This is a genomic window from Gluconacetobacter diazotrophicus PA1 5, assembly GCF_000067045.1.
GTDB lineage: Bacteria > Pseudomonadota > Alphaproteobacteria > Acetobacterales > Acetobacteraceae > Gluconacetobacter > Gluconacetobacter diazotrophicus.
In genome coordinates this window covers 2,751,803-2,864,461 of sequence record NC_010125.1, presented here as the reverse complement: position 1 = coordinate 2,864,461, position 112,659 = coordinate 2,751,803, and the positions used below count along the sequence as shown (strand labels likewise).

Annotated in this window: 109 protein-coding genes and 9 pseudogenes (1 of these 118 running past the window's edge); 63 read left to right on the top strand and 55 right to left on the bottom strand. The window is 63.5% G+C overall.

Translation table 11 applies throughout. From position 1 onward, the window contains the following. The first annotated feature begins 244 nt into the window (after positions 1-244). Positions 245-811: a carboxymuconolactone decarboxylase family protein gene (locus tag GDI_RS13200; RefSeq protein WP_012226941.1), complete on the top strand. Its 567-nt coding sequence runs from the start codon at positions 245-247 to the stop codon at positions 809-811. A 57-nt stretch (positions 812-868) separates the two neighbouring features. Here the strand turns inward: GDI_RS13200 and GDI_RS13195 are convergent, their stop codons facing one another. Further along, positions 869-1,360, bottom strand: coding sequence for a redoxin domain-containing protein (locus tag GDI_RS13195; RefSeq protein WP_012226940.1), 492 nt, complete (start codon positions 1,358-1,360; stop codon positions 869-871). 85 nt (positions 1,361-1,445) lie between these two features. On the opposite strand from GDI_RS13195, the gene GDI_RS13190 reads away from it, so the two are divergent. Then, positions 1,446-2,081 (top strand): TetR/AcrR family transcriptional regulator, encoded by a 636-nt coding sequence (locus GDI_RS13190; RefSeq protein WP_012226939.1) that lies wholly within the window; start codon positions 1,446-1,448, stop codon positions 2,079-2,081. A gap of 33 nt (positions 2,082-2,114) precedes the next feature. Here the strand turns inward: GDI_RS13190 and GDI_RS13185 are convergent, their stop codons facing one another. Then, positions 2,115-2,999 (bottom strand): LysR family transcriptional regulator, encoded by an 885-nt coding sequence (locus GDI_RS13185; RefSeq protein WP_012226938.1) that lies wholly within the window; start codon positions 2,997-2,999, stop codon positions 2,115-2,117. A 271-nt stretch (positions 3,000-3,270) separates the two neighbouring features. On the opposite strand from GDI_RS13185, the gene GDI_RS13175 reads away from it, so the two are divergent. From GDI_RS13175 to yghU, 8 genes and pseudogenes are all read left to right on the top strand, one after another. After that, entirely contained in the window at positions 3,271-3,906 is a 636-nt protein-coding gene (locus tag GDI_RS13175; RefSeq protein WP_012226936.1) for a glutathione S-transferase family protein, read from the top strand. 25 nt (positions 3,907-3,931) lie between these two features. Continuing rightward, the gene (locus tag GDI_RS13170; RefSeq protein WP_012226935.1) at positions 3,932-5,026 is read left to right on the top strand and encodes an alkene reductase; all 1,095 of its coding nucleotides are present in this window, start codon (positions 3,932-3,934) and stop codon (positions 5,024-5,026) included. Positions 5,027-5,133: 107 nt separating this feature from the next. After that, positions 5,134-5,808, top strand: a complete 675-nt coding sequence (locus GDI_RS13165) for a peroxiredoxin-like family protein (RefSeq protein WP_012226934.1) — start codon at positions 5,134-5,136, stop codon at positions 5,806-5,808. A gap of 75 nt (positions 5,809-5,883) precedes the next feature. Further along, entirely contained in the window at positions 5,884-6,300 is a 417-nt protein-coding gene (locus tag GDI_RS13160) for a carboxymuconolactone decarboxylase family protein (protein WP_012226932.1), read from the top strand. Positions 6,301-6,398: 98 nt separating this feature from the next. Further along, a pseudogene (locus GDI_RS20690) lies at positions 6,399-6,503 on the top strand (SDR family NAD(P)-dependent oxidoreductase); the annotation flags it as partial. A gap of 5 nt (positions 6,504-6,508) precedes the next feature. After that, a pseudogene (locus GDI_RS13155) lies at positions 6,509-7,108 on the top strand (SDR family oxidoreductase); the annotation flags it as partial. A 165-nt stretch (positions 7,109-7,273) separates the two neighbouring features. Beyond that, complete coding sequence (locus GDI_RS13150; protein WP_012226930.1) at positions 7,274-7,972, top strand: glutathione S-transferase family protein; 699 nt, start codon at positions 7,274-7,276, stop codon at positions 7,970-7,972. A gap of 18 nt (positions 7,973-7,990) precedes the next feature. Beyond that, on the top strand, positions 7,991-8,866 hold the full coding sequence (gene yghU / locus GDI_RS13145) for a glutathione-dependent disulfide-bond oxidoreductase (RefSeq protein ID WP_012226929.1): 876 nt from the start codon (positions 7,991-7,993) through the stop codon (positions 8,864-8,866). Between the two features lie 73 nt (positions 8,867-8,939). Here yghU and GDI_RS13140 read toward each other — a convergent pair whose 3' ends face one another. From GDI_RS13140 to msrB, 4 genes are read right to left on the bottom strand one after another with little or no spacing between them, the layout of a single operon-like run. Next, the gene (locus GDI_RS13140; RefSeq protein WP_041249457.1) at positions 8,940-9,581 is read right to left on the bottom strand and encodes an NrsF family protein; all 642 of its coding nucleotides are present in this window, start codon (positions 9,579-9,581) and stop codon (positions 8,940-8,942) included. Then, complete coding sequence (locus tag GDI_RS13135) at positions 9,571-10,101, bottom strand: sigma-70 family RNA polymerase sigma factor (protein WP_012226927.1); 531 nt, start codon at positions 10,099-10,101, stop codon at positions 9,571-9,573. Before GDI_RS13135 ends, GDI_RS13140 begins: the two co-directional genes overlap by 11 nt. A 29-nt stretch (positions 10,102-10,130) precedes the next feature. Continuing rightward, complete coding sequence (gene msrA / locus GDI_RS13130; protein ID WP_012226926.1) at positions 10,131-10,838, bottom strand: peptide-methionine (S)-S-oxide reductase MsrA; 708 nt, start codon at positions 10,836-10,838, stop codon at positions 10,131-10,133. A gap of 13 nt (positions 10,839-10,851) precedes the next feature. Next, positions 10,852-11,313 (bottom strand): peptide-methionine (R)-S-oxide reductase MsrB, encoded by a 462-nt coding sequence (msrB, locus tag GDI_RS13125; RefSeq protein WP_041249456.1) that lies wholly within the window; start codon positions 11,311-11,313, stop codon positions 10,852-10,854. 268 nt (positions 11,314-11,581) lie between these two features. On the opposite strand from msrB, the gene GDI_RS13120 reads away from it, so the two are divergent. The 4 genes from GDI_RS13120 (at position 11,582) to GDI_RS18630 (ending at position 13,879) form a co-directional block, all read left to right on the top strand. After that, the gene (locus GDI_RS13120) at positions 11,582-12,145 is read left to right on the top strand and encodes a cytochrome b/b6 domain-containing protein (RefSeq protein ID WP_012226923.1); all 564 of its coding nucleotides are present in this window, start codon (positions 11,582-11,584) and stop codon (positions 12,143-12,145) included. Then, positions 12,142-12,891 carry a molybdopterin-dependent oxidoreductase gene (locus tag GDI_RS13115; protein WP_012226922.1) on the top strand — a complete coding sequence of 250 codons (750 nt, stop codon included), beginning with the start codon at positions 12,142-12,144 and terminating at the stop codon, positions 12,889-12,891. The genes GDI_RS13120 and GDI_RS13115 overlap by 4 nt, the downstream gene beginning before the upstream one ends. 101 nt (positions 12,892-12,992) lie before the next feature. After that, positions 12,993-13,328 carry a pentapeptide MXKDX repeat protein gene (locus GDI_RS13110; RefSeq protein ID WP_041249454.1) on the top strand — a complete coding sequence of 112 codons (336 nt, stop codon included), beginning with the start codon at positions 12,993-12,995 and terminating at the stop codon, positions 13,326-13,328. Between the two features lie 38 nt (positions 13,329-13,366). Beyond that, the gene (locus GDI_RS18630) at positions 13,367-13,879 is read left to right on the top strand and encodes a DUF1223 domain-containing protein (RefSeq protein WP_012226920.1); all 513 of its coding nucleotides are present in this window, start codon (positions 13,367-13,369) and stop codon (positions 13,877-13,879) included. A gap of 218 nt (positions 13,880-14,097) precedes the next feature. Here the strand turns inward: GDI_RS18630 and GDI_RS13100 are convergent, their stop codons facing one another. Both GDI_RS13100 and GDI_RS19210 read right to left on the bottom strand, forming a co-directional pair. Next, the gene (locus tag GDI_RS13100) at positions 14,098-15,156 is read right to left on the bottom strand and encodes an IS481-like element ISGdi10 family transposase (RefSeq protein WP_012222646.1); all 1,059 of its coding nucleotides are present in this window, start codon (positions 15,154-15,156) and stop codon (positions 14,098-14,100) included. A 115-nt stretch (positions 15,157-15,271) separates the two neighbouring features. Beyond that, positions 15,272-16,217 (bottom strand): IS630-like element ISGdi6 family transposase gene (locus GDI_RS19210; protein ID WP_157871049.1). Its coding sequence is split into 2 segments (ribosomal slippage): positions 15,272-15,877 and positions 15,879-16,217, totalling 945 coding nucleotides; the frame shifts between segments, so codons are not numbered across the junction. A 65-nt stretch (positions 16,218-16,282) separates the two neighbouring features. Between GDI_RS19210 and GDI_RS13085 the strand changes: the two are divergent. From GDI_RS13085 to GDI_RS13080, 3 genes and pseudogenes are all read left to right on the top strand, one after another. Continuing rightward, positions 16,283-16,567, top strand: a pseudogene (locus tag GDI_RS13085) (IS110 family transposase); the annotation flags it as partial. A 368-nt stretch (positions 16,568-16,935) separates the two neighbouring features. Continuing rightward, entirely contained in the window at positions 16,936-17,133 is a 198-nt protein-coding gene (locus GDI_RS19820) for a hypothetical protein (RefSeq protein ID WP_157871048.1), read from the top strand. Further along, a complete protein-coding gene (locus GDI_RS13080; protein ID WP_012226918.1) occupies positions 17,130-18,869 on the top strand; it encodes a relaxase/mobilization nuclease domain-containing protein in 1,740 nt (579 codons plus the stop codon). Before GDI_RS19820 ends, GDI_RS13080 begins: the two co-directional genes overlap by 4 nt. A gap of 37 nt (positions 18,870-18,906) precedes the next feature. On the opposite strand, the gene GDI_RS13075 is transcribed toward GDI_RS13080, so the two are convergent. From GDI_RS13075 to GDI_RS19985, 4 genes are all read right to left on the bottom strand, one after another. Further along, the gene (locus GDI_RS13075) at positions 18,907-19,317 is read right to left on the bottom strand and encodes a gamma-glutamylcyclotransferase family protein (RefSeq protein WP_012226917.1); all 411 of its coding nucleotides are present in this window, start codon (positions 19,315-19,317) and stop codon (positions 18,907-18,909) included. Between the two features lie 47 nt (positions 19,318-19,364). Further along, positions 19,365-19,991: a type II toxin-antitoxin system VapC family toxin gene (locus tag GDI_RS13070; protein ID WP_012226916.1), complete on the bottom strand. Its 627-nt coding sequence runs from the start codon at positions 19,989-19,991 to the stop codon at positions 19,365-19,367. 9 nt (positions 19,992-20,000) lie between these two features. Then, on the bottom strand, positions 20,001-20,423 hold the full coding sequence (locus GDI_RS13065; RefSeq protein ID WP_157871047.1) for a hypothetical protein: 423 nt from the start codon (positions 20,421-20,423) through the stop codon (positions 20,001-20,003). A 75-nt stretch (positions 20,424-20,498) separates the two neighbouring features. Beyond that, positions 20,499-20,648 carry a type II toxin-antitoxin system CcdA family antitoxin gene (locus GDI_RS19985; RefSeq protein WP_162098033.1) on the bottom strand — a complete coding sequence of 50 codons (150 nt, stop codon included), beginning with the start codon at positions 20,646-20,648 and terminating at the stop codon, positions 20,499-20,501. A gap of 173 nt (positions 20,649-20,821) precedes the next feature. Here GDI_RS19985 and GDI_RS13060 point away from each other — a divergent pair, with 173 nt between their 5' ends. Continuing rightward, complete coding sequence (locus GDI_RS13060) at positions 20,822-22,822, top strand: conjugal transfer protein TraG (protein WP_012226914.1); 2,001 nt, start codon at positions 20,822-20,824, stop codon at positions 22,820-22,822. A gap of 7 nt (positions 22,823-22,829) precedes the next feature. Continuing rightward, positions 22,830-23,258, top strand: coding sequence for a ribbon-helix-helix protein, CopG family (locus tag GDI_RS13055; protein WP_041249451.1), 429 nt, complete (start codon positions 22,830-22,832; stop codon positions 23,256-23,258). A 34-nt stretch (positions 23,259-23,292) separates the two neighbouring features. Here GDI_RS13055 and GDI_RS13050 read toward each other — a convergent pair whose 3' ends face one another. Next, the gene (locus tag GDI_RS13050) at positions 23,293-24,348 is read right to left on the bottom strand and encodes an aldo/keto reductase (protein WP_041249450.1); all 1,056 of its coding nucleotides are present in this window, start codon (positions 24,346-24,348) and stop codon (positions 23,293-23,295) included. A gap of 179 nt (positions 24,349-24,527) precedes the next feature. Here GDI_RS13050 and GDI_RS13045 point away from each other — a divergent pair, with 179 nt between their 5' ends. From GDI_RS13045 to GDI_RS12995, 11 genes are all read left to right on the top strand, one after another. Next, entirely contained in the window at positions 24,528-25,448 is a 921-nt protein-coding gene (locus GDI_RS13045; RefSeq protein WP_012226908.1) for an AraC family transcriptional regulator, read from the top strand. Between the two features lie 182 nt (positions 25,449-25,630). Beyond that, positions 25,631-26,608 carry a P-type conjugative transfer ATPase TrbB gene (trbB, locus tag GDI_RS13040; protein ID WP_081482884.1) on the top strand — a complete coding sequence of 326 codons (978 nt, stop codon included), beginning with the start codon at positions 25,631-25,633 and terminating at the stop codon, positions 26,606-26,608. Beyond that, entirely contained in the window at positions 26,605-26,937 is a 333-nt protein-coding gene (locus GDI_RS13035; protein ID WP_012226904.1) for a TrbC/VirB2 family protein, read from the top strand. Before trbB ends, GDI_RS13035 begins: the two co-directional genes overlap by 4 nt. After that, a complete protein-coding gene (locus GDI_RS13030; protein ID WP_012226902.1) occupies positions 26,937-27,215 on the top strand; it encodes a VirB3 family type IV secretion system protein in 279 nt (92 codons plus the stop codon). Before GDI_RS13035 ends, GDI_RS13030 begins: the two co-directional genes overlap by 1 nt. A gap of 12 nt (positions 27,216-27,227) precedes the next feature. After that, positions 27,228-29,660 (top strand): conjugal transfer protein TrbE, encoded by a 2,433-nt coding sequence (trbE, locus tag GDI_RS13025; protein ID WP_012226900.1) that lies wholly within the window; start codon positions 27,228-27,230, stop codon positions 29,658-29,660. Next, on the top strand, positions 29,657-30,436 hold the full coding sequence (trbJ, locus tag GDI_RS13020; protein ID WP_041249449.1) for a P-type conjugative transfer protein TrbJ: 780 nt from the start codon (positions 29,657-29,659) through the stop codon (positions 30,434-30,436). Before trbE ends, trbJ begins: the two co-directional genes overlap by 4 nt. 5 nt (positions 30,437-30,441) lie before the next feature. Beyond that, positions 30,442-31,890 carry a P-type conjugative transfer protein TrbL gene (gene trbL / locus GDI_RS13015; RefSeq protein ID WP_231854123.1) on the top strand — a complete coding sequence of 483 codons (1,449 nt, stop codon included), beginning with the start codon at positions 30,442-30,444 and terminating at the stop codon, positions 31,888-31,890. Then, entirely contained in the window at positions 31,890-32,573 is a 684-nt protein-coding gene (gene trbF / locus GDI_RS13010) for a conjugal transfer protein TrbF (protein ID WP_041249448.1), read from the top strand. Before trbL ends, trbF begins: the two co-directional genes overlap by 1 nt. Then, positions 32,570-33,571, top strand: coding sequence for a P-type conjugative transfer protein TrbG (gene trbG / locus GDI_RS13005; RefSeq protein ID WP_012226892.1), 1,002 nt, complete (start codon positions 32,570-32,572; stop codon positions 33,569-33,571). The genes trbF and trbG overlap by 4 nt, the downstream gene beginning before the upstream one ends. Next, a complete protein-coding gene (locus GDI_RS13000) occupies positions 33,568-34,740 on the top strand; it encodes a TrbI/VirB10 family protein (RefSeq protein ID WP_012226890.1) in 1,173 nt (390 codons plus the stop codon). Before trbG ends, GDI_RS13000 begins: the two co-directional genes overlap by 4 nt. Beyond that, positions 34,737-34,970 carry a DUF2274 domain-containing protein gene (locus GDI_RS12995; RefSeq protein WP_012226888.1) on the top strand — a complete coding sequence of 78 codons (234 nt, stop codon included), beginning with the start codon at positions 34,737-34,739 and terminating at the stop codon, positions 34,968-34,970. Before GDI_RS13000 ends, GDI_RS12995 begins: the two co-directional genes overlap by 4 nt. A 2-nt stretch (positions 34,971-34,972) precedes the next feature. Here GDI_RS12995 and GDI_RS12990 read toward each other — a convergent pair whose 3' ends face one another. The 7 genes from GDI_RS12990 to GDI_RS12965 form a co-directional block, all read right to left on the bottom strand. Next, entirely contained in the window at positions 34,973-35,887 is a 915-nt protein-coding gene (locus GDI_RS12990) for a LysR family transcriptional regulator (protein WP_012226886.1), read from the bottom strand. Continuing rightward, positions 35,884-36,762, bottom strand: coding sequence for a type 1 glutamine amidotransferase domain-containing protein (locus tag GDI_RS19205; RefSeq protein ID WP_012226884.1), 879 nt, complete (start codon positions 36,760-36,762; stop codon positions 35,884-35,886). The genes GDI_RS12990 and GDI_RS19205 overlap by 4 nt, the downstream gene beginning before the upstream one ends. Then, positions 36,747-37,532 carry a 2-keto-4-pentenoate hydratase gene (locus tag GDI_RS12985; protein ID WP_041249822.1) on the bottom strand — a complete coding sequence of 262 codons (786 nt, stop codon included), beginning with the start codon at positions 37,530-37,532 and terminating at the stop codon, positions 36,747-36,749. The genes GDI_RS19205 and GDI_RS12985 overlap by 16 nt, the downstream gene beginning before the upstream one ends. Positions 37,533-37,540: 8 nt before the next feature. Then, positions 37,541-39,118, bottom strand: coding sequence for an acetolactate synthase large subunit (locus GDI_RS12980; protein WP_012226880.1), 1,578 nt, complete (start codon positions 39,116-39,118; stop codon positions 37,541-37,543). Between the two features lie 41 nt (positions 39,119-39,159). Then, positions 39,160-39,948, bottom strand: a complete 789-nt coding sequence (locus tag GDI_RS12975) for an SDR family oxidoreductase (protein WP_041249447.1) — start codon at positions 39,946-39,948, stop codon at positions 39,160-39,162. A gap of 147 nt (positions 39,949-40,095) precedes the next feature. Then, positions 40,096-40,986: a LysR family transcriptional regulator gene (locus tag GDI_RS12970; protein WP_012226876.1), complete on the bottom strand. Its 891-nt coding sequence runs from the start codon at positions 40,984-40,986 to the stop codon at positions 40,096-40,098. Between the two features lie 11 nt (positions 40,987-40,997). After that, entirely contained in the window at positions 40,998-41,939 is a 942-nt protein-coding gene (locus GDI_RS12965) for a LysR family transcriptional regulator (protein WP_012226868.1), read from the bottom strand. A gap of 114 nt (positions 41,940-42,053) precedes the next feature. On the opposite strand from GDI_RS12965, the gene GDI_RS12960 reads away from it, so the two are divergent. The 3 genes and pseudogenes from GDI_RS12960 to GDI_RS19815 all read left to right on the top strand — a co-directional run bounded on the left by GDI_RS12960 (position 42,054) and on the right by GDI_RS19815 (position 44,527). Beyond that, entirely contained in the window at positions 42,054-42,776 is a 723-nt protein-coding gene (locus GDI_RS12960) for an SDR family oxidoreductase (protein ID WP_041249446.1), read from the top strand. A gap of 336 nt (positions 42,777-43,112) precedes the next feature. After that, positions 43,113-44,228, top strand: a pseudogene (locus tag GDI_RS12950) (IS3-like element ISGdi11 family transposase). Positions 44,229-44,326: 98 nt separating this feature from the next. Next, the gene (locus GDI_RS19815; RefSeq protein ID WP_012226861.1) at positions 44,327-44,527 is read left to right on the top strand and encodes a hypothetical protein; all 201 of its coding nucleotides are present in this window, start codon (positions 44,327-44,329) and stop codon (positions 44,525-44,527) included. A 269-nt stretch (positions 44,528-44,796) separates the two neighbouring features. Here GDI_RS19815 and GDI_RS12945 read toward each other — a convergent pair whose 3' ends face one another. Both GDI_RS12945 and GDI_RS12940 read right to left on the bottom strand, forming a co-directional pair. Continuing rightward, the gene (locus GDI_RS12945; protein WP_012226673.1) at positions 44,797-46,047 is read right to left on the bottom strand and encodes an IS701-like element ISGdi12 family transposase; all 1,251 of its coding nucleotides are present in this window, start codon (positions 46,045-46,047) and stop codon (positions 44,797-44,799) included. 68 nt (positions 46,048-46,115) lie between these two features. Next, positions 46,116-46,952 carry an IS5-like element ISGdi1 family transposase gene (locus GDI_RS12940; protein ID WP_012222260.1) on the bottom strand — a complete coding sequence of 279 codons (837 nt, stop codon included), beginning with the start codon at positions 46,950-46,952 and terminating at the stop codon, positions 46,116-46,118. On the opposite strand from GDI_RS12940, the gene GDI_RS20300 reads away from it, so the two are divergent. The 3 genes and pseudogenes from GDI_RS20300 to GDI_RS12925 all read left to right on the top strand — a co-directional run. Beyond that, on the top strand, positions 46,858-47,196 hold the full coding sequence (locus GDI_RS20300) for a hypothetical protein (RefSeq protein WP_231854370.1): 339 nt from the start codon (positions 46,858-46,860) through the stop codon (positions 47,194-47,196). The genes GDI_RS12940 and GDI_RS20300 overlap by 95 nt on opposite strands. A gap of 41 nt (positions 47,197-47,237) precedes the next feature. Then, on the top strand, positions 47,238-48,062 hold the full coding sequence (locus tag GDI_RS12930; RefSeq protein ID WP_012553437.1) for an IS5-like element ISGdi2 family transposase: 825 nt from the start codon (positions 47,238-47,240) through the stop codon (positions 48,060-48,062). Positions 48,063-48,070: 8 nt separating this feature from the next. Further along, a pseudogene (locus GDI_RS12925) lies at positions 48,071-49,156 on the top strand (TonB-dependent receptor); the annotation flags it as partial. A 258-nt stretch (positions 49,157-49,414) separates the two neighbouring features. Here the strand turns inward: GDI_RS12925 and hydA are convergent. Genes hydA through GDI_RS12895 form a run of 6 tightly spaced genes read right to left on the bottom strand, consistent with a single transcriptional unit; the run spans position 49,415 to position 55,281 of the window. After that, positions 49,415-50,809 carry a dihydropyrimidinase gene (hydA, locus tag GDI_RS12920; RefSeq protein ID WP_012226854.1) on the bottom strand — a complete coding sequence of 465 codons (1,395 nt, stop codon included), beginning with the start codon at positions 50,807-50,809 and terminating at the stop codon, positions 49,415-49,417. 38 nt (positions 50,810-50,847) lie between these two features. Then, positions 50,848-51,501, bottom strand: a complete 654-nt coding sequence (locus GDI_RS12915) for a GntR family transcriptional regulator (protein ID WP_231854121.1) — start codon at positions 51,499-51,501, stop codon at positions 50,848-50,850. Then, positions 51,494-52,441, bottom strand: a complete 948-nt coding sequence (locus tag GDI_RS12910; RefSeq protein WP_012226850.1) for a dihydrodipicolinate synthase family protein — start codon at positions 52,439-52,441, stop codon at positions 51,494-51,496. The genes GDI_RS12915 and GDI_RS12910 overlap by 8 nt, the downstream gene beginning before the upstream one ends. Beyond that, positions 52,438-53,592 carry an NAD(P)/FAD-dependent oxidoreductase gene (locus GDI_RS12905; protein ID WP_012226848.1) on the bottom strand — a complete coding sequence of 385 codons (1,155 nt, stop codon included), beginning with the start codon at positions 53,590-53,592 and terminating at the stop codon, positions 52,438-52,440. The genes GDI_RS12910 and GDI_RS12905 overlap by 4 nt, the downstream gene beginning before the upstream one ends. Then, positions 53,589-55,013, bottom strand: coding sequence for an FAD/NAD(P)-dependent oxidoreductase (locus GDI_RS12900; RefSeq protein ID WP_041249444.1), 1,425 nt, complete (start codon positions 55,011-55,013; stop codon positions 53,589-53,591). Before GDI_RS12900 ends, GDI_RS12905 begins: the two co-directional genes overlap by 4 nt. Next, a complete protein-coding gene (locus GDI_RS12895; protein WP_012226844.1) occupies positions 55,000-55,281 on the bottom strand; it encodes a 2Fe-2S iron-sulfur cluster-binding protein in 282 nt (93 codons plus the stop codon). The genes GDI_RS12900 and GDI_RS12895 overlap by 14 nt, the downstream gene beginning before the upstream one ends. A 157-nt stretch (positions 55,282-55,438) precedes the next feature. Between GDI_RS12895 and GDI_RS12890 the strand changes: the two genes are divergently transcribed. Together GDI_RS12890 and GDI_RS12885 are read left to right on the top strand one after the other, a co-directional pair. After that, a complete protein-coding gene (locus GDI_RS12890) occupies positions 55,439-56,284 on the top strand; it encodes a transporter substrate-binding domain-containing protein (protein WP_012553433.1) in 846 nt (281 codons plus the stop codon). Beyond that, positions 56,281-56,940: an amino acid ABC transporter permease gene (locus GDI_RS12885; RefSeq protein ID WP_012226840.1), complete on the top strand. Its 660-nt coding sequence runs from the start codon at positions 56,281-56,283 to the stop codon at positions 56,938-56,940. Before GDI_RS12890 ends, GDI_RS12885 begins: the two co-directional genes overlap by 4 nt. Positions 56,941-56,953: 13 nt before the next feature. On the opposite strand, the gene GDI_RS12880 is transcribed toward GDI_RS12885, so the two are convergent. Together GDI_RS12880 and GDI_RS12875 are read right to left on the bottom strand one after the other, a co-directional pair. After that, positions 56,954-57,139, bottom strand: a complete 186-nt coding sequence (locus tag GDI_RS12880) for a hypothetical protein (RefSeq protein ID WP_041249443.1) — start codon at positions 57,137-57,139, stop codon at positions 56,954-56,956. Between the two features lie 66 nt (positions 57,140-57,205). Further along, positions 57,206-58,549, bottom strand: a complete 1,344-nt coding sequence (locus GDI_RS12875) for an IS1182-like element ISGdi13 family transposase (RefSeq protein WP_012223140.1) — start codon at positions 58,547-58,549, stop codon at positions 57,206-57,208. A 60-nt stretch (positions 58,550-58,609) separates the two neighbouring features. On the opposite strand from GDI_RS12875, the gene GDI_RS12870 reads away from it, so the two are divergent. From GDI_RS12870 to GDI_RS12835, 8 genes are all read left to right on the top strand, one after another. Beyond that, entirely contained in the window at positions 58,610-59,044 is a 435-nt protein-coding gene (locus GDI_RS12870; RefSeq protein ID WP_012226837.1) for an ABC transporter permease subunit, read from the top strand. Continuing rightward, the gene (locus tag GDI_RS12865; protein WP_012553430.1) at positions 59,031-59,753 is read left to right on the top strand and encodes an amino acid ABC transporter ATP-binding protein; all 723 of its coding nucleotides are present in this window, start codon (positions 59,031-59,033) and stop codon (positions 59,751-59,753) included. The genes GDI_RS12870 and GDI_RS12865 overlap by 14 nt, the downstream gene beginning before the upstream one ends. 34 nt (positions 59,754-59,787) lie before the next feature. After that, a complete protein-coding gene (locus GDI_RS12860; RefSeq protein WP_231854120.1) occupies positions 59,788-60,021 on the top strand; it encodes a dihydrodipicolinate synthase family protein in 234 nt (77 codons plus the stop codon). An 81-nt stretch (positions 60,022-60,102) separates the two neighbouring features. Next, the gene (istA, locus tag GDI_RS12855; protein WP_012226833.1) at positions 60,103-61,626 is read left to right on the top strand and encodes an IS21-like element ISGdi17 family transposase; all 1,524 of its coding nucleotides are present in this window, start codon (positions 60,103-60,105) and stop codon (positions 61,624-61,626) included. After that, the gene (gene istB, locus GDI_RS12850) at positions 61,616-62,395 is read left to right on the top strand and encodes an IS21-like element ISGdi17 family helper ATPase IstB (RefSeq protein ID WP_012224987.1); all 780 of its coding nucleotides are present in this window, start codon (positions 61,616-61,618) and stop codon (positions 62,393-62,395) included. The genes istA and istB overlap by 11 nt, the downstream gene beginning before the upstream one ends. 219 nt (positions 62,396-62,614) lie before the next feature. Beyond that, a complete protein-coding gene (locus tag GDI_RS12845; protein WP_012226831.1) occupies positions 62,615-63,886 on the top strand; it encodes an ArgE/DapE family deacylase in 1,272 nt (423 codons plus the stop codon). A 75-nt stretch (positions 63,887-63,961) separates the two neighbouring features. Beyond that, positions 63,962-66,490 (top strand): TonB-dependent receptor plug domain-containing protein, encoded by a 2,529-nt coding sequence (locus GDI_RS12840; RefSeq protein WP_041249441.1) that lies wholly within the window; start codon positions 63,962-63,964, stop codon positions 66,488-66,490. A 32-nt stretch (positions 66,491-66,522) separates the two neighbouring features. Beyond that, positions 66,523-67,758: a pyridoxal-phosphate-dependent aminotransferase family protein gene (locus tag GDI_RS12835; RefSeq protein WP_012226827.1), complete on the top strand. Its 1,236-nt coding sequence runs from the start codon at positions 66,523-66,525 to the stop codon at positions 67,756-67,758. A 221-nt stretch (positions 67,759-67,979) separates the two neighbouring features. Here the strand turns inward: GDI_RS12835 and GDI_RS12830 are convergent, their stop codons facing one another. The 13 genes and pseudogenes from GDI_RS12830 to GDI_RS19200 form a co-directional block, all read right to left on the bottom strand. Continuing rightward, a complete protein-coding gene (locus GDI_RS12830) occupies positions 67,980-70,340 on the bottom strand; it encodes a TonB-dependent receptor (RefSeq protein ID WP_041249440.1) in 2,361 nt (786 codons plus the stop codon). An 89-nt stretch (positions 70,341-70,429) separates the two neighbouring features. Next, on the bottom strand, positions 70,430-71,881 hold the full coding sequence (locus tag GDI_RS12825) for an aldehyde dehydrogenase family protein (RefSeq protein WP_041249439.1): 1,452 nt from the start codon (positions 71,879-71,881) through the stop codon (positions 70,430-70,432). A 14-nt stretch (positions 71,882-71,895) separates the two neighbouring features. Then, positions 71,896-72,663 (bottom strand): SIS domain-containing protein, encoded by a 768-nt coding sequence (locus GDI_RS12820; RefSeq protein ID WP_012226818.1) that lies wholly within the window; start codon positions 72,661-72,663, stop codon positions 71,896-71,898. Continuing rightward, positions 72,660-73,442, bottom strand: coding sequence for a nucleoside phosphorylase (locus GDI_RS12815; RefSeq protein ID WP_012226816.1), 783 nt, complete (start codon positions 73,440-73,442; stop codon positions 72,660-72,662). Before GDI_RS12815 ends, GDI_RS12820 begins: the two co-directional genes overlap by 4 nt. Before the next feature lie 5 nt (positions 73,443-73,447). Then, positions 73,448-74,326, bottom strand: coding sequence for a carbohydrate kinase family protein (locus tag GDI_RS12810; RefSeq protein WP_012226813.1), 879 nt, complete (start codon positions 74,324-74,326; stop codon positions 73,448-73,450). Next, positions 74,323-74,886: a cysteine hydrolase family protein gene (locus GDI_RS12805; RefSeq protein ID WP_012226810.1), complete on the bottom strand. Its 564-nt coding sequence runs from the start codon at positions 74,884-74,886 to the stop codon at positions 74,323-74,325. Before GDI_RS12805 ends, GDI_RS12810 begins: the two co-directional genes overlap by 4 nt. Next, entirely contained in the window at positions 74,883-75,770 is an 888-nt protein-coding gene (locus GDI_RS12800) for an ABC transporter permease (RefSeq protein WP_012226809.1), read from the bottom strand. Before GDI_RS12800 ends, GDI_RS12805 begins: the two co-directional genes overlap by 4 nt. Next, positions 75,767-76,801, bottom strand: coding sequence for an ABC transporter permease (locus GDI_RS12795; protein WP_012226808.1), 1,035 nt, complete (start codon positions 76,799-76,801; stop codon positions 75,767-75,769). Before GDI_RS12795 ends, GDI_RS12800 begins: the two co-directional genes overlap by 4 nt. Continuing rightward, entirely contained in the window at positions 76,798-78,270 is a 1,473-nt protein-coding gene (locus GDI_RS12790; protein WP_012226807.1) for an ABC transporter ATP-binding protein, read from the bottom strand. Before GDI_RS12790 ends, GDI_RS12795 begins: the two co-directional genes overlap by 4 nt. Next, positions 78,267-79,325 (bottom strand): BMP family lipoprotein, encoded by a 1,059-nt coding sequence (locus GDI_RS12785; RefSeq protein ID WP_231854119.1) that lies wholly within the window; start codon positions 79,323-79,325, stop codon positions 78,267-78,269. The genes GDI_RS12790 and GDI_RS12785 overlap by 4 nt, the downstream gene beginning before the upstream one ends. Next, positions 79,225-80,055, bottom strand: a complete 831-nt coding sequence (locus tag GDI_RS12780) for a GntR family transcriptional regulator (protein ID WP_012553417.1) — start codon at positions 80,053-80,055, stop codon at positions 79,225-79,227. The genes GDI_RS12785 and GDI_RS12780 overlap by 101 nt, the downstream gene beginning before the upstream one ends. A gap of 367 nt (positions 80,056-80,422) precedes the next feature. After that, a complete protein-coding gene (locus tag GDI_RS12775; protein ID WP_012226804.1) occupies positions 80,423-81,187 on the bottom strand; it encodes a DUF72 domain-containing protein in 765 nt (254 codons plus the stop codon). 68 nt (positions 81,188-81,255) lie between these two features. Continuing rightward, positions 81,256-81,633, bottom strand: a pseudogene (locus GDI_RS19200) (FAD binding domain-containing protein); the annotation flags it as partial. Between the two features lie 108 nt (positions 81,634-81,741). Here GDI_RS19200 and GDI_RS12770 point away from each other — a divergent pair. Together GDI_RS12770 and GDI_RS12765 are read left to right on the top strand one after the other, a co-directional pair. Then, positions 81,742-82,845 (top strand): annotated as a pseudogene (locus GDI_RS12770) (IS256-like element ISGdi8 family transposase); the annotation flags it as partial. 102 nt (positions 82,846-82,947) lie between these two features. Continuing rightward, on the top strand, positions 82,948-84,003 hold the full coding sequence (locus tag GDI_RS12765; protein ID WP_231854118.1) for an IS481 family transposase: 1,056 nt from the start codon (positions 82,948-82,950) through the stop codon (positions 84,001-84,003). A gap of 142 nt (positions 84,004-84,145) precedes the next feature. Here GDI_RS12765 and GDI_RS20635 read toward each other — a convergent pair. Beyond that, a pseudogene (locus tag GDI_RS20635) lies at positions 84,146-84,397 on the bottom strand (hypothetical protein); the annotation flags it as partial. On the opposite strand from GDI_RS20635, the gene GDI_RS20630 reads away from it, so the two are divergent. Continuing rightward, positions 84,325-84,561, top strand: coding sequence for a hypothetical protein (locus tag GDI_RS20630; protein ID WP_390614182.1), 237 nt, complete (start codon positions 84,325-84,327; stop codon positions 84,559-84,561). The pseudogene GDI_RS20635 and the gene GDI_RS20630 overlap by 73 nt on opposite strands. Next, on the top strand, positions 84,558-84,761 hold the full coding sequence (locus GDI_RS12755; RefSeq protein ID WP_012553416.1) for a mandelate racemase: 204 nt from the start codon (positions 84,558-84,560) through the stop codon (positions 84,759-84,761). Before GDI_RS20630 ends, GDI_RS12755 begins: the two co-directional genes overlap by 4 nt. Positions 84,762-84,791: 30 nt before the next feature. Here the strand turns inward: GDI_RS12755 and GDI_RS12750 are convergent, their stop codons facing one another. The 4 genes and pseudogenes from GDI_RS12750 to GDI_RS12735 all read right to left on the bottom strand — a co-directional run bounded on the left by GDI_RS12750 (position 84,792) and on the right by GDI_RS12735 (position 88,627). Then, positions 84,792-85,355: a ferritin-like domain-containing protein gene (locus GDI_RS12750; protein ID WP_012226789.1), complete on the bottom strand. Its 564-nt coding sequence runs from the start codon at positions 85,353-85,355 to the stop codon at positions 84,792-84,794. Between the two features lie 264 nt (positions 85,356-85,619). Continuing rightward, positions 85,620-85,991 (bottom strand): YidB family protein, encoded by a 372-nt coding sequence (locus GDI_RS12745; RefSeq protein WP_012226781.1) that lies wholly within the window; start codon positions 85,989-85,991, stop codon positions 85,620-85,622. A gap of 63 nt (positions 85,992-86,054) precedes the next feature. Continuing rightward, positions 86,055-87,569: an FAD-dependent oxidoreductase gene (locus GDI_RS12740; RefSeq protein WP_012226779.1), complete on the bottom strand. Its 1,515-nt coding sequence runs from the start codon at positions 87,567-87,569 to the stop codon at positions 86,055-86,057. Between the two features lie 39 nt (positions 87,570-87,608). Further along, positions 87,609-88,627, bottom strand: a pseudogene (locus GDI_RS12735) (SDR family oxidoreductase). A 324-nt stretch (positions 88,628-88,951) separates the two neighbouring features. On the opposite strand from GDI_RS12735, the gene GDI_RS12730 reads away from it, so the two are divergent. Beyond that, positions 88,952-89,734, top strand: a complete 783-nt coding sequence (locus GDI_RS12730; RefSeq protein ID WP_012226771.1) for an SDR family NAD(P)-dependent oxidoreductase — start codon at positions 88,952-88,954, stop codon at positions 89,732-89,734. Positions 89,735-90,167: 433 nt separating this feature from the next. Beyond that, positions 90,168-90,968: an SDR family NAD(P)-dependent oxidoreductase gene (locus GDI_RS12720; protein WP_012553412.1), complete on the top strand. Its 801-nt coding sequence runs from the start codon at positions 90,168-90,170 to the stop codon at positions 90,966-90,968. 31 nt (positions 90,969-90,999) lie between these two features. Here the strand turns inward: GDI_RS12720 and GDI_RS12715 are convergent, their stop codons facing one another. The 4 genes from GDI_RS12715 to GDI_RS12700 form a co-directional block, all read right to left on the bottom strand. After that, positions 91,000-95,871, bottom strand: a complete 4,872-nt coding sequence (locus GDI_RS12715) for an ATP-dependent helicase (protein WP_173363380.1) — start codon at positions 95,869-95,871, stop codon at positions 91,000-91,002. Positions 95,872-95,908: 37 nt separating this feature from the next. Continuing rightward, positions 95,909-96,295, bottom strand: a complete 387-nt coding sequence (locus GDI_RS12710) for an MAPEG family protein (RefSeq protein WP_012226764.1) — start codon at positions 96,293-96,295, stop codon at positions 95,909-95,911. A 315-nt stretch (positions 96,296-96,610) separates the two neighbouring features. Next, the gene (locus GDI_RS19805) at positions 96,611-96,715 is read right to left on the bottom strand and encodes a sugar-binding domain-containing protein (RefSeq protein WP_231854341.1); all 105 of its coding nucleotides are present in this window, start codon (positions 96,713-96,715) and stop codon (positions 96,611-96,613) included. A 104-nt stretch (positions 96,716-96,819) separates the two neighbouring features. After that, positions 96,820-97,560, bottom strand: coding sequence for an SDR family oxidoreductase (locus tag GDI_RS12700; RefSeq protein WP_012226760.1), 741 nt, complete (start codon positions 97,558-97,560; stop codon positions 96,820-96,822). Positions 97,561-97,662: 102 nt separating this feature from the next. On the opposite strand from GDI_RS12700, the gene GDI_RS12695 reads away from it, so the two are divergent. Further along, positions 97,663-98,547 carry a LysR family transcriptional regulator gene (locus tag GDI_RS12695; protein ID WP_012226758.1) on the top strand — a complete coding sequence of 295 codons (885 nt, stop codon included), beginning with the start codon at positions 97,663-97,665 and terminating at the stop codon, positions 98,545-98,547. Between the two features lie 167 nt (positions 98,548-98,714). Here the strand turns inward: GDI_RS12695 and putA are convergent, their stop codons facing one another. After that, positions 98,715-102,287: a bifunctional proline dehydrogenase/L-glutamate gamma-semialdehyde dehydrogenase PutA gene (gene putA, locus GDI_RS12690; protein ID WP_012226756.1), complete on the bottom strand. Its 3,573-nt coding sequence runs from the start codon at positions 102,285-102,287 to the stop codon at positions 98,715-98,717. Positions 102,288-102,427: 140 nt separating this feature from the next. Here putA and GDI_RS12685 point away from each other — a divergent pair, with 140 nt between their 5' ends. Continuing rightward, positions 102,428-102,886, top strand: a complete 459-nt coding sequence (locus tag GDI_RS12685) for an Lrp/AsnC ligand binding domain-containing protein (RefSeq protein WP_012226755.1) — start codon at positions 102,428-102,430, stop codon at positions 102,884-102,886. Positions 102,887-102,937: 51 nt separating this feature from the next. On the opposite strand, the gene GDI_RS12680 is transcribed toward GDI_RS12685, so the two are convergent. Continuing rightward, positions 102,938-103,672, bottom strand: a complete 735-nt coding sequence (locus GDI_RS12680) for a FadR/GntR family transcriptional regulator (protein ID WP_012553407.1) — start codon at positions 103,670-103,672, stop codon at positions 102,938-102,940. Positions 103,673-103,808: 136 nt separating this feature from the next. On the opposite strand from GDI_RS12680, the gene GDI_RS12675 reads away from it, so the two are divergent. From GDI_RS12675 to GDI_RS12650, 6 genes are read left to right on the top strand one after another with little or no spacing between them, the layout of a single operon-like run. Further along, entirely contained in the window at positions 103,809-104,561 is a 753-nt protein-coding gene (locus GDI_RS12675; protein WP_012226753.1) for an SDR family oxidoreductase, read from the top strand. A gap of 42 nt (positions 104,562-104,603) precedes the next feature. After that, positions 104,604-105,449 carry a fumarylacetoacetate hydrolase family protein gene (locus tag GDI_RS12670; protein ID WP_012226752.1) on the top strand — a complete coding sequence of 282 codons (846 nt, stop codon included), beginning with the start codon at positions 104,604-104,606 and terminating at the stop codon, positions 105,447-105,449. After that, the gene (locus tag GDI_RS12665; protein WP_012226751.1) at positions 105,446-106,726 is read left to right on the top strand and encodes an L-fuconate dehydratase; all 1,281 of its coding nucleotides are present in this window, start codon (positions 105,446-105,448) and stop codon (positions 106,724-106,726) included. The genes GDI_RS12670 and GDI_RS12665 overlap by 4 nt, the downstream gene beginning before the upstream one ends. 8 nt (positions 106,727-106,734) lie before the next feature. Then, a complete protein-coding gene (locus GDI_RS12660; protein WP_012226750.1) occupies positions 106,735-107,508 on the top strand; it encodes an SDR family oxidoreductase in 774 nt (257 codons plus the stop codon). Positions 107,509-107,534: 26 nt separating this feature from the next. After that, the gene (locus tag GDI_RS12655; RefSeq protein ID WP_012226745.1) at positions 107,535-107,972 is read left to right on the top strand and encodes an RbsD/FucU family protein; all 438 of its coding nucleotides are present in this window, start codon (positions 107,535-107,537) and stop codon (positions 107,970-107,972) included. Next, a complete protein-coding gene (locus GDI_RS12650) occupies positions 107,969-108,796 on the top strand; it encodes an amidohydrolase family protein (protein WP_012226743.1) in 828 nt (275 codons plus the stop codon). The genes GDI_RS12655 and GDI_RS12650 overlap by 4 nt, the downstream gene beginning before the upstream one ends. On the opposite strand, the gene GDI_RS12645 is transcribed toward GDI_RS12650, so the two are convergent. Then, positions 108,775-109,815 carry a LacI family DNA-binding transcriptional regulator gene (locus tag GDI_RS12645; protein WP_012226736.1) on the bottom strand — a complete coding sequence of 347 codons (1,041 nt, stop codon included), beginning with the start codon at positions 109,813-109,815 and terminating at the stop codon, positions 108,775-108,777. The genes GDI_RS12650 and GDI_RS12645 overlap by 22 nt on opposite strands. 147 nt (positions 109,816-109,962) lie before the next feature. On the opposite strand from GDI_RS12645, the gene GDI_RS12640 reads away from it, so the two are divergent. The 3 genes from GDI_RS12640 to GDI_RS12630 form a co-directional block, all read left to right on the top strand. Beyond that, the gene (locus GDI_RS12640) at positions 109,963-111,507 is read left to right on the top strand and encodes a sugar ABC transporter ATP-binding protein (protein WP_012226734.1); all 1,545 of its coding nucleotides are present in this window, start codon (positions 109,963-109,965) and stop codon (positions 111,505-111,507) included. A 31-nt stretch (positions 111,508-111,538) separates the two neighbouring features. After that, the gene (locus GDI_RS12635; RefSeq protein WP_012553399.1) at positions 111,539-112,522 is read left to right on the top strand and encodes an ABC transporter permease; all 984 of its coding nucleotides are present in this window, start codon (positions 111,539-111,541) and stop codon (positions 112,520-112,522) included. A 66-nt stretch (positions 112,523-112,588) separates the two neighbouring features. Beyond that, positions 112,589-112,659: the 5' end (the start) of an ABC transporter substrate-binding protein gene (locus tag GDI_RS12630; RefSeq protein WP_041249436.1), read on the top strand. 874 nt of this gene lie beyond the right edge of the window; the window shows 71 of its 945 coding nt (coding positions 1-71); it begins with the start codon at positions 112,589-112,591; its stop codon lies beyond the right edge, outside the window.

Here is a 112,659-nt window from a genome sequence, read left to right as displayed (position 1 = left end):
CAAGTTGCGCCATCGGCACGCACCTCCGATGGTCTCGCGCGTGACATCCGCACATATGATACGGCCTCCTCGAGAGCTACCGACTGGTAAACCGGGCGACGAGGACGCCGCATTAAGTACGAAACCGGTCTATCTATTCCAGCAGGGCATAATCGTTAGTCCCGGGCGCTCCCTAGGACCACTCCAATCGATCGATCAAATTCCTCTCCGTCACCTAATCCTTGGCAGAGAGGAAACCAGACCAATGACCCAATTCACCGCTTATACGACCGATACCGCTCCCGAAGCCGCCCGTCCCATTTTCGAGGGTGTCAAGGGCGCTTTCGGCTTCGTACCCAACCTGCAATCCTACATGGCCGAATCACCGGAGCTGCTGGCAGGTTATACGGCACTCTGGGATCTGTTTTCCAAGACGACACTGACCGCTCATGAGCAGCAGGTCGTTTACCTCACCTCGAACTACGAGAATGAGTGCCGTTACTGCATGGCCGGTCACACGACGCTGGCCAAAATGCAGAAGATGGAAGCGGCCGTGATTGAGGCTTTGCGTGCCGGCAAGCCCTTGCCGGATGCGAAGCTGGAAGCACTCCATCACTTCACGACGTTGGTTGTCCGTAACCGCGGCCAGGTCGCCGACGCCAATGTCGACGCTTTTATCAATGCCGGTTTCACCCGCCGCAACGTGCTTGAGGTTGTGCTGGGCGTCGCCACCAAAGTGATGAGCAATTACACCAACCACATTGTCCACACGCCCCTCGACGATTTCATGAAGGGGAATGAATGGACGAAGCCGACCGGCAACGCGTCGTGATTTTCGGGCGCCCGGCATGATGCCGGGCGCCCTTTTTTTGAAAGCTGGACCGGTGTTTTATTTCGATAACGAACGCATAAACGCGATCAGCCGGATCACATCTCCTGGAACGAGGCGCCCGATGGCGCGGGTCGAATACACGGCATTCACGATCGAGCCATCCGGTGCGAGGATGAAGCCGGTCGTTTCCAGAAAATGGCCTCGGCTGGGGTGGTGCATGTCATAGGCCCCAGTGCGTTCGACAATTGTCTCAACGTCAGCGGAATGGCCCAGCGGGAATGGCCAGTGATGTTTCGCGGCAAACGCAGCCGACGCCGTTTCGTCATCCACCGAGAACGCCATTACGTCGATTTCAGCCTCAGACAAGGCGTCGGCGGCCTGCGCAAATGCGGCGATCTGTTCATTGCAGAACGGGCACCAATGCCCCCGATAGATCAGGATAACCCGATATTTTCCGTTAAGATCGTTCGCCGGACGCAGTGTGCCTCCTCCCACCTCCGGGATCACAAGATTCGGGAACATATCGCCGTTTTTGAGCTGTCCTGTCATTTTCTTCCTCGTTGATATGGACGATAGCGTCGTGGCATGCGACTTCCAAAGTGGACTGTCCAGTCCATTATGTTGGAATTGAACCATGACCCGCGAGAGAACGATTACAAACCGCCCTTTGACGCCCCGTGGCGCGGCGACAAAACAGCGTATCGTCGAGGGCGCTGCCGAGTTGATCTATCTGCACGGCGCTGAAAACGTGAGCCTCGACACTGTGATGGAGGTAACGAACACCAGCAAATCCCAGCTTTATCATTATTTCGCCAATAAACAGGCGCTCATTCGCGACGTCATCGACCTGCAAACCAGTCGGATCCTGGCCGCCAACGCAAAGTCTCTCGGTGGGCTGGATTCCTTCGTCGCCTTGCGTGCATGGGGCGACATGATTATCGCAGCGTTTCGGGCCAGTGGCGGAATCGGTGGCTGCCCGATCGGCTCGCTTGCCAGCGAGCTGTCCACACAGTCGGAAGAGGCAAGGCTTCAGCTCAGGCAGAGCTTTTCAGACTGGAGCAACGTCATCGAGAACGGCTTGCGCCGGATGCGGCAGATCGGTCAGCTGGACTCGGATACGGATGTTGCCGCTGTGGCGGTGGCGATGGTCGCGGCGGTCCAGGGTGGAATAATTCTGGCGAAAACGAGCCGCGAAACCCGTCCATTAGAACTCGCCATCGACATGGCGCTTGCATATGTAAAACGACATGCCAGTGTTGTCGTCGGGTAGAGCGTCCATTCTGAAAATTGCCTGCGAGACCGCTCACACCATCGAATTCATCAGATCCTCGACAAATCCTGCGAACTGGCGTGCTTTCGCGGTCATCATGCGACCGGCCGGAAAAACGGCCCAGAGATCGATGGGGGGCAACGACCACCCTTCCAGCACCCGCACGACAGCGCCGCGTTCCAGTTCCGGCGCGAACATCCAGTCCGACGTGATGGTCAGGCCCATATCCGCCAGTATCGCGGCGCGCAATCCTTCGGCGGCACTGACGCGCAGCCGTCCCGAGACGGAAACCGACACCGCCGCCCCATCCCGCGTGAACGACCAGACGCTTGGCAGTTGACTGTAGATGACGGTGTCGTGGTTCGCGAGATCCGCAGGGTGCCGCGGTACTCCCGCGCGCGCCAGATAGGCGGGCGTTGCGATGACCGATCGCCGGCCGGTCGCGACTTTTCTCACAACGGCCGTGGAATCGGAGAGCGCACCCATGCGCAGGGAGATATCGACGCCCTCCGCCACGAGATCGATCATCCGGTCGTCGAGAAGGAAATCGACATCGAGTTGCGGATGCGCCGCCAGAAACGCGGGTAATTTCGGAATCACATGCAGGCGCGAAAACGTCGTCGCGGCCGACACCCGCAATCGCCCGGACAGCCCGATGCTCGCCCCTTTGGCGGCGAGTTCTGCTTCGTCCGCCTCCTGGATGGCGTTGCGCGCGCGTTCATAGAAGTTCTGCCCGGCCTCGGTCGGCGTCAGGCCGTGCGTGGTGCGGATCAGCAAGCTGACCTGAAGTCGGGCCTCGAGTTGCGCCACGGTCTTGGAAACCGCCGGCTGCCCCACGCCAAGCTGACGCGCCGCGGCTGAGAACGATCCTGTTTCCAGCACGCGCACGAACGTGGTCATCGCCTGATATCGGTCCATGCCATTCCTCCGAGGAATGACCTTTATCGCCCCGAGACGACTGCCATGTCGAGCGGCATGGACGATATCGTCTCCTTCACCCGGACAGGCCGGGCCAGAGAGAAAGAAGACCCGATGTTCGGACCCTTCATTGTCGCGGCGTCCGAACCGGCCATCGCGCACAGCATGCTCGCCTTCCAGCTCACCGGCAGCCCGCTGCTTCATGCCCTGTTGGCGTTGGTCGGGCATGTCCTCTCCGGCCCGCAAGCCCGCCAAGAAGGAGAAAACGACGATGCTTGATGTCTATGCTTTCGCGACGCCCAACAGCGTCAAGGTGCCGATCGCGCTGGAGGAACTGGGGCTTCCCTATACGCTGCACGGCGTCAATGTCCGCAAGGGCGAACAGAAGACGCCGGAGTTCCTCAGGCTGAACCCCAACGGCAAGGTGCCGGTCCTCGTCGACACGCCCGAGAGCGGCGATCCGTTCGTCCTCACGGAATCAGCGGCGATCCTCGTTTATCTCGCCGAGAAAACCGGGCGGCTTCTGCCGGCCAGCGGGGAAGAGCGCGCCCGCGTTTTCGAGCAGCTTTTCTTTCACGCGTCCGGTCTGAGTCCTGCTTTCGGCCAGTCCGGCTTCTTCCAGCGCTTCGCCGCCGAGCCTCAGCCCCTTGCCATCGAGCGTTTCGCCGCCGAAGCGACACGCACCCTGGGCGTGCTCGACGGCGTGCTGGCGGACCGCCCCTTCGTTGCCGGGGCAGACTTCACCATCGCGGACATCGCCCATTTCGGCTGGCTGTGGCGTCGTGGTTTTCCCAACATCACATTCAGTGACGCAACGCATGTCGCCCGCTGGTACGAGACGGTCGAAGCACGCCCGGCCGTGCAACGCGGCATCGCCCGCGTCGAAGCGCTCGTCCCGCAAGACTGACGTCATCCCTTTCAAGGAAAACATCATGTCCATGCTTTTCACGCCTTTCAGGGCAGGCGCGCTGTCGCTCGGTCATCGGGTCGTCATGGCGCCGCTCACCCGCATGCGTTCGGAACCCGGCGACAAGGCCGGTGCGCTCATGCGCGAATATTACGCCCAACGCACATCGCATGGCGGCCTCATCGTGTCGGAAGCCACGCCAGTCGCGCGGGAAGGATACGGTTATGCCGGAGCACCCGGCATCTACGACGATGCGCAGATCGAGGGCTGGCGCACGGTGACCGACGCCGTGCATGCCAGCGGCGGCAAGATCGTCATGCAGCTCTGGCACGTCGGACGGCAGTCCCACCGCGATCTTCAGCCGGACGGCGGCGCACCCGTGGCACCCTCCGCCATCCAGGCGGAAGGCGATGCCTACACGCCGAACGGGCCGGCGCCGTTCTCGATGCCGCGCGCGCTGGCGCTTCATGAAATTCCCGGCGTGATCGAGCAGTTCCGCCAGGGCGCGGCGCGTGCGAAAGCGGCCGGTTTCGACGGTGTGGAAATCCACGGTGCGAATGGTTACCTGCCCGACCAGTTTTTGCAGGACGGCACCAACCACCGCACTGACGCGTATGGCGGCCCGATCGAAAACCGCGCGCGCTTCCTGCTGGAAGTGACGCAGGCGGCCATCGATGTGTGGGGCGCGGATCGCGTCGGCGTGCGGCTGAGCCCAAGCGGCACTTACGGTTCGATGTCCGACAGCAACCCGCAGGAGACCTTCGGCTATGTCGCGGAGAAGCTGGACGAAATGGGCATCGCCTATCTCCATGTCGTCGAGCCGCGCATCAAGGGCACGGAACTGGTCGCCGAGAGCGATGCCGTCGCGGCCCGGCATTTGCGCGGCGCCTTCAGCGGCACGCTCATTGCCGCCGGCGGTTTTGATGGCGCCAGTGCCGAGGCGATCATCCGGGCAGGCGACGCCGATGCCGTCGCTTTCGGGCGGGCGTTCATCAGCAATCCCGATCTGCCGGAGCGTCTGCGACGCAATCTGCCGCTGAACCCGTATGACCGTTCGACCTTCTACGGCGGCGATGCGCATGGCTACACCGATTATCCGGCGCTTGAATCCGTCGGGTGAGATCTCATTCCGGCCCGGAATGACCAATAGTCGTCCGAGCCGTCATCCCCCATGCAGCAGACCGCTCTATCTCAAGCATGTCGCTACGACTGACAAAGGAAACGACCATGTCACTTCAGGCAAAACTCGATGCCTTTAAGGCCGATTTCGAAGCCGGCAAGCCGCCCTATAACGTGCCGCATGCGGTCATCGAGGTGATGCACCGTGCCACTGCCGAACTGATCGCCGCCGGTGCCGCCGAGAAGGCGCTCAAGGCCGGTGACAGGGCCCCGGATTTCACACTGAACGATCCGGAAGGCAATCCCGTCTCCACCGCCGATCTTCTGGCGCAGGGTCCGCTGGTCGTCAGCTTCTATCGCGGTGTCTGGTGCCCTTACTGCAACATGGAACTGCAGGCGCTCGAAGCCGCCCTGCCGTCGTTCCGCGCACTCGGCGCGAACCTGATCGCCATCTCGCCGCAGACGGCGGTCAACAGCCGCAAGTCGGTGCGCCAGAACGCGCTTGATTTCCCGATCCTGTCGGACACGCATAACGATGTGGCCGCAAAATTCCGCCTGCGTTTCGCGCTGCCGGATTATCTGGTCGAACTCTACCGGAACCTGAAGAACGATCTGCCGGGCTTCAACGGCGATGACAGCTGGACCCTGCCGATGCCGGGCCGCTTCGTGATCGGCCAGGACGGCGTGATTCTCTATGCCGAGGTCAACCCGGACTATACCCGCCGCCCCGAGCCTGAAGACATGCTCCCGGCCCTGCGCAAGGCCGCGAACGTCACGGCCTGATCCGCGCGATATTCCACGCCAGCCCGACATGTTGTTCCAGGCTGGCGCGGACGACATGAAAACGGAAGACAGACGATGACACCGAGAGAAAAAGGCAACGCGGCAACACGCGCCCTGATGGGGCCTGAGTCGTCCGAGCGCCTTGCCACCGCCGCCGCGTCCAACACGTTCGGGGCCGATATCGTCGGATACGCGGTCGATCACGTCTTCGGCGATATCTGGACGCGCGATGGTCTCGACCAGCCGCGCCGAAGCCTCATTACCATGACAGTCATGGTGGCGCTGCGACAGCCTCACGAATTCGGTCTGCATATGAATTTCGCGCTCGACCACGGTATGAAGCTGCGCGAGATCGAAGAAGCGCTGATCCAGATGCTCCCTTATGTCGGATTTCCAGCCATCTCGAGCGTCCTGCCGATCGCCACAAAAATCATAGCCGCGCGTGGGCTGGACAAGACGGCCGATTATGCAGGCCATCGCGGCCTTCTCTGAAACAAGGCAGGGGCCGCAGGCATCGGAACGCGGCATGACCCTGTCTGCGGTCCCTATTTCGTTTCCTCCCGCTCCCCTTCACTCCTGGAGACCCGACAATGCAACGCACCTTTCTGATTACCGGCGCCAGCAAGGGTATCGGCCTGGCTCTGGCGCATAATCTGGCAAAGCAGGGTCATCGCGTCGTCGGTCTGGCGCGCAATGCACGGACGGCTTTCCAGGCACCCTTGTGCAGGCGGATCTTGCCGACAGCGATGCAACGGCACGCCTGTGCACCGAGCTTGCGGAGCAACACGCTTTCGATGGTGTCGTCAACAACGTCGGCCTCGTCAGAGCACAATCCCTTGAAGAGGTTTCCCTGTCCGCTCTCGACGAGGTCATGCGGGTCAATCTTCACCCGGCTGTCCTGACGGCCCAGGCCTTTCTGCCGGGAATGAAGGCGCGTGGTTGGGGACGCATCGTCAACATATCCAGCCTGACAGCCCTTGGAGCCGTGCAACGGACCGCCTATGCCGCGGCGAAGTCGGCACTGATCAGCTTTTCGCGGGGGTGGGCCCTCGAACTTGCCACGACCGGGATCACGGTCAACACCGTCGCTCCTGGTCCGACAGAGACCGAATTGTTTCGCGCCAACAACATGCCCGGCAGCGATGGTGAAAAACGCTATCTGTCGGGTGTTCCCATGAAGCGGTTCGGAAGACCGGAGGAAGTGGCGGCGGCGATCGCGTTTGTGCTGTCGGAAGACGCATCGTTCATGACGGGGCAGACCCTGCATATCGACGGCGGCGCTTCGATCGGAAGAGCCTGAGGTGGCGCTGGCGCCCGATCCGGCCTCTGACGGGGTGGTGCTCGTCCTGCGAGAACGATCCCTGCGGCTGAATGAAACGCCGGTCCCGCACCGGTCTTCTCCACAACAGTCGTCATTTTCCCCACCATGAGTATCCCGGCCGACATATCGAAAGGATGGACGCCCATGATCCGCTTCTACTACCACCCGACGCCGAACCCCGCGAAAATCGCGCTGTTCCTGGAGGAGGCTGGACTTTCCTATGAAGCCGTGCCGATCGATACCAGCAAGGGGGAGCAGCACGCGCCGGCTTTCCGCAGGATCAACCCGAACGGCAAGCTTCCGGCCATCGTCGATACGGACGGCCCCGGCGGCCAGGAAGCCCGCGTCTTCGATTCCACGGCCATTCTTCTCTATCTGGCCGAAAAGACGGATCGCTTCCTCGGCACCGACGCCGACCGCCCGGAACTCCTGTCCTGGCTGATGTTTCTGGGCACCGGCCTCGGCCCGTTTTCCGGTCAGGCCGTGCATTTCCAGTATGCCGCGCCCGGCGGACTCGACTATGCCGTCAACCGCTACCGACGGGAAACAGAGCGGCATTACCAGGTGCTGAACGACCATCTGGAAGGCCGCTCCTTCGTCGTCGGCGAGGATTATACCATTGCCGACATGTCGGCATGGGGCTGGCTCGACCGCGCGCCGCGCGTGATGAAAGGGTCAGACACACCGCTGGCACCCTGGCCCAACCTGGCGCGCTTCATGAACCTCATGAACGCACGTCCGGCCGTTGCCCGTGCCCGCGCCGTCATGACCACCCATACTTTCAAGACCGAGATGGACGTGCAAGCGTTACGCGCGCTCTATCCCTCGAACTTCCCGGCATAATCGCGAAAGGTCCGTTACATGTCTTCATCGAATACCTACACCCCGCCGCCGGTCTGGACATGGAACGCCCAGAACGGTGGCACATTCGCCAGCATCAACCGCCCGGTCGCAGGCCCCACGCATGAGAAGGCGCTTCCAGTCGGCCGCCATCCGCTCCAGCTCTACTCGCTGGGGACGCCGAATGGCGTGAAGGTCACGATCATGCTGGAAGAGCTGCTGGCGGCAGGCCATGCAGGCGCCGAGTATGATGCGTGGCTGATCAAGATCGGGGAGGGCGATCAATTCGGTTCCGGTTTTACCGACGTGAACCCGAATTCCAAGATCCCGGCGCTCGTGGACCATAGTCTGGACAGGCCGCTGAACGTGTTCGAATCCGGCTCCATCCTGCTGTATCTTGCCGAGAAATTCGATGCGTTCCTGCCGAAGGATATCGCGGGTCGAACGGCGTGTCTCAACTGGCTGTTCTGGCAGGTCGGAAGCGGTCCGTATATCGGCGGCGGCTTCGGGCATTTTTATGCCTATGCGCCGGAGAAAATCGAATACGCGATCAACCGCTTCACCATGGAGGCCAAGCGCCAGCTCGACGTTCTCAACCGGCGGCTTGCCGAAAGCCCGTTCATCGCGGGCGACGATTACACGATTGCCGATATGGCGATCTTCCCATGGTATGGCGGCCTCGTGGAGGGCTGGATGTATAACGATGCCGCCACGTTCCTGAACGTACAGGACTATCCGCATGTCCGGGCCTGGGCGGACCGGCTGCTCGAACGCCCGGCCGTGCGGCGTGGTCGAATGGTCAACCGTATGGTCGGCGAGCCGTCAAGCCAGTTGCACGAACGCCATGACGCGTCCGACTTCGAGACGAAAACGCAGGACCGGCTTGCCCAGGGCTGATGTTTCGTGGACCGGTCCCGCTGAAAACCGGCCCTCGGCCGCCATCCGGACCAGGATGGCGGTGTTGTTCACCCTACCAGCGGGTCAGTGGCGGCAGGACCAGACGCGTCACGAGTGTCACGACGCCGCAGGCCGCCGAATACCAGACGGCGACATAAAGCGGGTCGTCGAACGGACAGGCCAGCGCGAAGGCCAGCGCGCCAAAGGCCGCGGCGGCGATCCCCACTGCCCAGGCCGTGCCGCGCGCATCCACCGGGGCGCCGCGCCGCGCGAACAGGCCGAGCGCCAGCACCGCCGGCAGGGACAATTCCACGATTTTCCGCGCGCAGACGATGCCGTGCGTCGGATCGAGCCGCTGCCAGAGCACGGCGGGACCGGCCTGAAGCACGTCCACCAGCCAGCCGAGCACGAGTGCCGCGAGGGCGAGCATGCCCACGATGCGCAGACCCCGTCGCGGTGAGCGTGTGGGATCGAGCGACAGGAGCGCCGTCGTCCCGCCGACGACGGCAATCACGGCCAGGCTTGCGGCCTTCCACCAGAAGCTCGGCATTCCCATGGCGTGCGGCATGTCCGGACGCATCAGACCCAGCTTCAGCACGAAGACGATCTCGATCACGCCGAGCGCCAACAGGATCGTCGCGTCCCGCCACGGCGTCCGCCGTCTGACGGGCCGCAGGCCGGTCGCGAGCCGATCGATCAGGGGATCAGTCGACATCACTACCTCGCATTACTAAAGCATTCATGCGGTTCAGACCGCGATGAATGTTGACCTTGACCAGCGTGGCGGACTGTCCCGTTCGGCGTGCCGCCTCCTCGATACTCAACCCGCGCAGCTTGACGAGGCGGATGGCTTCCGCCTGCGCTGGCTTCAACTGCCCGAGCAGGCGTTCCAGCGCATAGGCCGTCGTCACCTGCTCCTCATGATCCTGCACCGGCAGATCGTCGTCGAGCGGCGCATCATTCGCCCGGCTGGCGGCCCGCAACCGATCGATCCACTTGTATCGAGCGATCGCCGCGATCCAGGGGCCGAACTTCTGGGACGGATTGAATGTATGCCGTTTCTCGTGAACGGCAAGCAACGTGTCCTGTACTGCATCGTCAACCATGGATAGCGGCAGACGCCGGAGAAAGAAGCGTCTCAGCCAATCCTGGGCCTCTGCGAGCACGTGGCGATAGGCATCGGCGTCGCCCGCCTGAGCCGCCGCCATCCAGCGGCTCCAATCCGCTTCCGTCACGAACCCTCCGTCCCTGGTTACGGCGAGAGTCAGCTCCCGCCATCGTCGGCCAGCGTCAGCACAGGCTGCGCGCGCCAGGACGATGCGAACAACGCGTGCAGCGCCTCGATCCGTGGTGCGTCATATGTAGCGATATACGGATGATCCGGATAGCGGGCCGCGAAATTTTGGTGATCTGCCTCGGCTGGGTAGAATCCGTGATCCGGCGCCACCTGCGTTGCGATGGGGCGCGTGAAGACATGCGCCGCGTCGAGCTGCGCGATATAGGCATGCGCTTCCCGAGCCTGCTGCGCGGATCGGGTGTAGAGCACGGAGCGATATTGCGTGCCGTCATCCGGGAACTGGCGGTTCACCTGTGTCGGGTCGAGCGCAACAGAAAAGAAGATGCGCATCAGCGTGCCGTAGCTGACCTGCGTCGGATCAAAGTCGACTTCAACCGACTCTGCGTGTTCCGTATCGCCGCTGCTGACGGTCTCATAATCCGCCGTGTCGCGCGCACCGCCGTCGAAACCCGCGCGGGTCGCGGTCACGCCACGAATATGTTCGAACACGCTCTGCACGCCCCAGAAGCAACCACCTGCGAAAACGGTACTTGCATGGTGCGTCGCAGGCGCCGGTTCCGCCAGAACGGGCGCCGGAAGAATACGGGGGCCGGGCTCGCCCATTGCCGTGTGGCAGGCGACACCGAATGTGGTCAGCGCCACCAGGGAAACGCCGAAAAGTCCTGCTCGTGTCATGTTTCCAGTTCCTTCAGGCCGTATGGAATGAAAGTGCCACGCCGTTCATGCAGTAGCGCAGGCCCGTTGGCTGCGGTCCGTCATCGAACACGTGGCCGAGATGACTGCCGCAGGTCGCGCATCGCACCTCCGTGCGCTCCATGCCCAGGCTGTCATCGCCACGTTCCTGCACGGCGTGCGGCAGGGCGCTGTCGAAACTCGGCCAGCCGGTGCCGCTTTCGAACTTCGTGCGCGCGTCGAAGGCTGCCGTGTCGCATCCGGCACAGGCGAAGCGGCCGGGGCGATGCTCGGTCAGCAACGGGCTCGAATACGGCATTTCGGTGCCTGCCTCGCGCAGCACATTGTATTGCGCGGGCGTCAGCAGGCGGTGCCATTCGGCGTCGGTGTGCGTGACGGGATAATGCTCGGTGGCCCTTGCACGGCCGAACGCTGCCATGGCAACGGCGGCAAGAAAGAATTGGCGGCGGGATGTCATGCTGTGTCCCCCTTGTTTTGGGTTGTCACAGCGTTCTTCGCGAAAATTCCCTGTCCGGTTACGCGGGTAAGAAGAATTTTTTATTTCCGTCAGGAGATGGCGGAAACTGTAACCTTTCGGGCCTGGCCGACGAACGCATCCGCATCAACGCCTGACCATTCAGTCGGAAAGCCCGGACATGTTCTCATCACGCAGCGTGCGGCCGCGTCGCACGCCATCGCCCGTTATTCGAATCACCCACTGGATCGGCGCATTGTCGATGCTCGTCATGATCGGCAGTGGCTGGCAGATCTATAATGCCTCGCCCATTCTGCCTTTCGAATTCCCGGCCTGGGCCACATTGGGTGGCTGGCTGGGCGGCGGGATCGCCTGGCATTTCGCGGCGATGTGGGTGCTGATGGCTGCCGGCGTCGTTTACATGGGGTATGGCGTGCTGTCGGGGCATTTCCGCCGCGATCTGCGGCCCGTCGGCCCACGCGCGGTCCGACGTGATATGGCGCGGGCGCTGCGCTTCAGGCTGTCCCATGCCGCCGGTCATTACAACGCTGTCCAGCGGCTGCTTTATACCGGCGTGCTGATTGTCGCCCTGCTGACCGTTGCAAGCGGGCTGTCCATCTGGAAGCCGGTGCAGCTTGGATGGCTGACATGGCTGTTCGGCGGTTACGATGTCGCCCGCCGCATTCATTTCGCGATGATGACGCTGATCGTCGCCTTTCTCGTCATTCACATCGCGCTCGCCCTGCTCGTGCCGTCGACCCTGTTCGGCATGGTGTTCGGCCGTCGTCCGAGCGTGGCGCCGGAAGCGAGCGTCCAGGAGGGGGCTGCCCGATGAGTCACAACCGCCTCGATCGCTCGGCGATCGCCCCCGAACTGCGCCGGATCGAGCGCCGTCTGATGCTCAAAGGCGCCCTGTCGCTCGGTGGACTGTCGATGCTGTCCGGCTGTGCGCTGGACGACGAGCCGTCCGTGGAGCGTGCGCTCAGCGCGATGTCGCGTTTCACCGACCGGATGCAGGCCCTGCTGTTCAGCCGCCAGCGGCTCGCGCGGGAATTCGATGCATCCAGGATCACGCATCCTTTCCCGTTCAACGCCTATTACGACGAGAGCGAGGTTCGCACTGTCGATCCCGCTGGCTGGCGCCTGGACGTCGGCGGTCTGGTGTCGGACAAACGCCCGTGGTCGCTCGCGCAGTTCCGCGCGCTGCCGCAGAAACGGCAAATTACACGCCATATCTGCGTCGAGGGATGGAGTGCGATCGGCGACTGGTCCGGCGTGCCGCTTTCGATGTTCCTGCAAAAGGTCGGCGCGGATCTGCGTGCGAAATATGTCAATTTTCGCTGTTTCGACGATTATTCGACGAGCATCGACATGGCGACCGCGCTGCATCCGCAGACCATTCTGGCGCTGGACTATGGAGACCGTGCCCTTCCGCCTGCCTATGGCGCGCCGATGAAGGTCAGGATTCCAACGAAGCTCGGCTACAAAAATCCGAAATATCTCGCGTCCATCGAGGTCACCAACCGCTTTTCGGGCGGCTACTGGGAAGATCAGGGTTACGACTGGTTTGGCGGGTCATAAAAAAGACGCGTCCCTGTAACCCGACGACGTGCCTCATCGAAGAATAGAACAGAGAGGCGGAATGTTTCCGCCTCCACATCACCACAGATCAGGAAATTACCATGTCTATTCGCAATATCGCCATTGCTGCCGCTTTCTCGTCCGTCGTCGCTCTGGGTGGCGCCGCTCGCGCACAGGGCGCCATGTCGCACGATGCCATGGCCCCGAACCAGATGGCGCCAAACTCGATGGCACATGACAGCATGTCGAAGAACGGCATGGCGCACGATACGATGGCCCCGAACGCGATGGCCCCGCATGCGATGACGCATAACGGCATGTCCCACGACGGTATGAAGAAGCATGACGGCATGAAGAAGAACGCGATGTCCCACAACAGCATGAGCCATGACAACGCGATGGCCGCGCCGCAGGACGGCATGGCGAAGCCGAACTAAGCCGGGCTTCGCGAATTATCCGGCTGGCAGGCGCATTCATGAAGCTGAAAAGCGTCATATCCACCGCACTGGGCGGCATGTTGGCGCTTGTTGGCACATCGGTACCGGCCATGGCTGCGGACCCGGACCACCCGACCGTGGTGGAACTGTTCCAAAGTCAGGGTTGTTCGTCCTGCCCGCCCGCGAATGCCAATCTTCTGGCATTGTCCGATCGTCCCGATCTGCTGACCCTGTCGTGGGAGGTAACCTACTGGGACGATCTCGGCTGGAAGAATACGTTCAGCGCACTGGCTTTCACGGCGCGCCAACGGAATTACGCTCACGCGTTCCGTCGGCGCGAGGTGTTCACGCCTGAAATCGTTGTCATCGGTACATTTGACGACGGATCGTACAGCTATCAGCTTCCAGACGGGCGCGTAGTCGTTGGCGATTTTCGGTTCGAGGCTCGCGACCAGCTGGCTTCTGGGTATAAATGCGGGTACTCATGCTGGCGGGCTTTCTCATCCAGTTTATTGGCGAATGAATGGATGGCTGGTTCGTACTGGTTTTGAAATACGCGATGTGACCATTGTCTCCAGTAAAATGGTATTTTCGTGCGGCCGTGTAATCGCCAATTTGGCCATTTCATAGTGATTGCGAACTCTCCACTTCGGGGAAACGAGACCGGAAGGATGTATGACAGGGAAGACGGCGATAACCGGCATTACGATGATAGATGTAGAAGTTTGCACTTAATCTGACGGACGGCTTGAAGTGGCCGGCGTGGATGCTACGCGTTCATGTGGTGTTCGACGTGGCGCCCGATATCTTTTTCGCGGGCGTGGTGGGCTGCGTCAAGGAAGGTTTGCATCGGGGTTTTGCCGAAGCAGTATCGTCCCTGGTGGGTGCGATTGCGGTTGAAGTCATCCATCCATTCGTCGAGGTCTGCCTGGAGTTCGTGGATGCTGTCGTAGATCTTGCGGCGAAAAGTGACACGATAGAACTCGTCGAGCATGGTCTTGTGGAAGCGCTCGACGATGCCGTTGGTCTGCGGGCTGCGCGCCTTGGTGCGGGTATGGTCGATGTTCTCCACCGCCAGATAGAGTTCGTATTCATGGCGGTCATGAGAGCCGCAGAATTCGGTGCCCCGGTCGGTCAGCACGCGCTGGAGCGGGAGATCGTGCAGCTCGAAGAAGGGGATGACGCGGTCGTTGAGCAGGTCGGCAGCGGTAACCGGGGTCTTGCGGTCATAGAGCTTGGCGAAGCCGACCTTGCTGTAGGTATCGACGAAGGTCTGCTGGTAGACGCGACCGACGCCCTTCAGGGTGCCGACATAGAAGGTATCCTGGGCGCCGCAATAGCCGGGACATTCGGTCTCGAACTCGCCCCAGGCCTCCTTGTCGGCCTTGGCCTTCTCCAGGGCCGCAAGCTGGCTTTCGGTGAGGATCAGCCGTTCCTGGGCCATCTTGGCTTCGAGCGCCTTGAGGCGGAGCTTCATGGTAGCGAGGTCGTGGCGCAGCCAGATGCTGCGCACCCCGAAAGGAGAGACGGTGACGCCGCGCTTGAGCAGTTCGTTGGCCACGCGGGCCTGGCCCCAGGCCGGTTGTTCGATGGCGATCGCGACCACTGCTTCCTCAACCGCCGGCTCGACGCGGTTTTTCAGCAAGGGTTTGCGGCGGGAGAGTTCCTGGAGCGCGATTTCGCCGCCTTTGTCGTAGAGCTCCTTGAAGCGGTAGAAGCTGTCGCGCGAATACCCCATCATCTTGCAGGCCTGGGAGACGTTGCCCAGTTGCTTCGATAGTTCCAGCAGGCCAACTTTGGCGCGGATGATCTTCTGGTCACGGGTCATGAGGATATCCTCCGATGGCTGCGGCGGGGGCTGCGTCGCCCGGCCACTCCGCCCCCGCCGCAGCCCTGGTTGAGCTTCAGCAGACACCATCCGTCAGATTTAGAGCGTGATGATTTTAGGTTGGTCCATATCCTGAGTTTATGAAATAATTGGCGCATTCGCTGGGAGCGTAGCTGCGCAGGAGTTCGCCGATGGTTGAACTGACTGCGTCGCGGCTTCGAGCCGCGGCCTTGCGGAGCAGGTGCTTGAGCTTGGCAAAGACCTGTTCAATGGGATTCAGGTCTGGGGAGTATTTTGGCAGGAGGATCAGGCGCGCGCCGACCTGTCGGATGGCTGCGCGTGCTGCCTTGTTTTTGTGGCTGCCGAGGTTGTCAGCGATCACGATGTCACCAGGCCTGAGCGTCGGCACGAGTTCATTCTCGACGTAGATGCGGAAGCTTTCGCCGTTGATCGGACCATCGAGCAGCCACGGCGCATCGATCCGATCGACCCGCAGGGCGGCAATAAAGGTCATGGTGTTCCAATGACCCCAAGGCACTTTGGCCCGGAGCCGTTCGCCACGCGGCGCCCAGCCGCGTAGCGGCGCCATATTGGTTTTGGTCCAGGTTTCATCGATGAACACCAGGCGGGCGGGATCTATGAGGTGTTGGTATTTTTGCCATCGCGCCCGGTGTCGGGCGACATCAGGGACGTCCTGTTCGGCTGCGACGAGTGTTTTTTTTGAAGCTGAGCCCCTCGTCGTGGACGAAGACCCACACAGAGCGATAATCGACCCTGAGCCCGCGCCCGGCAAGTTCTGCGACCAAGCCCCGCAGGGTAAAGCCCCCCGCCTTGCAACGCTCGATCAGCCATTCCCGATGCGCACCCGTCAGCCGTTTCGGCTTGTGGCCGCCCATCTGGCCAGGGGAAACGCTGCCGGTCCGCCGAAAGCTCTGCATCCACCGGATCGCGGTGCTGGGTGCTACACCGTAGCGCTTCGCGGCCTCGTGGCAGGAGAGGCCGTCTGTCTCCACGGCTGCCACAACCCGGTCGCGAAGATCCATCGAATAAGGACGCGCCATCCATGCTGGCCTCCAATCCAGACAGCATGTTAAATCAAATTTTCCGGAATCCGGGGACCCCATATTCCAAGGCCGGCGATCCGGAGGTGCGGCGGTCCCTCTATGAATCGGCGTCGGTCCTGCTGACGCGTTTCAAGGGGCGCGACAAGCTGCGGACCTGGGGCCTGGAACTGGCGAAACGGTCCTGCCATCGCAAGGCGGCGGTCGCCGTGGCGCGCAAGATGGCCGTGATCATGCATGCCATGTGGCTCGACGGAACGGTCTATGACGGCGGTCCGGCCGTCGATCCCGAAGAGCGGGCCCGTCATATCGCTTGCAAGAACCGCAAATTGCCGCGGGCGCTCGCGTGAGTGTCCAGCTGCAAAGGAATGTTCCGCCGCGTGTCGGGATGACCGCGGCGTTCTGAACAGGGAGATCCGCCAAGGCGGATGGGGAAGGGTGCAGTCGAGGACGACGGGAAGCACGATATCTTGCCTGGAGCACGCGCAGGTGAACGCCTCGTGGGACTCCGCTCGAGTGCCTGTGATGCTGCCCCGTGAATCCGATGGCAAAATGCGCCACGACGAAAGGCCGGCCGCCCATCCACGGATGGGGCGGCATATCAGTCGTCGCTGAGCGCGGAAGAGTGCACGGCGTGCCACGAACCCTCAGTCAGGGCCGAGATGCCAGTCCAGGAGCAGAACTGTGATCGTGAAAGGAAGCTAAAGGAAAACGAAGAATGAAAAACTTGACCAAAAAACCCGCCCGATTAAGAGGGCTGGATAAAAGGCCGCACATCGCGGCTCGGTTGGGGTGGCTGTTTTCCGGGTTTTTTGAGGTCTTGTTGCGAGGTGCGTGGATTTCCCGCACCTCGCGGCAAGGTGTCATCTCTTTGATCCGGCGCGTTCTTTCGCGCGGTGCAGGACATTTTTCATGAACAGGAGCGAGGAATTCCGGGTTCGGCCAGGGCGCATCCGCTCCACCCGCGCCTGGCAGGCGCGGCCATTCGTGACGCAGGTGCTGGCGTCGGTGCAGCGGGCCGGTGGCAGGGTGTCCCGCGCGGGGAAAATCAGTGCCGGGCGTCGCTCCAGTTTCGGACGGGGCCGGGCCGCCGCCCATGCGGCCAATCGCCTGCTCACCAGCCGTTCACGGGGCGTCGTGATCAAGGCCCGTGTCGTGCGCCATGCCCCGCGCGCCACACCATTGGCAGCACACCTGCGCTATCTCCGTCGGGAGGGCGTGACGCGGGACGGGGAGGATGCGCGGCTGTTCGGCAGGGACAGCGACGACATCCGGGCCTCGGACTTCGCCGAACGATGCGATGGGGACCGCCATCATTTCCGCTTCATCGTCTCGCCCGAGGATGCGCCGGAGATGTCGGACCTGCGCGCCTTCGCGCGGGATCTGATGGGGCAGATGGAATCTGATCTCGGCACGAAACTCGACTGGGTCGCCGTCGATCACTGGAACACCGCGCATCCCCATCTACACGTCATCGTCCGGGGCGTCGCGGAAGATGGCACCGACCTGGTGATCGCGCGCGATTATATCCGCGAGGGCATGCGTGCCCGTGCCCAGGATCTGGTGACACTGGAACTCGGGCCGCGCACGGATCACGATATCCACCAGGCGGTCGAGCGGCAGGTGAATGCCGACCGCTGGACCCAGCTTGACCGCCAGCTTCAGAAGGACGCGGGGCAGGATGGTGTCATCGATCTCGGGCGCGCGCCGGGCGCAACGCCGGACGCCTTCGCCACCGTGAAGCTGGGTCGCCTGCGCCGTCTGGAAACCATGGGGCTGGCGCACCAGATTGGGCCGGATCGCTGGCGGATGGACGAGAGCGCGGAAGCGACCCTGCGGGAGATCAGCGAGCGCAATGACATCATCAAGCGTATCCACCAGGGCCTGGCGGAGCAGAAGATCGACCGTGCCGCGTCCTCCTGGGTAATGGCCGCCGAGGATACCACCGATCCCGTCATCGGCCGGCTGGTCGATCGTGGTCTCGACGATGAGCTGCGTGGCACGGCCTATGCGGTGATCGACGGGATTGACGGACGCACGCACCATGTCCGCCTGCCGAACCTCGAAGCGGCTGGCGATGGATCGGTCGGTTCCATCGTGGAATTGCGGCGTTTCACCGACAACCGGGGACGTGACCGTGTCGCGCTGGCCGTGCGTTCGGACGTCACGCTGGAGCGGCAGGTGACGGCGGAGGGTGCCACCTGGCTCGACCGGCAGGCCATCGCACGGGAGCCTCTTGCCCTGGCGTCCACCGGGTTCGGCGCCGATGTCAAAGAGGCGATGGAGAAACGCACGGATCATCTGGTGGAGCAGGGGCTGGCCAGCCGTGACGGCGGGAGCATCCGCTACGCCCGGAACCTGATCGTCACGCTGCGCCAGCGGGAGCTGGACGGGCTGGGCCGGAGCCTCGCCGGGAAGTCGGGGATACCGTTCCGGCGGAGCGGGGAGGGTGATCCCGTTACCGGCACCTATCGTCAGCGTTTCAACCTGGCGTCGGGCCGGTTCGCGATGATCGATGACGGGCTGGGCTTCGAGTTGGTGCCATGGTCGCCTTCGCTGGAAAAACAGCGAAGGCGGGAGGTGTCGGGTATCATGCGCGGCGATGGCGGGATCGACTGGTCATTTGCCCGCAAGCGGGGATTAGGGTTGTAATTACCTTCGGGTGTCGTGCTGATCCGTCGCATTGCTCTCACACGCTGTCGACGTATCCGGTCGGAAGACCGACTTTGCGGCCAACTTCGCGGAGTTTTTCGCGATACTCATCGTTGGTGACGCCTCTTTCCGGAGGTATCGGCAGATTGAAACAAAGGGCTGCGATGCTTGTGCTATCGGAGAGGCGGGCCAAGACAGCTTCTGCCCGGTATGAGGCGACGCTTTCGTCGGCGTAAAGACGGTCGATATCGTTGTGGGTCAGGTCCATGACGATCCCATGCACCGAACTTGACATATCAGGGACAAGAGTAGCGCGCTTTCCAATACGAAGCGCCATTCCCGCGACCTCAGCCGGTCGAGGGTTCGCGGGTTCAAAGCCTTTCGTCCGAAGAACATCCGCATCCATGAACAGGCCGTAGAAGAAAATCGAAATGTGACGAGAAATCATGTCTGCTCTCACTTCAATTTTTGTTCGCTCAGGTTCCCGTGCCGCCATCAGCGGAATAGCAGAACGCTGGTGTCCGGCCGAAAACGGAGAAGAAGATCCATATCGCGACGGTTCATCGACACCAGGATGGCATTTTGCTCGCGGGCGCTGAGGAAGAGCAGGGTGTCATTAATCAGCTTCCGGCGCAGGCCCTCCTGGCAGCACGCTTCCGCTGACGTCAGCGTGCTCTTGGGCTTTGCGAGATGCTGCGTCCGAGCCAGAATACCGGCGATCATGCCCGCTTCGGCCCAGGTTTCCGCGCTGGGGGCCACGATATCCGTTCGGTCGATTGTGTCGAGCATATCCAGCACGACTTTGCGGTTGTGCGGCGTGGCGGGATGAGTCGGATCGAGGATGCCTGCGCTGATGGCAAGCTCGCTACATGCGACGCCGCTATGCAGAATCCTCCGGCTGGCCACGAAGGCAGCCAGATCCGGCGCGAGCTTTCCCTGAAGGCGTCGCAGATAGAAATTCGTGTCGAGCATGACCGGCAGATCCGGCGGCTGGGCCGTGATGTCGAACGGAAGCTCTGCGTCGGGTCGGCGTGCCATCGCCCGTGCATAGGCGTCGGGGTCATGCTGTCGTGCAATGTCGGCGGCGGTTTCGTTGCCGCGCGATCCTGCTGGTGTCTTCACGATGAATGCTTATACCGCGAGTTCAAAATCGTCCGTGACCGTGTCCTGGCTCTCCATGAGCCATGTTTTGAACCGATCTGGCGCTGCCGCCATCGCCAGGCTGGCGTTGATGACGTCGGCATCGTTGGTCAGTCCGAACCGCTTCCGGGCTGCATCCATCACGCCGGGATCGACACGCGTGGAAATCTTCTTCGAGCGGACGCCGGTGACGACACCCTGGTGCGTCAGGAAGACAACCGCGCGTGCAACCGACGGATCGCGCGCCATCAGGCTCGCGAACGCCTTGCTTTTGAACACCCGTATCATGTCGCTTTCCACGGTCGACTGGCTGGTTTTCCCATGCCGGCGCGCCGGGCGGGCAGCAGGACCGATGCTGGTCGGTGCAGTCACACCGGATTTGGTACCACCTTGCTGTCGGCTCGTATGTGCCATCGGAGTCTCCCTTGTGTCGGACGTTTCTATCATAAATGTCCGACATATGCACGATTCAAGTGGAGATCGCCCGGCTCAAAGCGTCGGGAATTCATCGCTCAGGAAGCCGTGTCGTGTGTGCCATGCGTTCACGGCATCAATCACATGGTCGAGCTTCCTCTGTTCTTCCGTGCCTAGTTGATCAACGGCGTCGTCAGACCGAGGCGGGTTCTGCGGTCCAGTCATGGCTCGACTCCTTCCGAGAGATATCCCGCGCATGATGGGCGGGTTTGACTGTAGCCCGCAACGCGCAAGTATTTCTTCGCTCCAGCCCGCTTCGGTACGACGACCAACGGATCATGCTTGCGCCCTGGAAAGCGCCGGTTCTTCGCTGTCTCCCATGACAAAGGGAGGGATCGATGGACCAGCCGGGAACACGTATCCAGTGGGGGCAGGCGCTCGTGGTCCTGTCCATGATCGTGCTGTCCTGGTGGACGGCGACACAATGGACGGCCTGGGAACTGGCGTTCCAGCCGGAACTCGGCCGACCGTGGTTCACGGTCCTGCATCGCTGGCCGGTCTATGCCCCGCCACTGTTCTTCTGGTGGTGGTACGAGCTCGACGCCTACGCCCCGGCGGTCTTCGCGCGCGGCGCGTGGATTGCGGGCTCGGGCGGTGTGCTGGCCTTTGCCGCAGCCGTGGCGCTGTCCGTCCATCGCGCCCGTGAGGCGAAGCGCGCCGCGACCTATTGCTCCGCCCGCTGGGCCGAGGACGCGGAAATCCGCGCGGCCGGACTGCTGGGCGAGGACGGCGTGGTGCTGGGCCGATACCGCCGGGCCTATCTCCGGCATGATGGCCCCGAGCATGTCCTGACTTTCGCACCGACGCGCACGGGCAAAGGGGTAGGCATGGTGATCCCCACACTCCTGACCTGGCCGGGTTCGGCCATCATCCATGACATCAAGGGCGAGAACTGGCAGATCACGGCCGGTTTCCGGAATCGCTTCGGGCGGGTGCTGCTGTTCGATCCCACCAATCCGGCGTCCTCGGCCTACAACCCACTGCTGGAGGTGCGGCGCGGAGCGTCGGAGGTTCGTGACGTGCAGAACATCGCCGACATTCTGGTCGATCCCGAGGGTTCGCTGGAGCGCCGCAACCATTGGGAGAAAACCTCCCATGCCCTGCTGGTCGGGGCGATCCTGCATGTGCTCTATGCCGAGGACGACAAGACGCTCGCCGGGGTGGCGAAATTCCTCTCTGACCCGAAGCGGTCGATCGAGGCAACCCTGTCCGCCATGATGCGCACGAACCATCTGGACGGGAAGGGGCCGCATCCCGTTGTGGCCTCGGCCGCACGGGAACTGCTGAACAAGTCGGATAACGAGCGCTCCGGCGTTCTGTCCACCGCCATGTCGTTTCTTGGCCTCTACCGTGATCCGGTGGTGGCGACGGTGACCAGTCGCTGCGAATGGCGCATCGGCGACCTGCTGGAGGGCGACCAGCCCGTCTCCCTGTATTTCGTCATCCCGCCGTCGGATATCAGCCGCACCAAGCCGCTAATCCGCCTGATTCTCAACCAGATCGGGCGGCGGCTGACGGAGGATCTGTCCGGTCGGGAGGGGCGGCGTCGCCTGCTGCTGATGCTCGACGAGTTTCCCGCCCTCGGCCGCCTGGACTTCTTCGAGAGCGCGCTGGCCTTCATGGCGGGCTACGGGATCAAGGCGTTCCTGATTGCCCAAAGCCTAAACCAGATCGACAAGGCCTACGGTCAGAACAACAGTATTCTCGACAACTGCCATGTCCGGGTTAGTTTCGCCACCAACGACGAGCGCACGGCGAAGCGCGTATCCGACGGGCTGGGCGTGGCCACCGAGATCCGCTCGCAGAAGAACTATGCCGGGCACCGGCTGTCGCCTTGGCTCGGGCATCTCATGGTCTCGCGCCAGGAAAGTGCGCGGCCTCTGATGACGGTGGGCGAAGTCATGCAGATCCCGGCACGGGAGGAAGTCGTCATGGTGGCGGGCTGTCCACCGATCCGGGCACGGAAGGCGCGGTATTTCCGGGATCGCCGCTTCGTCGAGCGCGTCCTGCCACCGCCCGATCCGGCGCAGCTGCCACGGCCTGTCCGGCCCGATGACTGGAGTGGTCGTCCGTCTCCTGTCACCCCACCACCGGAGCAGACGGGGGCGCCGGCAGCACCGGATAAACCCGACGACGCCGATAGCGATGAATCGCTCGGCACGGGGCGGAAATGGTCGCGCGAGCATGACCCGGCGGATATCGGCAAGCATAGAAAGCGCACGGTCCCCGATCTCTTTGGTGAAGAACCGCCCCCGGATCCAGAAGCACGGGATCGCGCCGACCTGACACGGATTGCCCGCCAGGCGGGCCTCGATCGCGGCAACGATCTCGGGCTGTGAGGGCGTGATGAGAACTTCCCCCAAGAAGGTGCGGTTGTCGGTCTATCTGGAACCGAAGCTGCTGGACGCCCTGACCGCGCATGCCGCGCGGCGCGATCTTTCTTTGTCCCTGGTGGCGGAAGCGGCCATCGCATCCTTCCTGTCGCCCGATGCCGATGAACGGCGGGAAGCGGCGATGAGCCGCAGGCTGGACCGCCTCGACCGGCAGGTCGCCCGCATGGAACGTGATCTCGGGATCAGCCTTGAGACGCTGGCTCTGTTCATCCGCTACTGGATGACGGTCAGCCCGTCCTTGCCGGAACCGGCCGCAGCGGCGGCGCGGGCGCAGGGGGCGGAACGCTACGAGGCGTTCGTGGCCGCCCTTGGCCGACGACTCAGTCGGGGACCATTCTTCCGGCAGGAAATCCCGGACGACCTTCGCTCTGAGGCCGAATAGGGGGCTTCCCGGCGTCGGTCGGCCCCTGCGCGTACTACGATGTCTTCGGCAACTCTCCTGCCTTGGCGCCGGCGCGATAGCCGCTTTGCCGTTCGATCATCCAGCCCGGATATTCCGGCGGCAGGGCGCTGATCGCATCCAGCGTCGTCAGATCCTCGGGCGACAGCGTGACAGTGGTGGCCGCGATATTGTCCTGCAACTGGTCCGGACGTTTCGCGCCGATGATGACGCTGGTGACCACCTCGCGGTGCAGCAGCCAAGCGATGGCGATCTGTGCCACGCTGCGACCATGCGCCTCGGCGATGGGGCGCATGGCGTCGATCACGGCGAAGGCCCGGTCGCGATTGACCGGTGGGAAATCGAAGCTGGCGCGACGGCCGTCGCCGGAGACGGAACTGCCGTCGCGATGATATTTGCCCGACAGCAAGCCGCCCGCCAGCGGGCTCCAGACCATCAGCCCGACCTGCTCCTCGGCCAGCATCGGCGCGATCTCGCGCTCCAGGTCGCGTCCGGCGATGGTGTAATAGGCTTGCAGCGAGCGGATCATCGCCAGGTTCTTGCGTTCGGCGATGCCCAGCGCCTTGCTGATCTGCCAGGCCGCCCAGTTGGAGACGCCGACGTAGCGGACCGCGCCCGAACGGACCAGCGTATCCAGTGCCTCCATCGTTTCCTCGATGGGGGTGAGAGGATCGACGCCATGGATCTGGTAGAGATCGATATGGTCGAGTTGCAGCCGTTTCAGGCTGGCATGGCATTGCGCGATGATATGGGTGCGTGAGGCGCCGCGCGCATTCGGACCGTCGCCCATCGGCCCCAGCACCTTGGTTGCAACCACGACGTCGTCGCGTGCCACGCCAAGATTGCGCAGGGCCTGACCGGTGATCTGTTCCGATAATCCGGTGGAATAGACGTTGGCGGTGTCGATGAAGTTGATCCCGGCATCGAGTGCGGCGCGGACCAGGCCATCGGCGCTCTCCTGCGCGAGACCGCCGATTTGTTCCCAGATGCCCCCTTGACCGCCGAAGGTCATGGTGCCGAGGCAGAGTTCCGAAACCAGGAGGCCGGTGCGGCCGAGTGGATTGTATTTCATGGTATGAAATCTCCGCAAAAAAGACGGACCGCGTGATGCGGTGTGGCGGCATAGTGCCGCCGGGGAGGGGCCTCGCGGTAGGAAGATCCCATCGCGTTCTTGCATGATGCTATCAGAAGTAGACACCGCGCCTTGTGCGCCGTCATCCACAAGAGCAGTTTCATGGCGGAGGATCATGAATGTCCGCGATCGACCACCTGCGCGATCTTATCGGGCGCCATGCAGCCGGGCGACGCACACCGACCGCCGTGCCCGGCCTCATGCTGTTCCGCTCCGAAGGTCGGTCGGTGCCGCTGAACTGCATCTATCGCTCCCGGCTCTATCTAATCGTTCAGGGCCGCAAGCGGGTCGAGCTTGGAACGCATGCCTTCACCTATGACGACAGCCATTACCTGATCACCACGGTCGATCTGCCGGTCAGCAGCGCGGTGATCGAGGCCAGTCCGCACCAGCCCTATCTGGCGCTCAGCATCGATTTCGATCCGGCGGTGCTGGCGGACCTGCTGCTGTCCGTGCCCGTCGGCGGGGACAGAGGGGCAGGGGATGAAGCCGGTCTGGCCGTCGCATCGCTGGATGAGGCGTTGCTGGATTCCGTCCGCCGTCTTGTCGCACTGCTGGATACGCCAGGCGATATAGCGGTTCTTGCCCCGCTGGTGCGGCAGGAAATCTATTATCGCCTGCTAACCGGCCCGCTCGGCGTTCGGCTTCGGGCGATCGCGGTGGCGGACAGCCACCTGACCCGGATTGCCCGGGTCATGGCCTGGATGCGGACGCATTATGCCGAGGAGTTTGGGATCGACGATCTGGCGCGCCTCGCCGGTATGAGCGCGCCTTCGCTGTTTCGGCATTTCAAGGCGGTGGCGCTGATGAGCCCGATGCAGTACCGGACCTGCATCCGGCTGCAGGAGGCCCGGCGGCGTCTGGTGGCGGACGGGGATGACGCGGCGGAGGCCGGTTTCGCCGTCGGGTATGACAGCCCTTCCCAGTTTAGCCGGGATTACCGGCGCATGTTCGGGGTGCCCCCGGCCCGTGATGCCGCCCGGCTGCGGGGGGACTCTATGCTCATTGCGCAGGAGGTCGAGGAAGAACGCCTTTCCTGAACGTGTCTGTCGGGCTTCGTCTGCCGGTTTCGATAAACCGTCAGGAGCAAGTAAAACCCGCATCCGTTACGATCTTGTACGATCGTGAGAAAAGGCTGTTGAAAATAGGAGAAAACAGCACTCTCTAATGATCCCCGTCGTCGTCCGGAGAGGTCGGATGACCTGGCCGGACGGGGATTTCCATGACGGTTACACCAATTGAAAATGGTGCCCGACAGCGCGGTATTTCTATGCTGCGCACGGCGATGGGACCGGCGATTGCGGGGCATCTTGCCGATTCCGCTGTGGTCGAGGTGATGCTCAATCCCGACGGGCGGCTGTGGATCGACCGTCTGGCGGACGGCATGGCGGACACGGGTGAAACCATCACACCGGCCGATGCCGAGCGCATCGTGCGCCTGGTCGCCCATCATGTCGGGGCGGAGGTGCATGAGGCCGCACCACGCGTCTCGGCGGAACTGCCAACCGGTGAGCGCTTCGAGGGGCTGTTGCCGCCTGTGGTGACGGCCCCGAGCTTCGCGATCCGCAAGCCCGCCGTCGCCGTGTTCACCCTCGACGACTATGTCGAGACCGGGATCATGACCGCAAAGCAGGCGGCATATCTTCGCAACGCTGTCGCAGAGCGAAAGAATATCCTGGTCGCGGGCGGCACGTCGACCGGCAAGACCACATTGGTCAATGCCCTGCTGGCCGAGGTGGCCAAAACCGGTGATCGCGTCGTCCTGATCGAGGATACGCGCGAACTGCAATGCACGGCGCCTAATCTCATAGCCCTGCGGACCCGTGAAGGCGTGATTACCCTTTCGGATCTCGTCCGGTCCGGTCTCCGCCTACGCCCCGACCGTATTCCGATCGGTGAGGTGCGTGGTGCCGAAGCACTCGATCTGGTCAAGGCATGGGGCACTGGCCATCCGGGCGGCATCGGTACGCTGCATGCCGGATCGGTGCTGGCTGCCCTGTATCGTCTGGAACAACTGATCCAGGAAGCCGTGGTCACGGTGCCGCGCGCCATGATCGCGGAAACCATTGACGTGATCGCGGTCCTGTCCGGACGCGGCAATGCCCGCCGGCTGTCCGAACTCGCCACCGTGGACGGGATTGATCCCGCCATAGGTATCTATCGCATTCATCCAGTACATGCCAACGGAGATTCTCGATGACCCGCGCTCTCTTTCGCGTGCGCCAGCACGCGCCTGTCATTGCCGCCATGCTGCTGCTTTCGGTTGCATGGTGCTCCTCGGCCCTGGCGTCCGGGTCGGACATGCCATGGGAAACGCCTCTGAACGAGATCCTGCAATCCGTGCAGGGTCCGGTGGCCAAGATCATCTCGGTGATCATCATCACAATCACGGGTCTGACCTTGGCCTTCGGCGAGTCCTCAGGCGGATTCCGTCGCCTGATCCAAATCGTCTTCGGTCTGTCCATCGCTTTTGCCGCCAGCTCGTTCTTCCTGTCGTTCTTCTCCTTCTCTGGCGGAGCGCTGATCTGATGGCCGTCGGATATGACGATGACGCGGTACCGGGTTTCCATGTTCCGGTGCATCGGTCGCTGACTGACCCGATCCTGCTGGGTGGGGCACCCCGAGCCGTGGCGATCGCCAATGGCACGCTGGCGGCGGCCATAGCGCTCGGCCTGCGTCTCTGGCTGATCGGGGCCGCGTTCTGGATCGTGGGCCATACTCTGGCGGTCTGGGGTGCGAAGCGCGATCCGCTGTTCATCGAGGTGGGACGGCGGCATCTGCGCTACCCCGCCTGGCTCCGGACTTAAGGAGGATCGGCCATGATGTCCCTTGGGGAATATCGCAATCGTGCTGCTCTGCTGTCGGACTACCTGCCCTGGGCCGCGCTGGTTGAGAAAAGCGTGGTCCTGAACAAGGATGGTTCCTTCCAGCGTACGGCGAAAATTCGCGGTCCAGATCTGGATAGCGCCACACCAGCGGAACTGGTTGGTGTCACCGGACGGTTGAACAATGCGCTCCGTCGTCTTGGCTCCGGCTGGGCGGTGTTCGTCGAGGCGCAGCGCGTCCCGGCGACGCTTTATCCCGAGAGCGATTTCCCCGATGCTGCCTCGCACATGGTCGATCTGGAACGGCGCGAGGCGTTCGAGGATGAGGGCGCGCATTTCGAGAGCCGGTATTTTCTGACCCTGGTCTGGCTGCCGCCAGCGGAATCATCGGGCCGTGCCGAACGCTTTCTCTATGAGGGCAGGGAGCGCGAGGGGCCTGATCCGCATGGAATGCTTCATGCGTTCGTGGATCGCACGGACCGGATGCTGGCGTTGCTGGAGGGCTTCATGCCCGAAGCGGCGTGGCTCGATGACGGCGAGACGCTGACATACCTGCATTCGACGATCTCGACCCGGCAGCAGCGTGTCCGTGTACCGGAAATCCCGATGCACCTCGATGCCCTGCTGGTGGACCAGCCGCTTTCGGGCGGTCTGGAACCGAAACTCGGCGATGCGTATCTGAAAACCCTGACGATCACCGGTTTCCCGTCGCGGACCTTCCCCGGAATCCTGGATGACCTGAACCGGCTGGCCATGCCCTATCGCTGGTCCACCCGCGCCATCCTGCTCGACAAGACGGATGCGACGAAGGTGCTGACCCGCATTCGTCGCCAGTGGTTCGCCAAACGGAAATCGATCGCAGCGATCGTGCGTGAGGTGATGACCAACGAGGCGTCGGCCCTGGTTGATAACGATGCCGCCAACAAGGCGGCCGACGCTGATCTGGCCCTGCAATCGCTGGGGGCGGATGATGTCGGGCAGGCCTACATCACCGCGACCGTCACGGTTTGGGATGGTTCCGCTGCCATCGCTGCGGAAAAGCTCCGCCTGGTCGAGAAGATCATTCAGGGCCGCGACTTCACCTGCATGGCCGAAAGCCTGAATGCCGTTGAGGCGTGGCTGGGATCTCTGCCCGGTCATGTCTATGCCAATGTTCGTCAACCGCCGGTCTCGACCTTGAATCTGGCCCACATGATCCCGCTGTCGGCGGTCTGGGCTGGGCCGGAGCAGGACGGGCATTTCAAGGCGCCGCCGCTGTTCTATGGGAAAACAGCCGGGGCGACGCCATTCCGGTTTTCCCTGCATGTCGGGGATGTCGGTCACACCCTGATCGCCGGCCCGACAGGGGCGGGCAAATCTGTGCTGCTGGCTCTGATGGCGCTCCAGTTTCGTCGCTACGTGGGATCGCAGATTTTCGTATTTGATTTCGGCGGCTCTATGCGGGCCGCAACACTCGCGATGGGTGGGGACTGGCATGATCTGGGTGGCGGGCTGACAGATGAGGGAGATGGTGATCTCGCCGTCGCCCTCCAGCCGCTGGCGTGGATTGACGATCCCGACGAGCGCAAATGGGCCACGGAATGGCTGGGGCAGATTCTTGTCGGCGAAGGGTTAACACTTACCCCCGAGGTGAAGTCCCACCTCTGGTCGGCCCTCAATTCCCTGGCGTCCTCGCCCGTGCATGAGCGGACCCTGTCAGGGTTAGTCGCCCTGCTCCAGTCCAACGCTCTGAAGCAGGCTTTGGCACCGTACTGCCTCGGCGGTCCCTATGGCCACCTGCTCGATGCCGATACCGAGCGTCTGGGCGATGCCAATGTGGTGGTGTTCGAGACCGAAGGGCTGATCGGCTCCGGCGCGGCGTCTTCCGTGCTGTCCTATCTGTTTCACCGCATCGAGGGCCGTCTGGACGGGCGGCCCACCCTGCTGGTCATCGACGAGGGCTGGCTGGTGCTGGATGACGGCGATTTCGCGGGGCAACTCCGGGAGTGGCTGAAAACCCTGCGCAAGAAGAATGCGTCGGTGATTTTCGCCACCCAGTCCCTGTCCGACATCGCGAACAACGCGATTGCGCCGGCCGTGGTGGAAAGTTGCCCGACGCGGATCTTCCTGCCGAACGAGCGGGCCATCGAGCCGCAGATAGCCACGATTTATCGGGATTTCGGGCTGAATGACCGGCAGATCGCCATCATTGCCCGTGCCGCGTCGAAGCGGGAGTATTATTGCCAGACCCAGCGCGGCAACCGTCTGTTCGAGCTGGGGCTGGGACCGGTGGCGCTCGCCCTGTGCGCGGCATCCGGGAAGGACGATCACAAGCTGATTGATGCGGTGCTGGCGGAACACGGACGTGCCGGATTTCTCGCGGCATGGTTCGACGCACGCAGCGTGGCATGGGCTGCGGACCTTCTGCGGGAAGGAGACGTGCCATGACGGAAAAATTCTTCCGGATTCATGCAACACTTTTCCGTCGTATGGGACTGTTCGCATCCGTCACGGCGCTGGCCGTTGGTGCCGGCGTCAGTTCGGTGCAATCCGCCCATGCGCAATGGGCGGTCTATGACGGTGCTGCGCATGTCCAGACCGTGCTGATCGCGGCGCGGGAATTGCAGCAGATCGACAACCAGATCACGTCTCTCGCCAATCAGGCGCAGATGTTGGTTAACCAGGCGAGGAATCTCGCCCTGTTGCCATTTTCGACATTGTCGACGCTGCGATCAACGATTTTCCAGACCACCGCGCTACTCGCGCAGGCGCAGAACATCGCCTACAGCGTCCAGTCTGTCGAACAGCAGTACCAGCAGTCCTACACGTCCGTCTCTTCGGGGATGTCCGACAGTGCCCTGTTCAGCCAGGCCCAGACCCGCTGGCAGAATTCCGTCGGCGGGTTCGAGGATGCCCTGAAGATGCAGGCCCGTGCCGTCGGCAATATCCCGTCCGATAGCAGCGCCATGACCCAGCTCGTCTCAGCAAGCCAGAGTTCGAGCGGCGCGCTCCAGGCGGCGCAGGCCGGCAACCAGCTTCTGGCCCTGCAATCCCGGCAGCTCTCGGACGTGGTTGCCGTGCTGTCGGCCAACGGACGGGCACAGGACCTCGACCGGGCGCGTGAGGCGGCGGGCGAGGCGGAAGGCCTGGCGCAATATGAACATTTTGCGCAGCACGACGCCTACGTGCCGGGCGCCGTCTCTGTCTTCAATGACGGGAACTGACGGTCATGGCGGGCACGGGTATGACCAATGCAGGTGTCATCGACAATTTCCTGAACAGCTTCACCACGACGATCGATAGCGGTTTCGGTCTGGTGAAAAGCGATGTCGTGTCCTTGGCCGGTTCGCTGTCCGTGCTCGACATTGCCCTCGCCGGTCTGTTCTGGGCCTGGGCGGCAGACGAGGACATCATCCGGAGGCTGGTGAAAAAGACGCTCTATATCGGTTTCTTCGCATTCATCATCGATAATTTCGACGGTTTGTCGAAAGAGATCTTCGACAGTTTCGCCACCCTCGGCCTGAAGGTCGGGGGCGGCACGCTGGCGCTGGGTGATTTCGTGCATCCCGGCAGGCTGGCGGCGACCGGGTTTGACGCGGCGCAGCCGCTGCTGGATGCGATGCACCAGTTTCTCGACCCGATCCATTTCTTTACCGGCTTCGCCCAGATCGCGGTGTTCCTGATTTCCTGGTTCATCGTCATGGCGGCGTTCTTCGTGCTGGCCGTCCAGCTTTTCGTGGCGATCATAGAGTTCAAGCTGACCACGCTCGCAGGGTTCATCCTGATCCCCTTCGCGCTGTTCAACCGCACGGCATTTCTCGCCGAAAAGGTGCTGGGTAACGTGGTGTCCTCCGGTGTGAAGATCATGGTCTTCGCCGTGATCAGCGCCATTGCCTCCACGCTCTTCTCCCAGTTCACCACGTCTTACGGCGATAGCCTGCCAACGATCGGCCAGGCGCTCTCGGTGGTGCTCGCCGCCCTCGCGATGATTGGGCTCGCCATGTATGGCGGCAGTGTCGCCAACGGGCTGATTTCCGGTGCGCCGCAGCTTGGCGCCGGGGCGGCGGCCGGGACTGGAATGGCGGTCGGTGCGATGGGAGCCGCTGCCGTGGCTGCCCCCGCTGCCCTGGCGTCGGGCGGGGCTGCCGCACTTGACGCGACGGCAGCCGCCGCACGCGGAGGGGCAGCCGTCGCGGGTGCTGCCACGACGGCTTACAGCGCTGGAGCGGCGGGAGCGGGCGGTGCCGGAAGTGTGGCGGCCGGCATCGGCGGAATGGGCCGGGCTGTCGGTGGCGCTGCCATGAGCGCGGCGAAGAGCAAGGTCGGCGCGGCGGCGTCGTCATTGAAGGAAAGCTACGCGGCCGGCGGACGCTGGGCCGCTGGTGCGATGGGCAGCGGGGGAGAAGGCGACGGTCCGTCGCATAACGGTGGGTCTTCAGGCCCGTCCGGCGGCGGGGATGACCCCGGTTCCGGGCCTGCCGGTAGCGGCAACCCTGGTCGCGGCCCCTCGGGAGGCGGCCCTGATGGCGGCGACGCCTCCGACGGCAAGCCGCCGCGCTGGGCGCGGAAGATGAAGCGCCGCAATGCTGCCGCCCATGCTGCCGAGGCCGCCAATGTTATCCGCTCCGCCGATGGCGGCGGCGGATCCGCTTCCATCGATCTCTCGGAGAAAGAATGATGTTCCGTCGCTCCACCACACGCTATGGGACCACGCCCGAGCCGGTGACACCCTATCAGAAAGCAGTGCAGGTGTGGGACGAGCGCATTGGTTCCGCCCGCATCCAGGCCCGTAACTGGCGGCTGATGGCGTTCGGTTCCCTGTTCCTGTCCGCCGGTCTCGGGGCTGGCCTGGTCTGGCAGTCTATGCGCGGCACCATCACGCCGTGGGTGGTGCAGGTGGACCGGCTGGGGCCGGCGCAGGTCGTAGCCCCGGCGACAGGGGGCTACATGCCCGCCGATCCGCAGATCGCCTGGTATCTGGCGCAGTTCGTTCACGACGTCCGTTCCTTGTCGTCGGACGCCGTGGTGGTCCGGCACAACTGGCTGCGCGCCTATGATTTCACCACCACGTCCGGGGCTGCGGCCCTGAACGATTACGCGCGGCTCAATGATCCGTTCTCGCGCATCGGGCACGAACAGGTCGAGGTGGACATCGCCTCGGTCATCCGCGCCTCGCCCGGCAGCTTCCGCGTTGCCTGGACTGAGCGCCATTACCGCGACGGGGCGTTTACTGGCACCGAGCGCTGGACCGCCATCGTCTCGGTCGTTCTGCGCACGCCCCGCGATGCCGATCATCTTCGCCGCAATCCACTCGGGATTTTCGTCTCCGCCATCAACTGGTCGAAGGAGTTGGGTCAATGATCCGCATGCTCGTGCGCGCGTTGCCGCTGACGCTGCTCGCTCTGTCCGCCTGCGCAGGACAGTATCATCCGCCTGTCATTCGCTACGATGACGCCGTGCAGGCGACACGTCTGCCGGACCCGCCGAAGCCGGTACAGGTGGTGGAGGTGCCACAGCTACTCCCGCTGCCGGGGCAGTTCAAGCCGTTGCCATCACGACGCACGGTCCATCCGGCCCCCGAAGTCGCCGACCCGACGGCACGGGTCACGCAGGCCAATCTGGCGGCGCGCATCCAGCCCACGCGCGCAGGCTTCATCAATGCGGTGCAGGTCTATCCCTATTCTTCCGGAGCGCTCTATCAAGTCTATACCTCGCCCGGCGAGATCACCGACATCATGCTCCAGCAGGGTGAAAAGTTGGTCGGCACCGGGCCGGTGGCCGCTGGCGATACGGTGCGCTGGATCATCGGCGATACCGAAAGCGGGGCCGGGGCGACAAAGCGCATCCATATTCTGGTCAAGCCGACGCGACCGGACCTCACCACCAACCTGATCGTCAATACGGACCGGCGGACCTATCTCGCCGAACTGAGGTCGACACCGGCAACCTATATGGCATCGGTGTCGTGGGATTACCCCGAGGATGACCTGATCGCCCTGCACCGGCAGGACAGTGCGGCCGACGAAGCGGCACCGGTGGATGCAGGGCTGGATCTGAACGCCCTGAATTTCCGTTACGCCATCCAGCCGGTGAAAGGCGGGACGCCACCCTGGCTTCCCGGCCGGGCGTTTGACGATGGCCACAAGGTCTATATCGCGTTTCCTGCCGGGATCGGACAGGGCGAATTGCCGCCGCTCTTTGTGCTTAGGGCGGATGGCGGGCCGGAACTGGTGAATTACCGGGTCCGGCAGAACTGGATGATCGTCGATCGCCTGTTTGCCGCCGCCGAACTGCGGCTGGGCGACAAACATTCCGAACAGCGGGTGCGGATTGTCCGCACCGACGGGCGGCGGACATGACCGGGCAGGCTCCTGCGAGCGGAGGATCTTCCGCCGCCCCGGTATTGCCGCCTGATCCGCGTCTGCGAGCAGAACGGCCAAGTGTGGTCCGCCTCAGTCGCACCGTGGTCTGGTCGCTCGGTGGCATGGGCATGATCGCGGTGGCCTTCGCGCTGGGTTACGCCCTGCAGGCCAGTCATCGGGCGCCATCGACGCCCGCTACGCAGGACACCGATGTCCGTCCCTCGGCCGACGGACTGGCGGGGCTGCCCTCCGATTATGTCGGCAAGGGCGTGCCGAAACTCGGCCCCGCGCTGCCCGGTGATCTCGGACGCGCCATCCTGCATGCGCAAGGGCAGGGGAAGGCGGCCTCCGGCACCGAAGATCACCGCGCCGCTCAGGAGGTCGAGGCGGCGATCGCCAGCCGACTGTTCGTGCAGACAGGGGAGCGTGACCGCGCCAGCGAACAGGCGACGCCGCTCGCCCAGGGTGCTCCGGCCACTCAGAGGCAGGCGTCCACCACGACCGGGCCACAGGCCGGAAACCTCGCCTTTCTGGAAGAGCAGCCTGATCGCGCGACGACCAGCCCGGACCGCATTGCGCTGCCTGCCTCGCCCTATATCCTACAGGCCGGTACGGTGATCGCTGGAGCGCTGAACACGAAGATCAGCTCCGACCTGCCGGGCCAGATCGTCGGTCATGTCACCCAGAACGTCTACGACAGCCCGACCGGCCGCTATCTGCTGATCCCGCAGGGCAGCACCCTGTTCGGAGCTTATAACAGTAGCATCTCCTTCGGGCAGCAACGCATCCAGATCATCTGGACCCGGCTGATTTTCCCGGATGGCGAAAGTCTGGTGTTGGAGAAGTTGCCAGGCGGCGACGCTATCGGGCAGTCGGGTCTGTCCGACGAGGTCGACAATCATTGGGGCCAGCTCTTCAAGGCGGCCCTCGTCACGACCCTGCTCAGCGTGGGCTCAGAGGCCGGCACGTCCTGGAACGAGAACAATCTCATGCAGGCCATCCGAAGCGGGGCGAGCAACGGCTTCTCCATGGTCGGTAACCGGCTGATCGATCGCAGCCTGAACGTCCAGCCGACACTTACCGACCGGCCGGGACTACCGTTCACCGTCATTCTTGGGCCCGACCTGTTGCTCAAACCCTATCGGAACGGAGGAAATCCTCGATGACGGACCTGAAAATTCGAGAACTTCCCGATGAGAAACCGGTGAAAATGACCGTGGCGTTACCTCCCGATATCCATCGTGACCTGCTTGCCTACGCAGCACTTCTTTCCGGTAGCGATTGGACGATGGACCCGGCCCGACTGGTCGCGCCCATGCTCCGGCAGTTCATGATGTCGGACAAGGGGTTCGCCAGGGCACGGAGAAAGGCAAAAGCACCGTCGTCGGGAAAGTAGCATTATGACCTGTGGGCCTCGATATATCGGGCGAAGAGCAGGGCACAGGGATTTTGATTGTCGGGTCGCCAGACGATCCCGAATTCCAGATGGGAGGAGCCGTCGGCGTCCCGGATCTCCATGATCGTGACGTCCTCCCCATACTGATCGTGGATCAGGGGCAGCCATGAGGCGGGGAGCAGGGCGACGCCTTCGCGGTTCTGGACGAGTGCGATGACGCGATTGCTGCCGATATCATGATGTTGGATTTTGGGATGGAAATCGGTTTCACCGAGTTTTCGCCGGATAAGTTCCTTGAAGTCCTGACCGGCGTTATCGCGCCCGATCAGGAATGTTTCATGACGTAGGTCCTGCCATAAAATCTCCTGTTGCGTCGCCAGAGGGTGGCCGGTGGGAAGGGCGGCCACGATACGGTCGCTCCACAGGGGTGTGACCTGCAAGGCAGGCACCAGATTGCGGCGCGTGACGACCGCGAAATCGATCTGTCCGCGCTGGAGGCGCCGCAGCAGTCTTTTGCCGGTGCCTTCGGAGTAGCGAAAGGCGATATCGGGATGTCTGGCACGGAACGCCGCCGTGAAGGCCGAGAGTCTCCCGGGCAGGACGCAGGTCTGGATACCGATCGAGATCTGGCCGGTCTCGCCCTTGCCCGTTCGCTGCGCGCGGAGGTTCATGCCGGCCACGTTGTCCAGGATCGTCTGGGTCCAGCGGATGAATTCCTCACCGAACGTCGTTGGTGTGACACCAGTGGGGGAGCGGAGAAACAACGGGACATTCAGCCGCTCCTCGAGGTTGTGCAGGGACCGGCTGACGGCCGACTGCCTTGTGTTCAGGAAGCGCGCCGCGCCGTGGATACTGCCGTGCTCGGCGATTGCCCGCACGCACAGCAACTGCCACAGATCGAACGGCGGCCGTTTCATGTTTTTCGTTTTTGGGCCAAAGCCAACAAAAGTGTTCTTGTAAAGACATCATCGGAAAATGGCTGCTGGCCGGTAACCAATTCTCGATCGGTGACGACGTTTGGTTTCCATATTGGTGCATCTTCTAGGAAAGCTCCCGCCAGTCGTAGCGATGTCGCTGGGGTAACCCTCACTTGCGCATGCAGGCGCGATGTTTCGACGATTTTTTCTTCAGCATTCGAGAAGGCCGTCATATGGTAACCGCGATAGATCCAGTTCCGGGACGCAGAGCGAGCCTGACGAAGGTTTCCACCTTCTAGAGATTCCATGAAAGATTGAGGAGAGGTAAGGGTTGAAAGCAACGCGATCGGGCCGTGACATATCAGCGCCGTGATCCGATGCCGCTTATGAAACTCGGACAATATCGCACCCAAGTCGGGGTTGGTCGCCAGATCCTGCATGGGGGCATGGCCGCCAGGAATGAAGACAGCGTCGTAATCGTCGACTCCTTCCTTCCTTACGGAGGAAAGAGAGCGCGGATGTCGAACTGTTAAAAGATGTTCAACGAAATGCTCGGCTTCCTGTTCCTGTTTTAAGTCCTTATTGAAGTACAAAGCATTTGCTGAATGGTGATCCCAGGTTACTATGTTGCCCTTGGGATTCGTAAAGACCAGATCATATCCAGCCGTAACAAGTGCTTTCGCTGGCACAGCTAGTTCGTTGAGATAAAAGCCAGTTTCATATTTCTTGTGCTTTTGCAGGTCCAGGTAGCGCGCGCTCGAAAGGATAACGAGCACACGTTTCGATCCGGCATCCGCAGCTAGCGCAGCTTGGGAAGTAGAGCTAACCGCCAGAACGATGACGAGCCCCCATAACGAACTTATTCGGTAGAGCATGAGACGGTTCCCATGTGGGCGATATTCGTGGAGTAGTGGCTATCGCCTTCAAGAGGAATCATAGGGCCAAGCGCTCCGCTGAGAACGACTTCTCCCGCCTTCAGCGGCTCGCCGAGCACTGCCTTATGACGTAGGAACCAGCGCAGCGCATGGAGCGGATGTCCAAGACATGCGGCGCCGACACCGATCGAAACGATGCGGCCATTACGGGTCATCGTCATGCCGCAAAGTTGTAGATCGACGTCCCCCAGCAGCTTTGGTCGCGTTCCCATGATGAAAAGGGCGGAGGATCCATTGTCGGCAATTGTATCGATCGCTCGGATTTTCCAATCCTCAATACGGCTATCGACAATTTCCAGTGCGGGCAGGACATGATCGATCGAGCGAATTAATTCCGCCATTGTCGGGTCGGGGTGGACGAAATCACGCCCCAGGACGAACGCGATTTCTGCTTCGATGCGTGGCTGGATGAGGTGAGCGAGCGGAATCATTCCTTCATCGGGTATTTCCATGTCCGCGAACAGCGTTCCGCTATCTGGCTCGTCAACGCCAAGCTGGCGCTGGACCTCCGGAGATGTCAGGCCGATTTTATGGCCGATCAAGCGCCGACCTTGGCTGAGTGCCAGTTCGCGCCACGCGGTTTGAACCTGATAGCCGAACATCACGTTGTCGGAGCCAGTTTCGATGCTGATAGGAGTAATGGGTTTCCGATTGCGTGTGGCCTCGTCAAGCGTGCGCGCCCAGCGCTGGATGTCGTTGGTTTGTGCCATGGGGGTGCTCATGCGATGACGGCTTCAATCAAGATGGGGCCGGTCGCTCGAATGGCTCGACCGAACGTCTCCCTGAATGCCGCCACCGTGGTGACACGTTCCGCCGCGACGCCCATTCCTGTCGCGAGGGCGGTCCAATCGAGATCGGGGTCACCAATATCCAGAAGCCTGCGTGATCGCGTTCCGTCGACGCGTGCTCCGACGCGGTCCAACTCCTGCTCCAGAATTGCGTACGCCCGATTGGCGAAGATGATCGTGATGACGTCCAGACGTTCGCGTGCCTGAGTCCATAGTCCTTGTAGATTGTACATCGCACCCCCATCGCCGTGCAGGCAGACGACCTTGCGCGTAGGAGCGGCGACTGCCGCCCCAACGCTGAGCGGAATGCCGCTTCCGATGGCGCCTCCCGTCAGGTTCAGGTGGTCGTGGGGCAATGCCGCATCCAGAAGATCATAATTGGGAAAGGTCGATGTCAGTCCTTCGTCGATGACGATCGCGTCTTCCGGAAGGTCAATGGTGACGCAGCGGAGGATACTGTCCGGCGTCAGCGATTCATCGGACTGCGGAGCGGCCACGGTAAGCCGAGCAGGAGGGCAATATGTTTTTGCCTCAAGACGATCCGCCAGGCGCTCGAGAGCATCCGGCCCGTCTTCGCGGGGGAGTGTGAGTGTATGCAGCGCGCAGTCCGGCGGGACCAGCCAACTCGGTCGGCCAGGATAGGCGAAAAACGCGACCGGTGGTTCCGCCCCGACGAGGACCAACTGATCAAATGCCGCCAGTTGCCGTAGGACTTCGTCACCCCGGTAATGCAGTCGCTCGATAACAGGGTGATGCCTTCCCCGGCGGATCCTGGGCGCAAAGGTATCACAGAACAACTTCGTTCCTGTTCGTGCTGCTATACGCGCTGCCCACTGTAGCCCTTGCCCGTGAAGGACATCGCCACGCAGGAGCATTGCCGATCGGCTGGGACCGCGTAAAAGGCCAGCAACATGTTCAAGCGTGCTTTCGGGGGTCGTCGCCGGCAACATCTCGGTTTCAGGCAGGCCGATCCGCTCGGCAGGAGCCCAGGCGGTATCGGCGGGTAAGATCAGCGTGGCGATCTGCCCAGGTGAACGACGGGCGCAGGCGACCGCTGTGGCGACATCTCCCGGAAGGGCGCGGGCCGAGGCCGGTCGGCGAACCCAGTCGGATACAGGGCGCGCGAAGCCCGCGATGTCAGAGGTCAGGGGTGCGTCATACTGGAGGTGGTAGGTGGCATGGTCCCCGACGATATTGACGATCGACGATTGCGCGCGTCGTGCGTTGTGCAAGCCGGCGAGGCCGTTCGCGAGGCCCGGGCCGAGATGCAGCAGTGTCGAGGCGGGTTTCCCCGCCATGCGGGCATATCCGTCGGCCGCTCCGGTTGCGACTCCTTCGAACAGACAAAGCACCGGGCGCATCGCGGGAACAGCATCGAGGGCAGCCACGAAGTGCATCTCGGACGTGCCGGGATTGGCAAAACACGTATCGACGCCACAGGCGACGAGCGTATGCAAAAGGCTTTCGGCACCGCTGAGCGAAGTGCCGTTTTCAGGTGGTACGGACATGATTGTGGTCCTTGGGAGCAAGCGTATTTGGTAAACAGCGTTCAGTGAGCGTGCAGGAGCCCGCCATCGACGGGGATGAGCGCGCCGGTCACGTACGAGGCCAAAGGGCTGGCGAGGAAGGCGGCGATGGCGCCGAATTCCTCGGGTGTCCCATAGCGGCCTGCTGGTATGGTTTCGAGATCCTGTCGCCGAACGTCCTCGGCGGAGCCACCTTCGGTGTTCGCGCGTGACTGGTTGAGTTTTTGGACCCGAGCGGTATCGAAGCGGCCAGGCATCAACGTATTGACGGTGACGCCGTCACGCGCGACTTCACGCGCCAGAGTGCGCCCCCAATTGGCGAGCGCTGCTCTCAGGGCATTGGACAGGACAAGACCCGGGATCGGTTCGACGACGCTGGTGGACGAGACCATGATGAGGCGTCCGAAACCGTTTGCGCGCATGTTCGGCAGGAACGCGTCGGTCATGGTCATCACGGGCAACAGCATCGCCCGCGCCTGGGCTTCCCAGAGCGCGGCATCGAAGACGGTGGCGGAACTGGGCGGCGGGCCACCACCATTGCCGATCAGAATGTCAGGAACACCGACCTCATCTTTTATCGTGCTGATCGCCGCATGAACTGCGTCCTGCGATGCCAGATCGGCCACGATGCATGATATTGTTGCCGACGAAACAGCACGGAGACTTGCCGCCGCCGCTTCCAGGCGTGACGGGTCGCGGGAGAGCAGGCCGACATGCACGCCTGCCCTTGCAAGGGCATGGGCAATTCCGAGGCCAAGGCCGCTGCTGGCACCCATGACAATGGCCGTTCGGCCCGATATTTGAAGATCCATTCCGTGTCCCTTTTTTCCCTGAACCAGGCGACATGGCATCGCCGCCGCTTTTCAGGTTTTCTGGACAGGAAAATTACGCGCTGATGGACCACAGGATCCAATGCTCGTTTGCCTGGGTTGATGACTTCAGGTCATCACGTGAGGCAATCAATGAGGCGCCCAGAGTTCGTTTGTGGCGGCTCCTTCGGACGTTAGCCACGCAATGAAAGCGCTGATCGCGCGTTCATGCTGGCGTCCGGGTCGGGTGACGACATGATAGGCGGTTCCGCAATCCATCCAGGGCGCACCAACACGCACCAGACGTCCATCGTCGAAATGAGACTGGATCAGGGAGCGTCTGCCGACCATGATGCCCTGGCCCGCCAAGGTCGCGCTGATGACCACATTATAGTCATTCAGCGACGTGACAGCGGGCTTGGAGGAGAGGCCAAGCCCGTCGAGCAGTCGATCCCATTCGAAAGGTTGCGCCGCGCCGAATAATGTCCTGCCGGCGAATATCTGCTCCACGTCCGTGCTGTCTTGCCAAGCGGTCGGAGCGGCGACGGGAGCCAGTTCCTCGCGCATGAACATGCGAGACCAGGTTCCCCGCCATGGACCTATTCCGTAACGCAACGCCAGGTCCGTCGATCCGGCATTAAGGTCGGCGAGGTGGTAGTCCGGCACGAGATCGACAGTGATATCCCGATGCTTCGTCGTGAAGGCAGGCAGACGAGGGGCAAGCCATGACGCGGCCAGGGAGGGTAGAACGCTCACACGCAGCGGGGAAGCCGCGCGCTCGGTGACCTGAGACAGACCGTCGTGAAGCCATTGGAGGGCCTGTTCTGCCTTCTCGAAGAGCAGACGGCCTTTTTCCGTCAGCTTAATGGTGTTGCCACGTCTCTCGAAAAGCGGTACGCCCAGATCCCGTTCAAGGTTTTGGACATGACGGGTGAGCGCGCTTTGAGAAATGCCAATAGACCCAGCGGCGCCGCGAAAGCTGAGATGCCGCGCGACCGCGCAGAACGCTTCCATAGCCGTCAGGGGCAGACGTCGACGCATAATGTCCTCCCTTACAGACCGATAAATCCATCGTGCTTTATTTGGACGGTCGCGACATCATTACAAATGAAATCCAGAAACGCCCGAACTTTTGCGGGCGGAAGATGGCGCGACGGATGATAGACATGGAGCGGGAAATATTCATCGCACCAGTCCGGAAAAAGGTCGATCAGGGTGCCGCTTCGCAGAAGCTCGTCGATTCCGAGTGTCATGGGCTGCGCTACGCCCAGGCCTGCGATACACGCGGCCAGGCCGGTTGCGACATCGTTCAGGATCAGGCGTCCGCGCACCGAGATATTCAGGATTTCGCCCTGTCGGTGGAATTCCCAGTCGAAGGGACGTCCGGTCGCCGGATCCCGGAACAGCAGACACTCATGCGTGCCTGTTTCCAGATCTCGCGGATGGATGGGACGACCGTGACGCGCGATATAGGCGGGAGACGCGCAGGTCACGATCCGCGCTTCCAGCAATTTGCGTGTGATCAGACCGGAGGGCAGTGGCTCGCCGAAGCGGATCGCGACATCGAACCCTTCGGAGACGAGATCGCCCAGAGTGTCGCGTGTCACCAAATCCAGTGTCAGTGCAGGATGGGCGTCGAGAAATGATCGAAGCTTTGGTGCGAGTAGCAGACTGGCGAACCATGGATCACAATTGACGCGCAGCCGCCCGGAAACTGTCGCCGACGCACCGGCTGCGCTGCTTGTTGCCTCCTCGATCCCGGCGAGCAGGGGCGCAACCTCGGCCACCAGTCGATGCCCGGCCTCCGTCAATGTCGTTGAGCGGGCATTGCGGTCGAACAGCCGGACGCCGAGGCGGGATTCCAGGCGCGCGACGGCTCGGCTGACACCCGATGGCGTCAGGCCCATTGTTGCGGCTGCACGGGTGAAACCACCGGTCTCCGCCACCGCGATCAGCGTCTCGATACCGCTCAATAGCCTTGTATCGATAGCCATAGTTGATTTCCCGTCATCATTGGAATGACAGAATTGCGCTCGAATCATGAGATGTCCAGCAGGCATATGCGTCGCACAGGCGGTGCTTCTGCCGCCCGGAGCGGAGTGTGACGGATGGACATGAAAGACAAACGCGTCGTGGTGCTGGGTGGGACATCGGGAATCGGATTGGCGGTTGCAGAGGCGGCGGCAGGCGAAGGCGCGCGGGTTTCGATCGCCTCCAGCCGCAGGTCCAGCGTGGACGCCGCTTTGGCACGGTTGCCGGACGGCACGGACGGACACGCGCTTGACCTGCGTGATGAAGCAGAGGTGAGCAGACTTTTTGCTGCGATCGGGCCCTTCGATCATCTGGTTTTCACGGCAGGAGAAAGCCTGCGACTCGGGCCAATCGCGGACATGGCGTTACCGTCTGCGCGACAGTTCTTTGAGTTGCGCTATTGGGGCGCGTTGACGGCGGCGAAATATGCGGCGCCCCTGATCCAACCAGGCGGTTCCATCGTGTTTACCTCCGGCATCGCGGGTGCGCGGCCGCCGCAAGCTGGCTGGGCATTGGGCGCGAGTATCTGCGGCGCGATGGAAGGGCTGACGCGCGCGCTGGCGATCGAACTGGCGCCGATCCGGGTCAATATCGTGGTACCGGGCTTCGTGAAGACTCCGCTCTGGAACGACATTCCGGAGGAAAACCGTGAGACGATGTACGCGACTGTCCGTGAGAAGCTGCCTGTGGGGCGTATCGGTGAGCCAGACGATCTGGCGGCCGCCTATGTGTTCCTGATGAAGCAGCGTTTCGCGACGGGACAGAGCTTCGTTATCGATGGGGGTGGCTTGCTGGTATAGAGAAGCTTCAAGCGCAAGCAGAAAAGAGTTCGCCAAAACAGCTGTCAAACCACGCTTTGTTCTCAAATGGCGACTGTTGCAACTTGAGAAGCAATCCTGCCCCCGCAACCATACAAAATACAAAAACCCCGCTAAACCAATCGGTTGGCGGGGTTTTTGTTTGGCTGCATGGCGGGATGAAAATAAATACCAACCAAAATCAATGACCTAATTTCGCAGGTTCAAAGCGGGGCCGCTTAACCCGCAACCAATTGCGATAAATGTCCAGTTCTACGGTGACCTTGCCCCCTGAAATGCCCTCGCATTGAAGTAAGGTCTGTCCACTGGAGACAGACGATGAAGAAAGCGCGATTTACGCAGGACCAGATTATCGGGGTCCTGAAAGAGCATCAGGCGGGCGCTACGGCTGCGGATCTGTGCCGCAAGCACGGGATCAGTGACGCGACCTTCTACACCTGGCGGTCGAAATACGGCGGGATGGAGGTGTCGGAAGCGCGGCGCCTCAAGGCTCTTGAAGAAGAGAACGCGAAGCTGAAGCGGCTTCTGGCGGAGAGCGTGATGGACGTCTCGACGCTGAAGGAACTACTGGCAAAAAACTCGTGACGCCCGGTTTGCGGCGGGAAGCCGTGACCTGGGCGATCCGGGAGAAAGAGTATTCGCAGCGACGGGCCTGCCGGCTGATCGGCATGGACCCGAAGACCTGGCGCTATGCGTCACGCCGCCCGGATGATGCCGCAGCGCGCGGGCGGCTGCGCGAACTGGCTGGGGAGCGACGGCGATTTGGCTACCGGCGACTGCATATCCTGCTCGGCCGGGAAGGAATGACGATGAACCACAAGAAGCTGTTCCGGCTGTATCGCGAAGAGGGCTGTCGTCCGCAAGCGTGGCGGCCGGAAACGGGCGCTGGGCACGCGCTCGCCGATGATGCTGCCCGACGGGCCGAACCAGCGCTGGAGCCTGGATTTCGTCTCGGATGCATTGAACAACGGACGGCGCTTCCGGGTGCTGACGGTGGTCGACGACTACACGCGCGAATGTCTGGCGCTGGTGGCGGACACCTCGTTATCAGGCGAACGCCTCGGTCGTGAACTCGACCGGATCGGCGAGCATCGCGGCTGGCCGCTGATGATCGTTAGCGACAATGGCACCGAGATGACATCGAACGCGATCCTGGCCTGGCAGCAGAAGCGATCGGTGCTGTGGCACTATATCGCACCGGGCAAGCCGCAGCAGAACGGGTTCGTCGAGAGCTTCAACGGCCGGTTCCGCGACGAATGCCTCAATGAGCATCTGTTCCGTAACATCGCCCACGCTCGGACGGTCATCGAGGACTGGCGGGCCGACTACAACGCCGTCAGGCCTCACACCAGCCTCAATGGCATGACGCCAGAGGCTTTCGCTCAACACGCCACCAAGGCATACAACAATACACAGACCCTAACTCAAAACTGAGGGCACGTTCGGGGCAGGGTCACACCTAATGGGCTGGTGGTTGCGAGCCACCAGCCTATCAATGCTTTACCCATAACAGTATTATTAAGTGAGGAAATATGCCTTCTATAAATACTATGAACTGTGCAGAACTACATGCTGCGTTGAAACATATTAAAAAACTCGAAGAATTTGTTGCTCAAGAAAGTCAACGAAATCAGGGGCCAGGATGGTCTTATGTAATTGATATTTTGGACAGGGATAGAAAAATTGTCGAAAATGAAATAAAAAACGCTGCTAATTTACATTTAATTTTATAGTAAATAAGGGCGCAAGTTGCACCCTTATTTTTACCCAAAAAGGTAAAAAGTATCTTGCGGCTTGAGTTACCCTCATTTGAGGGTAACTCATCAAATCAACAGGCTATGACTCACGTTTTTAGGCTGTTTTCGGACTTTTGAAACAGTCACTTAGCACTACAGTTGCGTTTTTGCCCTGAGGCGCGAGAGGTATGCTGCGGCCTGATGAGCACGTCGAAAGAACGACCATCGGAGGATATGCTCGATGGAGGCGCGGCTTCGGGTAATTTTCACGGCGAGGCGGCGGATTTCCTGGATTGACCAGCGGATGAGCGGCCGCGTTTGTGCAACTGGCTTTTTTTGAGCGCCATGGCGTTGGCCTGGGACCGCACAGCGGCCATCATGGCGTAAGCCAGCATGACCAACGAGACGTGACGGTGCCAGCCATGCCAGGAACGGGTTTCATTATGGTCGAGTCCGAATTCGTTCTTGGCGGTCTCGAACCCTTCCTCGATTCGCCAGCGCGTGCCCTCGACACGCACCAAGATCTCAAGCGGTGTTCCCTGAGGGCACCAGGTCGTGAAATATGCCAGATCGCCATCGGAGGGATTACGCCGGACCAGCAGCCCACGGGTCCATATCCCGGTTGAGATACCTGAATATTCGGAGGCCTCGAGATCGGCCATCGGGCAATACAGCCAGTCATACAGTCGTTCGCCCTTGGTGCCGCGTCCGGCGGAACAGCGGACCCAGGTCTCGTCCGGCAGGGTCTTGATGATTTCGCGCGCCTCGCCGGACCAGTGGATGTCCGGACGCCAGGAATGGAACCAGTGATTGGCGTTGACGCCAAGGACGAAGCCTTTGCCTGCGCGGCGCAAAGCCATTTCCAGTTCACTGACGCCATAGACGCTGTCGCCAGCCACCCACCGGAACGGCACATCGGCCGCAAGCGCCCGGCCGATCATCGCGGTGGCCAGGGACGGTTTGCTGGCAAACGTGACATCGCCCGGCACATGGGCCGCCGCCAACCGCTCAGGCTTTTCAGTCCAGGCTTTCGGCAGATACAAAGCCCGGTCGAGAAAAGCATGCCCCTTGTCAGAGACATAGGCTGCGAACACGCCAATCTGGCAATTCGTGATCTTGCCGGCAGACCCGGTATATTGCCGTCCCACTCCGCATGATGCAGAGCCCTTCTTGAGGAAACCAGTCTCGTCGACCACCAGTACCGCGTCGGCATCCCCCAGATGCTCGACAACATGATCGCGCACGACGTCCCGCAATGCATCGGCGTCCCAATGCCCGCGTCCAAGCAGGGCCTGCTGTCGCCATGGCCCCGGATCGCCCGCAGCTTCAGCCCGCATCCAGCCGGTCTTGCGCGGCTCGTTGCCCAGTAGTGTTTCCAGAAACCGGCCTGCCGATGCCGCCACCCGCTCCTGGCCGAATACCGGGCGCATTCGCTCCTTGGCGTCCCGCAGCGCCTCCAGCGTCAGAGCCAGAACATCCTCGACCGAAGCTGCGCTATTCATCTCGTTCAGAATCATGGTTACCCATAGATTCAGAACTCTCAGAAAAACGCAACTGTAGTGTTAGAGCCCGATCCGAAAGTTCTTCAACCGTGACAATGCCTTGCTGTCCGTCGTGTGAGCATTCGGATCGAGGCGATCAATGTCCATGCGGTTGAGGAAGCAATGGATTGTTCCCAGTCTTTGGCGAGCCGCCTGCACCGTCCCAGCCATGCGAATGTCCGTTCAACCACCCAGCGGCGCGGCAGGATCTGAAAGCCCTTCGCCGTATCGGACCGCCTGATGATTTCAAGGGTCCATTTTCCCATGGAGGCGAGCGCGGATCGCAATTTGTCGCCAGCATAGCCGCCATCAGCGAAGATGTGGCGCAGCCAGGGAAAGCGCCTGCGTATCGCTGCCAGGACATCAACAGCCCCATCACGGTCCTGGATGTCGGCGGCATGAACGAGGAGAAAGATCAGGAAGCCGCAGGTATCCGTCACAATATGGCGCTTGCGGCCCTTGACCTTCTTCCCCGCGTCATAGCCCGAAAGCCCGCCACTTTCCGTGGTTTTCACCGACTGGCTGTCAATCACGCCCGCGCTCGGAGAGGCTTCACGCCCCTCGATCTCGCGCAGGCTCATGACCAGCACCGTATTCATGACTTCGAACACTCCGGCACCACGCCAGGCGTAAAAATAGCGCCTGACGGTCGAGACCGGCGGAAAGCATTTCGGCAGCAGGCGCCACGCACACCCGGCCGAGGCTATGTAGAGCATCGCGTTGACCACCTCGCGCATATCCGTAGTGCGGGGGCGACCGCCCCGTTTCGCCGGGGGTACAAATGGCATGATCAAAGCCCACTCCCCGTCCGTCATATCCGATGGATATCGCAACCCTTCCCGGCTATGTTCACGTCGGGCAATACCAGTCCATGTCACCATTCACTCCATCTCTTCGCAAAGACGGATGAATCACAACAGGCTGGTATTGTTCAAAAACTTTCGGATCGGGCTCTTAGCGATACGCTGGCGCGCGAAGGACGGCACCGATGGTTTCTATACGTCGAAAGCAACGGCGACGACGACGGCGGACGATTTCCGCGTCGGCAGCAACATGGCGTATTTCAATGGTCGTGTTCATACGGGGCCGATCAGGCATGATCTGGTCATCGGTACCAACGGTTAGAGCCTGTTTGGAAAGTCGCTGAAGTGTGATTCAAGCTCTGGATGTGGACGCCAGAGCAGAGAGGCCGCATGGCCAGGATTACCCGCAAGACGAAGCGTTATCCGTCTGATATGACGGAGGAGGAATGGGCGCGCATCGCGCCACTGATGCCCGAGCCGGGACGCACGGGGCGTCCGCGCGAGATCGAATTCCGCGAGGTGATCAACGCGGTTCGTTACCTGGTTCGATCCGGCTGCGGCTGGCGAATGCTGCCGATCCATTTCGGGCATTGGCGTACGGTCTATGGTTGGTTCAGGGAATTGGCCCGGCGGTTCCTGTTCCAGACCATTCATGATGTGGAACTGATGCTTGACCGGGAGCGCTCGGGCCGTGAAGCCAGCCCTTCGGCCGGAGTGATCGACAGCCAGAGCATCAAGGCGCCGCACGCGAAAACAAGAGGTTACGACGCTGGAAAGAAGATTGTCGGGCGCAAGCGGCATATCGCCGTGGATACGGACGGACGCCTGCTGATGGTCAACCTGACGCCGGCGGACATCTCCGACAGCGCCGGAGCGCAGATGATCCTGGACGCGATCCGCAAGCGCTGGCCGTGGGTCAAGCATCTATTCGCGGACGGTGCCTATGACCGGCTCCAGTTGATGGACAAGGCTGCCTACCTGGACTTCGTCGTCGAGGTGATCCGTCGCAGGGACGGAGCGAAAGGCTTTGAGGTTCTCCCCCGGCGCTGGGTCGTGGAGCGAACCTTCGGATGGATGACCCGATGGCGACGCCTCGTGCGCGATTACGAGCGTCGCATCGATGTCTCACAGGCCATGATCTTCGTCGCCATGGGCGCCAATCTCACCCGAAGAAACGCTCATCCATGACTTTCCAAACAGGCTCTTACATGATGGGAAACTATAATCCGACGAGTGCGGTAACGGCGCCGCAAAACCTGGGAACGTACAATATGTATGGTGCTGCGCCCACCGGCGGCACGCAGCCTTATTATCAGGGACGTTACAAATCCAGCACCATTACCAGCCAGTCCTTTATCGTGGGCGATACGCTGACGATCAATAAACATTGGTCGATCATGGGGACGCTCGCCTGGAGCTGGATCGATCAGGCAGGTGCGCTCAATGCCACCAGTCCGCTCAAGCAGAGCTTCCAGGCCAACGCTGCCTTCAGTCCGACGACCAGCCTGATGTACAAGCCGACCGACAACCAGACCTTCTATTTTACCTATGGGCAGTCGGTCGAGGCGGGACCCGTTACGCCCAACAGTCAATATTATACCAACACGAACATCGCATTGCCGATCGCGCATTCCGAAGAGTATGAAGTTGGCTATAAAGTGCGGTATCAGAAAATGCATTTCAACGTCGATGGTTTCCGCATGACCTCGCCCTATGCGATGTATGTCGGCGCGGCGAATGGTACGTGCGCCGGCGGTAAGACCTGCCAGACCTACACATATGGCGGAACGCAGCGCAATTATGGCGTGGAAGCCCAGGTTTCGGGTGAGGTTCTGCCTAACCTTTCCGTTCTTGCCGGTATGACCTGGCTGGATGCGGAACTGGTCGGCAGCAAGACCGCCGCCTACAACAACAAGGAAATTGTGGGCGCCGCGCCGTTGCAAGCCAGTCTGTTGCTGGACTACCGCCTGCCGGCGAGGTTGGGTTCCTTCGCGTCGGGTTGGGCCTTCAATGCCGGGGTCCATTATATTGGCAACCGTGCGGCCAATGTGACCAATACGCTGCATACCGGATCGTACACGACGCTGGAACTGGGCACGCGTTATGCCTTCCACGTCGCCCGGTTTCCGTGGGTCGCGCGTTTTGGCGTCAGCAATGTCACGAACGAACGGTACTGGGCATCGGTTTATACCGGTGCGCCGAGTGGCACGTCCGGCGCGGCATCAACCTTGTATGCGGGGCTGCCGCGCGTCTATCACTTTACCTTGTCGGCGGAGTTCTGAGGCGCCGTCCGTTAGTGACCGTGTCTGAGCTGCGGATGGCATCGTTCTCTTGTCATGCAGCGAGGCGGAAAATTTTGACGCAGAGACTACAACGAGATCGGCAATAAGACGCCGATCTCGCTGCACATTCCCGACGCATTCAGACCGTTGCCGTGACTCAGGTCGGAAACTCTACCATTCGGCGGTTCGACCTTCGGGAGCAAGCCGTAACCTTAATTCGGAACCCAGGGCACATTGGGGCAGGGGCGGCAGGCATGTTCAATCCTGCGGTCCCGAACGGGCTTTAAGGAAACGGCCCATCGTGGGTTTGCGGAGTACCTGGCCGTTCTCGACGGCTATCCTGCCGCGTGCAAGCACCATGGCGGGCCAACCGGTGACGAGGCGTCCCTCGAATGGTGTGTAGTCGATCCTGCTTTGGAACAGGTCATTGGTGATCCTGACCTGCTGTGTCCGGTCCCAGAGGACCAGGTCCGCGTCGCTGCCCGGGGCGATCGTGCCCTTGCGGGGATAAAGGCCATATCGCTGGGCCGGTGCGGTGGCCGTCAGGCGGACGAAATCCGTCAGGCCGATCTTCTGGCTGTTTACACCGGCATCGAACAGGACGGCCATTCTGGTTCCCAGCCCGGGCATCCCGTTGGGGATCAGTGAAAAATCCGCGTCGCGGCCATGGCGTGCTTTGCCGGACGTTCCTTCCAAGCTGTAGCCGCAATGATCGGACGATACGATGCCGATCACTCCATCGCGCAGATACGACCACATGCCGTCCTGGTCGGCCTGGGTGCGCAGAGGGGGGCTGCAGATATATTTTGCGCCCTCGAATCCGTTCCGCTTCAGATCGGCTTCCGTGAGGGAAAGATAATGCGGGCAGGTTTCCGCGGAGACCTTGACGCCGCGGTGACGGGCGCGCGCGATTTCCTCGGCGACTTCCGGGCATGAAACATGGAAGATCTGGATGTCGTGGTCGACGAGTTCGGCCAGGGTCATGGCGCGATAGGTGGCCTCGCGTTCCAGGCAGGGGGGGCGGGAGGTGGCGTGGGCGTGGGCGTCGGTTCGTCCGGCGGCGAGATGGGCTTCGATCATGTGGCGGATCGCGTCGTAATTTTCGCAATGGACCGAAACCACGAGGCCGCTGGCCTTCGCCGCGTCGAGAACGCGTAGGAACTGTCCGTCCGTCAGATGGAAATCGTCGTAGGTCATGAAGACCTTCAGCCCCGCCACGCCCCGGCGGGCGATTTCGGGAATACCCTTTTCGATCGTATCCGCGTCGGTACGCGTGACGATCTGGTGGACGGCGAAATCGATGCGCGAATTCTGCCCCCGCCGGAGATAATCCTCGAACTGTGTGACGATGTTGCGTCCGGGCACATGGGACGCGAAACACACCACCGTCGTCGTGCCGCCCAGCAGTGCGGACGCGCTTGCCGAAGCGAAATCGTCCTCATGCACCGTGCCGTCGGCCTCTTCCTGCTCGATATGGCAATGACCGTCGATGCCGCCCGGCATGACCAGCAGCCCGGTGGCGTCCACGACATGGTGGCCGGTCAGACCGTGCCCGATCGTGTCGATCGTTTCGCCGGTAATGCCGATATCGGCGGTAAACACGTCGCTGGCGGTCACGATGGTGCCGTTGCGGATGACGATGTCGAAGGTCATTGGAAGATTCCTGGCGTGGGAAAGGTCGGGGCAGAGCGCTAGCCGCCGCGAAGGATGTCCATGCAGTCTGTCGCAACGTTGCGCAGGTGGGTCAGCATGGCGGTCTTCGTGGCCTCGGCATCGCCATCGAGCAGCCTGTCCAGAATGGCCAGATGTTCGACGGTCGAAGCCGGCACGCGCCCGAGCGGATAAGTGACCTCACACAGTCGCGTCAGCGTTCGCAGTTCGTTTATGGTCTTGGTCAGAACGATATTGCCTGATGCCCGGGCGAACATCAGATGGATCTGGTCGTCCAGCTGCCACTGGGCGGCAGTCTGTTCGGGGGACTGGCCCAGCGCGATCACCTTCTCGCGCAGTTCGGTGACACGGCTGCGATCGATCTTGCCGAATGCCAGTTGGATCGCTTCGCCTTCCAGGACCTCGCGGATATGCATGCATTGAAAGAATTCGGCCGCCGAAACGCGGCGGACCGCGAATGACCGCGACCCCTGTTTGGTCAGCAGCCCCTCGGCGGCCAGGCGCATCACGGCTTCGCGAACCGGAGTGCGCGAAATTTCCAGATGGTCCGCCAGGCGGCCTTCGACGACCGACATGCCCCCGGGCAGTTCCCGTTCCAGGATCATGCGCCGAATCTGCCCGTAGGCGTGTTCGGCAAGATTGAGTTCACGTTCGGCCGTCATGGTGTCAGTCACGTTCCTGTTCCATTACCAGCGCGTATTCTAGAGCCTGTGACAATTCCCGCCATTCCTCCGGTGAAAGAACTTCGGATGCCTTCCTGGTCCGGCAGGACGACCATGTCTTCTGCATGACCAGGCAGGCTTTCAGGCGCAGCGTGGCGCGGCCGGACGGGGCGCGGCCGTAGATCAGGTTCGCCAGGGGCTGGATGGCGGCATGGACCCGGCGGGCGGTGTCCAGGTCCTGGGCCTGGACGGCGTTCCACAGCCGGCCGATGCTGCGGGGCAGGATGGCCGCGAGGCTGACGAGGCTGCCGGTGGTTCCAATCGCGAAGCAGGGCAGCAGATGCTCGTCGCCCGAGGCCATGACCTCGACGTGGGGGGCGACGCGCGCCGCCAGCCGACGATGACGGTCATAGGCGTTGGTCTCCCAGCTTCCCTCCTTGATCGCCACGATTCGGGGAAGCTGCAGCAGCCGTTCCAGGATCGGAAGGGAATAGGCCATGCCGCCGGTGCCGATCGACGACTGGTATAGCATGACCGGCGCATCCACTGCCTCGCAGATGGCACGGTGATGGGCGACGATGGCCTCGGCATCCTGCGATACTGCCCAGGAGAAGGGGGGAAAGACCAGAAGGGCATCCGCCCCGGCATCGACCGCGTCGCGGGCCTGCAGGCAGGCGTCCTGGATGTCTTCCGACAGCACGCCCGAGACGATGATCTTCTCCATGCCGATCGCGTGCCGGGCGGTTTCGACGACCAGCCGTTTCTCCTCGCGGTTCAGCAGGTGGTTCTCGCCGGCATGGCCATTGCAGAGGATACCCACGATGTCCGGGGAGGACGTACAGTCCTTCATGTGGCGGGCCAGGCCGGGTGCGTCGATCATCCCGTCTTCGTGCAGGGGAAGCAGCGTCGCGGCATAGACGCCCCGGAAGGGGGTGGCGGAAGCAGGGATCATGACGAGGATTCCGGAATGCTGGACGGGGAAAAGCGGTGAGGGTCGAATGCGCTCAGGTCCGGTGTGCCGCCCAGGATGCGTTCCGCCAGCAGGCGGCCCATATACGGGCCGCTGGTGAAACCGGAATGGGCGCACCCGATCACGAACGCGTCGTCGCGTGGGGTCAGGGCGCCGATCAACGGCATGGCGTCCGGCGTTTCGGATTCGAGGCCGAGCCATACCCGAAGGATCTGCGCCTGGGACAGGCGCGGGATGACGTGCTGCGCCAGGCGCACATTGCCGCGCAGGTTTTCGGGAATGACGCGGGTGCCACCTTCATGGATATTGCCTTCGCCCTGCCAGCCCCCGCCGATCAGGACGCTGCCGTTGGCGAACTGCTTGAGCGACAGAAGGCCGTTGGCGATGCTGACGACGCTGCCCATGACCTGCGGCATCGTTTCCGTCACGACGAGCTGGTTGATCAGGCAGCGGATGGGAATGGTGTGGCCGAACCAGCCCAGCATCTTTTCCAGCCATACGCCGCCGGCCAGCACGATGCGCCGGGCCGCCAGGGGGCGCGCCTGTTCCGCGCAATGGATGTCGTATCCGTTGCCGGAAGGGTGGATCGCCTCCACCGCACACTGCTCGAAACAGGTGCACGCCGGCTCGGCCCAGGGCCTGCGCATAGGCCTTGCCGACGCGGTAGGCGGGAATGTGTCCGGGTCCAGTTCGCAATAGGCGGCGGCGCGAACCGAGGGGTTGAGGCCGGGTTCGATCGCGACGGCGCGCGCAGGCGGGACGATTTCGATGGGCGCACCCGCCTGCTGGCGGATTCTGGCGCGCTCGCGTAACAGGGCTTCCTCGGCTTCCGTGAAGGCCAGGGACAGGCCGGGCGTGGCAAGGGCGCCGACATCCGCCCCCAGCCACTCCCTGCTGGTCAGCCACATTTCGCGGCCGCGCATGGCGTGGGGGATCAACTGCGCACGCGTCATATGCAGTGTCAGCGTGCCGGCATTGACGCCGGATGCCGCCCGAAACAGGTCCTGTCGGTCCAGAAGCGCGATGCGCATGCCACCGCGTGCCAGGAACAGTGCGGTGGTCGCCCCCATGACGCCGCCGCCGATGACGGCGATATCCATGGGCGCGTCGGGCCATGCCGGTTTCACGGTCATAGCGGGGCCGCCTTCGGCAGCGGGATGTCCGAGTAGGCGAACGTCCCGGTCAGCGCCGCGAGGGGCAGGGGGAAGAAGGGCGTGCGCGGCGTGAAACTGCCGGCCTCTTCGGGCGACAGGTCGCAGGATGCGGCGAGTACGCCCCGGGCGCCGTCTTCGCACATGCGGCCCTGGCATGGCCCCATGCCGCAGCGGGTCCAGGCCTTGACCTGGTTGAGGTCGCGCGCGCCCGTAGCCGTGGCCTCGCGGAGTGTCGCTGCCCGCACCCGTTCGCAGCGACAGACGATGGCGTCGTCTGGAATGGCGCGGAACAGCGGCGCGGAGGCGTTGAGCAGGGGCAGCATGGTCCGCGATACATGGTCCAGCCGGCGCAGCAGCATGCGGGGATGCCGCGTCAGGCGTGCGAAATCCCGGGCGGTGATGGCCCCCTGGTCCAGGGCGACGGCATGGCCGGTGATCAGGCCCCGCAGCCGGGCGACGGCAGCGCCCCGGATGCCCGCGGCGTCCCCGGTCGCATAAAGCCCGGCCCGGCTGGTGCGGCCGGAGAAATCCGTCTCCGGCTCCCAATAACCGCCCGCGCCGTCGAAACGGTGGCGCGCGCCCAGCGTGCGGGTCAGCAAGGTGGCGGGTTTCAGGCCATGGCCACAGGCGACCGCATCCACATCGTCGTACCGGAAGGCCACTCCCGGCCGTCCGGCTTTCGCGACCGCGACGGACAGTCCGTCCGTGGCGGCATGGACGGCGGCAATGTGGGCCCTGTGATGGATCGGGATGCCGGCCAGGCGCAGGCGCGTCATCCATTGCACGGCCAGGCGCAGCCGCGCCGGGTCCCGCACCAGGGCGGTCCCCAGCCGGAGCCAGTCGCCGGATCGCCCGGCATCGACCACGGCCACCACGTCGCCGCCCAGCTCCATCACCTGATGGGCGACGGAAAAGAGCAGGGGGCCGGCGCCCGCGACCACGACACGCCGGCCGGGCAGGGTTCCGGCGTTGCGCAACAGGATGCTGGCCCCCGCCAATCCGATGACGCGCGGATCGGTCCAGCCGGGGAAGGGCAGGACGCGTTCCGTCGCGCCGTTCGCCACGACCAGGGCCCGGGTGGCGATCTGGTCGATGCCGTCGGGGCCCAGGACATCCAGATCCATCCGGGGCGATACGCCCCAGACCCGGGTAGCGGGGCGCGTCTCGACGCGAGACCCTGCCAGCAGGGCGCGCAGACGGTCGCCGCCGGCGAATTCATGGTTTGGCGGCACATGCCGCCGTGCATAAGGCGTCGGTGCGCGAAAGATCTGTCCGCCCGCCTGCGGCTGCTCGTCGACCAGGGTGACCGGCAGGCCGTGACGGCTGATGGTCAGGGCGGCGGTGGCGCCGGCGACGCCCCCGCCGACCACGACCAGCGCGCCGCGGTCAGGAGGCGACATAGGCTGTGACCTTCATGTCCCGCCGCACCGTGGCACGGCAGGCATAGGCAAGGGTGCCGTCGATCAGGACGCGGCATTCCTGGCAACTGCCCATGAAGCAGAAGGCGCCGCGCGGCGTGCCGTCGCGGGGGGAAACACCCAGTGCCACGATTCCCGCCCGCCGCAGGACGGCGGCCAGGGGTTCGCCCTCTGGCGCCTGCATGGCGCGTCCTTCGAAGAGAAAAGGGACGGAACGGTTTTCGTTCCCGGGAGGAATCGGTTCGGGCAAGAAACTCTTCCTTGAACGGTGTTTTAATCGTATACAAAGCGTATATGTTCTTTAGAACAGTGATGCCTGGATCGCAACATCCAATATGGAGGAAGCCGGAGTCTTGAGAGCCTGTCTGAAAATGCGCAGTGTCGGCCGACCGGGGCGCGTTTTCCGCATGTCGCGGCCAAAGGCTGCCGGGGTGCGTTCCGGCGCGCGGAAAGTGGGCGGGATTCTGGCCGGCTGCGTCCTGTCGCTCTTGCCGCTGTGCATCGGCCAGGGCGCCCAGGCGCGGGCGCTGGCCGATATCCGCGCCAGCGGTCATCTGAATATCGGTGTCAACCCGGCGCTTCCGCCGCTGGCGGCATATGATTCGCGCAACGTGATCGAGGGATTCGACGTGGATGTCGGAACCGCGCTGGCGGCGCGGCTGGGGGTGTCGCCCCGTTTGGTTCCGGTATCGTCGAGCGGGCGCATTCCCTACCTGATGGCGGGCAAGGTGGACGTGGTGCTGGGTGGGCTGACCCGCACGCCTGAACGCGCGGCCGCCATTGCGTTCTCGGCGCCGCTCTATGCCGAGGAATTCGCCATCATCGCCCCGGCGGTATCCAGGGTGGGGGGGCTGGACGACCTGGCGTCCGGACGGGTGCGGATGGTCGAGGTCCGGGGTTCCACGGCGGTGCCGTTCCTGCGGACGCATGCGCCGAAGGCACCGATCCTTCTGCTGGGCAGCTATCCGGATGCCGTGCGCGCCCTGGCCCAGGGGCGGGGTGACGCCATGGTGGACGTCATCGAATATGTCGGCCGGTTTCTGGCGGCCGAACCCCAGGCCGGATGGACGATCCAGCGCGGCTTCGCCCCCGCCGCGGGCGAGGATTGCGTGGGCGTCGCCCAGTCCGACACCGATCTTCTGCGCGTGGTCGACGGGACGCTGGCCGACCTGAAGCGGGATGGAACAATCCAGGCCGCCTATCGTCGCTGGTTCGGCGTGTCCATGGCCACCCCGGCGGAGGGACGTCCATGACGGCGCTGCATTTCCAGCCGGTCCTGCAACGCCTGCCGTTCCTGCTGGGGGGCGCCGCGACGACGGTTCTTCTGTCCGTCGCGTCCTTTGGTGCCGGCCTTCTGCTGGCGGGTGGCCTTGCGGTCCTGCGCGCCGAGGGGCCGAAGGCGGGGCAGCGGTTCAGCACGATCTACAGCACGATCATGACCAACACGCCGCAGCTTTCGCAAATCTTCGCGATCTTCTACTGTCTTGCGCTGCTGGGGGTCATGGTGTCTCCATTCGCGTCGGTCTTCATCGGCATGGCGCTGAACGCGGCGGGCTACCTGGCGGATATCGTGACGACGGGGCTGGGCCGGGTGCCCCCGCTTTATCACGATGCGGCGGCTTCGCTGGGGCTGACCCGGCGGCAGGCCTATATGCGCGTCATCTTTCCCCATGCGCTGCAGACGATGGCGCCGGCGCTGGCCAATCATTTCCAGATCATGATCCTAGGCAGTTCGATGGCGTCCATCTTCGGGGTCGAAGATCTGACGGGGCGCGCGTACGATGTCGGGTCGACCACCTTCCGTATTCTGGAGGTGATGCTGGTGGCCGGGGTGCTGTATGCGCTGCTGTCCGTCGCCCTCACGGGGCTGTTCGCCCTGGGGCGCAGGCTGTTCGAGGCCGCGGCATGATGGCGTTTTCCCATTACGACGTCGCGCTGCTGGCGCGTGCCCTCTGGATGACGGTGGTGCTGTCCGTCGCGGGCGGGCTGGCCGGGCTGGCCGGCGGCACCGCACTGGCATGCCTGCGGATGGCGCGGGGGCCGGTGTTCGCGCCCGCGCGCTTCCTGGCTGCGGGATATGTGCAGGTGGTCCGGCGCGTCCCGTTCATCGTGACCCTTTATCAGGCTGTCGGATTGGGCGCTGCCGTAGTGATGAGTGATGGCGACGACGGCGTTTATGCGGCCGTCAGTCGCGTGATCCTACGGCAATTATATGCGAGGGCGACGAGCGTCCATTCTGTTGCGACGTTGGGGAGGCCACGGAGATGGAAACGGGTGAAGCCCATGGCGCTCTTGATGATACCGAAGACCGGTTCGACGGTCTGCTTGCGTAAGGCGTAAAGGGCTTTTGCCGGGTTCTGTTGCAGCCTGGCCTTCATTTCCAGGCGCCAGGGCTCGGTGATCCGGCGCGGCTCCCTGGGTGGCGGTTCTGGCCGGAAGTCATAAGGGCGCCGATTCACAGGGCGTCCGATGGCGACCAGCGGGTCCACGCCGCTGGCCTGCAACGTTTCGACGGCTTTGCCGCTGGCGAAACCCGTGTCGGCGAGGACGGTTCGTGGCAGGCCGATCCTCTCCTCCATACCCAGGATGGTGGCGGCGAAGCTGGGCGCGTCCGCCGTCGTCGCAACGACGCCATTTTCCAAGATCAACTGGCTGCCCTCGGCACAAACCACGGCCTGGGCATTGTAGGCTTGCCGGTATTCATGCGCGTCGGAGCGGCGCATCAGCTTGCTGTCCGGATCGGTCAGGTTGATCTGCCGGTCTGGTGGCGGTTCATCGTCCGGTTCTTTCGGCGGCCGACCGCGCCGTCCCCGCTTCGCATCAAAAGCTGCCTTCTTGCGCTCATATTCTGGTCGGGCGGTCTTGGCCTGCTCGCGGGCTTCCGCCTCCAGTCGCGCACAGGCTTCATCCAGCTTTGCCTTCAGAGCCTCCCGCCGGGCCAGTTCCTCCGGCAACGCCTGATGATCCACATCGGTTGTATCCGCCGCCTCTGCCCGTTCCATCAGGGTGGAGATATCGGTGGCCAGTTTCTCGCGCAGCTCTTTCGCGCGATCATAACGAATGGAACGGTATTTCGAGGCATTGGCATCGATCTTCGTGCCGTCGATCGACACCGTGCCAAGCCGCACCAGTCCCGTCTCGCGTGCCAGCAGGAGTACATGCATGAACGCTGCCTCGATCGCCGTGCGGTTGCCGCGCCGGAACGTCGCGATCGTGTCATGGTCAGGATGCAGGTTCGCCGCCACAAAGCGCATACCGATATCACGATATGTCGCCCGTTCGATCCGACGCGATGAGAACACGCCGTTCGCATAGGCGTAAATCAGCAGCGCCAGCATCAGGCGCGGATGATACTGCGCCTTGCCGCCAGTCCGCACAGGAACGGAAAATGCCCTCAACGGCACCCGCTCTACCGCCGCCACGATGAAATGCGCCACATCGTCCGACGGCAGCCATGACTTCAGATCCGGCGGCAGAAGATACGGCTGCGATCGATCAAACGGAATGAAGCTGCTCATCCTGAAAGCTTACCGCAGATCGCCAGAGCCAGGTACCCCAACCCGACAGCCTGTTATATCGTGTTCTTCCTGACCGGCGTGGCTGGGCTGGACGTTTCGGAACGGACGGTGGCGATCTGGGCCATCGGGATGATCGCCACCGGATATATTGCGGAGATCGTCCATGGTGGGCTCCGGTCCGTTCCGACCGATCAGGTCGAGGCCGCCGTCACGCTGAACCTGCCGCTGCTGGCGCGGTGGCGCCACGTGATCGTGCCGCAGGCGCTGCCGGTGATCGTCCCGCCGGCCGTCGGCTACCTGGTGCTCTTCATCAAGGATACGGCCCTGGCCTCGCAGGTCGGGGTGCTGGAACTGAACCAGGCGGGGGTCATCCTGTCGAATCGCGGGCTGCCGACGATACAGGTCTTCCTGGCCGTGCTCGGCCTGTATTTCGCCCTGTCCTATCCGCTGACCCGCCTCAGCCGCATGCTGGAGAAACGCCTTGCCCTATCTTGACCTGCGCGGCGTGACCGTTCGCCATGGCACGCACGCCATTCTTCGCGATGTCGGGCTGCAGGTCGGGCGGGGGGAAATCGTCAGCCTGATCGGCCCGTCCGGTTCGGGGAAGAGCACATTGCTGCGGGCGCTGATCGGGCTGCAGCCCGTCGTCAGCGGGCTGCTGACGCTGGACGGCGCCGCGATCGACATGACCGCCCCGTCCGCCCCCCGTGCGTTGCGCGCCCGTGCGGCGATCGTCTTCCAGCAGTTCGGCCTGTTCGACCATATGTCGGTCCTGCGCAACCTGACGCTGGCGCCGACCGTCGTGGCCGGGCGCCCCCGTGCCGAGGCCGAGGAGACGGCACGGAACCAGTTGCGCATGCTGGGCCTGGCGGACAAGGCCGACGTTCTGCCGTCGCGCCTGTCGGGCGGGCAGAAGCAACGCGTGGCGATAGCGCGCGCGCTGATGACCCGGCCGCACCTGCTGCTGCTGGACGAGCCGACATCGGCCCTCGATCCCCGTCTGGTGTCCGAGGTGACGGCCCTGCTGCGGGACCTGGCAAGGGCGGGGATGACGATCGTCCAGGTCTCGCACGGCATGGACTCCGTGGCCGCGCTGTCCGACCGCATCGTGCTGCTGGAAGACGGGCGGGTCCGCGCCGTTGGCGCCGGGGAACAGCCGGCGGCCGAGCCGTCGATCGCGGCCTTCATGAACGCCCATCGCTAGGGTGTGGTTCTGGCAGGGCAGGAAAGGAAATATCGTGGAATTTCGAGGAACCTATACCGTCATGATCACGCCCTTCGACGGGCGTGGCCGCGTCGACGTACCGGCGCTGCGGCGCTTTACCGACTGGCAGATCGCGCAGGGCATTCGCGGACTGATCCCCCTGGGCTCGACGGGCGAATTCCTGTCGCTGACCGACGATGAACGGACACTGGTCGCCGAGACGGTGATCGGCCAGGCTGTTGATTTCCAGCGAGAACTGACCCTGTAGGGGCAGAAATTTTCATTGAGAATTGACCCGTGTCTGACACTTCCCCGGAGCAACTGTCCGGGGGTTAAAGGAGTGATCAGCATGGAATTGTTGAGTGTGATCCGGCGGTGGCATTACCGGGATCATGTACCGATCCGCGAGATTGAGCGTCGGACGCGATTGTCGCGCAACACGATCCGCAAGTATCTCCGGGCGGAGACGGTTGAGCCGCAGTTCAAGGTTGCCGAGCGTCCGAGCCGGCTGGACCCGTTTGCGGAGAAACTGGCGACCTGGCTTGCTCTGGAGACGTCAAAGTCGCGCAAGCAGCGCCGCACGGGGCGGCGCCTGCATGTGGATCTTGTAGCGCTGGGTTATGACGGATCGTATGGACGGGTTGCGGCCTTTATCCGGAACTGGAAGGCGGAACAGCAAAGGGCGCGGCAGACGACGGGACGCGGCGTGTTCGTTCCGTTGCGCTTTCAACCCGGAGAGGCCTTCCAGTTCGACTGGGGAGAGGACTGGGCGGTGATCGGGGGGCGGCGCGTCAAGCTGCAGGTCGCCCACACCAAGCTGTCCTACAGCCGGGCCTTCATTCTGCGGGCGTATCCGCTCCAGACTCACGAGATGCTGTTCGACGCGCTGACGGAAGCCTTTCGCGTTTTGGGCGGGGTGCCGCGTCGAGGTATTTTTGACAATATGAAAACCGCCGTGGACCGGGTTGGGCCCGGCAAGGTCCGCCAGGTCAATCTGCGTTTTTCGGCCCTGGTGAGCCATTATCTGTTCGAGGCGGAGTTCTGCAATCCGGCAGCGGGTTGGGAGAAAGGTCAAATCGAGAAGACCGTCCAGGACGCCCGGCGGCAGATCTGGCAGGAGATGCCGCATTTTCCTGATCTGGCCTCCCTGAACGTCTGGCTCGAGGCGCGTTGCCGGGAACGTTGGACTATCTTGAGGCATGTCGAATTGCCCGGCAGCCTCGCCGAGGCCCATGCGGCGGAAGTGCCTCACCTGATGGTTCCAGGGCGCCCGTTCGACGGGTTCGTCGAACATACCAAACGGGTTTCGCCGACTTGCCTCGTGCAGTTCGAAAGCAACCGCTACAGTGTGCCCGCCTCTTTTGCCAATCGGCCGGTCAGCCTGCGCGTCTATCCCGACCGGTTGGTGATCGCGGCCGAGGGGCGGATCCTATGCGAACATCCCCGGATCGTCGAGCGGTCCCACGGCGTGCCCGGTCGCACGATCTATGACTGGCGGCATTACTTGGCGGTGCTCCAGCGCAAACCCGGGGCCTTGCGCAATGGCGCGCCCTTCTCTGAATTGCCCGAGGCGTTCCGGACGCTGCAGACGCACCTCCTCCGGCGCACGGGCGGCGACCGGGAAATGGTCGAGATCCTCGCCCTGGTGCTGCAGCATGATGAGCAGGCCGTGCTTTGCGCGGTTGAACTCGCGCTCGAGGAGGGAGTAGCCACCAAGACACACGTCCTCAATACGTTGCATCGTCTGACGGACGCCAAGAAAACAGGAGCACCCAGGCTCGACGCGCCGCAGGCATTGGTGCTCGAACGCGAGCCTCAGGCCGATACCGGACGGTATGACGCCCTGCGCGGGGAGGCCCGTCATGCGTCATGATCCCGCGGCCGGTGCCCTCGTCGTCATGCTGCGCGGCCTGCGGATGTATGGCATGGCCCAGGCCACGGCCGAACTGACCGAACAGGGTGCGCCGGCATTCGAGGCCGCCATCCCCGTCCTCTCCCAGCTTTTGAAGGCGGAACTCGCCGAGCGAGAGGTGCGCTCCATCGCCTATCAAACCAAGACTGCCAGGTTCCCGGCCTACAAAGATTTGGCAGGGTTCGATTTCTCGGCCGCCGAGGTCAACGAGGCCATGGTCCGTCAACTCCATGCCGGGGATTTCATCGACCGTGCCGACAACGTCGTCCTCATTGGTGGACCAGGAACCGGCAAGACCCATCTGGCCACCGCACTTGCCGTGCAGGCGATCGAACATCACCGCAAGAAGATACGGTTCTGGTCCACGGTCGACCTCGTCAACGCCCTCGAACAGGAAAAAACCGCCAATCGCGCAGGACAGATCGCGGAACGTCTCCTGCGCCTCGATCTCGTGATCCTGGACGAACTTGGCTATTTGCCGTTCAGCGCATCAGGCGGTGCCCTGCTGTTCCATCTCCTCAGCCGTCTCTACGAGCGCACCAGCGTCATCATCACCACCAATCTGAGCTTCAGCGAATGGGGCGAAGTCTTCGGTGATCCCAAAATGACGACAGCCCTGCTCGATCGCCTTACCCACCACTGTCATATCCTCGAAACCGGAAATGACAGCTACCGGTTCCGCGCAAGCTCCGCCGCCCCCAGGAACCGGAAGGAAAAGGCAACCGCTTGACCAGCCCATAAAACATAGCAGAGATAACCAAAGGCCGGGTCAGTTCTCGATGAAAACCCAGGGTCAAATCTCAGCAGAAATTAACACGCAGGACCGTCACAGGAAAGGATTCATAAAAAGCCGAACGCCCATTGTTTCGCTTTACGATTGAATTCGAACGGTATACAAATCGCATATAAAACGAAGACCGTGATGCGTATCCGAGCGAAAGGGCGGCCGATGTCTGCGACCCTGAGTGATGAAAAAATTCCGAGCGACGGGATCGAACGCACCGTCGACCGCGATTTCGATACGCTGCAGGTGGCATTCCTGCGCGAGCTGGTGCGCGTGCCGTCGGACAATCCGCCAGGAGATTGCGCACCGCACGGTCGTTTTGCCGCCGAACGCCTGGAGACGCTGGGGTTTGTAGTGGAACGGGACGTGGTGCCCCCGGATGTCCTGGAGCAGAGCGGCCTGCGCAGCGCCACGAACCTGATCATAAGGCAGCGCTTCGGAAACGGGTACGGCCCGGTCGTCGCCCTGAACGCCCATGATGACGTGGTGCCGCCGGGAGGCGGATGGACGCACGATCCCTATGCCGGCGTGATCGAAGAGGGTCGCCTGTACGGACGGGGGGCGGCAGTTTCGAAATCCGATTTCGCGACCTTCGCCTTTGCCCTCCGGGCTCTGAACGCCCATGCCGAGGGCCTGCAAGGGCAGGTGGAACTGCATTTCACCTACGACGAGGAAACCGGGGGCAGCGCGGGACCGGGCCGGTTGTTGGAACTGGGGATGACCCGCCCGGATTATGTCATCAGCGCCGGCTTCACCTACGGGGTGATGATCGCGCACAAGGGCAGCCTGCAACTCGATGTGACGTTCACGGGGAAATCGGCACATTCCGCATGGCCCGACACCGGTTGTGACGCCATCCAGGCGGCCTGTGGCGTGATGGTGGCGCTATATGCCCATCGGGACGCACTGGCCGCCCGGCCGTCCATAATTCCCGGTATCGGCGCGCCGACGCTGGTCATCGGCACCATCAGCGGAGGCGTGGCCGCGAACGTCGTGCCGGAACAGGCGACGTTCCGGATAGAGCGGCGGATCATGCCGGACGAGGATGCGGATGAAGTGGAGCGGGAACTGCGCGACATCATTCTCCGGGCCGTAACGGTGGATGGAGTGACCTGCGCCGTATGCCGTCATCTTCTGGCGCTTCCGCTGGTGCCCGAAAGCCGGCAGGCCCCTTTGGTCGCGGCACTTCAGGATGCGGCCGAAACCGTGGTCGGCGAGCGGATTCCGGCAGAGGGCATGCCCCTGTTCACGGATGCCCGCCTGTACAGCAATGCCGGATGCCCGACCGTCCTGTACGGGGCGGGGCCGCGTCGCCTCCAGGACGCCAACGGCCATCGGGCAGACGAACATGTGGTGCTGGAAGACATGCGCCGGGCGACGAAAGTCGTGGCGATCGCCCTGTGGCGGCTGCTGGGTCGCCCCGGCACGCAATCATAACGAAAACGATCCGAAAATACCCTTAACCGCCTGCAACGCGGGTCCCCCGGAGTGGGATGGACCGATGGAGTCGACATGAATATCCGCAAGCTTGCTCTTTATTCCACGATTCTGTCCTTCGGCCTCTGGACCGGGGTGTCCGTCGCGGCGACAGCCGACGGCAGCGCCCAGGATTCAAAGAAATCCGCGCATGCGAAAAAGGCCAAGGCCTCGCCCACCCGTGCGGCCGCCAGCGAGGAAAACGTGATCGTAACCGGTACGCATGCCAGCAACCGCCATGCCCGTCAAAGCACAAGCCCCGTCACGGTTCTCTCTGCTGCGACGCTGCGTCGTTCGGGTATGCTGAATCTGTCGGATGCTCTGACCAGAACCTATCCGTCGATCAATGTCAGTACAATGGGCAACGATGCGGGAGCACTGACGGCCTCCATTCGCATGCGGGGGCTGAATCCGAATGAGGTCCTGGTTCTGGTCGATGGCAAGCGCCGCCACACGACCGCCAACATCAATGCCGATGCGGGACCGAACTTCGGTTCGACGCCGGTCGATCTCAACATGATTCCGTCCAATATGATCGACCATATCGAGGTACTGGAAGACGGCGCCGCCGCGATGTACGGGTCCGATGCGATTGCCGGCGTGGTGAATATCATCACCAAGAAGCAGGATCATGGCCTCGACATCAGTTCTCAGACCGGTGCGAACGCCTATAATGGTGATGGCTGGCAGTATCAGCTCAATGCCGATGGCGGGTTCAAGCTGGGTCGCGACGGCTATATGCATATTGCCGCCCAAGTTTATCATACCGACCATTTCGTAACAAAAACGCTCGATAATCGCCTCGCTGGTTACACCCCGCCCGGCGTGCAGAATGAGCTGTATACGGGATCTTTGAACGTTCCCGGCGATTCCAACAAGATCATGAGCACGCCGGAGGAAACCCGCGAGAATCTCGGCATCGATTTCGGCAAGCCGATTACAGAAGACATACAACTATACGGCCAGATCACGTATGGGCACCGCCATGCCGAGGCATACGAGAACTATCGTCTGCCATCCGGTACCAGCGCCAGCAATCCGGAACTGTTCCCCTCTGGTTATTCGCCGTTGGAGACGATCGACGAGGACGACTATGCTGCCACGCTTGGTTTGAAAGGCGGACGTCTGTTCGGCTTCGACTGGGACCTGAGTACGACCTGGGGGGAAGACCTGGACAAGATCAGCACGAAGAATACCACCAATCCTAATATGTATGCCGCGACAGGCTACACACCGACCACCGTCCGCAACGAGAATTTCCGCCTCGCACAGTGGACGAACAACCTCGACTTCAGAAGGAATTTCAGAATCGCCAACGTCGTTCCGATGACACTGGCATTCGGTGGCGAAAGCCGGATGGAACAGTACACCGTGACTGCGGGCGAGCCGGCATCTTATGAATATGGCGGTACGTCGGCATTGGCGGGACTGACGCCGCAGGATGCCGGGAAGTGGAATCGTGATATCTGGGCAGCGTACCTGGATGGCGATTTCCATCCCACGCGGAAATGGGACCTCGATTTCGCCGGACGGTTCGAACATTATACCGACGTCGGCAACACCGAAAACGGCAAGGTTTCGACGCGCTATGACTTCACGCGCCGGATCGGGGTGCGGGCGACCATCAGCAACGGCTTTCGTGCGCCCACAATGGCCGAGCAGCATTACAGTGCGATCAATGTCGGGCCGACATCCGTTCTCGGGCTGTTGCCGGTCTCGTCGCCGGAGGCGGCGGCAACGGGTGCTTCGCCCCTGAAGCCGGAACGGTCCACGAGCGCGAGCGGCGGCATCGTTCTGGAACCGGTCGATGGCTTTCATATCGAAACGGATGTCTACCAGATCAACATTCGCGACCGTGTGGTGCAGGGGGGCAACGTCACGGGTCCGGTTGCCGTCGCCGCGCTGGAACAGATGGGGGTCTCGCTGCCGGCCCTGACACAGCAGTCGGAAAATTCCGTTCAGACCTATTATTTCACGAATGGTGCCAGTACCCGGACGCAGGGCTTGGACATCAAGGCCGATTACATGGTGCATATGCACCAGTACGGTAATGTCGCCCTGTCCATGGCGTTGGATCTGAACCGTACCCGGCTGACGCATAACGGCCTGTCCGGCACAGGTTCGCCGCTGCTGAATGCGCAGAATATCGGCTATCTGACGACTGGCTTCCCGCGCAGCAAGATCATCCTGAACGCCTACTGGACCGTCGGCGCCTGGGATGTCAATCTGCGCCAGACCCGGTACGGCGAGACGACGGGCATGATGACATATCAGGACTGGACGCCTTCGGCCGCGACATGCCCGGGCGGTGGACAGTTGGAACAGTCGAGCGTCTGTTTCGCGCAATTCAAGAATACGCCGCGTTGGTTGACCGACCTGGAAATCGGCTATCGTGTAAGCCCGCGCTGGCATGTGGCTGTCGGTGCCAACAATATCTTCAACATCCGCCCACGCAAGCTTCCCGGTTATCTGAATCAGCTTGGGGGGAATCCGTATGATACGTTCTCGTCGCAGGTTCCGATGACGGGCGGATATTATTATGGGCGGGTCAATTTCACGCTCTGAGAAATTTTCTGACATATATTGGGAATAACAATATGTTCGGGCAGATCGATCCGCCGCAGCGGCTGCTGATGGGGCCGGGGCCGGTGAATGTGCATCCGCGCGTGCTGCGCGCGATGACGGCGGACATGCTGGGCCAGTTCGACCCGGAGATGACGGGGTACATGAACCAGACGATGGCGCTGTACCGCCAGGTGTTCATGACCGAAAACCGCTGGACCTTCCTGGTCGACGGCACGGCGCGGGCGGGGATCGAGGCCGCCCTGGTCTCGCTGGTCGAGCCGGGGGCGCGGCTGCTGATCCTGCGGGCGGGCCGGTTCGGGCTGCTGCTGTCGGAAATCGCGCAGCGCATCGGCGCCGAGATCCGCACCATCGACATCCCGTGGGGCGAGGTCGCGCCCCCGGAGCAGATCGAGGCCGCGATCATCGAACACCGGCCGCAGGTCTTCGCCACCATCCACGGCGATACCTCGACCACCATGGCCCAGCCGCTGGACGGCGTGGGGGCGATCTGCCGGCGGCACGGCGTGCTGTCCTATGTCGATGCCACGGCGACGCTGGGCGGCATGGCGGTGGCGACCGACGCCTGGGGCGTGGATGTGGTGACGGGCGGATTGCAGAAATGCATGGGCGGTCCGCCGGGCTCGGCCCCCATCACGATTTCGGACCGGGCGGCGGCGCATATCATGGCCCGCCGGCATGTCGAGGCCGGGATCAGGGGCGCCGATGCCCAGGATGGCAGCCGGACGCGGATCGGATCGAACTATTTCGACCTGGCCATGATCATGGAATACTGGTCCGAGAAGCGGCTGAACCACCACACCGAAGCGACCTCCATGCTCTATGCGGCGCGCGAGGCGGCGCGGATCATGGTGGAAGAGGGGCTGGAGGCGCGCTTCGCCCGGCATCGCGCCGCGAGTGAGGCCATGGCCGCCGGATTGCGGGCGATGGGCCTGACGCTGTACGGCCAGGATGCGTACCGCATGGCCAACGTCACCGGCGTGTTCATCCCCGACGGCGTGGATGGTGAGCGCGCCCGCACCCGCATGCGCGAGGAGTTTGAGATCGAGATCGGCACCGCCTTCGGCCCGCTGGCGGGCCGGATCTGGCGCATCGGCGCCATGGGCTACAACGCCATGAAGCACAAGGTGCTGATCACGCTGGGCGCGCTGGAAGCCGTGCTGGCCGCCGAAGGCCACGCCCTGCCGCGCGGGGCCGGCGTGGATGCCGCCCGCGCGTCCTACGAGGCCATGCCCGGGGCCGCGTCATGACGGGCTCCTATCCCGCGTCTTCCTGATCAACCATTTGATAAAAGATGGAAAATCCACCCAATCGGGTGGATTTTTTATTGCCGCGAAACGCGGCACGGGAAACATGCCGGTTCGACCATCTTGACCCTGTCCCGAACGTGCCCTCGGTTCTGAGCCAGGGTCCGGAGGAGTAAGTAGACCTCGCTTCAAATCGGGGGCATTTCAGGGGGGCGGGGTTCTGTTCAATAGGCGATCTGCACCGACCCGATCATTGCAAATCCGGATCCGACAAAATACGTGGCAGGAGATCCGGTAATTTTGCCGTAGGTTCGCGCATTTAACGTGGGATAGGCAACGCCCGACAGAAAATGCGTATCGCCGATATTGATGAAATTTAATCGAAACTCGGGCGCTTTGGCAATCCAAACGTGTTTCGCGCGCACGCCCAATGCCAGATCGCCCGTAATGTATCCGGGCATTTTTTCGTCGTTCATGAAGGACCCATATTGGCTGCCGGTATATTTCATGCTGCCATTAGCGAAAAATGTACCGTCATCGTAGGAAAGTCCCACCGCGGCCTGCCATGCCGGACTGCGCACCGCGATCTTGCCTGCCGTCGGCAGCGTGCCGTTGGCCGTCACCATGTTATTGTCGATCGTCGCGTGCAGGTATTCAGCTGACGCATAGGGACTGAAATGGTGATAGGGGCGCATGCCGATTTCCGCATCGAATCCGCGTGATGTCTGACCGCCGGCGTTCATGTAGGTCGAGACCAGGCTGCCATTTTCATTCACGACCGTCGCGATCTGGCGATTGGTGAAATTGTAATTGTAGAACGTGAGGGATCCGATGAATGCACCCTGGTAGCGATATCCCAGTTCCTCCTGGATCGAATATTCGTTTTTCAGCTCCGTATTCGGGATGCTCACGACTTTGCCGCTCGTAATGCTGTAGGCATCATACAGGTTGCTGGTCGAGGGCGGCCGGAAGTTTCCGCTGGCCGACGCGAAGATCTGGTGTTCTGGCGCCGGGCGAAAGCTGATCGAGAATTGCGGCAGAGGCGCGGACGTGTTGTCGCTGACCGTGCTCTGCGGTCCCGGCAGGTAATTTCGTCCCTTGCGGTCGAACATCATTTCCTTGAAACCCGCGCCAATCTGAAGACGGTCCTGCAGAAGGGAGATATGATCGCCGATATACAGGCCGTTGATCTGGGTTTGGGTGTAATTGTCGCCGGACAGCAGTTCGGTCCCGTCTGGATATTTGACGCTGTAGCCACCCATGGCGTTCGCGGCTTCGCCGGTCGGGCCCAGTGCGGCAAAGGGCTGCTGCACGGCGTTGGTCTGATAGCTGTACCAGTACCCGAACGTGATGTCGTTATGTGCTACGTGGTAATGAAGCGCCGTATTGATCCCGTAGCTGTATTCCTGCTCCAGATATTGCCCCAGTGCATTGAACTGACCGTTGATGGCACCCGGAACATTCAGGTTCCCGGGCAGATAGGTCGTGCCAAGATAGTTTCCTGATTCGTTTACGAGCGTGCCACCGGGATAATAGCCGCTGCCCCAGTAGAAATAGGGAGAAGCATCAAGTGTCAGTTTCCGCACCAAGGTGAATTTCGATGGCATGCTGATGATCAGGTCGTTCCAGCCACCAATAAAGGACTTCCAGTAGTTCGTCGCTCCGGGTGTGAACGTTCCGGCATAATTGGCGGAGTAGCCCAGCGCGTTCCATTGCGACATCGTGGGTTCCTCGTAATAGGCCACGTCGCGGCTATTGTACGAGCCGAACAAGCTGACGCGATTGGCCGTCCCCCACTCCTTCAACAGTTTGAAATCCACATGGCGTCGATGGTTCCGGCCGGGTCCATGGGAATTCTTGCTGCTGGCACCGGAGAAGGAGACAAAAGCCTTCACGCCGCTGTTGCCAAGCTCACCCGTGTCAAGACGAATGAAATCGCGATTCGTGTTGAACGTGCCATAGGCCGCATCGGCCAGTATGCCGAATTTCTTCGATGGGTCGCGGATGGTTACCGTCATGACGCCGCCGGCCGCTGTATATACGGGGTCCGACAGGCCCGCTGCCCCCTGAGCCAGCGAAATGTTCGAAATATTTTCGGAATCCGCCCATTCGGATGCGTCCTGGATATAAATGCCGCTGTCGTTCAGCGGATATCCTTCCATGACATAGCCGATTTCGTCCTGGCCAAGCCCGCGGATCGAGATTGTCGACTGGTCGGACAATCCGATGGGGTCGGACCCGCCGACATTCGCGCCTGGCAGCAGTTTGACAAGCTGCAGCGCACTGGTTCCGGGCGCCTGCTTCTGGATGTAGTCAGCCGACACCGAACTTTGGGAACGCGGCGCGGTCTCGCGCCGAATCAGGCCGGCTCCCGTACCAGGCCCCGTCACGCCGTTGGTGGCGTCGGTGCCGTTCGACGTGACGACAATCTGTTCCGGCGACCGGGACGGCGGCGCGGGGTCGGTCTTTCCGCGGGATGAACGCGAACTGTTTGACGGCTTGGTATTGGCAGTGTCCTGCGCCCAGACATGTGTCCCGGAATAAAGGACGCACAGAGGGAGTATGACGGCGAGTCGTCTCGACATGACAAAGTCCCTTTTCTTCACGCCACAATGGGGCATTTAATTCGATATCGTAACAATATCAACGCAATGCGAGCTTTCCGCCCGACTTGTCACAGGGGTAGCGGCCGGACACGCATGCGGACATGTTTCGTTTCGCGATACGTTGCCAGGCCTTCCGGCCCCAGTTCCCTTCCGAAGCCACTCATCTTCCAGCCGCCGAATGGCGCCTGGAGCTCGCTGACATCGTTTACGTTTATTCCGATGCCACCAGCCTCGATTCGATCCGCGACGGCCCAGGCGCGTTCCAGGTCGCGGCCGTAGATGTAAGCGGCCAGGCCGAAGGGAAGCGCGTTCGCCACCTCGATGGCTTCGGCGATCGTGTCGAAGGAACGGATCGCGGCGACGGGGCCGAACGTCTCCTGGGTCATGACCAGCGCATCGTCGGGAACGCCGTCGAGAACCGCTGGCTGAAAGAAGTAACCAGCGTCAAGACCATCCTGTTCGGGAATGGTACCGCCACAGAGCAGCCGGCCACCGCGATGCAGTGCGTCCTCGATGTGCTGCGCGGCCCGCGCACGTACCGGCTCGGCCAGTACCGGTCCGTAGAGCGTGCCCGGTGCCATGCCGTGACCGAGGCGAATGGCCTGCGTCGCTTCGACCATGGCGGCGCGGAACCTGTCCAGGACCGGCCGTGCGACCAGAATACGATTCACCGCAATGCAGATCTGTCCCATGTTGGAGAAGCTGCGTCGCACTGCGGCAGTCGCGGCTTCCTCGATATCGGCGTCGTCGAGAACGAGAAGCGGACACTGGCCGCCGAGTTCGAGGGCCACCCGCTTGAGGTTTCCGGCCGCTTGTCGCATGATGGACTGGCCTGCGGGCACGGATGCCGTGGCCGAAATCAGCCGAATGTCGGGATGGGCCGCCAGCGCTGCGCCGACATCCGGCCCGTCGCCTGGAATGTCGTTCAGCACCCCTGGCGGCAATCCGGCATCGGACAGGCAATGGACGATTTCCGCGATCGCCAGCGGCGTTTCCGGTGGTGGCTTGACGACCATGGCGCATCCCGCAGCCAGGGCGGGGGCAATCTTCCAGACGTAGAGATCTACCGGATAGTTCCACGGTACGATCGCAGCGACGACACCCACAGGTGCATCCGTGACCAGGCTACGCAGATCCGGACGGACTGATGGGCGAATTGTTCCGCCCAGGCGTCGTGCTTCCTCGGCATAGTAGTGCAGGACCTCGACACCGAACAGAATTTCCTTGCGGGAGTCGGCAACGGGCTTGCCCTGCTCACGGGTCAGGATTTCCGCGATCCTGTCGACACGTTCGGTGATCAAGTCCGCCGCGCGGTGCAAAATCCGTGCCCGCCGATCGGGTTCCGTGCCCCCCCATCCCGATTGGGCACGCAAGGCCGCGACAACAGCGCGCGGGACATCCTCCGCCGTCGCCAACGCGGTGACGCCGACATCGGCGCCGGTTGCAGGATCGCGAATGGTTCGCCGCTTTCCGCGAACGGCGTCGACCCATGTGCCATTGATGAACAGCAGTCGCGTCATGTCTCGACCCTTTCTCAGCGTCCGCGCAGGCGACGCCACAGTTCGGCGTAGTTCCGGTCATTCTGCTGCGTGGCGCTCGCCTTGTGTTCCGTGTTCGGATTGACCATCACGAACGGCTGAATGCCACGCCTGACCAGTTCCTCGGCGGTAGCCGAGACGATGGCATGCGCGACGGCAATCGTCAGGCTGGTCGAACTGGCACCCACCGGCGCATCCAGTCCAGCGATGCGCAGGCTTGCGTCGGCCTTGGGCACCCCCGTATCGATCACCACATCCGCGACCTCGAACAGCCGCTTTCCCGACGAGTGGCGCGATTGCGTGGTCGAGGAGTGCGGGAGCGAGGTAACGGCGATAACCGCCATACCCTGCGCCTGCGCCTCAAGCGCCATGTCAAGGATCACGGCGTTGATACCGGAATGCGAGAACAGGATGAGCGTGTCACCCGGAAGCAGTTGATGCGATGACAGGATCGCCTTGCCATAGCCTTCGACCGCGTGAATGAAACGGTATTGCCGCGCCCCCTGGTCGCCCAGCACGCGATGGAACGAGATCATGCTGCTTTCGACGATCGGCCGGAATCCGGCGATTGTCCCTGTCCGTGGAAACGTCTCGATCGCGGGGAGCGCCCCATGGCCGGTTCCGAAGGTGAAGACCAGCTTGTCGTCCGCGATGCTGTCGGCACAGAGCCGCGCCGCGCGCCGAATGGCATCGTGCTGCGTCGTCTTGACGAATTCGAGACGCGAGGCAAGAACATCGAAATATTCGTTGATGATATCGGTCATGAGTCTGTCTCCTCTTCCTCGTGAAAGGAGGCGTTCGAAACACTGTCGAGCGCGATCTGGAACAGTTCGTGTTCGGTGGCGGTCGTGGCGGCTGCGTCCAGCTTGGCTTGGGTTACGGGGTCAACAGTGGCCATGCACAGGCTCGAAACACGCGCATCCAGCATGCGTCCCGCGACCAGAAGGGCGGACGTCTCCATGTCGGCTGCGATCAGGCCGTAGTTCCCGATATCGGCCAGCAGTTCCGGACGGACCCGCTGGCGCGCGCCGGGCAGGGTGAACATCTCCGAGTAGAAACCGTCATAGCTTGCGAAGACCCCTGAATAATAGGGGTGTTTTCCGGATTTCAGGCGATCGAGAATCACCTCGTTCAGGGAACGGTCGGCCAATGCCGGATACCCCGCCGGGGCATAGCTGGCCGAAGTTCCTTCGCGGCGCAGGGCACCTTCCGCAACCACGAAATCACCCAGGGAAACCGGTCCGGCCGCCATCGCGGTGCCGATGCGCAGAAAAAGCCCGACCCCCAGAGCGCGCAGTTCCTCCATGACCACCACGGCGATCGGCGCCCCCATTCCGAAGGCGGTTACCGTGACCCGCCGGCCGGCGTGGGTGCCGGTGATGGTCTGCAATCCCCTGCTGATCGGCACGCGATGCACATCGTCCAGTAGAAGGGCGATTCTATCGACGCGGGCCGGATCTCCGACCAGGATCGCCACCTTGCCGACGTCCGCGGACGTCGCGCCGATATACCAGGCCGTTTTTATATCTTCGCGTTCTGACATGTTCCTTAGGCTCTCTTGTCGTTTTGCCGTTCGGACAGCATGGCTCGCGCGGCCTCCATGCCGGCGCCCAGCGCAGTATCCGGATCGGCGTTGTCGCGTATCAGGGCGGCCAGCATGCCGCCTGCCAGCGTGTCGCCGGCCCCTGACGGGTCGATAACCGTCACGGGATTCGTCATCCGGTGCCTGCTCACGCCGTTACTGCGGATGCAGGCACCGTCTCGCCCCCGGGTCTCGATCAGGATCTGTCCCGGTCGGGCGGGGGCATCGCGTCCGGCCTTCGCCACCATGTCGGCTTCGGCCAGGCTGCTGAAAATGATGTCGGCGCGGCCTGCGATTTCCGCCGCCAGGTCGCAGGGAAAGGCATCGGCATCGTTCTTCGCGATCCAGGCCAGCATCGCGTCCGGTCTGGCATGGCGCAGCGCCTGGCGGATCATCCCGGCAGGGGCAACGCTCAGGCACACGCACTCCGCCTGTTCCAGCAGCGCGATCTGTCGCCCGGACAGGTGTGCCGGCTCCGTGCCGTCGGGATTGCGCAGCGGCTCGTAAAGGCAGGCACATTCGCCGGTCGCGTCATAGATCATCGCGGTAACCGGCGTCCGGGCTCCGGCAACGACATCGAGACAGCGCACGTCTGCGCCGTCGGCCTGCAGGGCGGTGCGATAGGCTGATCCCAGCGCGTCGTCACCGACCTGGCTGATGATCGCGGGGTGGGCGATGCCACCCCGGTTCATCGCGCGGGATACGAAGGCCGGGGCCCCGCCGACACGCGGCCATCCGTCGGTCGGACGCGCGCGGATCAGGCTGGTACGGCCAGGCGTGATCGCGCCACCCAGCACGATGACATAATCCATGCTGGCATAGCCGAGGACGGCGACGCGGCTCATCCCAGCATCTTCTCGGCTTCGGTTGCCGACACGACCTCGCCGAAATACCGCGCGATGTCTTCCAGCGATGCTTCGGCCAGGTGGGGGCGATTGGAACTGGTCGCCTCACGCGGAACGATGGGGGTGAAGCCATGGGCGAAGGCATCCTGCACGGTGGCGCGGATGCAGCAATTCGTCTTGACGCCGACGATGATGAGATGGGTTACATTCTGCTCATGCAGGAACAGGGCCAGATCCGTGGCGAAGAAGGCGCTGTACCGACGCTTGTAGATGACGGCCTCGGCCGGTCCGGCAGGCTCGAACCCGGTGACGAAATCGGTGCTCGGGTCGCCTTCCAGATGGTGAATCGGCAGTTTCTTCCACTCGAAATCATCGTGGAACGTCCGGTGCCGTTCGGCGGCATGGATGACGAGATGCCCATGCTGCCGCGCCGCGCGCAGCATGGTCGCAATGACAGGCAGGACGTCTTCGGCGCCCGGATAGTAATTGGGTTCACCCGGATCGAAAAACGAGTTGATCACGTCGACCAGAAGCAGCGCGATCTTGCGTCGCGAAGTCATGTTTTCAGTCCTTTCAGCATGCGCTGGAGGTTGGGCTGATGACGGTTGGCGACGGCCTGGGCGCCCAGCACGCAGATCACGGCCAGATAGGGCGCGGCCTGCGCCAGCGCTGTCGGCAATCCGTCGGCCTGTGCATGGATGGCGGCCTCGGTCAGCAGGCCCAGCATCAGGCACGCCGCCGCCGTGGAGAAGGGACGCGCCCGGCCGATATAGAAAGCCGCCAGCGCCATGAAGCCGCGTCCGTTTGAAATATTCGTGCTGAACGCGCCGACGATCCCAAGAGAAAGGTCCGCTCCGGCCAGGCCGGCCAACACGCCCGCTGCGATCGTGGCGGCGGCCTGCAGACGTTTTGGGTCGAAACCCAGGGCTGTCGCCGCACCCGGTGACTCGCCCGCCGCGCGCAGACGAAGTCCCAGCCGATGATGACGGAGAAACCAGGCGCAGGCCGGGACAAGGCTCCAGGACAGCAGCGTCAGCGCATCGAGCGTTCCAAGTTCCGGTATCGCAACGACTGGAAGGCGTCGCGCCGCAGGAAGGGACAGCAGTCCCGTAACGCCGAAGGCGAGCTTGACGACCAGGCGGCATACGGCCTGCGCGCTCATGTCGAAGCCCAGGCCCGTCACGATCTGGTCTGTGCGGGCAAAGCGGATGACAGCCGCCATCAGGGCTGCGGTCCCCCCGCCGGCGATCGCGGCACCTGCCACCCCGCCCAAGGATGAACCCGTCACCGCCGACGCGACTTCTCCGGCAAGGGCGCCGGCCAGGATGAACGAGTCCAGTCCGACGTTCACCGTGCCGCCCTGGCGGTTGATCGCTCCGCCAAGGGCGGCAAGGAGGATCGGCGTCGTCGCGGCAAGCGCGTCATGAAGGAACGTCAGGCTCATTCCGCCCCCCTTGCCAGGGACGACATGTCGGGACGTCCGAACGTCAGGCGCGCGGACGAGAAAATGATGACGCTTCCGACGATCAGGTCCACGACCTCTTCGGGCAGGCCGGCCAGAAGCTGGACCCCGATGCCCGCCACGTTCAGCGCCCCCAGTGCCATGGCCGCCACGGCCATAGGGAAGGCATGATTCGCGCCCAGAATCGCCACGGCCAGCCCCATGAAGCCGTAATTGGAGGAGAAACCCGCGACGAAACGATGCAGATTGCCCAGGACGTGCAGCCCGCCTCCCAGGCCGCCGACGGCGCCCGAGACGACCATGGTCCCGATCAGGAGACGGGTGCGCGGCAGGCCGACGGCAGCAGCGAAACGCCGATTGCGTCCCATGATCCGCGTCTCGAACCCCGATACCGTGTAGCGCGCCCAGAGTCCGTACGAGACGATGACGAGGAGACCAACGAAAAAGCTGCCGTCCAGGGTACCGGATGCCAGCAGATGGGGAACACGCGATGCCACGGGAACCATGGCCGTTGCGGAATTCGCCGAACCCGGGGCAAGGAAGAATTGTTGCACGAGGCCGTCGGCCACCGCCTGCGCCACGAAATTGAGCATCAGAGTGGTGACGATCTCATCCACGCCGAGGCAGGCATACAGGACCGCCGGAAGAACCATCCAGGCCGCCCCGGCACCCATGCCCGCCAGCAGCGTCATCGTGACAAGGAAAGGGGACGGCAGGATTGGCAGATACGTCGCCGTGACCGCTGACGTCAGGCCACCCAGCACGAAACACCCTTCTATCCCGACATTGAAGATGCCGCTGCGGAAGGACAGCGCGGCCGCGACCGCCGTCAGGATCAAAGGTGCCGCGGCCGAACAGGTTTCGGCCAGGGCGGCCGCGCTTCCGAATGCGGCCTGCACGATCACGGACAGGACATGCATCGGGTTGAAGCCGCTGAGCGTGATGATCGCGGTGGCGAACATCAGCGCCAGCAGCGACGATGTCAGCCAGTAGAGACGAAGCGCTCCGTTCATGCCGCATGCACGGGCAGCAACCGCCCGTCCTCGCGCAGTTGAAGAACGCGCGAAGCCAGCGCCTCGACTTCGTCCCGGTCCTCCGAAACCATGACGACGGCGCCCCCGGATTCGACGAAATCGCGCAATACGCCGTGAATGAAGGCAATTCCGGCCAGATCGACGCCGCGGGTCGGCTGCGCGACCAGCAAGATGCGGGACGCACCGTCCAGTTCGCGCGCCAGGGCGACGCGTTGCTGGTTGCCGCCCGACAGGACGCCGACCGGCAGGTCGTCGGCCGGCCGCCGGACCGAAAAGCGGTCCAGCAATGCCGCGGTATGCGCGCGAATGGCGGCATGATCCAGAATCCGCAGCCGGCTGAAGGGTCGGACGCGATGGCGGCCCGCGATGGCGTTGTCGCGAATGGACATATCCCGGCACAGACTTTCCGTGGCGCGATCGGCGCTGAGATATCGGATGCCGGCACGCCGGCGCGCCGTCACGGAGCAGGCGGTGATGTTCCGCCCGTCGATGGAGATTGTGCCGGCCGCCGCGCGGCGCAGGCCGGCCAGAACCTCGAGAAGCTCAATCTGCCCCCGGCCGGGCGCACCGGTTATCGCCAGTATCTCGCCAGCCCGGATATCGAGGGAAATATCCCTGGTACGAACGACGCCGCTATCGTCGGTGACGCATACGCCGCGCGCCGTCAGGCACACCTCGCCCGCGACCTGCTCCGCGGGGGCTGTAAAGACGATATCCTCTCCTGTGACTTCGCGCATCAGAAGGTTACGGTCGGCGCTGATGCGCTCGATCGTGGACTGATGGCGCCCTTCCCGAAGAACCGTAATCCTGTCGGCAATATCGAGGACTTCGTTCAGACGATGACTGATGAACAGGATCGTGCGCCCGTTATCGCGCAAGCGACGCAGAATCCCCAGAAGCGAGGCGACCTGTTCATGCGCCAGAACCGCGCTGGGTTCGTCCAGAATCAGGATGTCCGCGCCGCGATACAGGATACGGAGAATCTCGATAACCTGCAGAACATGAAGCGGTGTCGCCGACACGGTCGCGTCCCAGTCGACCGCGACGCCAATCGTGCGTGCCAGTTCCTCGGCCGCGCAACGCGCTGCCTTCCAGTCGACCACACCGGACCGGCCGACCGGCTCCGCGCCGAGAACGAGGTTTTCCAGAAGCGTCAGGCCGGAAACAAGATTGAACTCCTGGTGGACCATGCCGATTCCATGGCGGAACGCAACCTGCGGTGAGGACAGGACAACCCGTTGGCCATCGATCAGGATGTCGCCACCGGTGGGCTGGCACAGTCCCTGCAGCATGCGCATCAGGGTCGTCTTTCCCGCGCCATTGCCCCCCAGGAAGGCGTGAATCGACCCCCGATGGATCTGAATCGAAATGTCGTCGTTGGCGACGAACGTGCCGAACAGACGGGTCAGGCCGCGCGTCTCGATACGAATGGGCGGCAACGCGTTCATTGATAGAAATCCGGATAACCCTGGGCGGTTACGTCCCAGACATGAACATGATCGTTCAGGATATCGCTCCGTGCCCGTGCGACGTCGGACAGGACATCCGGAGGCAGGATTGCACGCGTGAAACGCATGTCGCTCAAGCCGATGCCTCCGCTGGCCAGGCCCATGCGGATCACGCCGTCGTCGGGCAGCGTTCCGTCATGCCATGACCGCACGACATTTCGTACGGCCAGGTCTGTATGTTTGACCATGCTGGTCAGGACATGCCCCGGCGCAAGACCGTCCTCGTCCTGGTCGACGCCGATGGCGTAGCGGTTCATGTCCCGCGCCGCCCGTATGGCGCCTATCCCTGTCGTGCCGGCGACGGCATAGATGATACCGACGCCACCGCGATACATGGCACGCGCCATTTCGAAGCCGAGGGCCGGATCTCCAAAAGAATTGGCATAAGCGACGTGAATCGTGATTTTCGGGTCTATGGATCGTGCGCCCTGGATGAAGCCGACGATGAACTTATCGATCCCCGCCGACCGTACGCCGCCGATCACGCCCAGGCCGGCATGGCGATCCAAGCCCGGCAGCGCACGGTCGCGCAGGGATGCTGCCGCCAGGACCCCGGCCAGGTATGATCCCTCCTGTTCCTGAAACAGGATCGATGTGATGTTGGGTCCATGCACAACCTGGTTCAATGTCACGAAACGGCAGCGCGCGAATTGCGGCGCGACTTCGGCGATGACCGCACCGTGGGCGTATTCCAGGTCGACAATCAGTCCGAATCCCGCCGCCGCGGCCTGACGCAGGATATCGGCGCCCTCGGATACGACCGAGGCGGTTTCCACGATGCGCCCCGTGACACCGATGTCACGAACACCCTGCAGAAAGCCTGCGGTACCCAGATCGTTATAGGACTGGTCGCCCAGGCCGCCCTGGCCGACGACCAGGACGGCATGCGGGGCTTCAGCGCTTCTTGCCGGACAGCTTGCGGCCGGCAAGGCGCCCGCGACCGAAATCGAGACCAGGACCGCCGTCAACTGTGGATGACGCATCCGTCTTGTCATTGACAGGCTCCCTATCCGCCGTGGCATTCCTGATCAATCGTGATTCGTAATAATAATGGCGAGCGTCATAGACCGCCTCGACCATATCGAGCAGTCGGCCGGAAGCGTCGAAGGACTGGCGATGCACGACGATCAGAACGGCGGGATCGTTCAGGCCGAGCAACACCTGTTCGTCGGGCGTGGCCAGGCGACCGCTCAGCCGTTCGGAGGCGCTTGCTACCGGGTAACCATGCGTCGCCAGAAACCTGTAGAACGAAAAATCCTCGCGCGCCGCGATCTGTCTGGTCAGACCGGTTGCGGTCACCAGTTCCTCGGGCACCACCGAATGGTGGCGGGCAATAGGCACGCCGTCGACGTAGCGCAGGCGGTCCATGACCGTGACCGGGCCATCGCTTTCGAAGGGCGGCACGCCGTTCCCGGGCCATTTCTCGAAGGCGCATAGACGGTGCGTCGCGACCCGTCCCGCGGCTTTCACTGCCTCGGTAAAGCTTAAAAGCATGCCCGGGGTCCTACGCAGAGGCCGATCCGCCACGAAGGTGCCTGCCCCCTGGCGCCGAACGACGAGCCCTTCGTCAACGAGTGCCTCGACCGCGCGGGAGACGGTAAAGCGGCTGACGCCCCAGGCGTTCGCCAAGGCCGGTTCGCTCGCCAGTTTTGTGCCGGGCTTGCTCGCGTCGATTTCCTGACGGAGACGTTCGGCGATCTGTTGATATAGCGGAGATGGAACCATGGGGCCTTCGCAAGCTGTCTGCAACCTGACCGGTTGTCCAGTCAACTATGCAGACTGGTACGCAGGAGGCAAGACATTTCGTTCGATATCGAGATGAATGTGGCTGTGCCATTTGTTAATGAGCTGAATTAAAATCATTATCCCTGTCGAGAATCGCTTTGATCCTCGGCTGAGCACGCGGAAATGCCGTCCGATGTTCATGAAAAGGGTGACGGTTCCACGGACATGGCCGGCTCCTGGTTTGGCTGAGAGGAGTTCAAGCGTGGACAGCCCCGCGTTCCATCCCGAACTGCTGGCGGTGGATGGATACTGTCTGCGATGACGTCACGGGAGCCAACGAAACAGACGGCTCCCTGCCGTTGAACCATCAGCTTCTATCGGTCACTGAACGAGCCATTTCCGAGTTTGTATTAACGAGAGCGTCTGCAAGCTGAAACGCGTTCTGCGTGGCGGCGCCAAATGTGGTGTTGTCGTAGATCGTCCAGATATCGGCGCCGCGTTCGGCGAGTGAAGCAACGACTTTCGCGTGGGCTTCGATGGCGTCTTTCCCATAAGGTGACTCGTAGATGCGGGGGGAGCCGTGCAGGCGAAAATAGGCGAGGCCGCCCCAGCCTCCGGGTTGCGCCGCACGCAATGGCTTGGCCGGGTCCGCCGCGACCCGTGATACCTGCTGCCTGCGTAACATGTGGTCGACCTCGGGCTGGAACCAACTGGCATGTCTCGGTTCCAGAACGACAGATCCAGTGATCATACCCTTCAGATCATTGATGAATTGTTCGGCGGCATCGCCGGGATAGGCGAAACTCGGAGGAAGCTGAACCAGGATGGGACCACGCTTGTCGCCCAAGCCACCCGTTTCCTCGGCAAAGCGTTCGATGAGCGACCGACAATCGATCAGGCGGCGCTCATGCGTGATCGTCCTGGGCAGTTTGACGGAGAAGCGGAACTCGGGCGGGACGCTCGCCGCCCAGCGCTGATAGGTCGTGCGCCGGTGCGGTCTGTAGAAACTGCTGTTGATCTCGACAGCAGAAAAGCGCGCGCCATAGCGTTCAAGGTGTGTGCCGACCGATGGAAACTGCCCGGCAAGCGCGGGTGGGATCGACCAGCCAGCGACGCCGACGCGAATGGACATGAACCGCTCCTCCTACGACCAACTGTGGCGGAAACGGGGCCCCTCGCCGGCGCCTGTGCCGCACATGCCGATTTCACCCACGCCCTTGACCCCCAGCGGACTGACAGCAACGTCCCGGCATCCGGGACGCACCAGGGCCTCGTCCCCACGCCGCCAAGCGCGATGCAGCCGCGCTGGATCATACCGTCCTCGATCTGCAGACCGACGGCGACCGAGACGATTGCGAAAGCGAAGGAGAGCCGGTCGCGAATCTTGAGGTAGGTATAATAATGGCAGCGTGTCCGTTGGTTCAGGTTGCCGCCGTTGGTCGCCACGTTCCCGATCTGCGGGCTGGCACCGGCGAGAATGGCGGAGGTCAGAAGGGGGGACAACCTAGCCATGAGGGGATGGGCCGCGGTATCGGCATTGGTGGCAAGGGCACCAAGGTGCAGGCCCCCCTGGCTCATCGAAGGCTGTGTCCCGAGGTGTGGTGTAGGAGCGAGTCTGGCTGCTGAGGCGGCCATCGCCGGTCTTTGATAGGGTTCGGGTGCGAACTGAACCTGAAGGACCTGACGATGACCGACGAGAAGATGGCGCTGCTGGAGCTTGTGGAGCAAGCGTCGGATGGCGATTTTGTTCGTGAGATGCTGGCGTTCGCTGCCGATCGGATGATGGAGATGGAGGTTGAGGCCGGGACCGGTGCGCCGCTTGGCGCGCGTTCGGCCTCCCGCTCGACCCAACGCAACGGCTACCGCGCTCGGAACTGGGACACCCGGGCGGGCACGGTGGAGCTTGCGATCCCGAAGCTAGGCAAGGGCAGCTATTTCCCGACCTTCCTGGAGCCGCGGAAAACGGCGGAAAAGGCACTGCTGGCGGTCATCCAGGAAGCCTACGTCCAGGGTATTTCCACGCGATCGGTCGATGATCTCGTCCGCGCGATGGGCGCCGGGGGCATCTCCAAAAGCCAGGTCAGTCGTCTGGTGGGCGAGATCGACGAACGGGTCAACAGCTTCCTGTCTCGGCCGATCGAGGGCGAATGGCCGTATCTCTGGATCGACGCCACCTATCTGAAACTGCGCCAGGGTGGCCGGATTGTCTCGATTGCCGTGATAATCGCCGTGGGCGTAAATACGGACGGCCGTCGTGAGGTGCTCGGCGTGGCGACGGGACCGTCCGAAGCGGAAGCGTTCTGGACGGATTTCCTGCGCTCCCTGGCCGATCGCGGCCTGCGCGGCGTGAAGTTGGTGGTGGCCGACGCGCATGCCGGACTGCGGGCCGCGGCCGGTCGCGTGTTCAATGCGACCCTGCAACGCTGCCGGGTGCACTGGCTGCGCAATGCGCTCGCCCATGCCCATGCGAAGCAGCGTCCTGCCATCTCGGCCCTGTTGCGCACGATCTTCACGCAGGAAACCGCCGAGGATGCGTCACGCCAATGGCGGCACGTCACCGACAAGCTGCGCGAAGGCTTTCCGAAGCTGGCCGAATTCATGAAGCGGACGGAAGTGGACGTGCTTGCCTACATGGGCTTTCCTCGGGAGCATTGGACGCAAATCTCGTCGACGAACCCGATCGAGCGGGTGAACAGGGAGATCAAGCGTCGCTGCGACGTCATCGGCATTTTCCCCAACGATGCCGCCATTATCCGCCTCGTCGGCGCGCTGATGTGTAGAAGTCTCGACTAAATCTGACGGATGGTGTCTGCTGAAGCTCAACCAGGGCTGCGGCGGGGGCGGAGTGGCCGGGCGACGCAGCCCCCGCCGCAGCCATCGGAGGATATCCTCATGACCCGTGACCAGAAGATCATCCGCGCCAAAGTTGGCCTGCTGGAACTATCGAAGCAACTGGGCAACGTCTCCCAGGCCTGCAAGATGATGGGGTATTCGCGCGACAGCTTCTACCGCTTCAAGGAGCTCTACGACAAAGGCGGCGAAATCGCGCTCCAGGAACTCTCCCGCCGCAAACCCTTGCTGAAAAACCGCGTCGAGCCGGCGGTTGAGGAAGCAGTGGTCGCGATCGCCATCGAACAACCGGCCTGGGGCCAGGCCCGCGTGGCCAACGAACTGCTCAAGCGCGGCGTCACCGTCTCTCCTTTCGGGGTGCGCAGCATCTGGCTGCGCCACGACCTCGCTACCATGAAGCTCCGCCTCAAGGCGCTCGAAGCCAAGATGGCCCAGGAACGGCTGATCCTCACCGAAAGCCAGCGCGGCCCTGGAGAAGGCCAAGGCCGACAAGGAGGCCTGGGGCGAGTCGAGACCGAAGTCCCGGCTATTGCGGCGCCCAGGATACCTTCTATGTCGGCACCCCTGAAGGGCGTCGGTCGCGTCTACCAGCAGACCTTCGTCGATACCTACAGCAAGGTCGGCTTCGCCAAGCTCTATGATCGCAAGACCCCGGTTACCGCTGCCGACCTGCTCAACGACCGCGTCATCCCCTTCTTCGAGCTGCACGATCTCCCGCTCCAGCGCGTGCTGACCGACCGGGGCACCGAATTCTGCGGCTCTCATGACCGCCATGAATACGAACTCTATCTGGCGGTGGAGAACATCGACCATACCCGCACCAAGGCGCGCAGCCCGCAGACCAACGGCATCGTCGAGCGCTTCCACAAGACCATGCTCGACGAGTTCTATCGTGTCACTTTTCGCCGCAAGATCTACGACAGCATCCACGAACTCCAGGCAGACCTCGACGAATGGATGGATGACTTCAACCGCAATCGCACCCACCAGGGACGATACTGCTTCGGCAAAACCCCGATGCAAACCTTCCTTGACGCAGCCCACCACGCCCGCGAAAAAGATATCGGGCGCCACGTCGAACACCACATGAACGCGTAGCATCCACGCCGGCCACTTCAAGCCGTCCGTCAGATTAAGTGCAAACTTCTACAGCTGATGCTCGAACAGAACGACGAGTGGGCGGTCTGCCGACGTTACATGACGCTGGAAGGACTGGCCGCCATCAGCCATAATCCCACAATCAGCCTGCCCGCCGTGGCCGCCTGATAACCTCGAACCCTTCGAGGAACGGTGCTCCTACACCACACCTCGGGACACAGCCCTCATCGAAAGAGACTTGAGATCGGCCACGTGTGCAGGACGCTCGACATCCGATTTCATGAGATCGATCCTCAACCCGCTTGCGGATGCGCTGGCTGATTGCGTAGCCGGGATGGCGCGTGGTGCGACCATCGATGGAAGATCGTCTGCCTGACAGGTTCTGGGCCACGTGAAGCGCGCACCGATCCCAACGTGCCGCCCCTGCCGCCGCACATCACGTTGCAGCAGGCCAGGGAATTCCTGTCCTCGCTTCCTGCCGAGCCCGAGCGTACAAGCGTCATTCTCGGTTCGGCCAAGGAAATGCTGGCTTCGATCCTGCCGTCCCGGAAGCCGTGAGTCGTCCGGACTTCCAGATCGACGGCGTCACGGCGCAAGCCTTTACCCTTCCGACGGACGGACCGGAAGCGGCGATCATCATCGTGCATGTCCAGGCGGGCGAGCGCGTCGGTTTCGGCTACACCTATTCCGACGCCACGGTAGCCCGACTGATCGAAGACACCCTGAAGTCGAAGATCGTCGGCCAGCACCGAGTCTGAGGCCCGGAGGATGAAACCGATCAGGGCCGGTCAGGAGAGGAACGGAACACCTTCATGGGCCACCAGCAGGTCGTGGAGGTCGGTGGCATGGTCTTCCTCGTCCGCCAGGAATCCTTCGAGCATGATGCGGGTGGTCGGATCGTCATCGCCGAAATAGCGGATAAGCTCCTGATAATGCTCGATCACGACGCGCTCGGCGATCAGGTCCTGCTTGACCATCTCGACGAGATTCCCACCGTTGCCGTATTCCGTCGCCGAGCGTGTGGCCAGTCCTTCCGGATTGAAGTTCGGGACCCCGCCAAGCTGGTCAATCCGCTGAGCCGCCGCCAGCATGTGCTTGCGCTCGGACGCTGCGTGTTCGGCAAACTCGCGGCCCACGCTCTCGCTGGTCAGGCCCTCGACCGAAATGGAATGCATGGTGTAGCGCAGGACACAGACAAGTTCGGTGGCGACGACCGCCTGAAGAAGCTCGATCGTCTTCTTTACGTCCCCCTTGTAGGACGGCATTACGGCTCCGTCATCGAGAGACTTCTGCGCCCGTTCGCGCAGGGTCTTCACGTCGGAGAGGAAAGCATTCTTCGTATCAATGGTCATGGCCGGGTTCCCTTCGTCTGAGACATGAATTCGTAACGTCGTGATGGCGAAAGGTTGCATGCAACCTGGATGGGCGTTTATTGGCAAATTCTTATTATTGATCAGAAAAATCCGTCCGATACCTTCAATTCCTGCTGCGACAGCTACGCAGTTCACGCGATCTGCTGTGGACTGGCACCGGTATGATGATTGTGGAAGGCCCGACAGGGCGGTGCTCCGGACATGGTGGCGGAGCGGCCTTGATGACTGTCGGTGCCTTTCCGGTCAGGCCCTGACGAAATCTTCGTGCGCGCGCAGCTTGTGTGTTGCCTGCGGCAACTGTTCCTGCAACGCCTGAACCGTGGCCGATTTCGTCAGGCCGGTCTGCGAGGCAAAGGTGTCGAGGATATCCTCGGGCACCAGAGCCGTAACGGTCTCCTCGGACGTTTCCTGCGGCAGGCGTTCCATCAACCATTCCTTGACTTCCGCTTCGACGCCGACGTTTCTGGCACGCGTCATCAAGCCGTCCTTCCCGGTTGAAACGAGATATGCGCCAAGGAGACTGGACAGACCCGAATGGTCGCCGGCCGCCCCCGTCACGACGTCGGAAACTTTGCTGATGGCGCTGGTCGCGATGGATGTTTTGTCGTTGGTCATGCCAACCTCCTGCTATTGTCTATTCCTGTGAATGTTCTTGGCGGGCGCGTACTGGTGGCGCCCTTACTCCAGCCTGCCGGACAGCACGGCGTGCGCCGTCACGTCCGGACGTCCCGCCGTGACCAGGCCGACGCAGCGGCCGTTCCGGGCCAGACGCGCAACGAAATGAAGCGCGTCCAGATCGCCTTCGATGGTCACGTCGTCGAATGGTTCATGATAGCCCGCATATTCGATCTTGCTTCCGAATTGCTGGGTCCAGAACCAGGGAAGAAAACGCGAAGGCCCGGATCGACCCGTGATCGTCCGCGCGGCCTGACGGCCCTGCACCTGTGCCGAGCGCCAGTGCTCGATCCGGACGCGGCTGTCGCCATGCGTGATGCGTGCACAGTCCCCGGCGACGGAGATGCCGGGAAGGGCCTGCATGCGGTCGTCGACATCGATGCCGCCATCCGGGGCCGCCAGTGCCGCCGCGAAACCGGTAGCGGGTTGCACGCCGACACCCACCAGGACGATTTCGTCTTCCAGACTGGTACCGTCGTCGAGAGAGACCCTCTCGACACGCTGGTCTCCCTCCATTCCGACGATGCGTCGTCCACCGCTGTAGACCACGCCGTTTTCCTCATGCAGGCGCCGCAGCCGCGCGCCGACCTCGCGGCCGAACATTTTCGCGAACGGGATATCGTCCGGTGCGATGATCGTTACCTGCATGCCCCGGGATGTCAGCGATGCGGCGGCCTCCATGCCGATGAAATTTCCCCCGCTGATCACGACCCGTCCGTTCGGAGGACAGGCCGCGAGCATTCGCTGTGCATCGACTGTCTGCCGAAGCGTGAATACGCCCGGCAGATCGGCACCGGGTACGTCCAGGGGGCGGGGAGTGGAGCCGGGGGCAAGCAGCACATGATCGGCCGCCAGAACCCGCCCGTCCGCCAGCGTGATGGCGCGCGACGGCGCATCCAGTGCCACGACCAGGCCCACGACGCGATCGATGCCGTGATCGGTCCAGAAGCCGTCCGGACGCAGTAACGGGGGCATGTCACCGTCGGCCTTGCCGGCCAGTACGGCCTTGGTCAGCGCCGTGCGATCGTAAGGCGCCGCATCCTGACTATCGACCATGGTCACCGAGCCGGCAAAGCCGAATTCGCGCAGCGAGACAGCGGCGGCGACACCGGCGGCTCCGGCCCCCACGATCAGGACGCTCTGCGCCGGCCCCTCGGTCCCGGACGATAGCGGGCGTGCGCCGAGGGAGACAAGGACGCGCCCGTCGCGGATCTCGGTCGGGTAGGATGCCAGAGGATCAAGGGCAAGGGGCTCGAGCAGCCGCCCATCCTCGACCGAAAAGATCGCCTTGTGCCATGGGCAGACCAGCCGGTCGCCGCATACGACACCCTTTTCCAGCGGCGCGCCCTTATGCGGGCATTCCGCGGCAAGGGCACGCACCTGCCCGTTCTCCCGCTGAAGCAGAAGCACCGGGTGACCCTCGACCTCCACACGGCGCGCAATGGCGGGATCGAGATCTTCAAGGGGCGCGACGTCGTGCCACGGCGCGTCACGGCGATATGGACTGTCTTGCGTCACTGGATATCCTCTCGAAACAGATGATCGGCGCGGCCGCCATTATGGCAGTCCGACCCCTCCATTCACGCCGACGACCTGGCCCGTCATGTAGCTGGCTTCGGCGGAGGCCAGTTGTACATAGACGGGCGCGATTTCGGCCGGCTGTCCCGGGCGGCCCATCGGCACGTCGGTGCCGAATTTCTCGACATTTTCTATCGTCTGGCCACCACTGACCTGCAGCGGGGTCCAGAATGGGCCGGGTGCGATGGCGTTGACCCTGATGCCGCGCCTGACAAGCTGCTTCGCCAATCCTTTCGCGAAGTTGGCGATTCCTGCCTTCGTGATCGAATAATCAAGAATGTTGCTCGATGGATTGTAGGCATTCGTCGAGGCGGTGAAGATGATGGCTGATCCGGGCTTCATGCGCGGGATCGCCGCCTTGGTCAGCCAGAAGAGCGCATAGAGATTGGTTCGGAGCGTCCAATCGAAATCCTCGGTGCTGACTTCAAGGATATCGTCATGCGTGTGCTGCCGTCCCGCGCAATTCACGAAGATGTCCAGGCCGCCCAGTTCCGTCGCGGCGCGGGCGATGAGGTCCTGGCAGAATGCCTCGTTCCGGATATCGCCCGTCAGCCCCACGAACTTGCGTCCCGCCTGCTGCACCAGCGCCTGGACGTCCCGTGCATCACTTTCCTCCTGCGGCAGGTAATTGATGGCGACGTCGGCGCCTTCCCGCGCATAGGCGATCGCGGCGGCGCGGCCCAGGCCGGAATCTCCTCCGGTAATCAGGGCTTTCCGTCCGGCAAGGCGTCCGCTGCCCCGGTAGCTGTGCTCCCATGGTCGGGACGCGGGTCCATCTTCGATGCCAGGCCGGGCCACGGCTGCGGTTGCGCCTTGAACGGGGCGTGTGGAAACAGTCCCCGGGGATCGGCAAGCGGGACGGCGGCCGCAGTCGGTGCGTCGGCTGCGGCTGCACGCTGACCGAAGCCCGACGCGCCCGCCACGGCCGCAACGCCGGCGGCTTGGATCAGCCGGCGGCGCGACGAATCATGGTTCCGGTTGTTGCTGTCGTCAGTCATCGGCACTCCTTTCGTGCTGCGAAACCGCCACGGGACGACATGACGTCGCCGCCCGGACAAGCGGCATCTGCCCCCGGAATTCTGTCGGGGGACGATGCGGGCAAGATCTCTCCGCAGGCACATGTCCGGCGGCGGCCCATTGGTTGGCACTCTTTTGCATACGCAGGCCGCGGACATTCGTTCCGGCCGATACGGCAACGCCGCCATGCGCCAGGTGGGAAGGAGACGCATACGCCCGCCCGCCGGGGAGCGACCTGAAAAAGAAGGTCAACCTGACCGGCCTTCGCCCGTTGGGTGGTATCCACCCCATCGCAGGAGACGAAAATGCCCGTACAGGGAGCACGCCCGGACAATTCGCCATCTGGGCGCATCCAGGACAAGGTTGCCGTGATCACCGGTGCAGCCAACGGCATGGGCCGCGCGACGGCGGAACGTTTCGCGGCCGAGGGCGCGAAACTGGTCCTGGCCGACCTCGACAGGGAAAAGCTGGAAGCCCTGGTGGCCGAGATCGCGGGGCGCGGTATTCAGGTGACAGGCGTGCCCGGCGACGTCAGCCGCGAGGCCGACATGCAGGCTCTGATGGATGAAGCCGTCGCGCATTTCGGCCGGATCGATATCCTGATCGCCAATGCCGGTATCATCCCGGAGGCCGACCTCGCGTCCGCCACCGTCGATCTGTGGGACCACACGATGGCTGTCGACGGACGCGGCATGTTCCTCAGCTGCAAATATGCCGCGGCCGAAATGGTAAAGGCGGGAAAGGGGGCCATCGTCTGCCTGTCGTCGATTTCCGCCTTTGCGGGACAGAAAGGCCAGGCTGTGTACGGCCCGGCGAAATTCGTGGCGTCCGGGTTGACCAAGCACCTCGCCATCGACCTTGCCGACAAGGGCGTGCGCGTCAACGCCGTGGCCCCGGGTACGATCGACACGCCCGCCGTGGCCAAGCTGGGCAAGGAGGGCATCGCGAAAGTGGTCGCCATGCACCCGCTGGGCCGCATGGGAAAGCCAGAAGAAGTCGCCAGCGCGATCCTGTTCCTGGCATCGGACGAGGCATCCTTCATCACGGGTGCCGTCCTGCCGGTGGATGGTGGATATCTCGCCCAGTAATCGTGCGGTAACCGTTCCGCATCAGCGGCGGGCAGGCTGAGGCCGTGCATGCGACTGCCGCCCGTGGGGAGCCGAAGGATAGCGACCTGATCGGCGTGATGCCTCAGTCTCCCTGATCGGCGTGGGGCTGGCGGTCGGTACCATGGGGGCCCTGCTTTCGAACTTTGTCGGGGGCCTATTGACGTCCGCCTATGGCTTCAATGCGGCATTCCTGGCCCTGGCAGGAAGTGGAATTGCCGTGTTTCTCCTGTTCCTGTTCGCTATGCCCGAAACCCGGGAAACGCGGCGCGCACCCGCGCGGCGGCTCGCCCTGACAGGGACGCGTTAGGAAGCTCTTCCCGCCGGACGGTGACCGGTCCGGCGCGCAGGAAGAGGAACCGTTCCATCCAGTTTCGTTATTTTGTCAGTGGTTTCTACGAATGGAGGATATCCCATGGATCTGGAAATTCGTGATCGCCTGGCTTTGATTACCGGCGGGGATTCCGGAATCGGCTTTGCCACCGCCCGGCTTCTGTTGCGCGAGGGCGCGCGGGTGGCGTTGAGTGACAAGGAGGCGGGGCCCCTGCAGGACGCGGTCGCGGAACTCTCGCGATTCGGACAAGTTCGCGGATTTCCGGCCGATCTGACGGATGCGCGCCAGGTGCAGGGGCTTCATGCCCAGGTGACGGCGGAGATGGGCAATCCGGACATCGTCATATCGGCGGCGGGAATAACCGGTCCGACCGGGCTCTTCCACGAATTGACCGAAAAGGACTGGAACCTGGTCCTGGACGTCAATTTTCTAAGTGCCGTCCGCGTGGCGCACGCCTTCGTACCTGCGATGCGGAAGGCAGGGTGGGGGCGTGTCGTTTTCGTGGCCTCCGAAGACGCGGTGCAGCCGTATGTGGACGAACTGCCCTATTGTGCGTCCAAGGCGGCGATTCTCAGCCTCGCCAAGGGTCTTTCGAATACCTATGGCCAGGACGGAATTACCGTCAATACAGTGTCCCCGGCCTTCATCGCCACGCCTATGACGGATGCGATGATGGAAAAGCGTTCGGCCCGTGACAACGTGTCCTTCGATGATGCCGTCCGGACGTTTCTGGAGGACGAACGTCCGATGATGGTCATCAAACGCCGTGGCCGGGCAGAGGAAGTGGCGGCGGCAATCGTATATCTGACATCGGCGCAGGCCGAGTTCACGACAGGGGCGGTCCTTCGCGTGGATGGCGGTTCGGTGGGCACCATGGTTTGACATCCTGTGGAAGAATGGGATGTCTGCCGGGTTATTGATGCCAGCTCAGGCCTTTCGGTACAAGCGAGAAGCCGCAGGCGCGCAGGGCCGTGTCCAGGCTCGTCGTTCTCACGGGACGCTCGTTGACCGTTTCAAGCGTGAACATGAGGTGTTTCTCACGCCTCAGCGTGGCGGCGAGCGACGCCAGGCTGGCACCGAGCATGCCGGCATGGGCGGGATCATCGGCATCGATGTAGGTCAGCAGGGTACGTCCGCCCTGCGTCAGATAGAGCACGAGGTGCCCGCCGGCGATCACGACGAACGCGCCGCCGCGCCGTGTCGGGCGCATTGCGGACGGGTGCGACGGCCAGGGCAGGATCGTGCCGAAGGGGTTGGCCGGGTCGGCCGCCGACAGGGCCACCGGCGTGGGATCGGTGGTGCGACGGCCCGCGAGTTCGCGCAGCCGGTCCACGGTCGCGCGCTCCGCGAACTGGGAAGCCCCCAGTCCTTCGACGAAGCGGCCGCGCAGGATCTGCCCGGCATCCTCCATGCTGCGGAAGATCGGCTGGAGCGCCGGGAAACCGCCCGGCACGTCTTCGGCGACGGCCGCGCCGCGCGTGACGATGCCGTAGCGGTCGAGAAGCCCCTCGACCAATGCCAGCGCCCGGGCCGTATCGCTGGCCGGTTCGCGGGGCAGCAGGGACCAGCGGCCTGCCAGGGTCGGATCGCCCCGCGCGCCGGTTCCCGGTTGCGCGAACGACGGGAAGCCGCGCAGGCCCCTGCGCCGCCGCGACAGGGAAACCGGACGGGGGCGGTGGGCCGCGCGTGCGCCCGCCCGCGCACGTAGCGGCGCCCAACTGTCGCTGGTGACGTATCCGGCCCAGGCGAGGTCCCAGAGCGCCGTATCGAGGTCCGATGCCGACACCATGGGGTCTCCGTCCCAGGTTCCGGCCGGTTCCTCCGTCAGCCGGACGGTTGCCAGCGTCGCAAGCTGGCGTGCGAAATAGGCCCCGCCATCGGCGAGAACGTCGAGGATGGATCGCTGAAGCGGCGACAGGGCCGCCATGTCATCGGCATCCGGTGGAGGCGGCAGGGTCTCGGCGGCGAAATCCCGGGGATGCAGGGAAACCAGACCGTCTTCCCCGCCCAGCCTGCCATGGCCGCACCACAGGACCGCGCCCAGGGCGATCAGTTCGTCCAGCATGGCCGAAATGTAGTGATGCACCCGCGCCCCCAGGATCTGGCTTTCCCATAACGAGGCGGGCAAGGGCACGCCGGCCAGTTGTTCGATGGCGCGCGCGAGGCCGTCAATGCCCGTGAACATTCCCCCGGTCATGGGCGGGGAATGCAGCGCGGGCTGGCCGACGGATTCGGCCACAAGGCCATGGCGTTCCAGCAGCAGGTGGACATAGGCCTCCCTGCAAGCCGGGCGGGTCGCCTCGCGCGCCGCCTGGAGCGAGCGCAGCCGCAGGCGCCGGAACACGTCGTCAGCCACCCATTCGTGACGCGCCAGGGGGTTGGAGGGGACGGGATCGACCCCGGTGGATTCATCCCACGCTTCCAGCCGGCGCTCGACGCCGAAATTGCCCTTGAGCAGCTTGCCCTGTTCGCGCAGCCCCTCCAGTGCCGTATCGGCGACCGTAACGCCCAGACCGAACCGGGCGGCCACCGCGTTCGTCGTGAAAGCCCCATGGGTGCGCGCATATCGCGCGAACAGGTCGCGGAGCGGGTCGGGGACCGGTTGCAGGAAAATGCCGGGCAGGGCGGGCGGCAACGTCATGCCGAGCGCATCGCGCAGCCGCCCGGCATCCTCGATTGCGGCCCAGCACGGTCGGCCCGCCATGGCCACCGGGATGACGCGGCGCTCGGCTACGAGGGCTGCGAGGCAGGCTTCGGCGTCGCCGTCCGCGAGGCGCCGCGCGATCTCCTGCGTCGATAGCGGGCCGAGTTCGCGCACCAGGTCGGCCACGCCCTCCTTCCCCTTCGCCCGCCGGGCCGGGGCCAGCCGCTGCAACTCGCTTTCGACCTGGTCGATGATGATGGGATCGAGAAGCGTCCCGAGATCGACCTCGCCGAGAAGATCGGCGAGCAGCCCGCTGTCCAGGGACAGGACGGAGGCGCGCCGCTCGGCAATCGGCGCGTCCGTCGCATACATGAATTCCCCGACGTAGCCGAACAGCAGGTCCGCCGCGAAGGGCGACGGGATTTCGGTCGTCACTTCGACGATCCGGACCGCACCGTCCGCCAGGCGGCGTGCCAGGCCGTCGAGTGCCGCAAGGTCGTAGACGTCCTGCAGGCATTCGCGGGCGGTTTCGATCAGGATCGGAAAATCCGGGTGATCGCGGACGATTTCCAGCAACTGGCCGGCGCGCAGCCGCTGTTGCCACAGCGGGGATCGGCGGCCGGGCGTGCGGCGCGGCAGAAGCAGCGCGCGGGCGGCACATTCCCGAAAGCGGGCCGCGAACAGGGCCGAACCGCCCACGGCCTCCGTCACGATGCCCCGCAATTTGTCCGGGTCGAACAGGAACAGTTCCGCGCCCGGCAGCCGCCCGGCCGTATCGGGCAGGCGGGCGACGATGCCGTCATCGCTGGCCACCACCGAAGGGTCGATTCCGAACCGGCGCTGGACCCGCGCCGCGATTGCCAGCGCCCAGGGGTCATGTACGCGGCGCCCGTAGGGCGAATGCAGGATGACCCGCCAGTCGCCGGTCTCGTCACGGCAGCGTTCGACGACCAGGGTCCGGTCCGTCGGCAGCACGCCGGTCGCGGTACGTTGCGTGTCGATCAGGGCCAGTATGTTGGTGATCGCGTTCGGATCGAGCCCGGCCGCCCGCAGCCGCGTCTCCGGTCCGGGGAGGGGCGCGCCGTCCCCGGCCTCTTCGCGCGGACCGGTGTCGAGCGCGGCCAGGAAGGCGCCGATCGCCTCGCCCAGTTCGGCGGGCCGCCGCACGCCGTCGCCGTGCCAGAACGGCAGCCGGGCGGAACGGCCCGGCGCAGGGGTCACGATGACCTGGTCGTTGGTGATCTGTTCGATGCGCCAGGACGTCGTGCCCAGCGTGATGATGTCGTTCACCCGGGATTCGTAGACCATCTCCTCGTCCAGTTCCCCGACGCGGCGCGATCCGGCCCGTTCCTCGCCTTCGGGCAGGACGACGGTGAAGAGTCCCCGGTCGGGGATGGTGCCGCCGCTGGTGACGGCAAGCTGCAGGGCGCCGGGGCGCGGCGTCAGCAATCCGGTCTCGCGGTGCCAGACCAGGCGCGGGCGGAACGCGGCGAAATCGTCCGAGGGATAGCGCCCGGCCAACATGTCGAGCGTCGCATCGAACGCGGCGCGCGGCAGCGTCCGGAACGGCGCTGCACGGCGGACCGTCGCGTACCAGTCCTCGACGGCGAGCGGCGAGACGGCGACCGCCGCCACCGTCTGCTGTGCCAGCACGTCGAGCGGGTTGCGCGGCGGATCGAGGGTCTCGATACGGCCGGCGAGCATGGATTCGACGGTGACGGTGGCATCGACCAGATCGCGCCGCGTGCGCGGATAGACCAGCCCGGACGAGGCACCGCCCACCTGATGGCCGGCGCGGCCCACCCGTTGCAGGCCGCTGGCCACGGAAGGAGGGGCCGCGACCTGGATCACCAGGTCGACCAGCCCCATGTCGATGCCCAGTTCCAGGCTGGACGTCGCGACGACGCAGCGGAGTTCGCCGGATTTGAGGGCGCTTTCGATCTCGCGCCGCTGTTCCTTCGAGACCGAGCCGTGGTGGGACCGCGCGAGCAGGGGCGGCGCGCCTGTCGATCGCTTTTCGGTGCTTCCGGAGACCGATGCGTAGTGGGCGGTCGGCTCGGGGTCCGGCATGTCCTGCGCGAACCGCTCGGCGTAGAGTTCGTTGAGCCTGGCCGTGAGTTTCTCGGCGAGGCCGCGTGAATTGGTGAAGACGATCGTCGCGCGCCGGGGCAGGATCCTGTCGAGGATGCTGGCCTCGACATGCGGCCAGATGGAGCCCGCGCGCGTGCTCCGTTCTCCATCGCCGGGCTGGCCGCCGGATGCCGCAAGGTCGCTCATGTCCGCGACCGGCACGACGATCTTCAGGTCGAGCCGGCGGCTGGAGGGCGGATTGACGATCGTGACCGGCCGCGCGCCGCCCAAAAACAGCGCCACCCGATCGGCCGGGCGTACGGTCGCCGACAGCCCGATGCGCTGGGCTCGCGTCGGCAGCAGCGCATCCAGGCGCTCCAGGCTCAGCGCCAGGTGCGCGCCGCGCTTGGTGCCGGCCACGGCGTGGACTTCGTCGACGATCACGGCATGAACGCCCCGCAACGTCTCGCGCGCCTTCGACGTCAGCATCAGATAGAGCGATTCGGGCGTGGTGATGAGGATGTCGGGCGGACGGCGCAGCAGTCCCGCCCGTTCGGCGGAGGGCGTATCGCCGGTGCGCATGCCCACGGTGATCTCGACCGCCAAGTCACCGCGCCGCTTTCGCTCCGCCCCCACGCCATGGAGCGGGATACGCAGGTTGCGCTGCACGTCGGCGCCCAGCGCCTTGATCGGCGAGATGTAGAGAACGCGTGTCGCCGCCCCTGGCCCGGGCGTCGTGGATTCCGCTGCCGTCCCGGCGACGGCTTCGGCCTCGCGTTCGCGGAACAGCCGGTCGATCGCGTGCAGGAACGCGGCCAGCGTCTTGCCCGACCCCGTCGGCGCGATCACCAGCGCATTTTCCCCGGCGCCGATGGCCGTCCAGGCTGCCGCCTGTGCCGGGGTCGGAGAAGCGAACGCGGCCTTGAACCACGCGCGGGTCGCGGGGGTGAACCGCGCAAGCGGGTTCGTGGTCCGAGGGGTCTTGCGGGAGGCGTCATTCCGCAGGTCGGTTCTTTCTGCCCATGGTGCCGCCGCTGACGGGATCGAGGCGACTGACCCCGAGTATCGCACCGGATGCCTGGTGCCGAAAGACCGGCCCAGGATAGGATCAGAAAATCTGCACGATGATCAGCACGGTACCGACCGCGCCCACGATCCACGCCAGCGTCCGGATACCCGGGATGCCCGCGATATAGCTCGTGGTATGTACGACGCGTGCGCCCAGGAACAGCCACGCGCCCAGTACCGTCATGCCGTTGGAAATGCCGGCGGCGCGCGCGATCAGCACGACGATGGCGAACGGAAGCAGGTTTTCGACCAGGTTGCGATGCGCGCGCAGACCCCGGCCCGCCGCCCCCGTCGGCTCGAGGATATTTTCGCGATTGCCGATCATGGCCGCCTGACCGACCTGGCGGGAATAGAGCGGACTGTACAGCACGGGCAGCACAAGGCAGAGGATGGTCGACCACAGCAGGGCCCAGAGTTCGGATGTCATGGAAGGAATTCCTGCACGAGGGAGAACGCAAGCGTCTCACCGGCCCATGAGGGGACGGTGAGGGAGACGCGATCAGGCGACGGACAACGTCACGTCGATATTGCCGCGCGTGGCGCTGGAGCAGGCACAAGATCCTCGGCCTGCGACGCCAGGAGTTTCATCGTGCCGAGGATGTTGGCGGAGGTGCGGGAGAGACCATTTGCGGACATGGCTTCGATCCTTGTGACGAGGCGGTATTCCCGGAAGCGCGGGCCTGAAGATCCGGTTCCGTTTGCCGTCGGTGTCGAAGGAGATTTACCGCCTGTCAGTCCAGGCTCAGGATCGTTCTGTGACGATCTTCGTGCTTTCGCTGGCGATCGCGACAACATTGGGAATGCGGCGAAGCTCGTCGAGCGAGAGGCCGATTACCCTGCCCTGCATGGGAACGTCAGCCGGACGGCCGTCGATGGTGCGAATCTCGTCATCGACGGGGGTTTTACGATCCAGTAACGGGCAGGTCCCACGCAAACGCGTGGGACAGCCCTTCAGATGATGCCGCCATTGGCGCGCAGCGTCTGGCCGTTGATCCAGGCGCCGTCCGGGCCGGCCAGGAAGGCGACGCTGGCCGCGATGTCGTCGGGCTGGCCCAGCCGTTCCAGCGGCGCCATCGTGGCCAGGCGCTCGACCAGTTCGGGCGATTTTCCGTCCAGGAACAGGTCGGTTGCCGTGGGGCCGGGTGCCACCGCGTTGACCGTGATGGCGCGGCCCCGCAACTCCTTGGCCAGGACGCTGGTCATGGCCTCGACGGCGGCCTTGGTGGCGGCATAGACGCCGTAACCCGGTTGCAGCAGGCCGACGACGCTGGACGACAGATTGATGATCCGCCCCCCGTCACGCAGGCGCCGGGCGGCCTCGCGCAGCGTGTTGAACGTGCCCTTCACATTGATGGCGACCTGACGGTCGAAAACGGCGTCCTCGGTATCGGCGATGGGCGACAGGGTCATGATCCCGGCGTTGTTGACCAGCACGTCCACGCCGCCGAACGCGGCCTCCGCCGCATCGAACATGCCGCGCACGGCCTGGGGGTCGCTGACATCGGCCCGGGCGGCGATCGCCCGTCCGCCCTGGTCTCCGATCTTGCGCGCCAGGGCTTCGGCCGGGGCGGCGCTGCCCGCATAATTGATGACGACGGTGAATCCGTCCCGCGCCAGACGCGCGGCGATGGCGGCACCGATGCCGCGCGAGGCTCCGGTGACGATTGCGACCTTGCAGGGGGCCTGGGTCATTTTTCGCTCTCCTGTTGCGGATGGAGCGACCATGAACCTTTTCCCTAACCGGATAATCGGCCATGATCCGGCATCACAATCCGAAAGATACGAACAAAGCCGATGGATCGATTCGACGCCATGCGGGTGTTCACGCGGGTGGTGGAGCGCCGCAGCTTCACGCTGGCGGCCAGCGACCTGGGCCTGCCGCGTTCGACGGTGACGGACGCGGTCAAGCGGCTGGAGGCTCGGCTGGGTGTCCGGTTGCTGCAACGCACGACGCGCCATGTCAGCCCGACCCTGGACGGCGCGGCCTATCATCGCCGCTGCCTCGCCCTGATTGCCGACCTGGAGGATGCCGAGGCCGCGTTCGGCGGCGCCAGGCCGCGCGGCATGCTGCGGGTCGACGTGCACGGCACGCTGGCGCGTCATTTCGTGCTGCCGCGCCTGCCGGACTTCATGGCCGCCTATCCCGACATCGAACTGACCCTCAGCGAGGGCGACCGACTGGTGGACCTGATCCGGGAGGGGATCGATTGCGTGCTGCGCGTGGGCGACCTTCAGGACAGCGACATGGTGGCGCGGCGGGTGGCGATGCTGGAAGAAGTCACCTGCGCGGCGCCATCCTACCTCGCGCGGTTCGGCATGCCGGGGGATGTCGATGCGTTGGACGGGCATCGCATGGTCGGGTTCCGCTCGTCGGCGACCGGGACCCTTTTGCCGCTGGAATTCATGGTCGGTGACAGCCTGCGCACGATTACGCTGCTCAGCCCGGTGGCGGTGAACGGGGCCGAGAGTCTCGTCGCGGCCGCGCGGCTGGGTCTCGGGCTGGTCCAGGTACCGCGCTATCACGTCGTACAGGATCTGGGGCAGGGGACGCTGGTGGTGGTCCTGCCCGATCATCCCCCGTCGCGAACGCCGGTTTCGCTGCTTTATCCGCGTCACCGGCAGGTCGCGCCGCGCGTGCGCGTGTTCATTGACTGGATTTCGCAGGTCTTCGCAGGATAATCCGCTGGTATTTGATAATTTTATGGAAATCAAGATTAATGCTCGCCATCGACAAGGTCGTCCAGCGGCCCACGAACCAGGTTGAAGGAAGGGGCGGCGGCCTCGTAGGCCGTGTATTGTGGATGCGACATCCTGGCCTGCTGTCAGATTTCGCAAGATTGCGTACCCTACCCCGCGGCCATTAGCGCGGCATTGCCGCCCGCCGCTGTTGTGTTCGTGCTGCATGACCGCTCCAGCACCAGCCATTCCAGCGCATAGCCGCCGTCCGGCCCGGGCGTGTGCAGTCCGACGATCGGTCCGGTGCGCCCGGCCAGGTTCATACCCAGGGCGGTGCGATCGCCCTCGGTCCCATCGCAGAGTGCAACATCGATGATATCCGGGTCCCGGAATGCGCCGATCCGGGACGAAAGACCGGCCGGCAGCGGCGGCAGGACGGCCAGCAGCGCCGCCGGCACGACCGCGCGATTGCCGGTGGCGAGTGCCGCTTCGGCCTGCCGCGCCACCGCCTGCGGGGTCGGGCCGGCGCACAGGACGGTGCCGCGCGGTGTCAGGCTGTAGATATTTTCCTCGCCCACGGGGCCGGGCAGCGTGATGGTTGTGCCGAGCGGGGTCGCGGGGCAGCCCGGTCCGTCCCCGGCCGGAGGGGCGGAATGCAGCCAGTTTCGGCAGAGTCGCGCCGGTTCGGGCACGGGTCGTGCGAAGGCGCCGTCCAGGACTGGACAGCGCGACAGCAGGCGGCGCAGGTAAAGCGGTCCCCCCGCTTTCGGGCCGATTCCGGACAGGCCGTGTCCGCCGAACGGCTGCACGCCGACGACGGCCCCCACGAGGTTGCGGTTGACGTATATGTTGCCGGCCTGCGCGCGGGACGTGAGTGCGGCGATGGTGTCGTCGATGCGGGAATGGACGCCGAAGGTCAGGGCGTAGCCGGTGGCGTTGATGTCACGCAGCACGCGCGCCATGTCCTTGCGCGCGAACCGGACGACATGCAGGACCGGCCCGAAGATTTCGCGGTCCAGCACGGCGATGTCCGGGATCTCGATGATCGTCGGCGCGACGAAGGTGCCGTGCGTGCAGTCCGGCGGCAGGGGCGCCTGATGGATGCGGTATCCCCGTGCGCGCAGGGTGTCGATATGCGCGGTGATGCGCGCCTGGGCCTCCGCTGAAATGACCGGCCCGATATCCGTCGCCAGGCGGTCCGGGTTGCCCACCGAGAGTTCGTCCATGGCGCCCCGCAGCATGGTCAGGATACGCTCGGCGCCGTCGTCCTGGAGGCAGAGGACGCGCAGCGCGCTGCAGCGTTGTCCGGCGCTGTCGAAGGCCGAGGACAGGACATCGGCGACCACCTGTTCGGGCAGGGCCGAACTGTCGACCACCAGCGCATTCTGACCGCCGGTTTCCGCGATCAGGGGAACCGGCGTGCCGTCCGGGTTCAGGCGCGCGGCAAGCTGGCGCTGGATCAGGCGCGCCACGTCCGTGGACCCGGTGAACACGACGCCGCGCACCCTGCGATCACCCACCAGTCGCGCACCGACATCGCCGGCCCCGGGCAGCAGGTGCAGGGCGTCCGGCGGAACGCCGGCCGCGTGCAGGATGCGAACGGCCGCGCGCGCGATCAGCGGCGTTTCCTCCGCGGGTTTGGCCAGGACGGTGTTGCCGGCGGCCAGAGCGGCGGAAACCTGGCCCACGAAAATGGCCAGGGGAAAGTTCCACGGGCTGATGCACGCCACGGGGCCAAGAGGCCGATGGGTCTCGTTCCTGAAGGACCCGGCAACCTGCGCGCCGTAATAGCGCAGGAAATCGACGGCCTCGCGGACTTCCGCCACGGCGTTCGGCAGCGACCTGCCGGCTTCGCGCACGATGAGGCCGAGAAGGCGCGGCATGTCGGCCTCCAGCGCGTCGGCGGCGCGCGCCAGGATGGCGGCGCGAACGGATGGCGGCGTCCCGGACCAGCCGGCGCCTGCGTCTTCGGCGCGGCCGATGGCGGCATCCACCTGTTCCGGCGTCGTGAAGGCGATCCGGCCGACGATGTCGCGGTGGTCGGCGGGATTCACGACGGGCTGGCCATCGGTGTCGTCATGAATGCCGGAACGGGGCAGGACGGCGGCAAGGGCGCGGAGCGTGTTTTCGTCGGTCAGGTCCAGGCCGCGCGAATTTTGCCGCTCCGGCGCATACAGATCCGCGGGCAGGCGGATCGCGGCGTTGCGTGCCGTCGGGTCCAGCCGCGTGACCGGGTCCGCCGTCAGTTGGGCGATCGAGATGCCGTTGTCCTGGATTTGATTCACGAAGGATGAATTCGCGCCGTTTTCCAGCAGGCGGCGGACGAGATAGGCCAGCAGGGTTTCATGCGTGCCGACGGGGGCATAGACGCGTACCGGCCGGTTCAGTTTTTCCGGCCCCACCACTTCCGTGTACAGGGCCTCGCCCATGCCGTGCAGGCACTGGAACTCGTAGCGTTCATCGGTGAAGTCCGGCCCGGCCAGCGCGTGGATGGTGGCGAGCGTCTGCGCGTTATGGGTGGCGAACTGGGGAAAGACCGCGTCCGGTGCCGCCAGCAGCGTCCTTGCGCAGGCGATATAGCAGATGTCGGTATGGATCTTGGTGGTGAAGACCGGAAAGTCGGTCAGGCCGTCGACCTGTGCGCGTTTGATCTCGCTGTCCCAATAGGCGCCTTTCACCAGCCGGATCATCAGGCGACGCCGGCTGCGCCGCGCCAGGTCGATCACCCAGTCCAAAACAAGGGGGGCGCGCTTCTGATAGGCCTGGACGACGAAGCCGAGACCCTGCCACGGCGCCAGCGTGTCGTCGAAGCACAGGGCCTCCAGCAGGTCGAGCGAGAGTTCCAGCCGGTCCGCCTCTTCGGCATCGATATTGAAGCCGATGTCATAGCAGCAGGCCAGCCGCGCCAGCGCCGTCAGGCGCGGCAGCAGTTCGGTCATGGCGCGCTGGCGCTGCAACCGGGAATAGCGGGGATGCAGGGCCGATAACTTTACCGAAATGCCCGGTCCCCGATAGACGCCCTGCCGCTGGGCCGCGCCGCCTATGGCATGGATGGCGTGCTCGTACTCGCGATAATAGCGCGCGGCGTCGGCGGCGGTGGTCGCGGCTTCCCCGAGCATGTCATAGGAATAGCGGAAGCCCCGCGCGTTGAGCCGGCGGCTGTTCCCCAGCGCGGTCTCGATGGTCTGGCCGGTGACGAATTGCGCGCCCATCAGGCGCATGGCCATGTCCACGCCCCGGCGGATCACGGGTTCGCCACAGCGCGCGACCAGCTTCGACAGGCTTCCGGCCAGCCCGCCCGTCTGGTGCGGCGACAGCACCGTGCCGGAAAAAACCAGCCCCCATGTGGCGGCATTGACGAAGAGCGAGGCGTCGTTGCCTACATGGCCGCGCCACTGCCCGCGCCCGATCTTGTCGCGGATCAGCGCGTCGCGCGTGGCATCGTCAGGGATGCGAAGCAGGGCTTCGGCCAGGCACATCAGGGCGACGCCCTCCTGCGTGGACAGGTCGTATTCGCGGATCAGGCCTTGCACCAGCCCCGTCGTACCCGAACGACGCAGTGCCCCGACAAGCCGGGTCGCGGTGTCCCGCACCTCGGCCGACAGCGAGGCGGGAAGGGTGGCGGCCTGCGCCAGCGCCGCGACGCATGCGGGTTCGGGTGCCCGCGTCTGGTCGGTTATGGCCTGCCGCAGCGCGGATCGCGCAGGCACGGCGGCATCGAGGGTCGCAAAAGGCTGGATCATGGCGGCACTGTCCGAACGGAAACCTGAACGTCGCTGTATCGCTGTTGTGACCGAACGAGGTATCGAATATAAGAAATATTACCGAATTTTGGACGGTGAACCTCTGATCGGACATATTATATTCGGGGAAGGGGTGGCGCTTGGACGACGCGGATCGCAGGATTCTCGGCTATTTGCAGAAGGACGGGCGCATCACGAACGTCGAGCTCGCCCGCCTGATCCATCTCAGCCCGGCGGCGACCCTGGAGAGGGTGCGCAAGCTGGAACAGGCCGGGATCATACAGGGATATATGGCGCGCCTCGACCCCGAGGCGCTGCAACTGGGTCTGCTGGTCTTCATCCAGGTCACGCTGGACCGCACCGACCCGGGCCTGTTCGATGAATTCGCAAAGGCGATCAAGTCGATCCCGCAGGTCCGTGAATGCTATATGGTCGCCGGCGGGTTCGATTACCTGATCAAGGCCCGCGTCCGGGACATGGGCGCGTATCGCAATTTCCTTGGAAAGACGCTGACGCGCCTGCCGGGCGTCCGGCAGACCCATACCTACACGGTCATGGAGGAGGTGAAGGCCGAGGCCGGGCTTCCGTTGTCGATATGATGCTGGTGGCGAATGGCCGATCGGTCGCCTGACGCCCTACAGGATCGGCAGTCAGGTGTCGCGCGAGAATATCCCGATCACCGCCTGGATGTGCCGGCGCATCGCCTCGCGCGCGCGCGGCGGGTCGGCCGCCAGGATCGCCTCCAGTATCGCCGCATGTTCGTGTTCGGAACGGCCGGGCATGTCCTGGGGGGTATAAAGCTGCTGGAGACGGCGGAACAGGTCGCCATAGCGATGGCCCAGCAGCAGCATGATCGTCAGTTCATAGGCGCTGTTGCCGCTGGCCTGCGCGATGCGGATGTGAAACAGGCGGTCGCCCGGATGGGTTCGTGACCCACGGGCGTTGTCCGCGATATTCTGCCGGAACGCCGCTTCGATCATCGCGCGCTCGCGCGGGCCCGCGTTCTGCGCTGCCAGCGCCGCCGTTTCCGGTTCGATCAGCAGCCGCGCCTGCAGCAGGTCGAAGGGCGGGACCTCGGTTTCCAGGTCGATCGGCACCGGCAGTTCCGGATCGGGCTCCAGCAGTCGTGTCCGCGCCAGGCTGGAACGCGCCGTCGCCGGCGCCAGCACCATCACGCCCGCGCCGACCCGGACCTCGACAATGCCCATCACCTCCAGCGCGATGATCGCCTCGCGCACGGTGGAGCGACTGACGCCGAACCGGACGGACAGTTCGCGCTCGGGCGGCAGCATCCGTCCGGGCGGGACGTCGCCCGCCTCGATCAGTTTCAGGATCGCCTGGGCAATCGGCTGGTAGAGCCGGCGATTGGCGCCGCTTTCGGCCATGTATCGTCTGTCCTCGTCTCGCGCCGGCCTCGCTGAAGCGTGATCGCGCGGGTCGCAAATTGGTCTGACCAATCTTGACATTGGCCGGACCAATTTAATAGGAGATTCACCAAAGCAATAACAAGGCGGGATCGTCATGCGACTGGCGGGCAAACGGGCTCTGATCACGGCGGCAGCCAACGGCATCGGTCGCGCGACCGTGGAGGCCTTCATTCGCGAGGGCGCGGGCGTGATCGCAACCGATATCGATCCCGGCGTGATGGAGGCATGGGGCGATTTCGGACCCGGGGGGCGCGCGTTGCGGCTGGATGTCATGGACCCGGCGGCGATCGACGACGTGGCGCGCCAGGTCGGTCCCGTCGACGTGCTGTTCAATTGTGCCGGCACGGTCCAGAACGGCGCGCTGCTCGACTGCACGGACCGGGAATGGCAGTTCTCGTTCGACCTGAATGTGACGGCGATGTTCCGGATGATCCGCGCCTTCCTGCCCGGCATGATCGCGGCCGGCGGCGGCGCGATCGTCAACATGGCCTCGGTCGCGTCGAGCCTGAAGGGCGTGGCGGACCGCTGCGCCTATGGTGCCTCGAAGGCGGCCGTGATCGGCCTGACGAAATCGATCGCGACGGACTATGTGCGTCACAATGTCCGCTGTAACGCCGTCTGCCCCGGTACCGTCGAAACCCCGTCGCTGCGCGCCCGGGTCGAGGCGCTGGCCCGTGCGCGCGGTACCGACCTGGACGCGGCACTGGGCGCCTTTCGCGCGCGCCAGCCCATGGGCCGCCTGGGCACCGCCGATGAAATCGCCGAGGCCGTAGTCTATCTGGCCTCCGACGCCGCCGCGTTCGTGACCGGCAGCACGCTGGTCATCGATGGCGGATTCATCAACTGACACCCGGAAGACGCAAGAACAACAACAAGGCAGGCGTCCATCATGAAGCTTTTGAGATTTGGCGAGAAGGGGGCGGAGCGTCCCGGCCTGCTTGACGAAGACGGGCGGGTGCGTGATCTGTCGGCGCACGTGCCCGACATCGCCGGGCCGGCGCTGTTGCCGGATACCCTGGCGCGTCTGGCCCGGCTCGTGCCCGGCCACCTGCCGCTGGCGCCCGTGGATGCGCGTATCGGTCCGTGTGTCGGATCGGTCGGAAAATTCATCTGCATCGGCCTGAACTATAGGGATCACGCGGCCGAAACCGACAGCCCCATTCCGGAAGAGCCCGTTATCTTCAATAAATGGACCAGCGCCATCGCCGGGCCGTACGACGATCTTTGCATTCCCCCCGGCTCGACCAAAACAGACTGGGAGGTCGAGCTGGGGGTCGTGATCGGCAAGGGCGGACGCGCCATCGCGGAGCGTGAGGCCCGCGCGCATATCGCCGGCTATTGCGTGGTCAACGATCTCTCGGAACGCGAATGGCAGCTCGAACGGGGCGGAACGTGGGACAAGGGCAAGGGCTATGACGGTTTCGGGCCGATCGGCCCCTGGCTGGTCACGACGGACGACATCGAAGACCCGCAAACCCTGCCGATGTGGCTGGAGGTCGATGGCCACCGCTACCAGAACGGCAACACGCGGACCATGATCTTCGGCGTGGACACGATCGTGTCCTATTGCAGCCGGTTCATGAGCCTGCAGCCCGGCGACATCATCTCGACAGGAACACCCCCGGGCGTCGGGCTCGGCCAGCGGCCGCCGGTCTATCTCCGGCCGGGACAGACCGTGCGCCTGGGCATCGAGGGACTTGGGATCCAGCAGCAATATGTCAGGGGGGCGGCATGACCCGGATCACCGGCCTGCGCGTGTTCGATATCCGCTTTCCGACATCCGCCCGGCTCGACGGGTCGGACGCCATGAATCCGGACCCGGACTATTCCGCCGCCTATGTGACCCTCCAGACCGACGATCCGCAGATCGAGGGATACGGGCTGACCTTCACCATAGGCCGGGGCAACGAACTGTGCTGCGCAGCCATCAGCGCGCTGGCGCCGCTTGTCGTCGGCCTGGACCTGGACTGGATCAGGGAAAATCCGGGACGATTCTGGCGCCATGTGACGGGTGACAGCCAGTTGCGCTGGGTCGGCCCGGACAAGGGCGTGATCCATATGGCGACCGGCGCGGTGGTGAACGCGGTGTGGGACCTGTGGGCGCGGGCCGAGGGAAAACCCGTCTGGCAACTGGTGGCGGAGATGTCGCCCGCCGAACTGGTCCGCGCGATCGACTTCCGCTACCTGACCGATTGCATCACGCCCGAGGAGGCGCTGGACCGCCTGACCGATCGTGCCGCCGGAAAGCGGGCGCGCATCGAGACGCTGCTTGCCGATGGTTATCCCTGCTACACGACATCGGCCGGCTGGCTCGGTTATGACGACGACAAGCTGCGCGGCCTCTGTCGCGATGCCGTGCGGGCGGGATTCGCCCATATCAAGCTCAAGGTCGGGCAGAATCTGGCGGATGATGTCCGCCGGGTATGGATCGCGCGTGAGGAAATCGGTCCCGACCGCCGGCTGATGATCGACGCGAACCAGGTCTGGGAACGGGACCAGGCGATCGAATGGGTTCGTGCGCTGTCCTTCGCCAACCCGTGGTTTATCGAAGAACCCACGTCACCGGACGACGTGGAGGCGCATCGCGCGATCCGCGAAGCCGTCGCGCCCGTCGCGGTGGCTACCGGCGAGATGTGCCAGAATCGCGTGATGTTCAAGCAGTTCATCATGCGCCAGGCCATCGACGTGGTCCAGATCGACTCGTGCCGGGTGGGGGGGATGAACGAAATCCTGGCAATCCTGCTGATGGCCGACAAATACGGCCTGCCGGTCTGCCCCCATGCGGGGGGGGTCGGATTGTGCGAATATGTCCAGCATTTTTCGATGATCGACTACGCCGCGATTTCCGGAAGCATGGCGGGCCGTGTAATTGAATATGTCGATCATCTGCATGAACATTTCACCGATCCCTGCGTGGTGCGCGGCGCACGGTACATGCCGCCGCTGGCACCGGGTTTTTCGGTCCGCATGAAAGCCGACACGCTGCGCACCTTCCTGCATCGGGCCCCGTAGGTGTCATCATGGATCTTCGCCTGACCGGGCATGTCGTTATCGTGACGGGCGGTGCCTCGGGGATCGGGGCCGCGATTTCGGAGGTGCTTGCCGAAGAGGGTGCGGTGCCCGCGATCGTGGGGAAATTCGCGCCCGATCCGCACTTCATGGCGCGCCTGCGCGCGCGGCAGCCGCGCGCGAGCTTTCATCAGGCGGACCTGACCGAGGACGGCGCCTGCGCGAGCGCCGTCCGTCATATCGTGGAAACGCATGGCAGGATCGACGGGCTGGTGAACAATGCCGGCACCAATGATTCCGTCAGCATCGAAGCGGGGCCGGATGCCTTCCGCCGGTCGCTGAACGCGAACCTGGTGCATTGCTATACCATGCTGCATCACGCGCTGCCCTGCCTGCGCGATGGGGGCGGCAGCGTCGTCAATATCGCGTCCAAGGCCGCGCTGACGGGGCAGGGCGGCACAAGCGGTTACGCGGCGGCGAAAGGGGGAATGCTTTCGCTGACCCGGGAATGGGCCGTGACGCTGGCCGCCGACCTGATCCGCGTGAACGCCGTCATTCCGTCCGAGGTCTGGACACCGCAATATGACAGTTGGCTCGACGGTTTTGCCGACCGGGAGGAAAAGCTCCGGGCGGTCAAGGCGCGCATCCCGCTTGGGCGGCGCATGACCACGCCGCGCGAGATCGCGGACAGCGTGGTCTTCCTGCTCTCACCCGTATCGTCGCACACCACGGGACAATGGGTCGTCGTGGATGGCGGCTACATTCATCTCGACCGCGCATTCTGACCGCGCGCCCGGGTAAAGGAGGCTGCATGCTGATCGGTATTTCGTCCCTGCTGACGCCGGATGTGCTGTATGCGCTGGCGGCGATGGGACATGGCGACCGCGTCGCGATCGTCGATGCGAACTTCCCGGCCGAGCGGATCGCCCGCAGGCTGAACCGCCTGCCCGCGATCCCGGTCCCGCCCGTGCTGGACGCCATATTGAAGCTGTTGCCGCTGGATGGCTTCGTCGATGATCCGGCCGTCTCGATGCAGCAGGTCGGCGACCCGGACGCCGTGCCCGAAGCGGTGGCGGACATCGACGCGACGCTGCGCGCACATGGCCACGCGGCATCGCGCAGAATCGAGCGTTACGCGTTTTACGAAGAAACCGCGCATTGCTTCGCCGTGATCCAGACCGGGGAAGGGCGTCCCTATGGGAACGTGATCCTCGCCAAGGGGGTCATCTTCGCGGATCATCCGGGATGAAGATCGACGCGCATCGTCACGTCTGGCGCCGGGCGTCGGGCATCTATGGCTGGCTGCCGCCCCATTCGATGATCGACCGCGATTTCGACCTCGACATGCCGCGTCCGGGGCGCGATGCCGCCGACGGCATCATCCTGGTGCAGGCGGCGGCGAGCGAGATCGATACGGGCTTCATGCTCGACCAGGCGCGGGCCCATCCGGGCCTGGTGCGGGGCGTCGTCGGCTGGGCGCCGCTTGATGACGTGCACGCCCCCGCGACGGTGGCGCGTCTGGCCGCGATGCCGCTGATCGTCGGCCTGCGTCCGATGCTGCAGGATATCGGCGATACGGACTGGATTCTCGGGGACGCGGTCCAGCCGGCCCTGTATGCGATGACCGAGGCCGGGCTTGTGCTCGACCTGCTGGTGACGGCGCGCCACATGAATGCCATGCGCGTGCTGGCCGAACGGCATCCGGGCCTGACGATGGTCCTGGACCATGCCGGAAAGCCGCCGCTGCGCAACGGTGACCTTGCGCAGTGGAAAGACCATATCCTCGACCTGTCCGACCATCCCGCCATGAATTGCAAGCTGTCCGGACTGGTGACGGAGGCGGGCGATGACTGGAGCGTCGAAACCCTGCGTCCCGTGATCGACCATGTCCTGGCGTGCTTCGGGCCGCGACGGGTGATGTGGGGAAGCGACTGGCCCGTGGTCGAGATGGCAGGCGGCTATGACGCGTGGCGTGACGCAAGCGACGCGCTTCTGGCCTCGGTCGGAGGCGAGGCACGCGCCGCGATCGAAGGCGGGACGGCCGCCCGGGCCTATCGCCTCGCGGGGCGTTGAACGAACGTGCAGGGGGCAAGCACACGGCCGGGACCGTCGGGTCCGGTCGGATGCTGATCGAGATAGTCCAGCGCCAGTGCGGCCAGCATGTCCGCGTCCTGGCGAATGGCAAATGTGTGGTTCGGCAGAAAATCGAGCATGAAATGATCGTCGAATGTTCCGAAGGTGATATCCGGCGGCAACTGCCCGAGACGGAGCTTCAGGCGCTCCATGGTCCCTTGCAGCATCAGGAGGGAGGAGCAGATCAGGGCACGGGGTGGGCCGCCCTGCGCCAGCAGCGCGTCGACGATCGTTCCCGCGCTGTGGATGCTGTCCTGATCCGCGCAATGGACCCGGGCGCGCCAGTTCCGGATGCGTCGTTTCCGGCATGCCGCGCCGAATCCCGCGATTCTATCGCCGATGCTCGGCAGGCGTTCATTCGCGCAGATGAAATGCGGCTGCTCCCCGGCATCGAGGATCGCATCGGTCAGGGCAACGCATTCGCCGAAATTGTCGCTGGCGATGACGGTATAGGGGGCGCCCGTATAGGCGCGATCGAGCAGGACCACCGGAATGTCCTTCGCGCCGCCAAGAAGGCGCCCGTAGCGGGGCGCCTGGCATGGTACGACGATCAGGGCATCGATCCCACGGGTGCCCAGTTCCCTGATCGCGCGGTCCTCCTGCGCCGGCATTTCGCCGGACGACGCGGTCAGCAGCACCAGTCCGCGGGCCGCGCACAATCGTTCCAGGCAGGCCATCAGCCCGGCAAAGAACGGATTGGCGATCTCCGGCACGACCAGGCCGATCGTATCGGTCCGGCGCAGCTTGAGGCTTCGCGCCGCATGGTTGAGGCAATACCCATGCAGATCGACATAATCGCGAACGATCTTCTGCGTGGCGGCGCTGATCCGGTATTTTCCAGCCTGTCCGTTCAGGACGAGCCGGACCGTGGTGACCGAGCAGTTGGTGGCCTTGGCCACCTGCGCGATGGATGGCGGGTCGCTGTCGGGTCGGTCCATGGCGGGAACGGCGGGTTTCATCGGTTCTTTCGTCACAGTTTTGCGAAGATGCACAGGGCGGCCGATATCGTCCTTGCACGGAACGATACACGCTAATAGTGTGCTAACACGACTTAGCAAAAGACCACAGAAAATAATCAAGCGAAGTCGCTGGGCCTGGAGAGGGCTATGACAGACAACCAAGGCAGCGCCGACGACGCGCCGGATGTGCCGGACCTGCTGGTCGCAACAGGGATCACCAAGCGGTTCCCGGGTGTGCTGGCGCTGGACGGCGTGAATTTTCATCTGCGCGCGGGCGAGGTGCATGCGCTCTGCGGTGAAAACGGCGCCGGCAAATCGACATTGATGAAGATCCTGTCCGGCCTGTACATTCCGGATGAGGGAACGCTGTATTTCCGGGGCCAACCCTGCCGCTTCGGCTCGATCCAGGACGCGCAGGATGCCGGGATCGCCATGATCCATCAGGAACTGAACCTGGTTCCCGACCTGACCGTGGCCGAAAACATCTTTCTCGCCCGCGAACCCCGGCGCGGGCCCTTTGTCGATCGGGCAAAGATGGCCGCGCAGGCGCGCGGAATCCTTGACAGGCTCGGCGTCGATATCGAACCGGACGCGCAGGTCAAATCCCTGTCGGTCGCGCGGCAGCAGATGGTGGAAATCGCCAAGGCCCTGTCGCTGGACGCCGATGTGCTGATCATGGACGAGCCCACCTCGTCCCTGACCGAGGCCGAGACGACGCAGTTGTTCCGCGTGATGAACGAACTGAAGCGCCAGGGCGTCGGCATCGTCTATATTTCCCCCCGTCTTGACGAATTCCGTCATATCGTCGGTCGCGTCGCCATATTCCCGGCCGGAAAATATGTCAAGACTCAGCCTTTCGAGGCGATCAGCATCGACGAGATCGTGCGGCTAAAGATTGGGCGCGATCTGCGCGACAAATTTCCCGAACGGATTTCGGTCCCCGATGATCAGATCCTGCTGGATGTCCGTGGCCTGACGCGTCTTCCGGCCTTTCGCGACGTCAGCTTTTCATTGCGGCGTGGAGAAATTCTCGGCTTTGCCGGCCTGATGGGCGCCGGCCGGACCGAGGTCGCGCGCACGATCTTCGGTGCGGAGCCCGCGCAGGCGGGTGACATCATCCTGGACGGCAGGCGGCTGGACATCAGGTCGCCGATCGACGCGATCGCCCACGGCATCGCCTATCTGTCCGAGGACAGGAAGTTCGACGGCCTGGCGATCGGCATGTCGGTCGCGCATAATATCACGCTTGCGCATATCCACGATGTGTCCAATGCGTTCGGCCTTATCCGGGCCGATCGGGAACGGGAAGTCGCGCGCCAGTCGGTCGCCTCGCTCGATATCCGGACGCCGTCGGTTTCGCAGCCGGTACGCCTGCTGTCGGGCGGGAACCAGCAGAAGGTGGTCATCGGCAAGTGGCTGTACCGGGAATCGCGCATCCTGTTCTTCGACGAGCCGACGCGCGGTATCGATGTCGGCGCGAAGTTTGCCATCTACAAGCTGATCGACGCGCTGGCCGCGCGCGGAATCGGCATCGTCGTGATTTCCTCGGAACTGCCGGAGATCCTGGGCCTGACGGATCGGGTCGTGGTGTTTCACGAGGGAAGCATAACAGGCGTCCTGGACACGAAAACAACCAATCAAGAAGAGATCATGTCCTATGCTTCAGGCATCAAAAACAGTTCCGCAGCATGAAGGGCGTCCGCCCCTTATACCCGCGCGCCGGTTGTCCGACCGACAGAAGGACCTGATCCAGAAATTCGCGGCCCTGGGCAGCCTGGTCGTGATGATCGTGATTTTCGCCCTCACGTCGCGCGCGTTCTTTTCGGTAGATAACGGGCTGACCGTCGCGCTGCAGACCACGCAGATCGCCTATCTGGGGATCGGCGCCACCTGCGTGATCATTACCGGCGGCATCGACCTGTCCGTGGGGTCGGTGCTTGCCCTGTCCGGCGTGGTCGCGGCGCTCGCGGTGAAGGCCGGGGTTCCGGTTCCCCTGGGTTTCGCCATCGGAATCCTGACCGGCGGCGCGTGCGGCGCCATCAACGGGATCATCATCACATGGATGAAGCTGCCGCCGTTCATCGCGACGCTTGGCATGATGATGGTCGCGCGCGGCGTGGCGTTGCAGATCACCGGGGCACGGCCGGTTTCCGGGCTGGGGGATGCGTTCGGGGTGCTGGGAAACGGCGCCCTGTTCCGGATCGTTCGCGACGGCAGCGACGGGTTTCCGAACGTGGTGTTCGTGGGGATTCCCTATCCCGTCATCCTGATGGTCGTGCTCGCCGTGGTCGTGGCCATCATGCTCGGCCGGATGCCGATCGGACGGCATGCCTATGCCGTGGGGTCCAGCAGCGAGGCCGCGCGGCTTTCCGGCGTCAACGTGGCGCGGGTCAAGATGGTGGCCTATGGCATGTCGGGGCTGCTGGCCGGGCTGGCCGGATGTGTCCTGATGTCACGCCTGGTGACCGCGCAGCCGAATGAAGGCATCGCGGCCGAAATGGATGCGATCGCCAGCGCCGTGATCGGCGGTACGTCCCTGATGGGTGGGGTCGGGACGATTTCCGGTACCATGATCGGCGCGTTCGTGATCGGCATCCTTCGCAATGGCCTGAACATGAACGGCGTTTCCTACTTCATCCAGCAGATCGTCATCGGACTGGTCATCATCGGGACGGTCTGGATCGATCAGATGCGAATGAAGCGGTGAATGATACGGGCCGTATGCTGCTCCGTGGCTCGGCGACCGATAACAAGAAGAAAACAGGAATCGAACATGAGACGTCTTTTATGCGCGGCGACAATGCTGTGCGCCGCCGTTGCCGTGGGGCAGGCCCATGCGGCGGA

Excerpts from the sequence above, each read along its gene's own strand:
- GDI_RS13200 (WP_012226941.1), top strand. The coding sequence starts at position 245 with ATGACCCAATTCACCGCTTATACGACCGATACCGCTCCCGAAGCCGCC.
- GDI_RS13195 (WP_012226940.1), bottom strand. The coding sequence starts at position 1,360 with ATGACAGGACAGCTCAAAAACGGCGATATGTTCCCGAATCTTGTGATC.
- GDI_RS13190 (WP_012226939.1), top strand. The coding sequence starts at position 1,446 with ATGACCCGCGAGAGAACGATTACAAACCGCCCTTTGACGCCCCGTGGC.
- GDI_RS13185 (WP_012226938.1), bottom strand. The coding sequence starts at position 2,999 with ATGGACCGATATCAGGCGATGACCACGTTCGTGCGCGTGCTGGAAACA.
- GDI_RS13175 (WP_012226936.1), top strand. The coding sequence starts at position 3,271 with ATGCTTGATGTCTATGCTTTCGCGACGCCCAACAGCGTCAAGGTGCCG.
- GDI_RS13170 (WP_012226935.1), top strand. The coding sequence starts at position 3,932 with ATGTCCATGCTTTTCACGCCTTTCAGGGCAGGCGCGCTGTCGCTCGGT.
- GDI_RS13165 (WP_012226934.1), top strand. The coding sequence starts at position 5,134 with ATGTCACTTCAGGCAAAACTCGATGCCTTTAAGGCCGATTTCGAAGCC.
- GDI_RS13160 (WP_012226932.1), top strand. The coding sequence starts at position 5,884 with ATGACACCGAGAGAAAAAGGCAACGCGGCAACACGCGCCCTGATGGGG.
- GDI_RS13150 (WP_012226930.1), top strand. The coding sequence starts at position 7,274 with ATGATCCGCTTCTACTACCACCCGACGCCGAACCCCGCGAAAATCGCG.
- yghU (WP_012226929.1), top strand. The coding sequence starts at position 7,991 with ATGTCTTCATCGAATACCTACACCCCGCCGCCGGTCTGGACATGGAAC.
- GDI_RS13140 (WP_041249457.1), bottom strand. The coding sequence starts at position 9,581 with ATGTCGACTGATCCCCTGATCGATCGGCTCGCGACCGGCCTGCGGCCC.
- msrA (WP_012226926.1), bottom strand. The coding sequence starts at position 10,838 with ATGACACGAGCAGGACTTTTCGGCGTTTCCCTGGTGGCGCTGACCACA.
- msrB (WP_041249456.1), bottom strand. The coding sequence starts at position 11,313 with ATGACATCCCGCCGCCAATTCTTTCTTGCCGCCGTTGCCATGGCAGCG.
- GDI_RS13120 (WP_012226923.1), top strand. The coding sequence starts at position 11,582 with ATGATCGGCAGTGGCTGGCAGATCTATAATGCCTCGCCCATTCTGCCT.
- GDI_RS13115 (WP_012226922.1), top strand. The coding sequence starts at position 12,142 with ATGAGTCACAACCGCCTCGATCGCTCGGCGATCGCCCCCGAACTGCGC.
- GDI_RS13110 (WP_041249454.1), top strand. The coding sequence starts at position 12,993 with ATGTCTATTCGCAATATCGCCATTGCTGCCGCTTTCTCGTCCGTCGTC.
- GDI_RS18630 (WP_012226920.1), top strand. The coding sequence starts at position 13,367 with ATGAAGCTGAAAAGCGTCATATCCACCGCACTGGGCGGCATGTTGGCG.
- GDI_RS13100 (WP_012222646.1), bottom strand. The coding sequence starts at position 15,156 with ATGACCCGTGACCAGAAGATCATCCGCGCCAAAGTTGGCCTGCTGGAA.
- GDI_RS19820 (WP_157871048.1), top strand. The coding sequence starts at position 16,936 with ATGAAAAACTTGACCAAAAAACCCGCCCGATTAAGAGGGCTGGATAAA.
- GDI_RS13080 (WP_012226918.1), top strand. The coding sequence starts at position 17,130 with ATGAACAGGAGCGAGGAATTCCGGGTTCGGCCAGGGCGCATCCGCTCC.
- GDI_RS13075 (WP_012226917.1), bottom strand. The coding sequence starts at position 19,317 with ATGATTTCTCGTCACATTTCGATTTTCTTCTACGGCCTGTTCATGGAT.
- GDI_RS13065 (WP_157871047.1), bottom strand. The coding sequence starts at position 20,423 with ATGGCACATACGAGCCGACAGCAAGGTGGTACCAAATCCGGTGTGACT.
- GDI_RS19985 (WP_162098033.1), bottom strand. The coding sequence starts at position 20,648 with ATGACTGGACCGCAGAACCCGCCTCGGTCTGACGACGCCGTTGATCAA.
- GDI_RS13060 (WP_012226914.1), top strand. The coding sequence starts at position 20,822 with ATGGACCAGCCGGGAACACGTATCCAGTGGGGGCAGGCGCTCGTGGTC.
- GDI_RS13055 (WP_041249451.1), top strand. The coding sequence starts at position 22,830 with ATGAGAACTTCCCCCAAGAAGGTGCGGTTGTCGGTCTATCTGGAACCG.
- GDI_RS13050 (WP_041249450.1), bottom strand. The coding sequence starts at position 24,348 with ATGAAATACAATCCACTCGGCCGCACCGGCCTCCTGGTTTCGGAACTC.
- GDI_RS13045 (WP_012226908.1), top strand. The coding sequence starts at position 24,528 with ATGTCCGCGATCGACCACCTGCGCGATCTTATCGGGCGCCATGCAGCC.
- trbB (WP_081482884.1), top strand. The coding sequence starts at position 25,631 with ATGACGGTTACACCAATTGAAAATGGTGCCCGACAGCGCGGTATTTCT.
- GDI_RS13035 (WP_012226904.1), top strand. The coding sequence starts at position 26,605 with ATGACCCGCGCTCTCTTTCGCGTGCGCCAGCACGCGCCTGTCATTGCC.
- GDI_RS13030 (WP_012226902.1), top strand. The coding sequence starts at position 26,937 with ATGGCCGTCGGATATGACGATGACGCGGTACCGGGTTTCCATGTTCCG.
- trbE (WP_012226900.1), top strand. The coding sequence starts at position 27,228 with ATGATGTCCCTTGGGGAATATCGCAATCGTGCTGCTCTGCTGTCGGAC.
- trbJ (WP_041249449.1), top strand. The coding sequence starts at position 29,657 with ATGACGGAAAAATTCTTCCGGATTCATGCAACACTTTTCCGTCGTATG.
- trbL (WP_231854123.1), top strand. The coding sequence starts at position 30,442 with ATGGCGGGCACGGGTATGACCAATGCAGGTGTCATCGACAATTTCCTG.
- trbF (WP_041249448.1), top strand. The coding sequence starts at position 31,890 with ATGTTCCGTCGCTCCACCACACGCTATGGGACCACGCCCGAGCCGGTG.
- trbG (WP_012226892.1), top strand. The coding sequence starts at position 32,570 with ATGATCCGCATGCTCGTGCGCGCGTTGCCGCTGACGCTGCTCGCTCTG.
- GDI_RS13000 (WP_012226890.1), top strand. The coding sequence starts at position 33,568 with ATGACCGGGCAGGCTCCTGCGAGCGGAGGATCTTCCGCCGCCCCGGTA.
- GDI_RS12995 (WP_012226888.1), top strand. The coding sequence starts at position 34,737 with ATGACGGACCTGAAAATTCGAGAACTTCCCGATGAGAAACCGGTGAAA.
- GDI_RS12990 (WP_012226886.1), bottom strand. The coding sequence starts at position 35,887 with ATGAAACGGCCGCCGTTCGATCTGTGGCAGTTGCTGTGCGTGCGGGCA.
- GDI_RS19205 (WP_012226884.1), bottom strand. The coding sequence starts at position 36,762 with ATGCTCTACCGAATAAGTTCGTTATGGGGGCTCGTCATCGTTCTGGCG.
- GDI_RS12985 (WP_041249822.1), bottom strand. The coding sequence starts at position 37,532 with ATGGCACAAACCAACGACATCCAGCGCTGGGCGCGCACGCTTGACGAG.
- GDI_RS12980 (WP_012226880.1), bottom strand. The coding sequence starts at position 39,118 with ATGTCCGTACCACCTGAAAACGGCACTTCGCTCAGCGGTGCCGAAAGC.
- GDI_RS12975 (WP_041249447.1), bottom strand. The coding sequence starts at position 39,948 with ATGGATCTTCAAATATCGGGCCGAACGGCCATTGTCATGGGTGCCAGC.
- GDI_RS12970 (WP_012226876.1), bottom strand. The coding sequence starts at position 40,986 with ATGCGTCGACGTCTGCCCCTGACGGCTATGGAAGCGTTCTGCGCGGTC.
- GDI_RS12965 (WP_012226868.1), bottom strand. The coding sequence starts at position 41,939 with ATGGCTATCGATACAAGGCTATTGAGCGGTATCGAGACGCTGATCGCG.
- GDI_RS12960 (WP_041249446.1), top strand. The coding sequence starts at position 42,054 with ATGGACATGAAAGACAAACGCGTCGTGGTGCTGGGTGGGACATCGGGA.
- GDI_RS19815 (WP_012226861.1), top strand. The coding sequence starts at position 44,327 with ATGCCTTCTATAAATACTATGAACTGTGCAGAACTACATGCTGCGTTG.
- GDI_RS12945 (WP_012226673.1), bottom strand. The coding sequence starts at position 46,047 with ATGATTCTGAACGAGATGAATAGCGCAGCTTCGGTCGAGGATGTTCTG.
- GDI_RS20300 (WP_231854370.1), top strand. The coding sequence starts at position 46,858 with ATGATCAAAGCCCACTCCCCGTCCGTCATATCCGATGGATATCGCAAC.
- GDI_RS12940 (WP_012222260.1), bottom strand. The coding sequence starts at position 46,952 with ATGGTGACATGGACTGGTATTGCCCGACGTGAACATAGCCGGGAAGGG.
- GDI_RS12930 (WP_012553437.1), top strand. The coding sequence starts at position 47,238 with ATGTGGACGCCAGAGCAGAGAGGCCGCATGGCCAGGATTACCCGCAAG.
- hydA (WP_012226854.1), bottom strand. The coding sequence starts at position 50,809 with ATGACCTTCGACATCGTCATCCGCAACGGCACCATCGTGACCGCCAGC.
- GDI_RS12910 (WP_012226850.1), bottom strand. The coding sequence starts at position 52,441 with ATGATCCCTGCTTCCGCCACCCCCTTCCGGGGCGTCTATGCCGCGACG.
- GDI_RS12905 (WP_012226848.1), bottom strand. The coding sequence starts at position 53,592 with ATGACCGTGAAACCGGCATGGCCCGACGCGCCCATGGATATCGCCGTC.
- GDI_RS12900 (WP_041249444.1), bottom strand. The coding sequence starts at position 55,013 with ATGTCGCCTCCTGACCGCGGCGCGCTGGTCGTGGTCGGCGGGGGCGTC.
- GDI_RS12890 (WP_012553433.1), top strand. The coding sequence starts at position 55,439 with ATGTCGCGGCCAAAGGCTGCCGGGGTGCGTTCCGGCGCGCGGAAAGTG.
- GDI_RS12885 (WP_012226840.1), top strand. The coding sequence starts at position 56,281 with ATGACGGCGCTGCATTTCCAGCCGGTCCTGCAACGCCTGCCGTTCCTG.
- GDI_RS12880 (WP_041249443.1), bottom strand. The coding sequence starts at position 57,139 with ATGAACGGGACGCGCCGGACCACCTGCACATATCCCGCAGCCAGGAAG.
- GDI_RS12875 (WP_012223140.1), bottom strand. The coding sequence starts at position 58,549 with ATGAGCAGCTTCATTCCGTTTGATCGATCGCAGCCGTATCTTCTGCCG.
- istA (WP_012226833.1), top strand. The coding sequence starts at position 60,103 with ATGGAATTGTTGAGTGTGATCCGGCGGTGGCATTACCGGGATCATGTA.
- istB (WP_012224987.1), top strand. The coding sequence starts at position 61,616 with ATGCGTCATGATCCCGCGGCCGGTGCCCTCGTCGTCATGCTGCGCGGC.
- GDI_RS12845 (WP_012226831.1), top strand. The coding sequence starts at position 62,615 with ATGTCTGCGACCCTGAGTGATGAAAAAATTCCGAGCGACGGGATCGAA.
- GDI_RS12840 (WP_041249441.1), top strand. The coding sequence starts at position 63,962 with ATGAATATCCGCAAGCTTGCTCTTTATTCCACGATTCTGTCCTTCGGC.
- GDI_RS12835 (WP_012226827.1), top strand. The coding sequence starts at position 66,523 with ATGTTCGGGCAGATCGATCCGCCGCAGCGGCTGCTGATGGGGCCGGGG.
- GDI_RS12830 (WP_041249440.1), bottom strand. The coding sequence starts at position 70,340 with ATGTCGAGACGACTCGCCGTCATACTCCCTCTGTGCGTCCTTTATTCC.
- GDI_RS12825 (WP_041249439.1), bottom strand. The coding sequence starts at position 71,881 with ATGACGCGACTGCTGTTCATCAATGGCACATGGGTCGACGCCGTTCGC.
- GDI_RS12820 (WP_012226818.1), bottom strand. The coding sequence starts at position 72,663 with ATGACCGATATCATCAACGAATATTTCGATGTTCTTGCCTCGCGTCTC.
- GDI_RS12815 (WP_012226816.1), bottom strand. The coding sequence starts at position 73,442 with ATGTCAGAACGCGAAGATATAAAAACGGCCTGGTATATCGGCGCGACG.
- GDI_RS12810 (WP_012226813.1), bottom strand. The coding sequence starts at position 74,326 with ATGAGCCGCGTCGCCGTCCTCGGCTATGCCAGCATGGATTATGTCATC.
- GDI_RS12805 (WP_012226810.1), bottom strand. The coding sequence starts at position 74,886 with ATGACTTCGCGACGCAAGATCGCGCTGCTTCTGGTCGACGTGATCAAC.
- GDI_RS12800 (WP_012226809.1), bottom strand. The coding sequence starts at position 75,770 with ATGAGCCTGACGTTCCTTCATGACGCGCTTGCCGCGACGACGCCGATC.
- GDI_RS12795 (WP_012226808.1), bottom strand. The coding sequence starts at position 76,801 with ATGAACGGAGCGCTTCGTCTCTACTGGCTGACATCGTCGCTGCTGGCG.
- GDI_RS12790 (WP_012226807.1), bottom strand. The coding sequence starts at position 78,270 with ATGAACGCGTTGCCGCCCATTCGTATCGAGACGCGCGGCCTGACCCGT.
- GDI_RS12785 (WP_231854119.1), bottom strand. The coding sequence starts at position 79,325 with ATGACAAGACGGATGCGTCATCCACAGTTGACGGCGGTCCTGGTCTCG.
- GDI_RS12780 (WP_012553417.1), bottom strand. The coding sequence starts at position 80,055 with ATGGTTCCATCTCCGCTATATCAACAGATCGCCGAACGTCTCCGTCAG.
- GDI_RS12775 (WP_012226804.1), bottom strand. The coding sequence starts at position 81,187 with ATGTCCATTCGCGTCGGCGTCGCTGGCTGGTCGATCCCACCCGCGCTT.
- GDI_RS12765 (WP_231854118.1), top strand. The coding sequence starts at position 82,948 with ATGACCCGTGACCAGAAGATCATCCGCGCCAAAGTTGGCCTGCTGGAA.
- GDI_RS12750 (WP_012226789.1), bottom strand. The coding sequence starts at position 85,355 with ATGACCATTGATACGAAGAATGCTTTCCTCTCCGACGTGAAGACCCTG.
- GDI_RS12745 (WP_012226781.1), bottom strand. The coding sequence starts at position 85,991 with ATGACCAACGACAAAACATCCATCGCGACCAGCGCCATCAGCAAAGTT.
- GDI_RS12730 (WP_012226771.1), top strand. The coding sequence starts at position 88,952 with ATGCCCGTACAGGGAGCACGCCCGGACAATTCGCCATCTGGGCGCATC.
- GDI_RS12720 (WP_012553412.1), top strand. The coding sequence starts at position 90,168 with ATGGATCTGGAAATTCGTGATCGCCTGGCTTTGATTACCGGCGGGGAT.
- GDI_RS12710 (WP_012226764.1), bottom strand. The coding sequence starts at position 96,295 with ATGACATCCGAACTCTGGGCCCTGCTGTGGTCGACCATCCTCTGCCTT.
- GDI_RS19805 (WP_231854341.1), bottom strand. The coding sequence starts at position 96,715 with ATGCAGGGCAGGGTAATCGGCCTCTCGCTCGACGAGCTTCGCCGCATT.
- GDI_RS12700 (WP_012226760.1), bottom strand. The coding sequence starts at position 97,560 with ATGACCCAGGCCCCCTGCAAGGTCGCAATCGTCACCGGAGCCTCGCGC.
- GDI_RS12695 (WP_012226758.1), top strand. The coding sequence starts at position 97,663 with ATGGATCGATTCGACGCCATGCGGGTGTTCACGCGGGTGGTGGAGCGC.
- putA (WP_012226756.1), bottom strand. The coding sequence starts at position 102,287 with ATGATCCAGCCTTTTGCGACCCTCGATGCCGCCGTGCCTGCGCGATCC.
- GDI_RS12680 (WP_012553407.1), bottom strand. The coding sequence starts at position 103,672 with ATGGCCGAAAGCGGCGCCAATCGCCGGCTCTACCAGCCGATTGCCCAG.
- GDI_RS12675 (WP_012226753.1), top strand. The coding sequence starts at position 103,809 with ATGCGACTGGCGGGCAAACGGGCTCTGATCACGGCGGCAGCCAACGGC.
- GDI_RS12670 (WP_012226752.1), top strand. The coding sequence starts at position 104,604 with ATGAAGCTTTTGAGATTTGGCGAGAAGGGGGCGGAGCGTCCCGGCCTG.
- GDI_RS12665 (WP_012226751.1), top strand. The coding sequence starts at position 105,446 with ATGACCCGGATCACCGGCCTGCGCGTGTTCGATATCCGCTTTCCGACA.
- GDI_RS12660 (WP_012226750.1), top strand. The coding sequence starts at position 106,735 with ATGGATCTTCGCCTGACCGGGCATGTCGTTATCGTGACGGGCGGTGCC.
- GDI_RS12655 (WP_012226745.1), top strand. The coding sequence starts at position 107,535 with ATGCTGATCGGTATTTCGTCCCTGCTGACGCCGGATGTGCTGTATGCG.
- GDI_RS12650 (WP_012226743.1), top strand. The coding sequence starts at position 107,969 with ATGAAGATCGACGCGCATCGTCACGTCTGGCGCCGGGCGTCGGGCATC.
- GDI_RS12645 (WP_012226736.1), bottom strand. The coding sequence starts at position 109,815 with ATGAAACCCGCCGTTCCCGCCATGGACCGACCCGACAGCGACCCGCCA.
- GDI_RS12640 (WP_012226734.1), top strand. The coding sequence starts at position 109,963 with ATGACAGACAACCAAGGCAGCGCCGACGACGCGCCGGATGTGCCGGAC.